Genomic DNA, 113,371 nt, shown 5'->3' with positions numbered 1-113,371 from the left:
CCGGCGGGGTTTTTCTTCTGACATAATTCCAAATTCTAGGAGCGATCATGGCAAAGCCGTTCAAGACACTCGACGACATGGGCGACATCACCGGCAAGGTGGTGCTGGTGCGCGAGGATCTGAACGTGCCGATGCAGGACGGTTCGGTCAGCGACGACACCCGTCTGCGCGCGGCGATGCCGACCATCCTGGAACTGGCCGATCGCGGTGCCAAGGTGCTGATCCTCGCCCATTTCGGCCGGCCCAAGGGCCAGAAGAACCCGGAATTTTCGCTGAGCAAGATCACCCGTCCGCTGACCCAGGTGCTGGGCCGCGAGGTGCAGTTCATTCCCGACTGCCAGGGTGAGGCCGCGACCGACGGCATCAAGGTGATGCGCAACGGCGACATCGCCATCCTCGAAAATACCCGCTTCCATGCCGGCGAGGAAAAGAATGATCCCGCGCTGGTCGACGCGATCGCCGCGATCGGCGACCTCTATGTCAACGACGCCTTTTCCGCCGCGCACCGCGCCCATGCTTCGACCGAGGGACTGGCCCACAAGCTGCCCGCCTTCGCCGGCCGCTCGATGGAGAAGGAACTGGACGCGCTCGAAGCTGCGCTCGGTGCCCCGGTCAAGCCGGTCGCGGCCGTCGTCGGCGGCGCCAAGGTGTCGACCAAGCTCGACGTGCTCAACAATCTCGTGACCAAGGTCGATCATCTGATCATCGGCGGCGGCATGGCCAACACCTTCCTCCACGCCCGCGGCGTCGATGTCGGCAAGTCGCTGTGCGAAAAGGATCTGGCCGACACGGCGGACGCCATCTTCGACAAGGCGGAAGAAGCCGGCTGCATCATCCATCTGCCCTATGACGTGGTCGTGGCGAAGGAATTTGCCGCCAACCCGCCGTCGGTCCGGACCTGCAACGTGCATGAAGTCGCGGAAGACGAGATGATCCTCGACGTCGGTCCGGCCGCGGTCGAGGCGCTGGGCGATGCGCTCAAGAATTGCCGCACCCTGGTGTGGAACGGCCCGCTCGGCGCGTTCGAGATCGCGCCCTTCGACGCGGCGACCGTCGCCCTTGCCAAGACGGCAGCGGCGCTCACGAAGGAAGGCCAGCTGGTCTCTGTCGCGGGCGGTGGCGACACCGTCGCCGCGCTCAACCATGCCGGCGCGGCCGCCGACTTCACCTTCATCTCGACCGCCGGCGGCGCCTTCCTCGAATGGATGGAAGGCAAGGAACTGCCGGGCGTGAAGGCGCTCTACGCCTAAGTCTTTTGACGGCAGGGGCGTCAGCGCGTGGCGCTGGCGCCCCGATCGAACAGGATGAAGACCAGCGCGGCCACGCCGCCGATCGCCGCACCGGCGATCGCGCTCAGGCTCCAGCCGCCCGCTTCATAGGTGGTCGATCCGATCACCGATCCGAGCGCGCCGACCACGAACATCACCGTCATATAGGCTGCGTTGATCCGGCCGCGGGCATGGGGATCGAGCGAGAAGATCAGCTTCTGCCCGGTGATCTGGCTGACCTGCACCGCCGCATCGATCAGCACCGCCATGATGGTGAAGCCGATCAGGCTGCCCGCCGCCACCGTCCAGTCCGCCAGCAGGAAGCCTATGGCGAGCGCTATCAGCGCGCCGAGCGAGGCCGGGCCGGTGAGCCGTCGGTCGGCCAGCCAGCCCGCCACCGGCGCCACCAGCGCGCCGCCTGCGCCAGCGAGCGCAAAGGCGCCGATGCCATTATGGCCCAGGCCAAAGTCATGGATCAGGCTCAGCGGCGCAGCGGTCCAGAACAGGTTGAACGCCGCGAACATCGACGCCTGATAGAAGGCACGCATCCGCACCACGCGATATTTGCCAAGCTGCGAGAAGGTGGAGCTTAGGACTTCGCCATAATGCATGCCGCCCTTGGGCCGGCGCTGCGGACAGGCGATCAGCAGCGCTATCGCGACCAGCGCGATCACCCCGGCCGACAGCAGGAAGGTCGCGCGCCAGCCCATCGATCCGGCCAGGAAGCTGGCGATCGGCCGCGACAGCATGATGCCGAACAACAGGCCGCTCATCACCGTGCCGACCACGCGGCCCTGCCGCTCGGGCGGGGCCAGATGGGAGGCGAGGGGGATCAGCACCTGCACGCCGGTCGCGCCGACGCCGGTCATGACCGACGCGATCAGGAAGGTGGCCGGACCATTGGACAGGGCGATGGCGATACAGCCCAGCACCGTTGCCACCGCCGATATTAACACGATCCGCCGGTTCTCGAACAGGTCGGCCAGCGGCACCACCAGGATGATGCCCAGGCCATAGCCGAGCTGCGTCAGCGTGGTGATGAGGCCCGCGACCCCTGCCGACATGCCGATTTCCGGCCCGATCACATCGATCAGCGTCTGGGCATAATAGAGGTTGGCCACCATCGTCCCGCACGCGACCGCCATCAGCAATATGGCGAAGCGGGACAGGGGCGCATCATCGCGCGGTAGGGGCAGGGCGGCAGAATGGGTCATGCCGCCCTAATGGTCCCGCCATGGCCGGCTTTCAACCGGATGACGGAAATTTCATTGTGCAATGCAACGGAAATTGCCCTCAGGCGGGTGGTTGTTCGTTGAGCAAGGGCACCAGCAGCGCATTGAGGTCATCCAGATCGAACGCGCCGGACTTGGCGTAGCGCAGCCGGCCCGCCCGATCGATGACGAAATTGGTCGGCACCCCGGTCAGCGGGCCATAGGGGCCCTTGATCCTTTTGGCCGACGGGATGTGCATCGCCGCGAACAATTGCTTCAGCTGTGCGATTGGTACCGATCCTTCGGTCGTTATCGCGAAGACTTTCAGCCCATGTTTCTTCTGGAGCCCATAATAGCTGTCGAGCGTCGGCAATTCCTTGCGACACGGTACGCACCAGGTCGCCCAGAAATTGAGCAGCACCACCTGGCCCTTCAGTTCCGCCAGCGACACCTTGCTGCCGTCGATCAGCGTCAGCTCGAAATCCGGCGCCATCTCGCCGACCACCGGCTTGGTCGCCGCCTGCGCCACCCCGATATCGAACAGCCCCAGCATCAGCGCGGCCGCCATGACGGGCCGCATCTTCCCGATCCCCATTCTTCCCCCGATTCAGACCTTTGGCCACAGCCTATCAGGCACTTTCGCACGCGCCAACGATATTGGCGGCCGCCCCGTCGCCGCGCGGGGGGCAAGCATCTTGCGGTGCGACATGGGACTAGCTAACAGCCCGGATACCGGCGCGCCTGACAGCGCGCTACAGTCATGCCCTCGGGTTCGCCCGATGGCTTCCATCTTTCCGCGCTGCCGAGGGGGCGGCGCGCCCCAAGAGAAGGTATGTGCAGATGCTGGATCAGGACATGGTCAAGAAGGCTTCCGACGGTCAGGGCTTCATCGCCGCGCTCGACCAGAGCGGCGGTTCGACGCCCAAGGCGCTCAAGGGCTATGGCGTGGACGAGAGCGCCTGGAGCAATGACGAGGAGATGTTCGGCCTGATCCATGGCATGCGCAGCCGCGTCATCACCTCGCCCGCATTCACCGGCGACAAGGTGCTGGGCGCGATCCTGTTCGAACGCACCATGGACGGCACCGTCGACGGCAAGCCGACCCCGACCGCGCTGATCGAACGGGGCGTCGTGCCCTTCATCAAGATCGACAAGGGCCTGGAGGACGAGGCGAACGGCGTGCAGCTGATGAAGCCGATGCCCGAACTCGATGCGCTGCTCGCCCGCGCCAAGGGCCTGGGCGTGTTCGGCACCAAGGAACGCTCGGTTGTCAACCTCGCCAACCGTGAGGGCATTGCCGCCGTGGTCGCGCAGCAGTTCGAAGTCGGCCGCCAAGTGCTGGCCGGCGGTCTGATGCCGATCATCGAACCCGAAGTGAACATCAAGTCGCCCGAACGCGCCGAGGCCGACCAGATCCTGCTGGAGGAAATCCTCAAGCAGCTCGACGCCCTGCCCGAAGGCGAGCAGGTGATGCTCAAGCTCTCGCTGCCCGCCAAGGCCGGCCTGTTCGATCCGCTGGTCGATCATCCCAAGGTGCTGCGCGTCGTGGCCCTGTCGGGCGGCTTCAGCCGCACCGAAGCCTGCGCCGAACTCGCCAAGAATCGCGGCATCATCGCCAGCTTCAGCCGCGCGCTGCTGAACGACCTGCGCCACCAGATGAGCGACGACGAATTCAACGCGTCGCTGGGCGAGGCGATCGACGAAATCTACGCCGCTTCGGCCACCAAGACCCCGGTCGCGGCCTGACGCATATGGACGGCGCCGGGCAGGGGGGAAGTCCCGCCGGCGCCGCCTTTTCCTATCATCGCGCGGTCGCGCCGATGCTCTGGATTCTACTGGGCCTGATGGTCGTCGAGACGTCCGTGGTCCATCTGCTGGTCGCGCTATGGAGTCCGCGCGCGGCGCTGCTCCTCTCGCTGCTGAGCCTCACCACGATCGGTTGGTTCATCCTTTTCATTCGCGCCTTGCGCCACCATCCGGTGCGGATCGGCCCGGACGGGCTGGTCTGGCCCATCGGCAAGCTACGCAGCCTCACCATTCCCTGGCCGCAAGTCGCGGGGCCATGCGACGACTGGACTCTGGCCGATCTCAAGGCAGCCGGCCTGTTCAACGGCGCGCTGGTCGCCCACCCCAACATCGTCATCGCGCTCGACCCGCCGGCCAAGGCAGGGCGGCGCACGATCCGCTACCTCGCCCACCGGCTCGACGATCCGGCTGCCTTTATCGCAGCCTTCAGCGCGCGTCCTTCAGCATAGGCAGCACCTTGTCGAGCGGCAGGGCCTCTGCCGTCCCGCGATTGCCGACCACGGTCTGCGCCTTGAACAGCGCGTTCAACACCGCTTCCTCGGTCGCCTCGATCGTCGCCTGGAACAGCGGCGACATGCGGTCATTGGGCAGGTCATCGACGGCCGCCACGGCATTGCGCTTCGCCGCCGTGCGCCGCACCGCCGCGCTGGTCGAAAAGGCGATGGCATAGTCCCCCGACCCGTTGGAGAAGCTGGAGCCGGTCCGCGCGATGCCGCCAAAGGCGCGCTCGGCGATGCGGCGCAGATTGCGGTCGGACAGCGGCGCATCGGTCGCGATCACGATCACGACCGACCCATCCGCCTTCTTTTCCTCGACCTGCTGGCGATAGTCATAGCGGCCAAGCTTTACTCCCACCGGCACGCCCGCAATCGTCAGCACGCCGCCATAATTGGCCTGCACCAGCACGCCCACCGTCCAGCCGCCCAGCGACGCCGGCAGCTTGCGGGAGGATGTGCCGATCCCTGCCTTGAAGCCGAAGGCCACTGTGCCGGTGCCGGCGCCCACCACACCTTCCTCGACCGGGCCGGCCTTGGCGCTCTCGATCGCGCGCCGCGCATCGGCGATGGTGACATGCCGCCCGCGAATGTCATTGAGCATGCCGTCATTGGTTTCGCCGACCACGGCATTGACCGACCGCACCTCCTCATTGCCCGTTTGCGCCAGCGTCCATTCGACCGAGGCCGCACCGGCCTCCGCCACGTTCAGCGTGTTGGTCAGCAGGATCGGCGTCTCGATCTCGCCCAGCTCCGCAACCTGGGTCGATCCCATGAACTTGCCGAACGCATTATAGGCGACGAAGCCGGCCGGCACCTTGTCCTGGAACAGGTTGCCGGCGTGCGGCAGGATCGCGGTGACGCCGGTATTGACGTCCTTGCTGCGCGGCAGCGTTACCTGGCCCACCTTCACCCCCGCGACGTCGGTGATCGCGTTGAGCGGGCCGGGCCGGAGGATGCCGACGGTCACGCCGGCCTCCCGCGCGCGCGGCCGCGGCGCCTCCTGCGCCAGCACGGGCGCGGCGGACAGGAGCAGCAGGACGGCGAAAGCGTGGCGCATGGAATATCCTTCGGTATTGTGATCGCGGTCATAGCCGCACTTGGCGCGGCCGCGCGAGCGGCTATAAGGCGCGCATGACCGATTTCACTGACGAAGAACTGGCGCTCGACCCCCATTTTGCCGAGCAGTTCGAAAAGGGCTTTCGCCCGGCCTGCCAACTTTACCTGATTTCGCCGCCGGCGATCGACGAGACTTTCGTCGATCAGCTCGCCCAGGCGTTCGACGGCGGCAAGGTGGCCGCCTTCCAGCTGCGCCTCAAAGGGATCGACGATCATGCCATCGCCGCGCTCGCCGGGCCGATCCAGGCGCTCTGCGCCGAGCGCGAGGTCGCCTTCATCATCAATGACAGCATCGGCCTTGCCAAGCGGCTGAACGCCGATGGCGTCCATCTGGGGCAGGAAGATGGCGACCCGCGCGAGGCGCGCAAGCAGCTTGGTCCCAAGGTGCAGATCGGCGTGACCTGCCATGACAGCCGCCATCTGGCGATGGAAGCGGGCGAGGCGGGGGCCGACTATGTCGCCTTCGGCGCCTTCTACCCGACCACGACCAAGGAAACGACGCACCGCGCCGAACCGTCGATCCTGGGCTGGTGGACCACCCTGTTCGAACTGCCCTGCGTCGCGATCGGCGGCATCACGCCGGACAATGCCGCCCCCCTGATCGCGGCAGGCGCCGACTTCCTGGCGGTCAGCGGCACGGTGTGGAATCATCCCGAAGGGCCCAAGGCCGGCGTCGCCGCCTTCGCGTCGGTGCTGGGCGGGGCCTAATCGCGGGTTTATCCCGATAGGCAAAGGGCCGCCACCGGGCCAGCATCCCTGCAATCGGGCAAGGGATGCTAGGCATGGCGTTGGAAGAATTCGTCCATCAGTTGGCGGAATATGTCGCGCTGCTGGTCAATCTGCTGGCGATCCTGGCGATCGCCATCGGTTCGGTTCAGGGCGCGATCGGCCTGACGGGGCTGCTATTGTTCAAGGCGGACGAATCGAAGCTCATGCCCGTCTGGATGAGCTTTGGCCGCTGGGCGGTCGCCGGGCTGAGTTTCCAGCTTGCGGCCGATATCGTGGAAACCAGCATCGCCCCGACCTGGGCGGAAATCGGCAAGCTCGGGGCGATCGCGGCCATCCGCACCTTCCTCAACTATTTCCTCGACCGGGATCTTGAGGGGATACGCGAGCGCGAGAAGGCCAAGGCGGAGGCCGAAGCCATCTGATCGCAGCGGCGCAGGCAGCTTTCCGCCGCCTGCTGCGTTGTCTCTTCCATGATGTGGGAGAGTATCGCCTTGAAATATCGTCTTCTCGGCCTGCCGCTGCTGTGCGCGGCCTGCAATGTGTCGACCACCGACGCTAATGAAAGCCAGCCAGCCGCGCCAACCAACCAGACACCGATCAACCAGACACAGGCCGCGCCCGATCCCTCGGCCGCCTATGCTTTCCAGGTCGTGGAGGAACCCGGCGGCAAGCCTTGGCAGCCCAACCAGATATTGCAGGCGCAGGTGGCGCTCGATCGCTGGGGCTTCTCGCCCGGCGTGATGGACGGCAAGGACGGCATGAGCTTCAAGGCGGCCTTGCGCGGCTTCCAGGAGGCGAACAAGCTGCCCGTCACCGGCAACTATGACCAGAAGACCTCGGCCGCGCTGCTGGAGGGGGAGGCGAAGCCGACCACCTGGCTGGTGCGTATTCCTGATGGTTTTGCCCGCGGACCCTTCTTCGACATTCCCAAGGGATTGAACAATCAGGCGAGCCTGCCCGCGCTCACCTATCGCAACCTGCTCGAAAAGCTGGCGGAGCGCTTCCACACCACGCCTGAAGTGCTGACCGGCATGAACCCGCCCGATACGAAGGTCGCGGCCGGCGCGACCATCCGCGTGCCGGCGATTGCCAACCAGCCGGTGGCACGGATCGAAGGCGACGAGCGTGGCTGGGGCGAAACGCTCGCCAGCCTGGGCGTCGCCAAGGACCAGCCACAGGCCGACCATCTGGTGGTCGACAAGTCGGAAGGGCTGCTCAAAGTCTATGGCGCGGACAATAGGCTGATCGCGCAATTCCCGGTCACCACCGGGTCACAGCATGATCCGCTGCCGCTGGGCGAATGGACGATCAAGGGCGTCAGCCGCAATCCCGACTTCCATTATAATCCTGACCTGTTCTGGGATGCCGCGTCGAAGGATCAGAAGGCGGTGCTGAAGCCCGGCCCTAACGGCCCGGTCGGCGTCGTGTGGATCGATCTGTCCAAGGATCATTATGGCATCCATGGCACGCCCGAGCCGCAACTGATCGGCCGCACCGAAAGCCATGGCTGCATCCGCCTCACCAACTGGGATGCCGCGCGGCTGGCGCAGATGGTGAAGAGCGGCGTCAAGGCGAAGTTCCAGGCATGAATGTCCGGCTGTGGGGCGGTATCGCGGTCGCGCTGCTGCTCTGCATCGCCTTCGCCCGATATTGCGTGCGGATCGTCCCGGCCGATGCGCCGGTGCGATCCGCTGTGTCTGCGCCGCCAACCGTCAGCGACGGTGCGCTGCTGATCCCGGTGGAGGGTGTGCCGGCCTCCGCGCTCACCGACACCTTCACCCAGGCGCGGGCAGGCGGCGCCCGTCCGCATGACGCGATCGACATCATGGCGGCGCGGGGCAGGGCGGTGCTGGCCGCTGCCGACGGCCGGATCGAGAAGATCTTCTGGAGCGAGGCGGGTGGCCGCACCCTTTATGAACGCGCGCCCGACGGGCACACCCTCTATTATTATGCCCATCTCGACAGCTATGCGCCGGGCCTGCACGAAGGGCAGGCGGTCAGGCGCGGGCAGCGCATCGCGACCGTGGGCAGCACCGGCAATGCCGATCCCGCCGCGCCGCACCTCCATTTCGCCGTCAACCGCATGGCGCCGGCTGATCCCTGGTATGGTGGCCAGCCGGTCAATCCCTATCCGCTGCTGGTCGGCCAATGACCTGTCCTATCGGCCCGCGATCGGCTATCATCGGGGTCAGCCGCGATCGAAAATTGCTCAAGTAGGAAAGCGAATTTCAAAATCTGCGGGAAATGTGCGAAGTTAAGCGGAAACGCCGCCCTCTTGCCCTTGGCGCCGTCTCGCGGTAAAGGCGCGGCCAGCCTCGCAGAGGCCGGCTCTTTTCCACATTCAGACATATAGGCAGGCTCTTCCCATGAAGATCAGCGGCGTGGACATTCGTCCCGGCAACAATATCGAATATGAGGGTGGCCTGTGGCGCGCCGTCAAGATTCAGCACACCCAGCCCGGCAAGGGCGGCGCCTATATGCAGGTGGAGCTGAAGAACCTGATCGATGGCCGCAAGAACAATGTCCGCTTCCGCTCGGCCGAGAGCGTCGAGCGCATCCGCCTCGACACCAAGGATTTCCAGTATCTCTACCCCGAGGGTGACATGCTGGTGTTCATGGACACCGAAACCTATGACCAGATCAACCTGCCGATGGACCTGGTCGGCGATGCCGCCGCCTTCCTGCAGGACGGCATGATGGTCATGCTGGAAATGTATGAAGAACGTCCGATCAGCGTCCAGCTGCCCGAGACGGTCGAAGCGACCATCGTCGAAGCCGACGCCGTGGTGAAGGGCCAGACCGCATCGGCCAGCTACAAGCCGGCGATCCTCGATAATGGCGTCCGCGTCATGGTTCCGCCGCACATCGTCACCGGCACGCGCATCGTGGTCGATGTCTATGAGCGCGAATATGTGAAGCGGGCCGACTGATGCGGTTCGGGCGCAGCACGGCAGTTGCCGCCATCCTCGCGATCGGCGCCCTGCCGGCTGCGCTCCCTGCCCAGACGGTCAACAAGCCGTCCAAGGCGCAGATCGACAGTGCGGCCTATGTGCTGCAGGTCATCAGCAGTGCGTTGGAGTCGAAGGAGGTTGAGGCGCCGGTCAAGACCGCGCTGTTCGAATGCCTCTACAGCAATTCGCTGTCGCAGATCAGTGCGGCGACCGACAAGGTGATCGCGGGCAATCCGGGCAAGGTGAACCGCAAGGATCCCTCGCAGATGCTGGCGGTGATCGCCGGCACCTGTGGCTATCGTCCGGCCGCTGCCAAGCCCGCCCCCAAGAATTAAAGCAAAGGCCGCCCACCGGGGCGGCGGAGATTTTACATGGTATCCCATTCCGGCCTTCTCACCGTCATGGAACGCGCCGCCCGCAAGGCCGGCTCCAAGCTGCGCCGCGACTTCGGCGAGGTCGAGCATCTGCAGGTGTCGCGCAAGGGGCCGGCGGACTTCGTGTCCAAGGCCGACAAGCAGGCTGAGCAGACGCTGGTCGAGGAACTGCAGAAGGCGCGTCCCGACTGGGGCTTCCTGCTGGAAGAGGGCGGGGTGATCGAGGGCGATCCCAACAAGCCGCGCTGGATCATCGATCCGCTCGACGGCACCACCAACTTCCTGCATGGCATCCCGCACTTCGCCATCTCGATCGCTGTCGAGGAGCCGTTGTTCGGCGGCAAGCGCGAAGTGACCTCGGGCCTGATCTATCAGCCGGTCACCGACGAAAGCTATTGGGCGGAAAAGAATCGCGGCGCCTGGCGTCATGACCAGCGTCTGCGCGTCTCGGCCCGCCGTGACCTTGCCGACTGCCTGATCGCCACCGGCATTCCGTTCATGGGCCATGGCAACATGGCCGAATGGACCCGCATCTTCGGTGCAGTGGCGCCTTCGGTCGCTGGCCTGCGCCGCTTCGGTGCCGCCTCGCTCGACCTCGCCCATGTCGCCTCGGGCCGCTATGACGGCTTCTGGGAAGGCGGCCTGCAGCCCTGGGACGTGGCGGCTGGCATCCTGATGGTGCGCGAAGCCGGTGGCTTCGTCAGCGACTTCCGCGGCGGCGACCAGATGATCGACCGCAAGGAAGTGATCGCAGGCAATGACGCGACCCACAGCAAGCTGCACAAGCTGGTGGCCGGCGCGCTGCGCTAAGAGCCTGGTCGCGATTGGGGGAGGTGCTTCGCGTTTCCGCCGATGGCGTGAATCAGGCTCTGCTAAGCTTCTGATTTAAGAGCAAAGGGCGTCGGCCCACCGCGGCGAGTCTTCGGGCTTCCAAAGGTGGTCCGGCGCCTGTTTTTTTGTGTCTGCGGCAATCGTCTCTTGCGCTTTTGGTAACGCGATCAAGCCTTTGCAATTGTTGCGAATCATTCTCATGGGTTCGCCCCTTGCTTCGCATATGCAGCAGGCCTAAAGGCCCCCCCAGAACAATTTTCGCCCAGGGGATTCCATTGGTCGATCTCAGCCAATATCTGCCGATCCTGATCTTTCTCGGGATCGCTCTGCTGCTCTCCAGCACCTTCGTCTTCTTGCCGATGCTGGTTGGCCGCCTGACCGGTGCGCACAAGCCCGATCCTGCAAAGCTGTCCGAATATGAATGCGGCTTCCCCGCATTTGAAGAGCCGCGCAGCCAGTTCGACGTGCGTTTCTACCTTGTCGCCATCCTGTTCATCATTTTCGACCTGGAAGCGGCATTCCTCTTTCCCTGGGCGGTGAGCCTTGACCAGATCGGCTGGGCCGGCTGGGCGACGATGATGATCTTCATAGCGGAGCTGGTGCTCGGCCTCGTCTATGCGTGGAAGAAGGGAGCACTCGATTGGGAGTAGAACTGACCAGCCCCATTCCCGGCACCATGCCGCCGATGGGGACGCAGCCCGACCAGGACTTCTTCAACGCGCTCAGCAGTGAAGTCAGCGACAAGGGCTTCCTTGTCACCTCGACCGAGGAACTATTCCAGTGGGCCCGCACGGGTTCGCTGTGGTGGATGACCTTCGGTCTGGCCTGCTGCGCCGTGGAGATGATCCACGTCAACATGCCGCGCTACGACATGGAGCGCTTCGGCGCCGCGCCGCGCGCATCTCCGCGCCAGTCGGACGTGATGATCGTCGCGGGCACGCTGTGCAACAAGATGGCTCCGGCGCTCCGCAAGGTCTATGACCAGATGTCCAACCCGAAATATGTGATTTCGATGGGCAGCTGCGCCAATGGCGGTGGTTACTACCACTATAGCTATTCGGTCGTCCGTGGCTGTGACCGCATCGTGCCGGTCGACATCTATGTGCCGGGCTGCCCGCCCACTGCCGAAGCTCTGCTCTACGGCATCATGCAGCTGCAGCGGAAGATCCGCCGGATCGGGACGATTGAGCGTTAATATGGGCCATTCTGCACCCAAGATCGTGAACCCCGAAGGGATCGCCGAGGAAATCGGCGCCCTGCTGGGGTCGATGCTGATCGAAACCATCGATCATGCTGACGAGCTGACCTTCGTTGTCGCGCGCGACGACCTGGCCAATGCCATGGTCGCGCTGCGCGACATGGCGCATTACCAGCAGCTGATGGAAATTGCCGGCGTCGACTATCCGGAGCGTCCGGATCGGTTCGAGGTCGCCTATCACCTGCTCAGCGTCACGCGGAACCACCGCGTCCGCGTCAAGGTCTCGACCGACGAGGATACGCCGGTGCCGACCGTCACGCACCTCTGGCCGGTCGCCGGCTGGCTGGAGCGCGAAGTGTTCGACATGTATGGCGTCATCTTCGACGGCAATACCGACCTGCGTCGCATCCTGACCGACTATGGTTTCAAGGGCCATCCGCAGCGCAAGGACTTCCCGCTGACCGGCTATGTCGAGCTGCGCTATTCCGAAGAGGACAAGCGCGTCGTCTATGAGCCGGTGAAGCTGGCCCAGGACTTCCGCAGCTTCGACTTCATGTCGCCCTGGGAAGGCGCGCAATACGTGCTTCCGGGCGACGAGAAGGCGGCGGCACCTGCCGCGCCGGCTCCTGCGCCCGCAGCCGCACCCACGCCCAAGGCGACGGAAAGCAAGGCCGACACCGGTGCTGGCGATGCCGCCAACAAGAAGGCCGAGGAAAAGTCGGCCGATGCGCCGGCCAAGCCCTCCGCCGAAACCGATGAAGGCAAGGGGGCTGCCAAGCCCGAAGGTAAGGCCTGATGTCCGACTATCTCGAAAAGATGGATCATGTCACCGATGCGGCCGACCCGGCCTATGGTGACACGGAAATCCAGAACTACACGATCAACTTCGGTCCGCAGCACCCTGCGGCGCACGGCGTTCTGCGTCTGGTCATGGAGCTGGACGGCGAAATCGTGGAGCGCTGCGACCCGCATGTCGGCCTGCTGCATCGCGGCACCGAAAAGCTGATCGAGCACAAGACCTATATGCAGGCGCTGCCCTATTTCGACCGGCTGGACTATTGTTCGCCGCTCGGCATGGAGCATAGCTATGTTCTGGCGGTCGAAAAGCTGCTGAACCTGGAAGTGCCGCTGCGCGCGCAATATCTGCGCGTGTTCTTCGCGGAACTGACCCGTATCTGCAATCACATGCTGAACCTGGGTTCGCACGTCATGGACGTTGGCGCGATGACGCCGAACCTGTGGCTGTTCGAAATCCGCGAGGATTGCCTCAACTTCTTCGAGCGCGCGTCGGGCGCCCGCATGCATTCGGCCTATTTCCGGCCGGGCGGCGTGCATCAGGACGTGCCGCTCAAGCTGCTGACCGACATCGCCGACTGGCTCGACACCCGTCTGCCGCGCCTGTTCGAGGACGCGATGAGCCTGGTCGTAGACAACCGCATCTTCAAGCAGCGCAATGTCGACATCTCGATCGTCAGCAAGGAAGACGCGCTGAAATGGGGCTTCTCCGGTCCCATGCTGCGTGGCTCGGGCATCGCCTGGGACATCCGCAAGGCGCAGCCCTACGACGTCTATGACCGCATGGAATTCGACGTTCCGGTCGGCACCGCGTTCGACTGCTACGACCGGTTCATGGTCCGCGTCGAGGAAGTGCGCCAGTCCGCGCGCATCATGAAGCAGTGCCTCAGTGAAATGCCTGAAGGGCCGATCGCCAGCTTCGACCGCAAGGTCTCCCCGCCCAAGCGCGGCGAGATGAAGAAGTCGATGGAAGCGCTGATCCACCACTTCAAGCTCTATACCGAGGGCTTCCACGTCCCCGCGGGCGAGGTCTATGTGGCGACCGAAAGCCCGAAGGGCGAATTCGGCGTCTATCTGGTCAGCGACGGCTCCAACAAGCCCTATCGCTGCAAGATCCGCCCGACCGCCTTCAGCCATCTGCAGGCGATGGACTTCATGATGAAGGGCCACATGCTGGCCGATACAACCGCTGTACTGGGCGCGATGGACATCGTGTTCGGAGAATGTGACCGATAATGGCTGACGCAGTTCATATCCCCGATGAGGCCGAAACCCGCGCGCGCTGGGGCGCGTTCGAGTGGACGCCCGAAAATGCCGAGCAGGCCAAGAAGGTCATCGCGCGCTATCCCGCCGGTCGCCAGCAGTCGGCGGTGATGCCGCTGCTCGACCTGGCCCAGCGCCAGGTTGGCGCGGAGACGCAGACCAATGGCTGGCTGCCGGTTCCGGTCATGGAATATATCGGGCGCCAGCTCGATATGCCGTACATGCGCGTCTATGAGGTCGCGACCTTCTACACCATGTACAATCTGGCGCCGGTCGGCCGTTACCATGTGCAGGTCTGCGGCACGACGCCGTGCATGCTGCGCGGGTCGGACGATGTCTTCGCCGCGTGCAAGAACAAGGGCCTGGTCAAGGGCGGCACGACCCCCGACGGCCTGTTCACCCTCAATGAGGTCGAATGCCTTGGTGCCTGCGCCAACGCGCCGATGGTCCAGATCAACGACGATAATTTCGAAGATCTGACCTACGACAGCACCATCGCCATCCTGGAAACGCTGGCCGCCGGCGGCCAGCCCAAGATCGGCCCGCAGATCGATCGTCAGACCAGCGCGCCGGAAGGTGGCCCGACCACCCTCAAGGAGATGGTCGGCGAAAATCACGACTATCGCGGTCAATGGAACGAAGGAGCGACGGCATGACCGATGCACCCGCACCGGCCCCCTTCGTCGGGCCGCTGTCCGACAAGGACCGCATCTTCACCAACGTCCACGGCTTCCAGGATTGGGGCGTCGACGCCGCGATGAAGCGTGGCGATTGGGACAATACCAAGAAGCTGATGGAAATCGGCCAGGACGCGATCATCGACACCATCAAGGCGTCGAACCTGCGCGGCCGTGGCGGCGCCGGCTTCCCGACCGGCATGAAGTGGAGCTTCATGCCCAAGGAAAGCAAGGACGGCCGTCCCAGCTTCCTCGTCATCAACGCCGACGAATCCGAACCGGGTTCGTGCAAGGACCGCGAAATCATCCGCCACGATCCGCACAAGCTGATCGAAGGCGCGCTGATCGCCGGTTTCGCGATGCGGGCGCGCGCCGCCTACATCTATATCCGCGGCGAGTTCATCTATGAGGCGAAGGTGCTCTTCGCTGCCGTCGAGCAGGCCTATGAAAAGGGCTTCATCGGCAAGAATGCCTGCGGTTCGGGCTATGATTTCGACGTGTTCGTCCATCGTGGCGCCGGCGCCTATATCTGCGGCGAGGAAACCGCCCAGATCGAAAGCATCGAGGGCAAGAAGGGCCAGCCCCGCCTGAAGCCGCCTTTCCCGGCCGGCGCGGGCCTTTATGGCTGCCCGACCACGGTGAACAACGTGGAATCGATCGCGGTTGCGCCGACGATCCTGCGTCGCGGCGCCGCCTGGTTCAACGGCTTTGGCCGTGAGAATAACCGCGGTACCAAGCTGTTCCAGATCAGCGGTCATGTGAACAAGCCGTGCGTCGTCGAGGAATCGATGTCGATCCCGTTCCGCGAACTGATCGATCGCCATTGCGGCGGCATCCGTGGCGGCTGGGACAATCTGCTCGCGGTCATTCCGGGCGGGTCGTCGGTGCCGCTGGTTCCTGCGAAGGAAATCATGGACGCACCGATGGACTTTGACGGTCTGCGCGCGCTGGGCTCGGGCCTGGGCACCGCCGCCGTCATCGTCATGGACAAGTCGACCGACATCGTCCGCGCCATTTCGCGTCTCTCCTATTTCTACAAGCATGAGAGCTGCGGCCAGTGTACGCCGTGCCGCGAAGGCACGGGCTGGATGTGGCGCGTCATGGAGCGTCTGCGCACCGGCGACGCGGACCAGAGCGAAATCGACATGCTGTTCCAGGTGACCAAGCAGGTTGAAGGCCACACCATCTGCGCGCTTGGCGACGCGGCGGCATGGCCGATCCAGGGGCTGATCCGGCACTTCCGTCCGGAAATCGAGCGCCGGATCAACGAGAACAAGGGTAGTGCCCCCGTCATGGAGGCAGCGGAGTAACCATGCCGAAGGTCAAAGTAGACGGCGTAGAACTCGAAGTCCCGGCGGGCGCCACAGTCCTCCAGGCTTGCGAGCAGGCGGGGAAGGAAATCCCCCGTTTCTGCTATCATGAGCGCCTTTCCATCGCCGGCAATTGCCGCATGTGCCTGGTCGAGGTGAAGCCCGGACCGCCCAAGCCGCAGGCTTCGTGCGCGCTTCCGGCCACCGAAGGCCAGGAAATCCGCACCGACAGCGAAATGGTCAAGAAGGCCCGCGAAGGGGTGATGGAGTTCCTGCTCATCAACCACCCGCTGGATTGCCCGATCTGCGACCAGGGTGGCGAGTGCGACCTGCAGGATCAGTCGGTGGCCTATGGCCGTGGTTCGTCGCGCTATGACGAGAACAAGCGCGCCGTCACCGAGAAGAATATGGGGCCGATCGTCAAGACGGTCATGACCCGCTGCATCCAGTGTACCCGTTGCGTGCGCTTTGCAGAGGAAGTCGCGGGCGTGCCGGAAATCGGCGCCATCTATCGCGGCGAGAATATGCAGATCACCACCTATCTCGAACATGCCGCCAAGAGCGAACTGTCGGGCAATGTGGTCGACCTGTGCCCGGTCGGCGCGCTGACCGCCAAGCCCTACGCTTTCGAAGCGCGTCCGTGGGAACTCAAGAAGACCCATGCGATCGACGTGATGGACGCGCTCGGCACCAACATCCGCCTCGACAGCCGTGGTCGTCAGGTGCTGCGCGCCGTGCCGCGCATCAATGACGACGTGAACGAGGAATGGGCGTCGGACAAGACCCGTCACAATGTCGACGGTCTGGTCCGCAAGCGTCTCGACAAGCCGTTCGTCCGCAAGGATGGCAAGCTGGTTCCGGCGACCTGGGCGGAAGCCTTTGCTGCCGTCGCCGCGGTCCAGCATGGCGGCAGCGTCGCGGCGATCGCCGGCGACCTGCTCGACTGCGAAACCATGTTCGCCGGCAAGGCGCTGGTCGAAAAGCTCGGCGGTTCGCTGCTGGAAGGCCGCCAGACCGGCCTGTCCTACGACGTGTCGAGCCTGTCGTCGGTGGTGTTCAACACCCCGCTCGCCGATCTCGAAACCGCGGACGTCATCCTGCTGGTCGGCACCAATCTGCGCTGGGAAGCGCCGCTGGTGAACACCCGCATCCGCAAGGCGATCAAGAAGGGCGCGAAGGTCTTCGCCGTTGGTCCCGAATTCGATCTGACCTACAAGGTCGAATGGCAGGGCAATGACGCGTCGCTGCTGGCCAAGCTGCCCGACGCCGTGCTCGAAGCCTTCAAGGGCGCAGCCCGTCCGGCGATGATCGTCGGCGGCGGCGTGCTGGCCAAGGACGGCGCGCATGGCGACACGCTGGCGCTGGTCGATACGCTGGGCCTGATCAAGGACGGCTGGAACGGTTACAATGTCCTGCACTTCGCGGCGGCCCGCATGGGCGGCCTGATGCTGGGCTATGCGACCAAGGGCGGCATCAAGGCCGTGGCTGCGGCCGCGCCGAAGCTGCTCTTCTCGCTCGGCGCCGACGAAGTCGATTATTCGGCCTTCGAGGGCAGCTTCAAGGTCTATGTCGGCCATCATGGCGACAAGGGCGCCCATGCGGCGGACGTGATCCTGCCGGGCGCAAGCTATGCCGAAAAGGCCGGTACCTACGTCAACCTGGAAGGCCGGGTGCAGTTCGGTGAAAAGGCCGTGTTCGCGCCGGGCGACGCCCGCGAGGACTGGTCGATCCTGCGCGCCCTGTCGGAAGCGCTGGGGGCCAAGCTGCCGTTCGACAGCTTCGACGCGTTGCGCGCCGAAATGGTCAAGGCGGTTCCGGCTCTCGGCGTCGAGGGTATCGCCAACTATGGCTGGTCGGTCCCGTCGCTGCCCACCGGTGCGACCGGTGAGCTGGGTTCGCCGATCAAGGATTTCTACCTCACCAACGCGATCTGCCGCGCCAGCCCGACGATGCAGCAATGCTCGGCCGAGCTGATCCATGGTGAAAGCTTCGCGGAGGCCGCAGAGTGACCGCTTTCTTCCAAGGCCTTGGCCTGCCTTTCGAGGGCGCCTGGCTGCTTTCGACCATTATCGGTATTCTGGTCATCGCACTGCCGCTGATGCTGGCCGTCGCCATGATCATCTATGCCGACCGCAAGATCTGGGCGGCCATGGCGCTGCGCCGTGGTCCCAACGTCGTCGGCCCGCTGGGGCTGCTTCAGTCCTTCGCGGACGGCCTCAAGGTCTTCCTGCAGGAAACCATCGTTCCCTCGGCGTCGAACAAGGCCCTGTTCCTGATCGCGCCGATCATCACCTTCACCGTGGCGCTGATGGCCTGGGCCGTCATCCCCTTCGGCGTCGGGGTGATGGTGTCGAACGTCAATGTCGGCCTGCTCTACATCCTCGCCATCTCGTCGCTCGGCGTCTATGGCGTGGTGCTGGCGGGGTGGGCGTCCAACTCCAAATATCCCTTCTACTCCGCGATCCGCGCCAGCGCGCAGATGATCAGCTATGAAGTCTCGATCGGCTTCATCCTGATCACCGTCGTGCTGTGGGCCGGCAGCTTCAACATGTCGGCGATCGTGGAAAGCCAGAAGGGCTATTATGGCTTCCTCAACGGCAACGGCTTCAACCCGCTGCTGTTCCCGATGGCGATCATGTTCCTGATTTCGGCCATGGCGGAAACGGCACGCGCGCCGTTCGACCTGACCGAAGCGGAATCCGAACTGGTCGCGGGTTACCAGACCGAATATTCGTCGATGGCCTTCGCCCTGTTTTGGCTCGGCGAATATGCCAACGTCATCCTGATGTGCGGCCTCAACGCGATCCTGTTCTGGGGTGGCTATCTGCCGCCGTTCGACTGGGCGCCGCTGTACCTGGTGCCGGGCATCATCTGGTTCCTGCTCAAGATCGCCTTCTTCTTCTTCGTCTTCTCCTGGGTGAAGGCGACGGTGCCCCGCTACCGTTATGACCAGCTGATGCGGCTGGGCTGGAAGATCTTCCTGCCGACCTCGCTCTTCTTCGTCTTCCTGGTTTCGGGCTTCCTCATGCTGACGCGCTATGGAGGCGCACAATGAGCCTCGGTTACTACGTCAAAAGCTTCACCCTCTGGGAGTTCGTGAAGGCGCACTGGCTGACCTTGAAGTATTTCTTCAAGCCCAAGGCGACGATCAACTACCCGTACGAGAAGAACCCGATTTCGCCGCGCTTCCGTGGTGAGCATGCGCTGCGCCGCTACCCCAACGGGGAAGAGCGCTGCATCGCGTGCAAGCTGTGCGAGGCCATTTGTCCGGCGCAGGCGATCACCATCGAGGCGCAGCCGCGCGACGATGGCAGCCGCCGCACCACGCGCTACGACATCGACATGACCAAGTGCATCTATTGCGGCTTCTGCCAGGAAGCCTGCCCGGTCGATGCGATCGTCGAGGGCCCGAACTTCGAGTTCGCGACCGAAACCCGCGAGGAGCTGATCTACGACAAGGCCAAGCTCCTGGAAAACGGTGACAAGTGGGAGCGTGCCATCGCTGCCAATCTTGCTGCCGATGCCCCCTATCGTTAAGCCGCCGGCGTCAAAGGGAATATGAACCTGTGATCCACGTCCTCGCCTTTTACCTGTTCGCCATTCTGGTGGTGAGCAGCGGCGCGCTCACGATATTGTCGCGCAACCCGGTCCACTCGGTCCTCTGGCTGATCCTGGCCTTCTTCAACGCTGCCGGTCTGATGATCCTGCTCGGCGCCGAATTCATCGCGATGCTGCTTGTCATCGTCTATGTCGGCGCGGTCGCGGTGCTGTTCCTGTTCGTCGTCATGATGCTCGACATCGACTTCGCCGAACTGCGCGCCGGCTTCGTCAGCTATCTGCCGTTCGGCCTGCTGATCGCGCTGGTGCTGCTGGCGGAAATCGTCCTCGGCATCGGCCTGTGGAGCGCCGGTCCGATCGAACTCGCGCAGCGTGCGGCCCCGGCCAATCCGGAACTTTCCAACATCCAGGCGATCGGCGGCATTCTCTACACCCGCTACATCTTCCTGTTCGAGGCGGCGGGTATCGTCCTGCTGGTCGCGATGATCGGCGCCATCGTGCTGACCCATCGTGCCCGTGGCGGCGTCCGTGGTCAGAATGTTGCCAAGCAGAACCGCCGTCGTCCGCAGGACGCCGTGCGCAACATCAATCAGCCCGTGGGGCAGGGGGTGGAGCTGTGATCGGCCTTCAACATTATATGGTGGTCAGCGCCATCCTCTTCGTGATGGGGGTGCTCGGCATCTTCATCAATCGCAAGAATGTCATCATCATCCTGATGGCGATCGAGCTGATCCTCCTCAGCGTGAACATCAACCTCGTCGCCTTCAGCGCCTTCCTGGGCGATCTGGTGGGCCAGGTCTTCTCGATGTTCGTGCTGACCGTCGCGGCGGGTGAAGCGGCCATCGGCCTCGCCATCCTCGTCATTTACTTCCGTGGTCGCGGCACCATCGCCGTCGACGATGTCAACCGGATGAAGGGCTGAGCCAAATCCCATGATCCAGCTTATCGTCCTTCTCCCGCTGCTTGCTGCAGCCATCGCCGGCCTTGGCAACAAGGCCCTGGGCAAGATCCCGGCGAAGATCGTCACGACCGGCGCGCTGTTCGCAGCCTGCGCCATGTCCTGGCCGATCTTCATCAGCTTCCTGACCGGCCACGCCGAACCCTATGTTGCGCCCGTCTTCACCTGGATCGAAAGCGGCAGCTTCGACGCCCAGTGGGCGCTGCGGGTCGACACCATGACGGCGGTCATGCTGGTGGTCATCACCAGCGTGTCCAGCCTGGTCCACCTCTATAGCTGGGGCTATATGGACGAAGAGCCGGATCAGCCGCGCTTCTTCGCCTATCTCTCGCTCTTCACCTTCGCGATGCTGATGCTCGTGACCGCGAACAATCTGCTGCAGATGTTCTTCGGTTGGGAAGGCGTGGGTCTGGCTTCCTACCTGCTGATCGGTTTCTGGTTCCGCAAGCCGAGTGCAAACGCGGCCGCGATCAAGGCGTTCGTCGTCAATCGCGTCGGCGACCTTGGCTTCATGATGGGCATTTTCGGCACCTATCTGGTGTTCAATACCATCTCGATCCCGGAAATCCTGGAAATGGCCCCGTCGATGGCGGGTTCGACCATCGGCTTCCTGGGCCACCGCTTTGACACCATGACCGTGCTCTGCCTGCTGCTGTTCATCGGCGCGATGGGCAAGTCGGCGCAGCTCGGCCTTCACACCTGGCTTCCCGACGCGATGGAAGGCCCGACCCCGGTGTCGGCGCTGATCCACGCGGCCACCATGGTCACCGCTGGCGTCTTCATGGTCTGCCGCCTGTCGCCGATGTTCGAAATGTCGCCGACCGCGCTGACCGTGGTCACCTATGTCGGCGCCGCCACCTGTCTGTTCGCCGCCACCGTCGGCACCGTGCAGACCGACATCAAGCGCGTCATCGCCTATTCGACCTGTTCGCAGCTGGGCTACATGTTCTTCGCGGCCGGTTGCGGCGCCTATGGCGCGGCGATGTTCCACCTCTTCACCCATGCCTTCTTCAAGGCGTTGCTGTTCCTGGGCGCCGGCTCGGTCATCCATGCGATGCACCATGAGCAGGACATGCGCTACTATGGTGGCCTGCGTAAGAAGATCCCCGTGACCTTCTGGACCATGACGCTCGGCACGCTCGCCATCACGGGCGTCGGCCTGCCGCTCGTCGGCGTCGGTTTCGCTGGCTTCTATTCGAAGGACGGCATCCTCGAAGCGGCCTTCGCTTCGGGCGGTGCAGGCATTGGTGCCTATTATGTCGGCGTGTTCGCCGCGCTGCTGACCAGCTTCTACAGCTGGCGCCTGGTCTTCCTGACCTTCTTCGGCAAGCCGCGCTGGACCCAGTCCGAGCATATCCAGCATGCGCTGCATGACGATCACGGCCACGGCCATGACGATCATGGGCATGCCGGCCATGGTCATGACGATCATGCCCACGCGCACGCCGATCATGGCCATGACCATCATGCCCATGACGCTGGCGACGGCACCGGTGGCTACCATCCGCATGAAAGCGGCCTGGTCATGCTGATCCCGCTGCTGGTGCTCAGCCTGGGCGCCGTGTTCGCCGGCTTCGTCTTCCACGACCAGTTCATTGGTCCGGAAGGGGGCATCGAGTTCTGGAAGGGCGCCCTGGCGTTCGACAGCCACCTGATGCACGCCGCGCATGAAGTGCCGACCTGGGTCAAGTTCGGTCCGTTCACCGTGATGCTGACCGGCCTGGTCATTGCCTGGCTCGCTTACATCAAGAACACCGACTGGCCGCAGCGCTTCGTCGCCACCTTCGGCGCCCTGCACCAGTTCCTGCTCAACAAGTGGTATTTTGACGAGCTGTACAATTTCCTGTTCGTCAAGCCCGCCTTCGCCATCGGCCGCTTCTTCTGGCAATTCGGTGACGTCGGCTTCATCGACCGCTTCGGCCCCAACGGGCTGGCTGCTCTGGTCGTGCAGGGCAACAAGATCACCCGTCGGCTTCAGTCCGGCTACCTCTACACCTATGCGCTGGTGATGCTGATTGGCCTCGCCGCGGCTGCAACCTGGGCGATGACACGATAATGGACGGCTTCCCCATCCTCTCCCTGATGATGGCAGTGCCGATGGCTGGTGCCATCGCCTGCCTCTTCGCTGGCGCCAATAATGCGCGCTGGATTGCGCTGATCGCCACGCTGGTCGATCTGGTCCTGGGCATCGTCCTGTGGGTCAATTTCGATCAGTCGGGCGCAGGCGCCCAGTGGCAGTTCACCGAATATGCGCCGATCTTCGGCCGCTTCGCGTGGGCGCTCGGGATCGACGGCATCGCCTTGCTGCTGATCGCGCTGACCGTGTTCCTGATGCCGATCTGCATCGGCGCCAGCTGGAACGCGATCAACAAGCGCGTCGGCGAATATATGGCGGCGTTCCTGTTCATGGAGGTGCTGATGATCGGCGTCTTCACCGCGCAGGATCTCTACCTCTTCTACATCATGTTCGAAGCCGGCCTGATCCCGATGTATCTGATCATCGGTATCTGGGGTGGTGCGAACCGTATCTACGCCTCGTACAAATTCTTCCTCTACACGCTGCTCGGCTCGGTCCTGATGCTGATCGCGATGATGTGGATGGTGCATGAGGCCGGCACGACCCGCATTCCCGACCTGATGGCCTATAATTTCGATCCGAAGATCCAGATCTGGCTGTTCCTCGCCTTCTTCGCCAGCTTCGCGGTGAAGATGCCGATGTGGCCGGTCCACACCTGGCTGCCCGACGCGCACGTTCAGGCGCCGACCGCCGGTTCGGTCATCCTGGCAGGCGTGCTGCTGAAGATGGGTGGCTACGGCTTCATCCGCTTCTCGTTGCCGATGTTCCCGGAAGCTTCGGCGCAGCTCGCGCCCTGGGTCTGGGGCCTGTCGATGGTCGCCGTCGTCTATACCAGCCTCATCGCGCTGGTTCAGTCGGACATGAAGAAGCTGATCGCCTATTCGTCGGTCGCGCACATGGCGATCGTCACCATCGGCCTGTTCGCCTTCAACCAGGCGGGCCTGGAAGGCGCGATGATGGTCATGCTGGGCCACGGCCTGGTGTCGGGCGCGCTGTTCCTGTGCGTCGGCGTCATCTATGACCGCCTGCACACTCGGGAAATCAACCGCTATGGTGGCCTCGCGATCAACATGCCGCGCTACGCCGTGCTGTTCCTGCTCTTCACCATGGCTTCGGTCGGTCTGCCGGGCACCAGCAACTTCGTCGGTGAATTCCTGTCGCTGATGGGCATCTATCAGGTTTCGACCTGGGCGGCGCTGATCTGCACCACCGGCATTATCCTGGGTGCGGCCTATATGCTCTACCTCTATCGCCGCATCTGCTACGGCGATCAGGTGAACGCCGATGCCGCCGCCATGCCCGACCTGTCGGCGCGTGAAATCTGGCTGCTCGCCCCGATTGCCGCGGCGGTGCTCTGGATGGGCGTCTATCCGGAAAGCTTCCTGGCCCCGATGCGTCCCGACATCCGCGCGCTCGAAGCGCGTCTCGCCCCTGCGGCTCCCGCAGGAGATTCCCAGATCAAGATGGGTGCGCCCAAGCCGGTAGGCGAGGGCCATCATGAAGAAGCCGCTGCGCACGGGGAGGCGCACTAATGATCGAAACCGCTTCCCTTCTGGCCGTACTGCCGGAACTCATCCTCACCGGCTCCGGCCTGGTGCTGATGCTGATCGCCGCCTTTGGTGGTGACCGCTCGACCCATGCCGTCAACTGGCTGGCAGTGCTGGCACTGCTCGCCGCCGGCCTCAGCCTCTGCACCTCGATGGCGCATGGCCCGGTCGCATTCGACGGCCTGGTCCGTGCCGACGCCTTCTCGGTCTATGCCAAGGCGCTGATCTATGGCGCGGCCGGTGCGGCCATCCTGCTGGCCCCGCGCTTCTTCGCCACCGGCGGCGCGCTGCGTCCCGAATATGCCGTCCTGATCGTCTTTGCCGCGATCGGCATGGGCATGATGGTCTCGGCCGGCGACATGCTGACGCTCTATGTCGGCCTGGAAATGAACAGCCTCGCATCCTACGTGCTGGCCAGCTTCATGCGCCAGGACGAAAAATCGTCGGAAGCGGGCCTGAAATATTTCGTGCTCGGTTCGCTGGCCAGCGGCATCCTGCTCTACGGCATCTCGCTGCTCTACGGCTTCACCGGTTCGACCGCGTTCGACGGCATTGCCATCGCCATGGGCGACGGCGTGTCGAAGGGCGAACTGTTCGGCCTGGTCTTCGTGCTCGCGGGCCTCGCCTTCAAGATCAGCGCCGTGCCGTTCCACATGTGGACGCCCGACGTCTATGAAGGTGCGCCGACCCCGGTCACCGCCTTCTTCGGCAGCGCGCCGAAGGTTGCCGCCATGGGCCTGATGGTCCGCGTCGCGATCGAAGCGCTTGGCCCGGCCGGCCTCGACTGGCAGCAGATCATCATCTTCGTTGCGCTCGCCTCGATCCTGTTCGGTGCGGTCGCGGCGATCGGCCAGACCAGCATCAAGCGTCTGATGGCCTATTCGTCGATCAACAATGTCGGCTTCGCGCTGGTCGGCCTTGCCGCCGGCACGCCCGCCGGCGTCGCCGCGACGATGAGCTACATGGCGATCTACGTCGTCATGACCATCGGCGCCTTCGCCTGCATCCTCCAGATGCGTGATGCCGACGGCAAGCCGGTCGACACGATCGCCAGCCTCGCCGGCCTGTCGCAGTCGCGCAAGGGCCTGTCGGCCGCCTTCGCGATCTTCATGTTCTCGATGGCCGGTATCCCGCCGCTGTTCGGCTTCTGGGCGAAATTCCTGGTGTTCGATGCCGCGGTCGCCGCCAACCTGACCGCGCTCGCCGCCTTCGGCATCGCCATGTCGGTGATCGGCGCCTTCTATTATCTCAAGATCATCAAGACGATCTATTTCGACGAGCCGGCCGCGCCCTATGAGGCGAAGGGCGGGGCGGTCGAGAATATCATCATGGCCGCCTGCGCCATCGTGATCGTCTTCGGTTATCTGCTCAACCCGCTGCTGGACAAGGCCAGCGCGGCTGCGGCGGCTTCGCTGTTCTGACGCAGTTTCGCACCGTAGAAGAAACCGGCTCCACCAATGCCGACATGCTGGCATTGGCGGAGCAGGGTGAAACCGAGGGCCTCTGGCTGCGCGCAAAGCGACAGTCCGGAGGCCGCGGTCGTTTGGGCCGGGCGTGGGAAAGTCCGGTCGGCAATCTCTATTGCTCCACCCTGATCCGGCTGCAGCCGGGCGACCCGATGGCGCACACGCTGGCGCTGGTCGCGGCGAACGCCGTCCATGCGCTGGTCGCGCCGCTCTGTGCCGGACAGGCGCGGATCAAATGGCCCAATGACATATTGGTCGACGGCGCGAAGATCGCCGGTATCCTGCTGGAACGCACCGGCGATGCCGTGGTCGTCGGCATCGGCATCAACGTCACCCATTTCCCGCAAGGGCTCGACCGTCCGGTCACCAGCCTCGTCGCGCAAGGCGCGATCGGGGAGGGGGCGGACGCCGCTGCGCTGCTGGAGCGCCTCGCGCAGCTTTTCGGCCATTGGCTGGCGATCTGGCGTGCCCAGGGGCTTGATCCGGTGCGCACCCACTGGCTGCTCAATGCCCACCCAACCGGCACGCCGATGCGTGTCGTTCAGCCCGATGGCGACGTGGTGGAGGGCGGCTTCGGCACGCTCGACAGCCAGGGCATGTTGATCCTGCGCTTGGCGAATGGCGATACCCGTGCCATTCATGCCGGCGATATCTTTCTCATCTGAGGGTTCGGCCATGCTTCTCGCGATCGACGCGGGCAACACCAATGTCGTTTTCGCGCTGCTCGACGGGCGTGAGATCAAGACGCGCTGGCGCATCGCCACCGACCCGCGCCGCACCGCCGACGAATATGCCGTGTGGCTGAACCAGCTCTTGATGCTGGAAGGCTATGCCATGGCCGATGTCGACGCGGTGATCGTCGCCACGGTCGTGCCGCGCGCGCTCCACAATCTTCAGGTGCTGGCCGACAAATATTTCAAGACGACCGCGCTGGTCGCCGGCCAGTCGCCGGTCGACTGGGGCATCGAGCTGGACGTGGCGGAACCCGCCTCGGTCGGCGCCGACCGGGTTGTAAACGCGATCGCGGCCCACCATCTTTATGATGGCGACCTGATCGTGATCGATTTCGGCACGGCGACCACCTTCGACGTGGTGGACTATCGCGGCGCCTATAAGGGCGGCATCATCGCGCCGGGCATCAACCTGTCGCTCGATGCGCTGGTGGCTGCCGCGGCCAAGCTGCCCCGCATCGCGATCGCCCCGCCAGAGAACCGATCGGTTATCGGTCGGACCACGGCCGACGCCATGCTGATCGGCGTCTTCTGGGGCTATGTGGCGATGATGGAGGGGCTGGTCGCCCGGATGCGGGCCGAGATCGGCCGCCCGACCAAAGTGATTTCGACCGGAGGACTCGCCGTCCTCTTCAATGACAATAGCGATATTTTCGATGCGATAGCGCCCGACCTGACGATCCAGGGCCTCGCATTGCTGTACGAACGGAGTTTACAGACAGAATGACACCCAAGGACGAGCTGCTCTTCCTGGCCCTCGGCGGCTCGGGCGAGATCGGCATGAACGTCAATCTTTATGGTTGCCAGGGCAAATGGGTCATGGTCGATCTCGGCCTCACCTTTGCCGACCCGCTTTATCCCGGCGTCGAGCTGGTGCTGCCCGACCTTGCCTTCATCGAGGAGCGCAAGGACGACCTGCTCGGCATCGTGCTGACCCACGGCCATGAAGATCATATCGGCGCCATCCCCTATCTGGCGGCGGACCTGGGCGTGCCGCTCTATGCCACGCCCTTCACCGCGGGCCTGATCCGGCTGAAGCTGGAAGAGGAAGGCCTCACCAAGGAGGTCAAGCTCCACGTCATCGAGAATGAAGGCAGCTTCAATCTCGGCCCGTTCGGCTTCCGCTACGTGCCGCTGGCCCATTCGATCCCGGAGGGCAATGCCGTCCTGATCGACACGCCGCACGGCCGCATCTTCCACACCGGCGACTGGAAGCTGGATGCCGCCCCGCTGCTCGGCCAGCCCTCCACGCCGGAGGAACTGACCGCGATCGGCGATGAGGGCGTGCTGGCCCTGGTGTGCGACAGCACCAATGTCTTCAATCCAGAACCGTCGGGTTCTGAAAGCACGGTGCGCGATGGCCTGATGCAGACCGTCGCGGCGGCCAAGGGCCGCGTGCTGGTCACCACCTTCGCCTCCAACGCCGCGCGCGTGCAGACGCTGGGTGAGGTTGCGGCCGCCACCGGGCGCAAGCTGTGCGTCGCCGGTCGCTCGCTCGACCGCATCATCAGCACCGCCAAGGCCGCCGGTTATCTCAAGGATTTCCCGCCGCTGGTCGACTGGGACGATGCGATGGACCTGCCGCGTTCGGAAGTGATGTTCATCGCCACCGGCGGCCAGGGCGAGGCGCGCGCCGCGCTCTCGCGCATCGCCTTTGACAGCCACCCGATCAAGCTGGCCGAGGGCGACACCGTCGTCTTCTCGTCCAAGCAGATTCCGGGCAATGAAATCGCGATCGGCCGCATCCAGAATGCGCTGGCGACCAAGGGCATCATCATGGTGACCGACCGCCAGGCCGAAGTCCATGTCTCGGGCCATCCGGGCCGTCCGGAACTGGAATCCATGTATCGCTGGATCCGCCCCGCCATCCTGCTGCCGGTCCATGGCGAACGCCGCCACATGGCGGAACAGGCGCGGCTTGGCCTCGCCACCGGCATCCCCGATGCGGTGGTCCAGTCGAACGGCGACCTGTTGCGGCTGGCACCGGGCAAGCCGACGATCATCGGCCATGAGGATACCGGCCGTCTGGTGCTCGACGGCGACGTCATCCTGCCTGCCGACGGCGCGACCATGAACGAACGGCGCAAGCTCGGCCTGCACGGCCAGATCAGCGTCGCCGTGGCGCTCGACGCGAAGAACCGCCTGATCGGCGAACCCGTGCTGCGCACCCAGGGCGTGCCGGTGGAGGAAGACAAGGACGCCTTCCTCGCCGAAGCGGCCGAGGAAGCGGCGGCAGCCGTCGCCAAGGGATCTATGGAGCAGGAAGCCCTGCGCGAACGCCTGCGCCTCGCCGTGCGCCGCACCGCGACGCGCTGGACCGGCAAGAAGCCGATCGTCGACGTGCTGCTGATCCGCGCATGATATGAGAGTGCCGTTCGCCATCCTGCGGGAGCAAGGCGAACGGCGCTTTCGCTGACAGCCGGAAGCCGAAAAAGTAGAGCCTGATTCACGCCATCGGTGAAAGCGCAAAGCGCTTCCACCTCAAACGATCAGGCTCTAGGCTCGGGCTGATCAAAATTGAATCGTCATGGCGCGCGAAGTGCCGCGATGACGGGAGAGGATAGGGGCATGCGCTGCAATAACGGGCGGGCCGGATGAACTGGTACGCCATCTTCGCCATCTATGTGCTGTTCTGGGTGATCAGCGCTTTCCTCGTCCTGCCCTTCGGCCTGCGCACGCCCGACGAGACGGGCGAGGTGCTGCTGAAAGGCCAGGCGGACAGCGCCCCCAGCAACTTCCGCCCCGGCCGCATCATGCTCCGCGCTACCCTGCTCTCGGCCGTTCTGTTCGGCCTCTATTACGCCAATTATGTGCAGGGCTGGGTCACGATCGACAATATCCCCGGCCTCCATCCGCCGCGCTGAGCGGCGGGCTATGTACCGGCGGCGCGGGCAAAACCGATGCCGGGGAAGCGCCACGCAGGGATGGCAAACGACCGCCTGTTTTTCCTCCCGTCATCCCCGCGGAGGCGGGGATCCATCTCGCCAGCGTGGGACCAGAGAGAAGGTTCGGAGATAGATTCCCGCCTACGAGAGAATGGCGGGGAAGGGTGGTTAAGGGCCTGTCGGGTTTTGGAGAAGTGAACGCCGCTACTAGCTGACGCTGCGCGGTAAATATCGCTTGGGAAGAGTTGCCGCAATTATTGACCTTCAATAACGCACAATCTCGGCTACTTTTCGCTCATCACGCGACGCTTCCAGCGCCTCTTGTAGAACGTCGATCAAATCGCGACCTGTCGATGTCACAAAGTAATTCGCGAGGCTGGTTATGTCCGCCGATATCTCGTTGCCCCAAGGCGGCACCTTGGCTCGATCTTCTATATCCCAGATTACTCGATCAGGCGAGAAGGCCGCAAACTCCGAACGGATATCAGCCAGTTCGGCGAGAGCGACTGGCGCTTGATCACATGGCAGTTTCCCCTCGTAGAGGTGCATTAGCGACGGAAAGCGTTCACCCCATCGCCCCTCCAGCCTGCCACTCACGGTCGAGTAAAAGGAATGAAAGAAGTCGCCAGTGCCGATTTCATCGGTGATGCTGCCGACCTTGATACCGACTGTCATGCCCATTCCTCCTTCTGCGCCGCTATCCCGCACAACGGCCGATTTCCAACAAATTTCGTCATTCAGTGTCGAACCAGCCATCTGAATGAGTGGCTGGTTTCAGGGATTAGGATAATCTGGCGGAACGTCCACGAATGTTCGCTAGCTTCCATCCCCATCCCGTCATGCCGGGCTTGACCCGGCATCCCGCTTTTCTTGCTTTGCAAGCGCGACCCGACCAAGGCCGCGCTCCCTCTGTCCTATTCGGCCCGTTCATGATCTAATCCAGCCATGAACAGCCGTCTCTCTCGCAAGCATGTCCAGAATTGTCGCGCCGCTGTCGCGTCCCTGTCGCCTGACTGTCGCGTCGGTGGTGCGGGACGGTGACCCTGATCGTGCCCCAATAGTCGCGTCACAGGCGCGTGGGTGTCGCGTCGCGGGCGCGTGACAGGTGCTAAAGGCCCTAAATGGCCCGACGACACTGTGAACTTCGGGCCGAAATAAACTGTCGCGTCATTCGCCCGACACGCCGACCCTCAAGGCGGCAAATTCGCGCTGTCCTACACCACGCCCCTCAGCCACAATGCACACGGCTCTTTGACCTGTCGGATATGCCCGCGTGTCGTGGAGAGCGCCCCTACCGCTTGCGCGTCAGCTCCCGCATCGCCTCGTCCAGCCCCTCCAAGGTCAGCGGATACATGCGCTCGTTCATCAGGTCGCGGATGATGCGGGTGGACTGGCTGTAGCCCCAATGTTCCGCCGGCGCGGGGTTCAGCCACACGGTCGCGGGATAGGTATGGGCAACGCGCTGCAGCCAGACGGCACCGGCTTCCTCGTTCATATGCTCCACCGACCCGCCGGGATGGCTGATCTCATAGGGGCTCATCGCCGCGTCGCCGACGAAGATCACCTTATAATCGTGGCCATATTTGTGCAGCACGTCCCAGGTCGGGATGCGCTCGGCAAAGCGGCGGCGATTATCCTTCCATACGCCTTCATAGAGGCAGTTATGGAAGTAGAAGAATTCCATATTCTTGAATTCGCTGGTCGCGGCCGAAAACAGCTCCTCGCACAGCTTGATATGCGGGTCCATTGATCCGCCCACGTCCAGGAACAGCAGCAGCTTGACCGCATTGTGCCGCTCGGGCCGCATCCGGATGTCGAGCCAGCCCTGACGCGCGGTACCGCGGATCGTGGCGTCCAGATCCAGTTCGTCGGCCGCGCCCTCCCGCGCAAAACGCCGCAGCCGCCTCAGCGCCACCTTGATATTGCGGGTGCCGATCTCGCGATTGCTGTCCAGATTGGCGAATTCGCGCTTTTCCCACACCTTGATGGCGCGCTTGTGTCGGCTTGTCCCCCCGATCCGCACGCCTTCGGGATTATAGCCGCCATGGCCGAAGGGGGACGTGCCGCCGGTGCCGATCCACTTGCTGCCGCCCTGGTGGCGCTCCTTCTGTTCCTCCAGCCGCTCCTTTAGCGTCTTCATGATCTCGTCCCAGTCGCCCAGCGACTTGATCTTCTCCATCTCCTCGGGGCTGAGGAACTTTTCCGCGACCAGGCGCAGCCATTCCTCGGGTATCTCCGCCTCGACCCCGTCCTGGCCCAGCAGGCCCTTGAATACCTTGGCGAAGACCTGGTCGAACCGGTCGATCAGCCCTTCATCCTTCACATAGGTGGCGCGGGCGAGATAATAGAAATCCTCGGGCCGCCGCTCGATCACGTCGCGGTCCAGCGCTTCGAGGAGCAGCAGATGCTCCTTGATGCTGGCGGGGATGCCGGCGGCGCGTAGCGCGTCGAGGAAATTGAGCATCATGGTGCCGATCTTGTCGGCCAGCGCGCCGGGCGATGCAAGCGCCGGGCGGATCGCATTGGCGAAATATTAAGTGTTGCGCCGCACGGTAAACAGTTCAGTATTCATTATGACAGTTAAGTTGCGGGGGCGGCTTGGAAAACGGAGAATTGTTGGCTGACCTGGGGGAACGGTCGGGCGACATAGCATTGCAATGCAGCGAAACCGCTGGATTTCTGGGTGAAGTGAACCGCCGGATCCAGGGCGATTCGGCGCGCCTGTCGGACCTGCAGGCAAACATGCAGACGCTGACCGCCAGCCAGAATGAGAGCGTGGCGGCGGCCCAGGAACTGAGCCTCACCGCCGGGCGCGCCGGACGCATCATCGCCGAGGGGCATGATGTCATCACCCTGTCGCTGGGCGAAGTGGCGGGGCTGGTCGAGCATGTCACCGGCCTCGAAGGCCATCTGCGCCAGTTCCTGCAGGTGATCGAGGCGGTGGGCGGCATTTCCGACCAGCTCGGCACGATCGCCCGCCAGACCCGCCTGCTGGGCGTCAACGCAGCGATCGAGGCCGCGCGCGGCGGCGAGGCGACGATGGGCTTTGCCGTGGTGGCGGAGGAAATCCGCCGGCTTGCCGAGCAGGCGGCCGAATCCTCGGCCTCGGTCGGCAGCAAGCTTGGCCAGCTCGACCGCGATGCTCGCCATCTGATCGGCGGGGTGGAGGCGAATATCCAGCGCGGCCGCGACGTCGGCACCCATATCGACCAGCTGCGCCTGTCGATGGCGGAAATCGCCTCGCTGGTGACCCAGTTCGGCGAGCGCTCCAGTGCGATCGTCGCCTGCACCGATGAGGCGGACGCCCATGTCGCGGCGCTGGATCAGGGGCTGGCGCTGTTCGGCCGCTCCTCGACCGAGAGTGCGGGACGTGTCGACATGGCCCGCGACAAGATCGAGACGCTGGAGAGCCTGGCCAACGACATGCTCAACACGGCGGCGCAGAGCCGGCTGCGCACCCGAAACAGCCATTATATCGCGCTGGCCGAGGATGGCGCGGCCGAGGTCGCGGCGCTGATCGAGGATGCACTGGCCCGCGGCGAACTGTCGCAACAGGCGCTGTTCGATCGCAGCCATCGACCGATCGCGGGGTCTGAACCGACCCAGTATCAGACCGGTTTCACCGCCTATGCCGATCTGCGGGTGCGGCCGTTGCTCGACCGCCATACCGCGAAGGACGCGACCATCATCGGTTGCTGCCTCATCGACATGGACGGCTATCTGCCCACCCATATCAGCGCGCGTAGCCAGCCGCAGCGCCTCGGCGACCCGCGCTGGAACATGGAGCATGCCCGCAACCGGCAGATATTCATGGACGCCCAGACCCGCCGCGCGCTCGACGGCGACGACGACTTCTACCTCTTCACCTATCGCCAGAATCTGGGGGAGGGGCGTTATCGGGCGTTGCGCAGCGTGTTCGTGCCGCTGCGCTTCGCCGGGCGGCGCTGGGGTCTCTATGAGGTCGGCTATCTGATCTGATCCACCCGCCTTATGCCATGGATCAGCGAGACCAGCACGAAGGAGATGATCATCAGCAGATACCAGGCGCCCAGCTTCATCAGGCTGACCATCTCCCATCCATGGCGCTGGCTGGGGTAGGTCCAGGCATTGGCGAAGGTGCCGATATTCTCCGCCAGCCAAATGAACAGCGCGACCAGGAAGAAGCCGAGCAGCAATGGCATCCGCCGTGGTTCCCGCCAGGGCGTGAACCAGATCCAGCTGCGCCCGAACAAAAGGATGGCGCCCACGAACAGGGCGATCCGCACATCGGGTAGCCAGTGATGGGCGAAGAAATTGACATAGATGGCGCTCGCCAGCAGCACCGTCGCCCGGACCGGCGGATAGCGGCTGAACCCGAAGTCGAAGATGCGCCAGACCCGCGCGATATAGCTGCCGACGGCTGCATACATGAAGCCGGAAAAGAGCGGAACGGCGCCGATATGGAGCAGGCTTGCCTCGGGATAGACCCAGCTTCCCGCATGGGTCTTGAACAATTCCATGATCGTGCCGATCAGGTGGAAGGCGCAGATCACCAGCGCCTCGCGCGGACTTTCCAGCCGCAGGGCCAGCATCGCGATCTGGATCGCGACTGCGGCCAGGGTCAGGAAATCATAGCGATGCAGCGGCGCGCCGGCGGGATAGAATAGATGGGTCGCGAGCAGCAGCGTCAGCATCAGTCCGCCGAACAGGCAGGCCCAGCCCTGCTTGAAGCCGAATAGCAGGAATTCATAGGCCCAGGCGCGTGGCCCCGCCGCGACGCGGACCGATTCCAGATGGGCGCGTATCCGCGCAAAGCGGGTCGCGCCCGTGGGGTCGTTCATGTCCCCATGTCTAGCGCGCCATGGCTCGGACGCCAATCATTCCGGCCCCGACGAAAGGGCTTTGCAGCGCGCGCATGATCGTTAAGCTGACGGAACGACAAAAAATGAGGAGAGGCTGCCGATGGCGGGACGGCGATGGACGCGGGGTCTGGCTTTGGCGTTGCTCGGCGCTTCGGGCGCGGCGCTGGGGGCCGATACGCCCCAGCAGGCCGAGGACGAGATCGTCGTGATCGCCGCCCGGATGAAGATCATCAACATCGAATATGCGCTTCGTGGCCCCTGGCTCAAGGCCTGCAATCTCGACGGGACGACCGGCACGCCGGCCGCCGACCGGGCGATCTGCATGTTGCTGCAGCAATGCCTGCTTGACGGGAAGACAAGGCGCGAAGAGGCCAAGCAATGCGTCAACGCCCGGATCGATGATCTCGCCAATCATCGTGGTGCCCTGCCTGCGCTGGTGAGCGAGGCCGCGCTTGAAACCGCCGCTGCCGGGCAGGATGTACAAGCGGACGACGCGGAAAAATCCGACGCGATCATCGTCACCGGCGCGCGCCATGTCATCAATTCGGGCCTGTGGCGCTTTACCGAGATCGGCACCTATGTAAGCAGCATGTCCGGACATCATCCGCCCGGCACCCGCCAGTGGGAGGCCTGCATCCCCGATCGCCGCGATGACCTGGCGATCCGCTATGCCGTGGAGGGGCCGCCCCTGCCGGCTGGGGCCGGTGGCCCGCATGGATGCCGCCAATGGCGGGTCACCGTGTCAGGGCGCAAATTCGAGGGGCGACTATATTGCGGCCGTGCGCATGGCGGCTTTTCCTATGGCAGGATGAACGGAACGGTCACGGGCGATGCGCTGGAGGCATCTGCCGAACACAAGACTGTTGGCGGACGCGGGCCGCGCGGGAAGGGGCCCGAGAAGCCGCGCTTCTTCGGGAGCCTGAAGACGGAATTGTCGGGGGAACGCGTCGGCGTGTGCCCCGGTCGCTGATCGGAAGCGAAAGGGCGCTCCGGATAATGTCCGGAGCGCCCAGGATTTTCTAAAACCGCCTCAGTTGGGCTTGCGTGCCCCCTGGCTGATCGTCACCTCGCCATTGGCGGCATAGACTGCCGTCGCTTCGGCTTGGGCCGTCTGGGGATCCTTGCCATCGAGGATCGCGGCGATCTGGCGGCCGCTGGGCACCTTGTCATAGACGCCGTAAAGGTCAGTCTGGCCGACCATATGGATCGACAGTTGATAGCCAAGGTCGCGGGTGGCGGGATCGAAGGCGAGAACGGTGCCGCTATCGTCGACCGGCACGATGATCGCGCCATCGCTGCGCCCCGTCTGCTGCAGCATGTCATAGCTGCCCTGCGCGGTCTGGACGGTGCCGCGAATGCACAGATTATCCTTGCCCTCGCGCGGGATGCGGACTTCCTGTGGCACGGGCTGGCCGGCGGTGCCGCTGGGCACGGCCTTGGTCAGGCGCGCGTCGCCGCCATCGCCGGTCGGGCAGGCGCCAAAGCTGGCCGGGCTGGTCGCGTGCAGGCTTGTCGCATCGTCGAATTTCAGGCCGGCCAGCATGCCGTCCAACCCGGCCAGCACTTCGGCGCGGCGTTCGGTCGGCCCGGTGACGCGCAGCTTCACCATCCAGCGTCCGGCATGGGCGAAGGCGGCCGCCGTGGTCAGCGCGCCATCGGCGGCATCGTCATAGACGGCGCGGATGGCCGTGCCCGCGCGGCCGCCGGCGGCGACGCTGTCATAAGCGGTGCGATGGGTCTTGCCGCCGAACCGCTCCATAACCGCCTTGTCGGTCATGTAAGCGGCGAGTGAAGCGTCGGCATAGGCCGGCAGATAGACATAGAGGGTCGCCTGGATGGCGCCATCCTGCGAAATATATTGGGCGTAATTGTCGATGCCCTTGCCGCCGTTCGATACTTCGCCGCTCTTGGTCAACGACAGGCTGGCGACCGTCTGCGGCAGGCTGATGCCGGCGGCGGTGGCACGTATGGCAGTATCACTGGGCGTCCATGCCTCGATATCGTCCGCCGCCTGCGCCAGCGAGGGCAGGGCCAGGCAGAGAGCCATCGAACATAGGAACAACGCACGTCGGGGCATTGGCATCCTCTCTCTCGATCCAGACCGTCTTGGCGCGGCCTTGAATGACAGAGGATCAGAAAATCACGGATTCCGCAGGGGCGCAAGCCGCCTTCACGCTGGTGGTGCTATTTGCCCCGGAAATTGTGGCAATTGCGGGGCGTGACAGGCCCATTGCGGCGCAGCATCAGTCGGGATGACGCCTTCGGGCACGCGCCGGCCGGGTGCGCCCAGCGTCAGGATCGCGATTCGGCCAGGCTGGCTGGCGGCCTCAGCGCCCCTGGCGTCGCGCCATGAAGGCCAGCCGTTCGAACATCATGATGTCCTGCTCATTCTTGAGCAGCGCGCCGTGTAGTGGCGGGATCGCCTTGGTCGGGTCGGCATTCTGCAACACGTCGAGCGGCATATCCTCGTTCAGCAGCAGCTTCAGCCAGTCGAGCAATTCACTTGTGCTGGGCTTCTTCTTGAGGCCGGGCACTTCACGAATGTCGTAGAAAATGTCCATCGCCCGGCTGACCAGCATCTTCTGGATGCCGGGGAAATGGACATCGACGATCGCCTGCATCGTCTCGCGATCCGGGAATTTGATATAGTGGAAGAAACAGCGGCGCAGGAAGGCGTCGGGCAGTTCCTTCTCGTTGTTCGAGGTGATGATGACGACCGGCCGTTCCTTGGCCGCGACCGTCTCGCCGGTTTCATAGACATGGAAGGCCATGCGATCGAGTTCCTGCAACAGGTCGTTGGGAAATTCGATATCGGCCTTGTCGATCTCGTCGATCAGCAGGACGGGCAGGGTGGGGGAGGTGAAGGCCTCCCACAGCTTGCCCTTGCGGATATAGTTGGCGATGTCATGGACCCGCTCGTCGCCCAGTTGGCCGTCGCGCAGGCGGGCGACCGCATCATATTCATACAGGCCCTGATGCGCCTTGGTCGTCGACTTGACGTTCCATTCGATGAGGGGGGCGTTAATGGCCTTGGCGATTTCCTGGGCCAATACGGTCTTGCCGGTGCCCGGTTCGCCCTTCACCAGCAGCGGCCGGCGCAGCAGCACTGCGGCATTGACCGCGACCTTCAGATCGTCGGTGGCGACATAATCCTGGGTGCCCTCAAAGCGCATGGCTTTCTTCCGCTCCATCATTGCTGGAGGACCGGACTAGGCAAAGCGGGATTGGGGCGCAACGCGTTTGTGCGTTGCGGCAAGCGGTGGGGCGATGGATCAGGCCGGTTGCTGGCGACGGATGGCGGCGCGCGCCTCCAGCACATCCCACAGACCGCCATGCTGGGCCAGCAGCTGGCGCATGCCGAACTGGATCGCGCGATCAACGGCTGGATCGCCACCAATGGCGCGCGCCACGTCCAGCGTTGCCCGATGATCGGGCAAAGAGCAGGGAACCGGTTCGATGCCCGCACGAAGCGCGGCAATGTCCAGCAGCTTGCGCACGGCGCGCCAGTCCAGCACCAGCGCGATCGCCGCGCCCATGGCGCAACCGCGCCGGTCGGACTGGGCCAGCATGTCGAGCGCATGGCGCTGCTGACTGACGATGGTTTCGCAACTGCTCTGGCCCGCCGTGCTGGGGGCGGGGCCAGCGGCCACGGTGACCTGGGTCAGATAGGCGCGCTCCCGCGCAAAGGCGTCGGCGGCCTCGATCAGCCAGCGGCGCGCGGCATTGTCAACCGAGCGGGTGGCTGCGTGATCGATCACGCCGGGATGGCGACCATGGAGCAGGCAGAGATAATAGGCGGCATCGGCAAGGTCGGGCAGGCCAAGGCCATCGCGCGCACGCACGTCCTGGCTCGCCTGGGCCAGATAGCTGTGGCTATAGCTGCCATCGGCCCGAACCAGCATGTCCAGGATTTGCGCAATATCGTCGCCCCGGCGCAGCGCCGTCACTTCGCTCATAGAAATTTCCCTGTGGCAACGGCGTAAGGGGCGCCGCTGGGCACAATCTAGGGCAAGGTGCGTAAACGCCGGGTTAAACTTGTCGCTTCGGCTGGTCGCAAATGTGGCACCAATGGTCTAGGCCGTTATGGTTAACAAATGATGCTATCGTCTTGAAAAACAAAAGGCCCGGCTGGAATGTCCGGCCGGGCCCTTGTTTGAAGCGATAATCTGACCGGATTTACTGGTCGAGGAAGCTGCGCATCTTGCGGCTGCGGCTGGGGTGCTTCAGCTTGCGCAGCGCCTTCGCCTCGATCTGACGGATACGTTCGCGGGTCACGCTGAACTGCTGGCCCACTTCCTCCAGCGTGTGATCGGTGTTCATGCCGATGCCGAAGCGCATGCGCAGCACGCGTTCCTCGCGCGGGGTCAGGCTGGCAAGGACGCGGGTGACCGTTTCCTTGAGGTTCGCCTGGATCGCCGCATCCACCGGGATGATCGCATTCTTGTCCTCGATGAAGTCGCCCAGGTGGCTGTCTTCCTCGTCGCCGATCGGCGTTTCGAGCGAGATCGGCTCCTTGGCGATCTTCATCACCTTGCGCACCTTTTCGAGCGGCATCGACAGGCGCTCGGCCATTTCCTCCGGCGTGGGCTCGCGGCCCTGCTCGTGCAGGAACTGGCGGCTGGTGCGGACCAGCTTGTTGATCGTCTCGATCATGTGGACCGGGATGCGGATGGTCCGCGCCTGGTCCGCGATCGAACGGGTGATCGCCTGCCTGATCCACCAGGTCGCATAGGTGCTGAACTTGTAGCCGCGGCGATATTCGAACTTGTCCACGGCCTTCATCAGGCCGATATTGCCTTCCTGGATAAGATCCAGGAACTGCAGGCCGCGGTTCGTGTACTTTTTCGCGATGGAGATGACGAGGCGCAGGTTCGCCTCGACCATTTCCTTCTTGGCGATGCGCGCTTCACGCTCGCCCTTCTGCACCATGTTCACGATGCGGCGGAATTCGCTGAGCGACATGCCGGTCGCCTGGGCGATCTCGCTCACTTCGTTGCGGATGCGTTCGACGGCGCGGCCTTCGGCAGCGGCAAAGGCGGCCCATTTCTTGTCGAGGCCCTGCACCTTTTCCAGCCAGGCATCGTCCAGCTCATGGCCCATATAGCGCTCGAGGAAGTCCTTGCGGCTCACCTTGTGGCGCTCGGCCAGGCGCAGCATCTGACCACCCAGCGCGGTCAGGCGCCGGTTATAGGCATAGAGCTGGTCAACCAGATATTCGATCTTCTGCTGGTGGAACTGGACGCTCTCGACCTCGGCGGTCAACTGCTCGCGCAGCTCATGATAGCTGTCCTCGGCCTTCTGGCTCAGGCTCTCGCCATTGGCCATGGCGACCATGCGCGATTCTTGGGCCTTGGAGAAGGCGCGGAAGATTTCGGTGATGGTCGCGAACTTCTCCAGCGCCATCGGCTTCAAAGTCTCTTCCATCTGGGCGAGGGACAGGGTGTTGTCCTCTTCCTCGTCCTCCTCGCGGCGGGCGCGGGGCGCACCATCCTCGTCCTCGTCGCCGTCGGCGGATTCCTCCTCCGGCTCTTCCTCTTCCTTGAAGCTGGGACCGGCGGTCTTCTCGCTGATCTCGCCATCATCATCCTCGGCGCCTTCCTCCATATTTTCAGGAGCAGGATCCTTGGACAGCATGGCGTCGAGATCGAGGATCTCGCGCAGCTGCATCTCGCCATTGTTGAGCGCGGTCGACCATTCGATGATCGCGTTGAAGGTGGTCGGGCTTTCGCACAGGCCCAGGATCATCGTGTCGCGACCGGCCTCGATGCGCTTGGCAATGGCGATTTCGCCCTCGCGGCTGAGCAGTTCGACGGCGCCCATCTCGCGCAGATACATGCGGACGGGATCGTCGGTGCGATCGACCGTTTCCTTCTTCTTCTCGGTGACGAGCTTGGGGCCGTCATCGTCGCTCGAATCATCGTCGGCGTCGTCGGCTTCCTCGCGCTCGCGCTGCTCGTCGCCGTCTTCGCTCGCCTCTTCATTCTCGACGATGTTGACGCCCATTTCGTTGAGCGCCGACATGATGTCCTCGATCTGCTCGGAGGACATCTGGTCCTGGGGCAGGGCGTCGTTCAGTTCGTCATAGGTGATGTAGCCGCGCTTCTTCGCGCGGGCGATCAGCTTCTTGACGGACGCTTCGTTGAGGTCGAGCAGGGGGGCATCGCCATCCTCGCCATCGCCCATCCCGCCATTCTTGCTGTTCGCCTTGGTCGCCATCTATTCGCCTTAACTCCGTCGTCCCGACAGGAACGAGCCTCAATCAAACAATGTCTTCGGACTGCGCCAGTTCCGCCAGGCGGCTGTCGTGATCGGCTTTCAGCGCGCGGATGCGCTGCTGTTCAGCGAAATTCTCTTCGCTGAAGTCGCTCTCGAACCGTCTAGTAGCCTCCGCCAGCGCCGTTTCCAGCTCCGGTCCTTGCGCCATCACCCGGATGGCCTCGTCCAGGTCGCGTTGCACGCGACTGGGGTCGGTTGTCATCCTATGTGGGGTGAATGTGAACGTATCGGCCCGGAGCATCCCCTTAGCCATATTATACAAGTCACCTTGCCCCAATATGGTAAGGAGGGCCTGCGTTTCAACTGTTTCTTTGCGGAAGGATGCGGCGATCATCGCATCCAGCAATCGCGCCAGCGCGGGATCGCCGATTCGCAGGCCTGACAGCGTCTCGCGGTGCAGGATAATCTGCTCCGGATCGCGCAGCAGGCTGGCCAATATCGCCCGCAGCAACCGATGTTCCATGCCGCTCGCACCGATCTCCCGCGCCTCGTTGCCGGCGGGCGGGATGGGCGGCTTCCAATTGCCCTTCTTGTCGCGCTGCCAGCCGGCGCGGGCGCCACCACCGCCTGCGCCGCGCGGGGCACGCTGGCCGCCGCCAAACCGATCCGGCCGGGCAAAGAAGAGCGCGTCATAGCGCTCCCGGAATGCCTGGGCATAGAGCGCGCGGACATCGGGATGCTGGATCGAGTCGCTATGGGCGGCTAGCCGCTGCTTGAGCGCCGCCTTCTGCTCGGGCGTGTCGAGCGGACCGACCTTCTGCTCATGCTCCCACAGGCGATCGACCAGCGGCTGGGCGCCCGCCAGCACGGCGTCCATCGCGCGCGGCCCTTCGGCGCGGAGCAGGTCGTCGGGGTCTTGCCCGGCGGGCAGGGTGGCGAAGGCCAGGCTATGGCCGGGGCGCAGAAGGGGGAGGGCGCGGGTCGCCGCGCGGATCGCCGCCTTCTGCCCGGCGGCATCGCCATCGAAGCACAATATCGGCACCTCGACCATCTTCCACAATCGTTCGATCTGATGCTCGGTCAGCGCCGTGCCGAGCGGCGCGACCGCATCGCCGAAACCGGCCTGGGCCAGCGCGATCACGTCCATATAGCCCTCGACCACGATCACCCGGCCGCTCTGCCGGCTGGCGGGGGAGGCGCGGTCGATATTGTAGAGGGTGCGCCCCTTGTCGAAGAGCGGCGTGTCGGGCGAGTTCAGATATTTGGGTTCGCCTTGGCCGATGATCCGACCGCCAAAGGCGATCACCCGTCCGCGAATATCGCGGATCGGCAGCATCAGGCGACCGCGGAACCGGTCATATGTATCACGTTCGCCGTCAGGGTCGATGAGCAAGCCGGCCTCGACCAGCATCGGCTCGCCAAATTCCTTGAGCGCGCCTTTCAGCTTCCCGCGCGAATCCGGCGAATAGCCAAAGCCGAACGTGCGCCGGGTCGCGTCGCTGATGCCGCGCTTGGCGAGATAGGCGCGGGCGTCGCCGCCGTCGATCCCGCCAAGCTGCTCCTCGAAGAAGCCCTGAGCCGCGCCCATCGCGTCATGCAGCCCCTTGGCCTGCTCGGCGCGCTTGGCTGCACGCGGATCGGCGGCGGGCACTTCCATGCCGGCGGTCGCGGCCAGTTCCTTCACGGCTTCCATGAAGGGCAGGCCGCGCTGGTCGGTCATCCAGCGGATCGCATCGCCATGCGCGCCGCAGCCGAAACAGTGATAGAAACCCTTCTCGTCGTTGATCGTGAAGCTGGGCGTCTTCTCGTTATGGAACGGGCAGCAAGCCTTATACTCGCGGCCCGCCTTCTGCACCTTCACGGTCTTGCCGATCAAAGTCGACAGCGACGTCCGCGCGCGCAACTCGTCCAGCCATTGGGGCGTGAGGGTCAACTTAAAGCCCCTCCCTTCCAAGGGAGGGGTTGGGGTGGGTGATCTTCTGCCTTTCCGGCATGGCGCGGGCACGATCCAGAATGACGCTCAGCACGCCTTCCAGATTATCCCGAATGTCGATGTTGGAGAAGCGCAAAACCAGATAGCCCTGATGTGCAAGGTCAAAGTCTCTATCTCGATCCTTGATAGCATCATGGCTATCATCATCGACTTCTATGATGAGGCCGAGGAGGGGGCAGAGAAAGTCGCAGATATAGGGTTCGATCACGGCTTGTCGGCGGAATTTGAAGCCGTCCAGCTGGGAACCGCGTAGGGCGCCCCAAAGGCGGCGTTCATATTCCGTGGGCTCGCGCCGCATCTTGCGCGCAAATTGACCGAGTCTCGCATTGATGCGCAGCGCCATCACCCACCCCAACCCCTCCCTTGGAAGGGAGGGGCTATTATGTCAGTATCGCATGCGCGTGTCAGCCCGGTGCTAACTCAGCTCAGCGCCGCCTTCACCAGCCCGCTCGCCTTGCTCATGTCGATCACCGCGCCATGGCGTTCCTTGAGCACGGCCATCACCTTGCCCATGTCCTTGACGCTTTCCGCGCCGATCTCGGCCTTGATGCCCTCGATCGCGGCGCGGGTCTCGTCCTCGCTCAGCTGCGCAGGCAGGAAGGTTTCGATCACGTCCAGCTCGGCCTGTTCCTTGGCGGCCAGTTCGTCGCGGCCGCCGCTCTTGAACATGTCGATCGATTCGCGGCGCTGCTTCACCATCTTCTGCAGCACCTCGACCACGACCGTATCGTCGTCGGGCACGTTGCTGGCGGTGCGCAGTTCGATGTCGCGATCCTTGAGCTTGGCCAGGATCAGGCGCACGGCAGCCAGGCGATCCTTGTCGCCGGCCTTCATGGACTCCACTTGGGCGCTCTTGATGGTGTCGCGAATCATGGGCGAATTAATCCTGTTTCTCGGGAAAGGAGTAGATATAATGCGAAAAGAGATTTTTAACAGACGTTGACCTTCACGCGTTGCGGGAATAGGTGACCGGCCGTTTAACCCGCACCAGACGGGTTCCCGCAAAAGCATAAAGGACCGCAGACCATGGCTGACGCCAAGACCCTCATTGTGCCCAAAGGAGCGACAGGGGTATTGGTTTTTGCCGATGGCTCCGCCGTCTTCGGTCGCGGCTTCGGCGCGGTCGGCGACGCGGTCGGCGAACTCTGCTTCAATACCTCGATCACTGGCTATCAGGAGATCATGACCGATCCCTCCTATGCCGGGCAGATCATCACCTTCACCTTCCCGCATATCGGCAATGTCGGCACCAATCTCGACGACGTCGAAGCCGACAGCCCCTATGCGCTGGGCTGCATCGTGCGCCAGGACGTCACCGCGCCCAGCAATTTCCGCAATGTCGAACCGTTCGACCAGTGGATGAAGGAAAAGGGCCGCATCGGCCTCGCCGGTGTCGACACCCGCGCGCTGACTAGGCTGATCCGCGAGAAGGGCGCGCCTAACGTGGTCATCGCCCATGATCCGGATGGCAATTTCGACATCGCCGCGCTCGCTGCCAAGGCGGCCGCCTGGCCGGGCCTTGAAGGCATGGACCTCGCCATCGAAGTCACGGGCAAGGAAAGCCGCCTGTGGAAGGACGGCATCTGGACCATCGGCCATGGCTATGGCCTCAATGAAGCGGGTGAGGAACGCCCCCATGTCGTCGCCATCGATTATGGCGCGAAGAACAACATCTTCCGCAATCTGGTGAAGGCCGGCGCGCGCGTCACCGTGCTGCCCGCCACCGCGACCTTTGACCAGGTCAAGGCGCTCAATCCCGACGGCGTGTTCCTGTCGAACGGTCCGGGCGATCCGGCCGCGACCGGCGAATATGCCGTGCCGGTGATCCGGCAGGTACTGGCCGCCGACATCCCCGTCTTCGGCATCTGCCTCGGCCACCAGCTTCTGGGCCTGGCCGTCGGCGCCAGGACGATCAAGATGCATCAGGGCCATCGCGGCGCGAACCATCCGGTCAAGCGCCTGTCGGACGGTCTGGTCGAGATCACCAGCATGAACCATGGCTTCGCCGTCGATGTCGACACGCTGCCGGCCAATGCGCGCTCGACTCATGTCTCGCTGTTCGACGGCAGCAATTGCGGCATCGAACTGACCGACAAGAATGCCTTCTCGGTCCAGTATCACCCCGAAGCCTCGCCCGGCCCGCAGGACAGCTTCTACCTGTTCAAGAAGTTCGTCGATGGCCTCAAGGGTGCGGTCGCCGCGTGAGCCAGAACCTGCCCCCGGTTGACGAAGCGCGCCTCGCCGCAGAGTGGGAGGCGGACAGGCAAGTCCTCGCCAATCTCAAGCGCAATGGCGACGTCGCGCGTCTCGCGCGGCCCGTGGATGTCAGCTTCCGGGGCAGTGAGAAGGATTTCGAGCGCGTCCTGACCGTCGCCAGCCAGTTCGGCTTCGTCGAACTGGACCGCGAGGAAGATGAGGAAGGCGACCTGTTCCTGTTCCTGGAATGCGTGCAGCCGGTCGACGAAGCCTCGATCCGCGCGCTGACCCGGAAATGCCTCCAGATCGAAATCCTCTGCGGCGTCGAATATGACGGCTGGGGTTGCGAGGCGCAGGCGGGGGGCGTGCATTGACCGCCATTATTCAAATTGTGCGCGTGAGCGCCTTCAACTGTAAATCAGAGGCCAAATAATGCCCAAGCGCACAGACATCTCCTCCATCCTCATCATCGGCGCTGGTCCGATCATCATCGGCCAGGCGTGCGAGTTCGATTATTCGGGCACGCAGGCGGTCAAGGCGCTGAAGGAAGAGGGCTATCGCATCATCCTGGTGAATTCCAACCCGGCCACCATCATGACCGATCCGGAATTTGCCGACGCGACCTATGTCGAGCCGATCACGCCCGAAATCGTGGCGAAGATCATCGAGAAGGAGCGGCCCGATGCGGTGCTGCCGACGATGGGCGGCCAGACCGCGCTCAACACGGCGCTGGCGCTGTTCAACGACGGCACACTGGAGAAGTTCGGTGTCCAGATGATCGGCGCCGACGCCGAAGCGATCGACAAGGCGGAGGACCGGATCAAGTTCCGCGACGCCATGGACAAGATCGGCCTGGAATCGGCCCGCTCGCGCATCGCCCACACCATGGAAGAGGCGATGGAAGCGCTGGAGTTTACCGGCCTTCCCTCGATCATCCGTCCCAGCTTCACCATGGGCGGCACCGGCGGCGGCATCGCCTATAATCGCGACGAGTTCATGAACATCGTCCGCGGCGGCCTGGATGCCTCGCCGACCACCGAAGTCCTGATCGAGGAATCGCTCCTCGGCTGGAAGGAATATGAGATGGAAGTCGTGCGCGATCGCAACGACAATTCCATCATCATCTGCTCGATCGAGAATGTCGATCCGATGGGCGTCCATACCGGCGACTCCATCACCGTCGCGCCGGCGCTGACGCTGACCGACAAGGAATATCAGATCATGCGCAACGCCAGCCTGGCGGTGCTGCGCGAGATCGGCGTCGAAACCGGCGGGTCGAATGTCCAGTTCGCGGTCAATCCCAAGGACGGCCGTCTGGTCGTCATCGAGATGAACCCGCGCGTGTCGCGTTCCTCGGCGCTGGCGTCGAAGGCGACCGGCTTCCCGATCGCCAAGGTCGCGGCGAAGCTCGCCGTCGGCTACACGCTCGACGAGATCGAGAATGACATTACCGGCGCGACTCCGGCCTCGTTCGAGCCGACCATCGACTATGTCGTGACCAAGATCCCGCGCTTCGCCTTTGAAAAGTTCAAGGGCGCCGAGCCGCTGCTGGGCACCGCGATGAAGTCGGTCGGCGAAGTCATGGCGATCGGCCGGAACATCCATGAATCGATGCAGAAGGCGCTGCGCGGTCTGGAAACCGGCCTGTCCGGCTTCAACCAGGTCGATCATCTGGTTGGCGCGCCCAAGGACGACATCATTGCCGCCCTGGCACAGCCGACGCCCGATCGCCTGCTGGTCGCCGCGCAAGCCCTTCGTGAAGGTCTGACCGTCGCGGAAATCCACAATATCGCCAAGTTCGACCCCTGGTTCCTGGAGCGCCTCAAGGAAATCGTCGAGGCCGAGAATGAGGTGCTGGAACATGGCCTGCCGCGCGACGCGGACGGCATGCGCCGCCTCAAGGCCATGGGCTTTTCCGACAAGCGTCTCGCCTGGCTGGCGCTCAAGTCCGCCAATCTGCGCGGCAATGAGCGTGGCGTCGCCCGCGGCAGCGGCCTGATCCACGATGCTGTCGTCGCCATGACCGGCGGCGTGACCGAGGATGAAGTGCGCAGCCTGCGCCACAAGCTGGGCGTGCGTCCGGTGTTCAAGCGCATCGACACCTGCGCCGCCGAGTTCGAGGCGAAGACGCCCTACATGTATTCGACCTATGAAGCCCCGATCTTCGGCGAGCCGGAGAATGAGGCGCAGCCCAGCGACCGCAAGAAGGTCGTCATCCTGGGTGGCGGTCCCAACCGCATCGGTCAGGGCATCGAGTTCGACTATTGCTGCGTCCATGCCTGCTTTGCGCTGAGCGAAGCCGGCTATGAGACGATCATGGTCAACTGCAACCCGGAAACCGTGTCGACCGACTATGACACGTCCGACCGCCTCTATTTCGAGCCGCTGACGGCCGAAGATGTGCTGGAGATCCTGCATGTCGAAATGTCGAAGGGAACGCTGGCCGGCGTGCTCGTGCAGTTTGGCGGCCAGACGCCGCTCAAGCTCGCACAGGCGCTGGAGGATGCCGGCATCCCGATCCTGGGCACCAGTCCGGACGCGATCGACCTGGCCGAGGATCGCGAGCGTTTCGCCGCGCTGATCGACAAGCTGAAGCTGCGCCAGCCGGCCAACGGCATTGCCCGCAGCCGCGAGGAGGCGATCGCGGTCGCCAACCGCATCGGCTATCCGGTGCTGATGCGTCCGTCCTACGTCCTTGGCGGTCGCGCCATGGAAATCGTCGACGGCCAGGCCCAGCTCGAAGAATATATCACCACCGCCGTGCAGGTGTCGGGTGACTCCCCGGTGCTGATCGACCAGTATCTGCGTGATGCGGTCGAGGTCGACGTCGATGCACTGTGCGATGGCGACGATGTGGTCGTCGCCGGCGTGCTGCAGCATATCGAGGAAGCCGGCGTTCACTCCGGTGACTCCGCCTGCTCGCTGCCGCCCTACAGCCTGTCGGACGAGGTGATTGCCGAGATCGAGCGTCAGACCGAAGTGCTGGCCCGTGCCCTGTCGGTCCGTGGCCTGATGAACATCCAGTTCGCGGTCAAGGATGGCATTGTTTATCTGATCGAGGTCAATCCGCGCGCCAGCCGGACCGTGCCCTTCGTCGCCAAGGCGATCGGCACCCCGATCGCCAAGATCGCCTCGCGCGTCATGGCCGGTGAGAAGATCAAGGATCTGCCCAGGATCGATCGCAACGCGATCGACCATGTCGCGGTCAAGGAAGCCGTCTTCCCGTTCAACCGCTTCCCCGGCGTCGACCCCGTGCTCTCGCCGGAAATGAAGAGCACCGGCGAAGTCATGGGCATCGACAGCAATTTTGCCACCGCCTTTGCGAAGGCGCAGCTGGGTGCGGGTACCGTGCTGCCGACCAGCGGCACCGTCTTCGTGTCGGTCAAGGACAGCGACAAGCCGGTGATCCTGCCGGCGGTGCAGAAGCTGGCGGGCATGGGCTTCACCATCATCGCGACCGGCGGCACCGCCACCTATCTGGAAGGTCAGGGGATCGCCGTCGAACATGTGAACAAGGTGGCCGAAGGCCGTCCGCACATCGTCGACCGGATCACCGATGGCGACGTGCAGCTGATCTTCAACACCACCGAAGGCTGGCAGTCCCTGAAGGACAGCAAGGCGATCCGCACCAGTGCTCTACGCGCAAAGATTGCAAGTTTCACCACCGCGACCGCCAGCGTCGCTGCGGCGGACGCAATCGAGGCTTTGCGGGACCGCGCCCTTGAAGTGCGCTCGCTCCAGTCCTATTATCCTGGGTCGCACGCCTGATCCCCTTCACCAGGAAGCATGCTGCGGGTGGCGCCACGTTCGGCGCCGCCAAAGGGAAGTTTTGACGAAGGATTTGCAATAATGGCGACCGTCGAGAAGATGCCGATGCTGCAGGTGGGCTATGACAAGCTCAATGCGCAGCTCCGCGAACTGAAGGCCGAGCGCCCTCTGATCGTGGACGCCATCGAGGAAGCTCGTGCCCACGGCGACCTGTCGGAAAATGCCGAATATCACGCCGCCAAGGAACGGCAGGGGCAGGTCGAGGCAACGATTTCCGACCTGGAAGACAAGTTGTCGCGCGCCCAGATCATCGATCCGACCACCCTGTCGGGTAACAAGATCGTGTTCGGCGCGACCGTGACCCTGCTGGACGAGGACGACAAGCCGGTCAAATATCAGATCGTGGGCCAGGCCGAGGCGGATGCCAAGGCGGGCATGATCAGCTATAACAGCCCGCTGGGCCGTGCGCTGATCGGCCGCGAGGTCGGTGACGAGGTGGAAGTGTCGGTCCCGTCGGGCGACAAATTCTACCTGGTCGACAAGATCGCGTTCATCTGATCCCGTGAAACTGCCTGCCGGACGCACGACCAACGCGATCGCGCTGGTCACGTTCGTCCTGTTCCTGTTGCTGCTGGCAACCGGGCAGATCGACAATGCGGCCTTGCTGGGCGGGTTCATGCCCGCCCGCATTGGCAATCCCGGCCTGCTGGACGGCATGGCGGCGGTGCCCTGGTGGCTGACGCCGCTCAGTTGCACCTTCGTCCATGCCGGCTGGCTGCATATCGCCTTCAACCTGCTGATGCTGCTTTTCTGCGGGCGGCAGGTCGAGCATGTGCTGGGCCGCACCGGCACGCTGATCCTCTATGTCGTCGGTGCCTATGCCGCCTGCTTCGCGCAATGGGCGATCACGCCGGAATCGATCAATCCGATGGTCGGGGCGAGCGGCGCGATTTCCGCGATCATCGCCACCTATGCGCTGCTTTACAGCCAGCAACAGGTGCGGCGGATCGGGCCGTTGTCGGCCAATTTCGTGCGGGTGCTGTGGCTGGCAGCCGCCTGGATCGCGATCCAGTTGATGATCGGCGTGGCGACGGCGGGGGGATTGGGCGATCTGGGTCAGATCGCGATTGCCGCGCATATCGGCGGCTTCCTGGCAGGGCTGGCCTTGACCCGGCCCTTGCTGCGCTGGCGCTTCCGTAAACGGCCCCAGGCTATCAATTGATCGTTCGATAATATGTGTTCGGGCGAAACCGGGGCATGATCCGGTCTCGCCCGAAACGGGTCATCAGGCTGCCGGCAGCTCAGGCTCCAGCAGGCGGTGCAGATGGACGATCACATAGCGCATTTCGGCGTCATCGACGGTGCGCTGCGCCGCGCCGCGCCAGGCCTTTTCGGCCGAGGCATAGTCAGGGAAGACGCCAACCAGGTCGACCTTGCTGAGGTCCTGGAATTCCAGCGTCTGCGGGTTGGTTACGCGGCCGCCCATCACCAGATGCATCTTGCTCATGGCGTTATATGTTCTCCTTTGACTGATCGCGGTGCCTTAGCATCGTCCCTGCGATCCGCCAAGGAAAGCGGCCTTTGTGTCGATTGCGTTTGCGGCAATCGCGATTAGCTTTTCGGCAATCGCGCCTTGATCGCGTCGCCCAGCGCCTCGACGCGGGTGGAAACGAGCGCGACCAGTTCGTCCGCCAGCTTCGATGCCTTGCCGCCAAGATCGGCCGATGCCGCAGCGTCACGGGCCGCCGTCGCGGTGTCGCTGGCGCTTTCCTTGGCGCTCGACAGCGCATGGCTTGCCGTTTCGCGGGCCTTGCTGAGCACTTCACCGGCATTGTCTCGCGCACTGGCCAGCGCTTCGCCTGCATTGTGGCGCAGCGACTCGCTATTCTCGCTCGCGGCAGTGCGGGCGGTGGCGGCCGCCTCCAGCACGCGGGCGCCGGCGGTGGCGGCCAGGCCCGGCAGCGCCTTCATCACCTTCCGGCTCTTGGGGAACATCCAGGCGATGACCGCACCGGCCGCGACCGCGCCGGCGACTGCCGCCACCGGATGCTCCTGAATGATCTCGTTTGCGCGGGCAGCAACCCGCTGGCCCCGGTCGCGCGCGTCGCCATAGGCTTCGCTCGCCTTGTCCTTGCCGGTCTGGATCAGTTCGCCGGCGCTTTCGCGCGCCTTGCCGGTGCTGTCCTTGATCATGTCGGTCGCGCTGCCGGCGGCATCATTGGCCGCTTCGCGGACGCGGGTCAGTTGGGCGCGGATGTCAGCCATCATCAATCTCCGAAATTTCCGTGTTACGGTTCCTCAGTCGAACGAACAGGCGTCCGAAAAGTGCCGTGAGGGGGCGGCGGAAGAGAAACAGGACGATGCCGGTTGCCGCCGCGCCGGTTGCAACCGGCCGCTGGCGCACCTTGGCACCGACATAGGCGACGCCGTCGAGCGCAGTCGCCGTGATCTTCGTCTCGACATCGGCCTTCAGCCGATCGGGTGCGATCCGCGCCTGGGCATCGGCAAGGCTCAGGACCGCCTTGCTGCGCAGATGCACCGCGCGTTCGGTCGCTTCGCGATAGGCCTGTTCCCGGTTCATGACTTGATCGTCTTCAACATATGGCTGATCTGTCCCTTGGCCAGCAGCAGCAGCAGGACGGCGATCAGTACAGCGCCGCCGAACACCGCCAGCGTGGCCCAGAGCGGCCCGATCATCGCGGACAGCGCAATCACCAACCCGATCAACAGGGTCACGATCGCGGCGAACAGCAGCATCAGGGCCACGATCCCCAGGATCGCGGCATTGCGGATGCCGGCGCCAGCAATGCCGGCGCGCAGCTTCTGGCGCTCGACCTCCGCCTGCGCATAGGCGCGGCCATCGGTGTAGAGGCGGGCGAATGTCGCGCGGACAGACCCCTCATTCCCCTCGGTCTGCGGCGTTGCCACCGTATCCGCTGGTTCCTGCGTCAATTGCCCCTCCGCCCCGTCAGCCGGGGCCTGCGGTTAGCCGTCACGATAATCCTGTCTTGCGTTCGTCAGGCGTCGCTGTCGGACGATCCCTTGGCAAGGCGCATCAGCACGAAACCGACCACGGCCGCGGCGCCGATGGCAACGGCCGGGCTCTTGCGCACGAAATCACGCGCCTCGGTCATCAGCTGGTCGACATCCTTGCTGTCCAGCGTATCTGCGGCACTGGCCACCGATTCCGCTGCCTGGCGGGCATAGTCGCCATATTGCGGGCCGAGCTTCGCATCGACCGTGCCGGCGGTGTCCGCAATCAGCTTCGACAGGCTCTGCATCGCCGAACCGGTCTTGTCCTTGGCACTGCTCGCCGCAGACTTTGCGGTCTTGCCGGCCTGCTCCTTGATCGGGTCGATATGCGCCTTCCAGTCGACCGAATTGATCTTGTCGGTCGCGGCCTTGGCGGCTTTTTCGGCCTGCGCCTTGATCGGCGCAATCTGCGCGGACCAGCCATGGGCAGCCCCGTTTCCGGGCTTTGCGGGCGCCTTGCGGGTGGCGGCCTTCTTCACCGGCGCGGCCTTAACGGCCGGGGTGGAGGCCTTGGTCGACGCCGGCTTCGCCTTGGCGGCAACCGCCTTCTTCGCGCGCTTGACGGGCGGGGTTTCCGGGGTGTCGGCCATTGTCCAAAGTCTCCCTAAAGCTCAACCTCATGGTCCCGCGCGGGGCGGGCTGTCATGATCCTAATGCTTGGCGGCGGCCTACAGTTCCGGCGCCGTTACTATTTTGAGCATCGGCATTTTTTGTCCGATGGCAAGTCCCCCGGATTGCCAAGTTTGGGGCTGCTGGCTAAGCGGGGCCGCGAAAAGGCCGCCCGGCGCGTGTCCGGGCCCAGATCAGGGAGCGATCATGACCGCCATTCTCGATATCCACGCCCGCCAGATTCTCGACAGCCGCGGCAATCCGACCGTCGAAGTCGATGTGATGCTGGAAGATGGCAGCTTCGGCCGCGCCGCCGTGCCCTCGGGCGCGTCGACCGGTGCCTATGAGGCGGTCGAAAAGCGCGACGGCGACAAGAGCAAATATCTGGGCAAGGGCGTGCTGGCCGCTGTCGCCGCCGTCAATGACGAGATTGCCGAGCAGCTCATCGGCCTCGACGCCGAGGACCAGGGCGAAGTCGATGCCGCGATGATCGCGCTCGACGGCACCGAGAACAAGTCGCGTCTGGGCGCCAACGCGATCCTGGGCGTGTCGCTCGCCACCGCCAAGGCTGCTGCCGACGCGCGCGGCCTGCCGCTCTATCGCTATGTCGGCGGCGTGTCGTCGCATGTCCTGCCGGTGCCGATGATGAACATCATCAACGGCGGCGAGCATGCAGACAACCCGATCGACTTCCAGGAATTCATGATCATGCCGGTCGGTGCGGAGAGCATCGCCGACGCCGTGCGCATCGGTTCTGAAATCTTCCACACGCTCAAGAAGGGCCTGCACGACAAGGGCCTGGCGACCTCGGTTGGTGACGAGGGCGGCTTTGCCCCCAATATCGCCTCGACCCGTGATGCGCTCGACTTCATCATGCTGTCGGTCGAAAAGGCCGGCTACAAGCCCGGTGACGATGTTGTGCTGGCGCTGGACTGTGCCGCGACCGAATTCTTCAAGAACGGCAAGTACGAGATTTCGGGCGAAGGCCTGTCGCTCTCGCCGGTCGAAATGGCCGACTATCTCGCTGCGCTGGCCGCCGACTATCCGATCAAGTCGATCGAGGATGGCATGAGCGAGGATGATTTCGAGGGTTGGAAGGCGCTGACCGACAAGATCGGTGACAAGGTTCAGCTGGTCGGTGACGATCTGTTCGTCACCAATCCGGCCCGCCTGTCGATGGGCATCGGCAAGGGGCTGGCCAACTCGCTGCTGGTGAAGGTCAATCAGATCGGCACGCTGTCGGAAACGCTCGCCGCCGTCGATATGGCGCACCGTGCCCGCTACACGGCGGTCATGTCGCACCGTTCGGGCGAGACCGAGGATTCGACCATCGCCGACCTCGCCGTCGCCACCAATTGCGGTCAGATCAAGACCGGCTCGCTCGCTCGTTCGGACCGGCTTGCCAAGTATAATCAGCTGATCCGCATCGAGGAAGAACTGGGCGACATGGCGGTCTATGCCGGTCGTTCGATCTTCCGCTGATCCACGGCTGATTTCAGGTTAGGGATTCGGCTGGTCGCATCGGGCATGTTTTTGCTTGCGACCGGCCGAATCCTGTGATTCAAGCAGTTCATGGCGCATATCGCGAAGCTCCGCATGCTATTGATGTCGGCCCTCGGGCCGGCAATCGCGGTGCTATTGCTGCTGTTCTTCGCCGGCTATGTCGTCCTCGGCTCCAATGGCGTGCTTGCCTGGGGCGATTATTCGCGCCAGCTGCGCGATGCGAAGGCTGAACTCAAGATCGTCCAGCTGCATCGCCAGGAGCTGCGCAACCGGGTCGATCTGCTCAATCCGCGCCGCGTCGATCCTGATCTGTCGGACGAGCTGATCCGTCGCCAGCTCGGCGTGATTCACCATGACGAAGTGATCGTTCCGCTGAACTGATCCGCACGCCGACGGGGTGCGCTTTCCATTTATTTGGTAAAATCATGTCGCGGCAACATTTTGTTGCCAGCCGTTCGTGACCTGTTTTCGACAGCGTTGTCATGGATTGTCGTTTTTGCACTCGGGACATTCATTATGCCGGGATTCCGTGGGGTCCGCCGTTGCAATCTATGCAACTCTGACGCATATCGGGCTTCTTTCCATCCTACCCACGCAAAAGGATAATAGCCTTGGCGAAACCAACCACGCCGCGCGCCGACAGCGCAAAGGCAAAGGCCGCAGTGCCGGCCGGTGCGGACCATAATCGTCCGCGCCCCGAAACGCCCACCGACTACAAGGCCAGCAAGGAAGAGCTGCTGGAATTCTATCGGCAGATGGTTCTGATCCGCCGCTTCGAGGAAAAGGCCGGCCAGCTCTATGGTCTGGGTTTCATCGGCGGTTTCTGTCACCTCTATATCGGCCAGGAGGCGGTTGCGGTCGGCATCCAGTCGGCATTGAAGCCCGGCAAGGACAGCGTGATCACCGGCTATCGCGACCATGGCCACATGCTCGCCTATGGCATCGATCCCAAGGTCATCATGGCCGAACTGACCGGCCGCGAAGCCGGCATTTCGCGCGGCAAGGGCGGTTCGATGCACATGTTTAGCGTCGAGCATAAATTCTATGGCGGCCACGGCATCGTCGGCGCCCAGGTGTCGCTCGGCGCGGGTCTGGCCTTCGCGCACAAATATAATGATGATGGCGGCGTGTGCGTTGCCTATTTCGGCGACGGCGCGGCCAACCAGGGCCAGGTCTACGAATCATTCAACATGGCCGAGCTGTGGAAGCTCCCGATCATCTTCGTGATCGAGAACAACCAATATGCCATGGGCACCAGCGTCAATCGCGCCTCGTCGGAAGACCAGCTTTATCGCCGCGGCGAGAGCTTCCGTATCCCCGGCATCCAGGTCGACGGCATGGACGTTCTGGCGGTGCGCGGCGCGACCGAGGAAGCGCTCAAGTGGGTCCAGGGCGGCAATGGCCCGATCCTGCTCGAAATGAAGACCTACCGCTATCGCGGTCACTCCATGTCCGACCCGGCCAAATATCGTTCGCGTGACGAGGTTCAGGCCGTGCGCGACAACAGCGACCCGATCGAGGGCGTGAAGAAATATCTGATCGACGCCGGCGTCAGCGAGGACGAGATCAAGGTTATCGACCAGGATATCCGCAAGATCGTCGCCGAAGCGGCCGATTTCGCCGAAACCTCGCCCGAACCTGAGATGCATGAACTCTATACCGACGTGCTGGTGGAGCAATATTAATGGGTATCGAAATCAAGATGCCGGCGCTCTCGCCGACGATGGAAGAGGGCACGCTGGCCAAGTGGCTGGTGAAGGAAGGCGATGAAGTGAAGTCCGGCGACATTCTTGCCGAGATCGAGACCGACAAGGCGACGATGGAATTCGAAGCCGTCGACGAAGGCAAGATCGGTCAGATCGTGATTGCCGAAGGCACCGAAGGCGTGAAGGTCGGCACCGTCATCGCGACGATGGCGGGCGAGGGCGGCGAAGCGGCACCTGCGCCGAAGGCCGAAGCGCCCAAGGCTGAAGAAGCCCCCAAGAAGGCGGAAAGCGGCACGTCGAAGCTGGCGTCGGAAGCCAAGGCGACCGTGCAGGATCCCGACCTCCCGGCCGGCACCGAGTTCGTCAAGACCACCGTGCGCGAAGCGCTGCGCGACGCCATGGCCGAGGAAATGCGGTCGGACCCGCGCGTCTTCGTGATGGGCGAGGAAGTCGCCGAATATCAGGGCGCCTACAAGGTGACCCAGGGCTTGCTCGACGAATTCGGTCCCAAGCGCGTCATCGACACGCCGATCACCGAATATGGCTTTGCCGGCATCGGTTCGGGCGCGGCCATGGGTGGCCTGCGTCCGGTCATCGAATTCATGACGTTCAACTTCGCCATGCAGGCGATCGACCACATCATCAACTCGGCTGCCAAGACCAACTATATGTCCGGTGGCCAGATGCGCTGCCCGATCGTGTTCCGTGGTCCCAACGGCGCGGCCAGCCGCGTCGGCGCACAGCACTCGCAAAACTATGGTCCTTGGTATGCCGCGGTTCCCGGCCTGATCGTCATCGCGCCCTATGACGCGGCCGACGCCAAAGGCCTGCTGAAGGCCGCGATCCGCTCGACCGACCCGGTCGTCTTCCTGGAGAATGAACTTCTCTATGGTCGCAGCTTCGACGTGCCCAAGGTCGACGACTATGTCCTGCCGATCGGCAAGGCGCGCATCATGCGTCCGGGCAAGGACGTGACCCTGGTCAGCTACTCGATCGGCGTAGGCCTGGCGCTCGACGCGGCCGAGCAGCTTGCCGCCGAGGGCATCGATGCCGAAGTGATCGACCTGCGCACGCTGCGCCCGCTCGACACCGCGACGGTTCTGGAGAGCCTCAAGAAGACCAACCGCCTGGTGGTGGTGGAAGAAGGCTGGCCGACCTGCTCGATCGCGTCGGAAATCGCCGCGGTCGTGATGGAAAAGGGCTTCGACGATCTCGACGCCCCGGTCCTGCGCGTCACCAACGAGGATGTGCCGCTGCCTTATGCCGCCAACCTCGAAAAGCTGGCACTGATCGACGCGGCCCGCGTCGTCGAAGCGGCCAAGAAAGTCTGCTACAAGTAAGCACAGAAAAGGGGCGGTCCGATCGGATCGCCCCTTTTTTTAATCAGACCTATGGTGGCCGGCTATCAGGAGCAGGCTGCAGTCTGCGAGGTGGACAGGTTGCCGGCATTTTTCATTGCCTGGTCGGTCCGTTCGCGCACGTTGAACGCGCTGGTGTAGCGGATGACTTTCGTGCCGAAGATGCTGTTGGAGACCAGCGGCTGATAGGTATAGGCCACTTCCACGAACATCACGGCCGTGCCGCTGCCCGATTTGATCTTGGTGCCGGTGGGGCCAAGCCCATCCGCCAATGTGGCGTCGCTAGTGCCGTCGCCGGCCTTGCCGTAAGTGGAGGTAAAGGTACCGCCACCCCAGCAGCGCTGCCAGCGAATATATTGCCCTGCCTTGGTGCCGGTCTGGGTATTGGGCTCCAGGTCGGACAGGAAGATGCGGGTATTCGCCTTGAAATCCTTGAGGTTGGCGCCGGCCAGTTCGGCGCCGGTGAAGATTTCGTTGATATCCGCCTCGTCAATCGAGGTTCGCTCGCGCGAGGCGTTGTCGGCTACCAGCATCGCGATCTGGCTAACGCGCATATGGGCGGTTGCCAGATTGGCGATTTCCAATCCGCCCATGGAGAGGACCATCAGCACCGGCAACGAATAGGCAAATTCGATCAGGGCCAGGCCCGACTGATCGTCGCGCAGACGGCGCGCCCAGCGCGCAAGGGGGAGGTGGGTCGGTTTCATGTGCAGATGATCGGCAATGTTGCCTGGTTGGACCAGGGCTGGTTGCGGATGGTGGCGTTGGCCGTGGCGGTCTGGGTCGCGCTCCAGCCCAGCAGCTTGGCCATCGGGAACAGGCGGGGCATGGATACAGTCACCTGATAGAAGACGATATCATCAGCTCCACCAAGGCCGGTGGAGCCTGCGCTGCTGTCGTAACTGCCATTGCCATTGGAATCCTCGAAGCAATCGCCCGTGTTGAAGCTGCCAAGCGGTGCCGTATCCGTGGTGATCTTCTCGGGCTTTCCCACGCGCGAGAAGTTGTAATAGCTCTTCTTGGTCACCGAAGTGGAGCCGTTCTTGCTGTTGATCGCCTGCATCTGCGCATCGATATAGGCGTCGATCTGGGTGCTGTTGAGTGTCCCGACCGATGCCGCGCGAGCGGCTCTGTCGAGCACACCCTGGGTCACCGAGCGCAGATAGGACTGATAGCCCAAGTCGCCGACGCCCATGATGAACAGGCAGAGGGGCGTGACGATCAGGCCGAACTCCATCAGCGTCGCGCCACGTTGATCACGCTGTAGATCACGGGGGAGGTGAAACGGCCAGCGCATCAGTTGGACAACCGCAAGCCGCCAATATTCTTGGCGATGTTCTGGAAGGTCGTTTTCAACTGCGCTGCGGAATAGTTCATGCTCCAATGATTGGCGCTGCTGGCGCAATTCTGCAAAGGAGTGCTCATCACGTTCGAATTGCTGAATCCGATCACCCAGATGGTGATCCCCTTGGACTTGATTGCATTGCACATCATTTCCAGGCGACGGTTGTGAATGGCCGTCAGGTCGTCATTGGAAGCGCCGGCGGGACCGTCGCGCTGATCGAGTGTCTGATATCCCCAGGCACCGTAGACATTGTTGTAGGCTTGCATGACGCCGTCGGTCATGAACACGATGTGGCGCGAAATGTTGAAGCCGTTGGGCGCGTTGGCGTTATCCGATGCGAAGATTCCGGTCGGCGACAGGAAGCGCGCGCCCCACATCATACCAATGGTGTGATAGGTGCCGCCAACTGCAACCAGACTGTCGACATAGCTGTCATAGCTGCTGGTTTGACCGTCCGGAATGGCGGTGCGGCTGGCATAAGAAGTCAGCCTACGTGCCTGGCTGGGGCAAGCGACATAGCCGTTGCTGATGTTGTTTGAACTGTTGAGCCAAGAGCCACCGCGTGTGTATTCGACGTCGGGCCAGAATGGGCGCCACTTTGTAGCAGTCGTCGTCGGTGCCGTATCGATCTGAAGATCAAAGGCGGTCGCTGGAATGGAAGAGGTCGACGAATTTGCGTTAATGGTGCTGTCCGTATCGCGTTCCTCGATACAGCCAGACCATGTCGCGTTGGTACCCCACTCAAAGGCGGGATTCTGGATAGGTTCGCCCTTGATGAAGTCGCTCATGTTGAACGCTACGTTGGTGTAGGTCCAGTTGGTGTAGCGGGTGCGTCCCGGACCAGGAGTGGTTGAGGTGAAGTAGGTCTTGGTTGTCGTCAGCTCTTTGCGCACGCACACGCGTGCGGTGCTGCCCGATGGGGCGTTCGACGTGCTGTTGTTCCAGCCGCCATAGCTGTAGACGGTCCGTGCGGTGTTGCTGGGCGCGCTGCCGCTTGTGGTCGCGGAGGCATTCTGCCAGTTGGAGCAGTCGGTCCCGTTCAGATTGGTCCCACCTGATCCATTGATCGCATTCTGGGCTGATGTGTAGCAGGTGTTTGAGCCGTTGCGCTTGTAGCAGGTCGTGTCCGTCGACGTGTTTTCCCAGTAATACCACGCATAGCGGCTGTTATAAGTCCATGTCTCGCCGGCCGTGCCCCCGAGTACCGCGCTGGTGGGCAATTGATAACCTACATTGACAGTGGAGCTATAGGGCATGAAGCCGTAGCGGATGCGGCCACTGCTGTCGGAGCCAGGACCTAGCGTATCATAGAAATCTCTTACCGCCTGCTGCAGGGCGGTGAGCTTTACAACCGTGCCTCCTGAGCCATTGGAAATGGAATCGGCCATCGACCCGGTCGTATCCAGCACCAGCATCACGTCGGTATTGCCGATGTCGAAACGGGAATCGCAGTTTACCGCCAGCGACAATGTCTGGATGCCGAAGATGCGCATGATGGTGGTCGGGATGGTGGTTTCGGCCGACACCTGGACGGTGGTCGTCTCGCCGGGCTTGCTCTGGATCACGGGCGTGAAGTTGGCGGCGCCGAAGGTCTGCTGCGGGAAGTTGAAGTCGAAGAATTTCTTCGCTTCAGCCTTGTTGTCTTCGGTCATCGACGCGGTCGTCATTGCACGCCGTCCCGCCAGTGCGGCGGCGTCACAGGCTTGCTGCATGCGCGCGCGGACCATATAGGCGCGGCTCATGTCCACGCCGCCCCCGATCAGACCGGCAAGGGGAATGACCGCTGCGGCCACCATGGCGAGCGTGTTGCCCGCCTGGTTGCGCCGAAGCCGGCCAAGGAATGTCATCGCGCGCTTGATCTGCTTGCCCATGTTCCGCATTCACCCATGTCGCCCGTTTCCCCCCAGAAATCTGGACAGGGCCATCGTCGGCCATGCAACGGGACTGGTTAGGGTCTCTATGCGAAGTCTGGTTAAAGGATTGATAAGCCATTTTTAGATCGGTATCGAAATGATGGATCGCACGGACGATCTGGCGCCGCTGGCGCGCCTGCTTTCCGGGCATGCGGGGCGCTTTGCCGAGCGGCATCGGGCGCTCTGGGCGCTGGATCAGCGCTTTGCGCAAATTGCGCGAACCACCAGCGATCCGGCGATCGGACAGATGCGCCTCGCCTGGTGGCTGAGCGTCGTCAGTGACGAGGCGGGCGTCAAGGGGCAGGGCGAACCGGTGGTCGACTGGCTCCGCGCGATCGGTGCGCTGGCCGCGCCCGGTATCCCGGCGATGCTGGATGGCTGGGAAGTGCTGGTGGTGGAGCCGGAGATCGACCTCACCGGCCTGCGCGACTATGCCGCCGGGCGCGGCGGCGGGCTGTTCCAGGCGCTGGCCGATGTGGCCGATGCACCCGACTGGCTGATCGCGGCGGGCAAGATCTGGGCCTTGTGGGACCTGTCTGCCCATAGCGGCGACGAGGCACTGGCGGATGCGGCCATCGGTCTGGCCCGCGACCTGTTGCCGCAGATGGGCGATCCGGTGTGGCCCAGCGCGTGGAAGCCGTTGCGCATCGCCTATCTGCTGGCACGGCATGATGTCGAGCGGGGACAGCGGGCGCCGGTCGGGCTGACGCGGAACATGGCATGGCGGCTGATGCGGATCGCCCTTGTCGGGCGCTAGTCGATCGCGATAGGTTCGCTGCCGTCACGAACGGGGGAGCGGGCGATGGGACGGTTGCTGGCAGGTGGCATGGGGGCGTTGCTGCTGGTCGCGGCCGGCCTGTTCTGGTGGCAGGGGCGGGCGACCAACGAGCCGCCGCCCAAGGCGCTGCTCGCGCCGCCGCCACCGCCAGCCAACGAAGCCTTGCCAGAGGGCGATCCCGATGCGGTCGGGGAGGCGCCGCCGATGCCCGGCGAGGCCAGTCCCCAGAGCCGCGAGGAAAAGCGCTTCGCCCGCTATGATCGCAATCGCGACGGCATCATCAGCCGGATCGAAATGCTGGGCAGCCGCACCGCCGCGTTCAAACAACTCGACGCGAACAGGGATAATCTCCTGTCGTTCGAGGAATGGGCGGTGGCCACCGCGGATCGCTTTGCCGGGGCCGATGCCGACAAGGACGGCAAGCTGACCCCGGCCGAATTCGCCACCACCGCGCCGAAGCGGGTGGCGAAACCGCGCTGCAAATGCTGAGCCTTTCCCTGACGGATCAGGCCGGTTCCACCACCTCACCCAGCCAGCGACCGAAGGAGGCGCGGGCGCGAGCGGTATAGGCTTCCTTGCGCTGCTTTTTCTTGACGTCGTCGAGCGTCGGGAACAGGCCGAAATTGACGTTCATCGGCTGATAGTCGGCGGTCTCGACATTGCCAGTGACATGGCCGAGCAGCGCGCCCAGTGCCGTGTCGGCGGGCGGCGGCGCCAGGTCCTGGCCCAATATCTCGGCCGCAGCGAAACGCCCGGCGATGAGGCCGATGGCGGCGCTTTCGACATAGCCCTCGCACCCGGTCATCTGTCCGGCGAAGCGGATATGCGGCGCGCTTTTCAGGCGCAGCGTCGGATCGAGCAGCTTGGGGCTCTGGATGAAGGTGTTGCGGTGCAGCCCGCCCAGCCGCGCGAACTCTGCCTTTTCCAGCCCCGGAATGGTGCGGAACAGCTCGACCTGGGCGCCATGCTTCAGCTTGGTCTGGAAGCCGACCATGTTCCACAACGTGCCCGACGCATTGTCCTGGCGCAGCTGGACCACGGCATAGGGCCAGCGGCCGGTCTTGGGATTGTCCAGCCCCATCGGCTTCATCGGGCCATGGCGCAGCGTTTCCGGCCCGCGCGAGGCCATCACCTCGATCGGCATGCAGCCCTCGAAATAGGGGGTGCTCGACTCCCATTCCTTGAACTCGGTCTTCTCGCCGTCGAGCAGCCCCTGGACGAAGGCCTGATACTGCTCCTTGTTCATCGGGCAGTTGATATAGTCCTTGCCCTCGCCGCCGCCGGGGCCGATCTTGTCCCAGCGATTGGCCATCCAGCATTCTTCCATGTCGATGCTGTCGAAATGGATGACCGGCGCGATCGCGTCGAAAAAGGCGAGATGCTCCATGCCGGCTGCTTCGCCGATGCTGCTGGCGAGCGCGGCGGCGGTCAGCGGCCCGGTGGCGACGATGGTCATGCCTTCGGTGGGCAGCGTGTCGATCCGCTCGCGCACGATCTCGACATTGGGGTGTTCGGCCAGCGCGCGGGTGACGCCGTCGGAAAAGACATGGCGGTCGACCGCCAGAGCAGAGCCGGCCGGCACCTTGGCCGGTTCGGCGCGGTCCATGATCAGTGAGCCGAGGCGGCGCATTTCCTGATGCAGCAAACCCACGGCATTCTTGTCCGCGTCATCGGAACGGAAGCTGTTGGAACAGACCAGTTCGGCCAGCCCGTCGGTCTGGTGCGCCGGGGTCATCTCTCCGGTGCCGCGCATTTCCGACAGGCGGACCTTGATACCGGCCTGGGCGAGCTGCCAGGCGGCTTCCGAACCGGCGAGACCGCCGCCGATGACATGGATCTGATGATTGGACATATTTCGCTTAACTTCGCACTTTTCCCGCACATTCGGCAATTTCCGAACGCCAGTGGGACATATTGTTATGAGATGCAATCAGTATAGCGGGCCATGATCCAATAGGACAGGGGCGCGGAAATACTATTCCGGCGTGTAGGCCAGCCAGCCGCTGAGGCCGCTGGTGGCGATCAGGGCAAAGCTCAAATCGGGGACTTCCCCCAATAGGTCGCAGCCATAAGCCACGCCGAAGCCGATGGCGGCACCGGCGAGCAACCAGAAGGCGCGGGGTGCAAAAAGGGGGCAATGATATGCCAGGACGCGCATCGACGTCGTCCCGATGATGATCGGGATGGCGGCAACCAAGGGGCCGAAGATCAACGCGAAGAGCAATATGAGGGGCAGGATGATGAGGATGCCCAGATCCACCGTAATGGCATCGGGTATGCGGCGATAGAGATCGGCGGCCAGATAGAGCGTCATGAACAGCGGGCCGGCGGTCAGGATCGCGCGGCCGGCGCCGCGAAGATGGGCAGGATCGGCATGGGACATCGGAACCTCCCGGAAAGGGGGAAGGACGGGGCACCCCCCCCCGGCTGGCGATCAGGCAGCCTGGGTGTGGCCGTCGTGCAGCCAGCCATTCACCTTGCGACCGAAATGGGCGATCGCGCCCATGTTGAAGAAATGCATTCCGCCCAGCACGAGCACGGCGAGGCCGATCTTGGCGCTGAGGAAGCGGATCGTTTCGGCATAGCTGGTCGGTTCCTTCCCCAGGCTGAGCGTCAGGGTGATGAAGCCGATGTTGACGAGGTAGAAGCCGACGACGAGCAGATGGTTGGTCGACCGGGCCAGTTGCGCATCATGGCCGAAACATTGGGTCAGGAAGACCTCGCCATTTTTAGACAGGGTGCGCGCGACCCAGATGGTGATGGCGAGCGTGATGACCAGATAGAGGGCATAGGCGGTTTCAACCATGGTTCATCTCCTTGTGGCAGTCAGAGGATGGTGGGCGCGACCGGGCGCTCCGCGCGCTGCTTGATGAGGGCGAGCAGGTTCTTTTCGATGTCGCCCAGGAAGATTTCGCCCCACAGCCGGGAATAGCCATTGACCGGGGTCTGCATCCAATAATGGGTGTCGATGATGACGCGGGTGCGGCCGGGGCCGGCCGGTTCCATGCGATAGCCGCCGGTCGTCACCTTGAAATAGGCGCTGTCGGGCATCAGGTGCCGGTCGGTGAATTGCCAGGCGTCGAGCCCGCGAAAATCGAAGCGCCAGCCGATGCTGCGGCCCGGTTGCCAGTCGATGATATGCTCGCGAAACCGCACCTGCCGGCCCCAGTCGGCCATGCGGACCGCGCCGATCCCGTCGCCCAGCATATGGGCGCCGAGCGGTCGGGGCACGCCCAGCACATCCTGGGTGAAGGTCCATGTGCCGTCGCCCGGTCGGACATCGGGAATGCCGCGCAGCAGCGGCCAGATCCGGTCCGGACTGGCCTCCACGATGATCGAGCGGCTGACCGTGGCGGTGGCGTCGGGCAGGGGGATCATCGGTTCGACCTGCATCGCGATCAGCGGCATGGCGAGCACCGCCATGCAATAGCTGGTGCCGCGATCGCCGGCCCGGCCGCGCAGCCGGTAGGTGGCATAGGCGCCTGCCAGACCGCTGACGATCCACAGCGGGGCGAGCATGACGATGCAGATCACCCCTTCCTTCAGCACCGGTACGGACAGGAGGATGGTCGCGCCCAGCAGCCAGAGCGGCATCGTCATATAATAGCGGCGCGACCGCTCCGCCCAGGGGTCGCCGACATAGGCAACGAAAGCGGTGAGCGCGGCCGGCAGGAGCAGCAGGAAGGTGAAGCTGACAAGGCCGTTCACGCGGGTAGCGTCGAGCAGCAGATAGACGGTGATCGCAAAGGCCATGGCCAGCGCGACGGCCGAGGCGATGCGCAGCGGGGCCGATCCGGTGCGGACGGGCGGGGCGATGGGGTCAGGGCTTTCGTCGTTTGCGTCAGACATTTCTGTAAACTCCGAAATAGCTGGGCGCGATCGGGTGTCAGGGCGCATCGATCAGCAGCGATTAGTCCTTGCTCTTGCCGGTGGGGATGAAGCGGGCGATCTTGTTGCCGAGCTTCATGAGGGCGATCAGGGTCGACTTGGGCAGCTTGTTGACCTGCTCATACCAGTTGCCGAGCGTCGACATGAATTCATGCATGCGGGTGATGCGCTCGCGCACATGGGGCGGGCAACTCTCATCCTTGGCCAGCCGCTGGGCGAGGTCGTTGAGCAGGGCGATGGTCGGGTCGATCTCGCGCCGCTTGCGCTCGGCAGCGATGCGGGTGAGCATTTCCCACAGATCGGTTTCGGCGACGAAATGGTCGCGCCGGTCGCCTTCGACATGGACGCGGCGGACGATCGCATAGGATTGCAGTTCCTTGAGCGCGGTCGAGACATTGGAGCGGGCAAGGCCGAGCTGGTCGACAATCTCGTCAGCGGGCAGGGGATGGTCCGACAGATAGAGCAGCGCATGGACCTGGCTGACCGACCGGTTGACACCCCATTGGGTGCCCATCTCGCCCCAGTGGAGCAGGAACGCCTTGGCATCGGGATGGTCGAGAAGTGGCATGACGTTCCTTTCTGTAAAAACAGAAATAACGGAAGAAAATGAGTCGGGCAAGGGGCTGCGGCGGAGGAGGAAAAATTGCCGAAATCCGTCGAGCCCGTTGAAAAGCCGCCGCATCTCGGCAATCTGCGGGTCAGCAACGGAGCCTCTTATGTCTGCCCTTTCCGATGAACTGTCCTCCCTCGATAGCTTGCCGACGCCGTGCCTGGTGCTGGATGCCGACCGGATGGATCGCAACATTACGCGGCTGCGCGCGCATCTGGACGGGCTGGGCGTGGGGATGCGGCCGCATCTCAAGACCGCCAAGTCGGTCGAGGTCGCGCAGCGGCTGATGCCGACGCCGCAGGGGCCGGCGACGGTATCGACCCTGCAGGAGGCGCGCCGCTTTGCGGCGGCCGGGGTGCAGGACATTCTTTATGCGGTCGGTATCAGCCCGGCCAAGTTGCCCGAGATACTGGCGCTGCGGGCGCAGGGCGTGGACCTGGCGATCGTGCTGGATTCGGTCGAGCAGGCGGAGGCGGTCGCGGCCGCATCGCGCGCGGCCGGCACGGCCATTCCGGCGTTGATCGAGATTGATTGCGACGGCCATCGGTCGGGCGTGCAGCCCGGCGATGCGGCGCGGTTGCGGGCGATCGGCGCGGCGCTGGCGCAGGGCGGCGCATTGCGCGGCGTGATGACTCATGCCGGCGGCAGCTATGGCGCGCGCGGCGCGGCGGAACTGCGCGCCTGCGCCGATGCCGAGCGGGATGCCGTGCTGGCGGCGGCGCGGACCTTGAAAGAGGCGGGACATGATTGCCCGGTGATCAGCGTCGGATCGACCCCGACCGCGCATCATGCCACGGACCTGAGCGGCGTGACCGAGGTGCGCGCCGGCGTCTTCGTCTTCTTCGATCTGGTGATGGCCGGGATCGGCATCTGTTCGGTGGACGACATCGCCCTGTCGGTGCTGGCGACGGTGATCGGGCATCAGCGGGACAAGGGCTGGATCTTGGTCGATGCCGGCTGGATGGCGATGTCGCGCGATCGCGGCACGGCGAAACAGGATGTCGATCAGGGCTATGGCCTGGTCTGCGACCGGGACGGGCGGCCCTATGGCGATCTGGTCCTGGTCGATGCCAATCAGGAACATGGCATCATCGCGCTGCGGCCGGGGGCATCGGGCGCGCTGCCGGACCTGGCGGTGGGTGATCGGGTGCGGATATTGCCCAATCATGCCTGTGCCACCGGGGCGCAGCATGATCGCTATCATGTGGTGCGGGGCGGCAGCGATGCGGTGGAAGCGGTCTGGCCGCGATTTGGAGGATGGTGATGGACGTGACGCGGATCGAGACCGACAAGGCGCCGGCACCCGCCGGCCATTATGCGCAGGCGACGATTGCGAATGGCTTTATCTTCGTGTCGGGGCAATTGCCGGTGGTGGCGGGGCAGGGGCCGCGCAGCGACCTGTCGTTCGAGGATCAGGCGCGGCTGGCGATCGGCAATATGCTGGCGATCCTGGCAGAGGCAGGATGCGGGACGGAGCGGATCGCGCGCGTCACCGCCTATATCGTCGGCGTCGAGAACTGGCCGCGTTTCAACGCCATTTATGCGCAGATGCTGGGCGACGCCCGGCCGGCGCGCACGGTGGTGCCCGCGCCCGAACTTCATCATGAATGCCTGGTCGAAGTGGACGCGATCGGCCTGCTACCGGGCTGATTACGACCATGGGAGCGCTATCTTTCCGTCGCCGCCTGCCCTAGCGATAGGCGAGCGAAGGAGACAGGCGGATGAGAAACAAGGCCGGGGCGCTGATCACCCTGCTGGCGCTGTCGGTGCCCGCAGCGGTGCAGGCGGAGGACCAGTATAAGCTGCTCGTCCTCGCCATCCCGAACAAATATCATTATGAATATATCCCGATCGCGCGCGACAGCCTGGAGCATCTGGGCAAGCTGCATGATTTCAGCTTCACCTGGGCCAACAACACCTCGGTCTTTGACGGCGATCTCAGCCAATATGCGGCGGTGATGTTCCTCAACACGCCGGGCGAGGAACTGAACCCGGCCCAGCGCGCCAGGTTCGAGGCCTATATGCGGGCGGGCGGCAATGCCATCGTCGTGCATCGCGCGCTCATCACGCCGCCGGGCGAATGGGCCTGGTACGAGAAGATGGTCGGGCGCAGCTTCGTCATCCATCCGATGGTGCAGACGGCGGTGGTGACGCCGACCGACAAGGGATTTCCCGCCACCTATGGCCTGCCCGATCGCTGGGTCTGGACCGACGAATATTATGTCACCGCCAACCCCTATAAGGTGACGATCCATCCGGTGCTGAATGTCGAGGAAAGCAGCTACGACCCGACCAAAATCTGGCCGGGGCAGGTGGCGAAACCGATGGGGCGGGAGCATCCCGTCGCCTGGTATCATGCTTATGAGAAGGGGCGGGTGTTCGTCACCACGCTGGGCCATAATGGCGAGATGTATCGCGATCAGCGCTATCTCGACCATCTGATGGGCGGCATCTATTGGACGGCGACCGGGCGCGGCCAACTGCCCTGACGGCGGCGCGGAACGCCCGCGCCGCCCGGTTTTCGATCAGGCGGCGACCAGTTCGCCTTCGCCATAATAGGCGCTCTCGTCGAGAATGCCCTCGCGCTTGGCGACGATCACGCCGACCAGCACCTGGCCCGCGACGTTGACGGCGGTGCGGCCCATGTCGAGGATCGGGTCAATCGCCAGCAGCAGGCCGGCGCCTTCGAGCGGCAGGCCCAGCGTCGAGAGGGTGAGGGTCAGCATCACGATCGCGCCGGTCAGGCCGGCGGTCGCGGCCGAGCCGATGACCGAGACGAAGACGATCAGCACATAGTCGATGAAGTGCAGCGGGATGCCATAGAAGCCCGCGACGAAGATCGCCGCCAGTGCCGGATAGATGGAGGCGCAGCCATCCATCTTGGTGGTCGAGGCGAGCGGGATCGCGAAGGCGGCATAGCCCTTGTCGACACCCAGCCGCTCGGTCACGGTCTCGGTCACTGGCAGGGTGCCGACCGACGAGCGCGAGACGAAGGCGAGCTGGATTGCCGGCCAAGCCTTGGCGAAGAAGGGGCCGGGTTTCAGGCCATTGGCGATCAGCAGCAGCGGGTAGACGACCAGCAGGACGAGGCCGAGGCCAAGGTAGATGGCGGCGGTGAAGGTGCCGAGCTGCGCCAGTGCGCTCCAGCCATAGGTGGCGATCGCGGTGCCGATCAGCGCGGCCGAGCCGATCGGCGTCAGGCGGATGACCCAACCCAGGATCGCTCGGACGACGGCGAGCAGCGAGCGGACGAAGGACAGGAAGGGCTCCGCCTTGTCGCCGACCTTGAGCGTGGCAAGGCCGACCGCGATCGAGATGACCAGCAACTGCAGGATGTTGAACGAGATGCTGGTGCTGGCGCTGCCGTCGCTGATCTTGGTGCCGGCCGACAGGGCCAGGCTGTTGCCGGGCACCAGCCCCTTGAGGAAATCGAGCCAGCCGCCGACGCTATCCGCCTTGCCCATGGCGAGCGCGGTGCCGTGCAGGCCCGCGCCCGGCTGCACGATCAGGCCGATGGCGAGGCCGATGCTGACAGCTATCAGCGCGGTGATCGCGAACCAGAGCAGGGTCTGGCCGGCAAGACGGGCGGCATTGTCGAGCGCGCGCAGATTGGCGATCGACGCGACGATCGCGGCGAACACCAATGGCGGCACGATCGCCTTCAGGAGCGAGACGAAGATCGATCCGACCGTCTTGAGCGTGGTCGCGAGCCAGTTGAGGTCGCCATCGGGGCCTGCGCCGATCTGGCGCGCGACGAGACCGAGGGCAAGGCCCACGACCATGCCGAGCAGAACCTGGAAGCCGAAGCTGCGATAATTGAGGGCCATGATGGCATTTTTCCTTTGGACGACCGGCGCGCTATATCGGATGGCATCTGTCCGATTGCGCGCAAGCAATTCTTTCAAGGGGTTCAGTGCGGATAAGGTGGCCCTCTTTCCGCGCGCCGTTCGATCAAACGCATGGAACGGCGCGATCCGCTATGCCACAATCGCTGCTCGGGTCCATCAGGGAGTATAAATATATGCAATTGCGGGGGATATTGCTGGCGGGGGTGGTGCTGGCAATGCCGATCGGGGCGCAGGCGGCGGCGGACGCTGGTGCGGCCAAGGAGATATTGAAGCGATCGGTCGCGTTCAAGACGGTCGAGGGCGCGGGGCAGGTGCCGGCGCTCGCGGCCTATTATGCGTCGGTGCTCAAGCAGGCGGGCTTTGCCGATGCCGATATCGTCATCACCCCGATGGGCGAGACCGCGACCCTGGCGGCAACGATCAAGGGGCGCGACCCCAGCCTGAAGCCGATGCTGATGATCGGTCATATGGACGTGGTGGCCGCCAACCGCGCCGACTGGACGCGCGATCCCTTCGTCCCGGTCGAGGAGGATGGCTATATTTTCGGGCGCGGGTCGGAAGATAATAAATATGACGTGGCGATGATGGTCGCGACGCTGGCGCAACTCAAGAAGGAGGGCTGGACCCCGCGCCGCACCGTCATCCTGCTCTTGTCGGGCGACGAAGAGACCAACATGGTCACCACCAAGGCGCTGGCGGCCAAGTACAAGGATGCCGAGCTGTTGCTGAACGGCGATGGCGGCGGCGGTCTGCTCGACGAGACGGGCAAGCCTGTCCTCTACCAGTTGCAGGCGGGCGAGAAGACCTATGCCGATTTCGAGATCGGCTTCACCGATCCGGGCGGCCATTCGAGCGCACCGACGCCGGGCAACCCGATCTATCGGCTGGCCAAGGCGATCGACCGGATCGCGGCCTATCGGTTCCCGCCGATGATCAACGAGTTGACCAAGGCGTCGCTCAGCCTGTCGGCGCAGCGGATCGGTGGCGATGTGGGGGAGGCGATGCGCCTCTATGCCGCGACCCAGGATCCGGCCTCGGCGGAACTATTGTCGAGCCGGCCGGAATTTGTCGGGCAGGTGCGCACCACCTGCGTCGCGACCATGCTGTCGGGCGGTCATGCGCTCAATGCCTTGCCGCAAAGTGCCAAGGTCAGCGTCAATTGCCGGATTTTTCCCGGCGTGAAGATCGACGACGTGAAGGCGCAACTGGTCAAGGTGGTGGATGATCAAAGCGCGACCTTCACCACGCTCAATGACCCGACCGGCAGCGATGCCTCGCCATTGCGCGACGATGTGGTGAAGGCGGTGGCCGCCGCGATCAAGGCGCGCTCGCCCGCGATCACGGTCATGCCGGGCATGTCGGCCGGCGCGACCGACAGCCTCTATTTCCGCGCGCTGGGCGTGCCCAGCTATGGCGTCTCCAGCCTGTTCATGAAGGCCGAGGACGGCTTTGCCCATGGCCTCAATGAACGGGTGCCGGTGGCGGGCATCGCCGCATCACTGGCCCAGTGGGACAGCGTGGTGCGGGCGCTGGCGAAGTAACGGCTATCTTTAATCCGTTCGGGCTGAGCGAAGTCGAAGCCCGACACTGAGCGAAGCGAAGTGGCCTCCCGATGGTCGGCCGTGCCCTTCGACTTCGCTCAGGGCGAACGGATGGATATCAGCCCCGCACAGCCACCGCATTGGCGGCAGAGAGGACGGCCTTGACCGATGCGGTCGCGACGTCGCTGTCGGTGCCGATGCCGAAGACGGTGCGGCCGTCGGCAGTGCGGCATTCGACATAGGCGGCGGCGTTCACGTCGGTGCCGGCGCCGATGGCGTGCTCATTATAGTCAGCGACCTCCAGCACCACGCCCAGTTCGTCGCGCAGCGCGGCCAGCACCGACGAGATGAGGCCGTTGCCGCGACCCGAGATCGAGCGCTCGCCGCCTTCATGGACGATCTTGCCCGTGAAGATGCGATCGCCCGCGCTGCCGCTCTCATGATAGTCGATCAGGCTATAGGCCTGGTCGCCGGTCTGATGATAATAGTCGTCGAACGCGGCCGAGATGTCGGCGGCATTGAGTTCGCGGCTCGACTGGTCGGCCAGCGCCTGCACCACCTTCGAGAAATCGGCCTGCATCCGCTTGGGCAGCTTGTAGCCCTTGTCCTGCTGCAGCACCCAGGCGACGCCGCCCTTGCCCGACTGCGAATTGACGCGGATCACCGCCTCATAGTCGCGACCCAGATCCTTGGGGTCGATCGGCAGATAGGGGACGTTCCAGAACAGGTCGTTGCGCGCTTCCTGCGCGGTAAAGCCCTTCTTGATCGCGTCCTGGTGGCTGCCCGAAAAGGCGGTGAACACCAGCTCGCCGGCATAGGGATGGCGCGGGTGGACGGGCAGCTGGTTGCAATATTCAACGGTCTGGATGACTTCGTCGATGTCGCTGAAGTCCAGTTCCGGGTCGATGCCCTGCGTGTACATGTTGAGGGCGACGGTCACCAGGTCGCAATTGCCGGTGCGCTCGCCATTGCCGAACAGGCAGCCTTCGACGCGGTCGGCGCCCGCCATGATGCCCAGTTCCGCGGCGGCGACGCCGGTGCCCCGGTCATTATGGGTGTGCAGCGAGATCACCACGCTGTCGCGGCGCGAGATGTTGCGGCAGATCCATTCGATCTGGTCGGCATAGATGTTGGGGGTCGCGCACTCGACCGTGGCCGGCAGGTTCAGGATCAGCGGGCGCTCAGGGGTCGGCTGGAGAATGTCCATCACCGCCTCGCAGCATTCCAGGCTGAAATCCAGCTCGGCGGTCGAGAAGGTTTCGGGGCTATATTCGAAATGCCAGTCGGTGTCGGGCATGCGCGCCGCATTGTCGCGCAGCAGCTTGGCGGCGTTGATCGCGATCTGCTTGATTTCGGGGCGTTCCATCTGGAACACGATGTTCCGCCAGGCCGGCGAGATCGCGTTATAGACATGGACGATCGCCTGTTTCGCGCCGCGCAGGCTTTCGAAGGTGGTGGCGATCAGGTCTTCGCGCGCCTGGGTCAGCACCTGGGGCATAACATCGTCGGGGATGGCGCCTTCCTTGACCAGGCCCGAAATGAAGTCGAACTCGGTGGCACCGGCGGCGGGGAAGCCGACCTCGATCTCCTTGACGCCGACCTTGACCAGCAGGTCGAAGAAGCGACGCTTCTTTTCCGCATTCATCGGGTCGATCAGCGACTGGTTGCCGTCGCGCATGTCGGTCGACAGCCAGCGGGGCGCCTTGGTGATGACCTTAGACGGCCATTGGCGATTGGGCAGGTCCACCTGGGGGAAGGGGCGGTATTTCTGCGAAGGATCGGTCAGCATCATGGGATCAAACTACTTCCTGGCTCGGGACGCTATTGCGCGCTCCGGGGTACGACTTGACTGTGATGAATGCCCTTAGGCGGATCGACGCTGCCCTTAGCCGGAAGGCAGCACAAAAGCCACGCCTAAGGGCGTGTAAGTCGTAGCAGGGTAAGAAGCGCGACGCTCTGCATGATGTTGTCCCATAAACGCGGACAGGAGGAGCGTAAAGCCGTTTCTTGCGAAAGGGGCGTCAGGCGCGACGGAAAATTGCGTCGATGGTCAGGTCGACCTTGTCCGACACGAAGGGGCGGCCAAAGCCCATGCCATATTGGCTGCGTTCGACGCTCATGCTGCCGGTGAAGTGAAGGGTAGCGATGCCGGGCGCTTCGTCGGGCGTGACACCGGTCAGCCGGACCGACAGGGCGACCGCGCGGGTCTGGCCGTGCATGGTGAGTTCGCCGGGAATGATCGTCGCGCTGTCGCTGCCGACGAGGGGCGCATCCTGTGCAGTGAAGCGCACGATCGGGAAATGGGCCATGTCGAAAAAGCTGTCGCCTTTCAGCATGGCGTCGGTCGAAGCATCGCCCGTGGTCATCTTCTCGACCGGGAAGCTGATATCGACGTCGGCCCGCTCGGGCCGGGTGGCGTCGATCAGCACCATGCCTTCGGGCTGGGTGAAATCGCCTTCATAGCCGCCGACCAGCGCCTTCACATGGAAGTGGACTTTGGTCGCTGCGCCATCCACCAGATAGCGGCCCGGCGCATAGAGCGCAGGGCCGCCATCCGGACTGGCCACCGCCGGCCCGCACGCGATCAGGCTCAGAAGCAGGATCGCGCGGGCCGGGCGGGGGATCATCGCATCACTTCTGGAAGGCGACGATGATCTTCAGTTCGACATTGTCGCCGACGACGGGGACGAAGCCGCCCATGCCGAAATCGCTGCGCTTGATCGTGCCGGTCGCGACGAAGCCGACATTTTCCTTCTTGTTCATCGGGTTCGCACCGGCGCCATAGAATTCGGCATCCAGCGTTACCGGCTTGGTGATGCCCTTGATGGTCAGGTTGCCGGTGATGTCCGCGCCGGTCGCGCCGTCGGGCTTCACGCCGGTCGACACGAAGGTCGCGGTCGGGAACTTGGCGGCGTCGAAAAATTCGGGCTTGGCGAGATGCTCGTTCAGTGCCGGGATGCCGGTGGTGAGGTTGGCGATCGGCAGGGTGATCGACACCTTCGAAGCCGAGAGATTGGCCTTGTCCAGCGTCAGCGTGCCGGTCGGCTGGGTGATGACGCCCATATTGTTGGTGAAGCCCATATGGTCATAGGCGAAGACGATCTGGGTGTGGCTGGGTTCGACGCTGTAGGTGCCGCCGCTGACCTTGGCGACATCCTTGCTGCCGGGGACGGCCATCGGGGCCTGGGCGATGACGACAGTGCCGCCGGCGACCGCGATCAGGGCAGCGGCAGAGATCAGATATTTGCGCATGGGAAACGCTCTCCAAAAGCATTCAAGGGACGCAGCACAGAATATGCCACGTCCCTCGATTGTTCCAGAGGCGTAACCGGAAACGGATCGTTCCGTTTCCGGTGCGCGAAAGGACTTAGTTCTTGTCCTTGTTGACCAGCTTGTTGGCGCCGATCCAGGGCATCATGGCGCGCAGCTGCGAACCGGTCTTTTCGATCTGGTGGGCGGCGGCCTGCTTGCGGCTGGCCTTCAGCTCCGGCTGACCGGCGCGGTTGTCGAGGATGAAGTCCTTGACGAAGCGGCCCGACTGGATGTCGGCCAGAACGCGCTTCATTTCCTTCTTGGTTTCCTCGGTGATGATGCGCGGGCCGGTCTTGATGTCGCCATATTCGGCGGTGTTCGAGATCGAGTAGCGCATGTCGGCGATGCCGCCTTCATACATCAGGTCGACGATCAGCTTCAACTCGTGCAGGCACTCGAAATAGGCCATTTCCGGGGCATAGCCGGCTTCGACCAGGGTTTCGAAACCGGCCTGGACCAGCGCGGTGGCGCCGCCGCACAGAACGGCCTGCTCGCCGAACAGGTCGGTTTCGCATTCCTCGCGGAAGTTGGTTTCGATGATGCCGCTGCGGCCGCCGCCGACTCCGCTAGCGTAGGACAGGGCGATGTCATGGGCGTTGCCGGTCGCGTCCTGATGGACGGCGATCAGGCAGGGCACGCCGCCGCCGCGCTGATATTCGCCGCGCACGGTGTGGCCGGGGCCCTTGGGCGCGATCATGATGACGTCGATGTCGGCGGGGACTTCGATCAGGCCGAAATGGATGTTCAGGCCATGGGCGAAGGCGAGTGCTGCGCCGGGGCGCAGATTGCCCTTGATGTCGGCTTCATAAATGGCGGCCTGATGCTCGTCGGGCGCCAGGATCATCAGCACGTCGGCCCACTGGGCGGCTTCCTTGTTCGGCAGCACCTTGAAACCGGCGCCTTCGGCCTTCTTGGCGCTGGGCGAACCGGGGCGCAGGGCGATGGCGACTTCGGCAACGCCGGAGTCGCGCAGATTCTGCGCATGGGCGTGGCCCTGCGAACCATAGCCCAGAATGGCGACCTTCTTACCCTTGATCAGGCCGATGTCTGCGTCGCGATCGTAATAAACCTTCATTGTTCGTCTTCCCTTTTCATATCCTGACCCTCTCCCTGGAGGGAGAGGATACGAAGACTTGGGCCGACCGGCCCTAGTCGAAGTTGGTGAGGGGGAACCACCGGGCGTCGGCGCATTTCGCGCCCTCACCCTCCCATCGCTGCGCGATGGGCCCCTCCCTCTCCCGGTGGGAGAGGGGCAGATATCAGGCCGGCTCCTTGCCGCGGATCAGGCCGGCAACGCCGGTGCGACCGACCTCGACCAGGCCGATCTGGCGCATCAGGCCGACGAAATTGTCGATCTTCTCGGTCGTGCCGGTGATCTCGAAGATGAAGCTCTCGATCGTGGTGTCGACCACCTTGGCACGGAACACGTCGGCCAGGCGCAGCGCCTCGATCCGGTCCTCGCCGGTGCCGGCGACCTTGACCAGTGCCAGTTCACGCTCGACGAACGGGCCTGCGTCGGTCAGGTCGGTCACCTTGTGCACCGGCACCAGCCGGTCGAGCTGGGCGATGATCTGGTCGATCACCTTGGGCGGGCCGTTGGTGACGATGGTGATGCGGCTGATCGCATGGTCGTCGGTAATGTCGGCCACGGTCAGGCTGTCGATATTATAGCCGCGCGCGGTGAACAGGCCGGCGATACGGGCCAGGATGCCCGCCTCGTTCGACACCGTCAGCGACAGGACGTGCCGCTCGCTCTGTTCTTCGTGGATATGCATCAGATGCTGTTCCCGTCTTCCATTTCTTCGCGCTCGGGGCGCGGCGAGATCATGCCGATAAAGGCATAGTGCCAATCATCGTCCTGCGGGTGGGCGAGGCGGACGGGGAAGGCCGTCACCGCGTCGAACATCCGCAGGAGATGTTCGCCCACATAGCGTGGGCCGGCCAGCAGCCGATCGACCTGCAGGCCATGATATTCGAACCCGCTATCCAGATGCACTTCCCATTCCTCATTGTCGGGGTCAGCATGGTCGCTGGTCCAGCCGGTGAGTTCGGTCGTGCCTGTGATCCGTTCGAAATCCCAGGGTTCGGTCACGAAAATGCGGACCTTGGCGGGGGTGGTCACACCAGTGCCTTTGCCTCGTCCGACATGACGCCTTCGATCTGGTTGGGATCGAGCAGCATTTCGGTATGGGCCGCACCCGACGGGATCATCGGGAAGCAGTTGGACAGCTTTGCCACGCGGCAGTCGACGATCACGGGACCGTCGGTTTCCAGCATCTGGCGGATGCCGGCCTCCAGTTCCTGCGGCCCTTCGATGCGGATGCCGGTCCAGCCATAGGCTTCGCCCAGCTTCACGAAGTCGGGCAGGCTGTCCGAATAGCTGTTGGAATAGCGGCTTTCATAGGTCAGTTCCTGCCACTGGCGGACCATGCCCATATATTCATTGTTCAGGATGAAGATCTTCACCGGTAGCCGATACTGGCTGGCCGTCCCCATTTCCTGGATGTTCATCTGGATCGAGGCGTCGCCGGCGATGCAGATGCTGATGCTGTCGGGATTGCCCATCTGCGCGCCGATGGCGGCGGGGAAGCCATAGCCCATCGTGCCCAGGCCGCCCGAGGTCAGCCACTTGTTCGGTTCTTCAAAACCGAAATGCTGGGCCGCCCACATCTGATGCTGGCCGACTTCGGTGGTGATGATGATGTCCTTGCCGGTCGCGCGGGTCGCCTTGTAGAGGTCCGCGATCGCCTTTTGCGGCATGATCTCGCTGCCGCTTTCGGGGTAGGACAGGCTCTTCTTGGCACGCCATTCGGCAATCCGCGCCCACCAGCCCGACAGGTCCGCCTTTTCATGGCCGCGCTGCTTCCACAGGGCGATCATGTCTTCCAGCGCGCTGCCGACATCGGCGACGACCGCGACATCGACGTCGACGATCTTGTTGATCGAACTGCGGTCGATATCGATATGCACCTTGCGGCTGTTGGGCGCGAAAGCGTCCAGCCGGCCGGTGACGCGATCGTCGAAACGCGCGCCGATGCACAGGATCAGGTCCGCCTGGTTCATCGCCCAATTGGCTTCATAGGTGCCGTGCATGCCCAGCATGCCGACCCACTGGTCGGACGAAGCGGGGAAGGCACCCAGGCCCATCAGGGTCGAGGTGACGGGCGCGCCGGTCATCGCTGCCAGTTCGCGCAGCAGGGCGCTGGCCTGCGGACCCGAATTGATGACGCCGCCGCCGGTGTAGAAGATCGGCCGTTCCGCCGCGGCCAGCATCTCGACCGCCGCGTCGATCGCGGCGGCATCCGCCTTGGTCTGCGGATGATAGCTGGCATGGACCTTGAGTTCCGGCCGGGCATAGGGCGCGGTCGCGATCTGGACATTCTTGGGAATGTCGACGACGACCGGGCCGGGGCGGCCGGTGGTGGCGATATGGAACGCCTCATGGACGACGCCGGCCAGCTTGGCCGGATCCTTCACCAGATAATTATGCTTGGTGCAGTGGCGCGTGATGCCGACCGTGTCCGCTTCCTGGAAGGCGTCGGTGCCGATCAGTTGCGTGGGCACCTGACCCGTGATGACGATCATCGGGATCGAATCCAGCAGCGCGTCGGTGATACCGGTGACGGCATTTGTCGCGCCCGGACCGGAGGTGACCAGGACGACGCCCGGCTTGCCGGTCGAACGGGCATAGCCCTCCGCCATGTGGGTCGCGCCCTGCTCGTGGCGCACTAGGACATGCTTGATCGTGGGGTGATTATAGAGCGCGTCATAGATGGGCAGCACGGCGCCGCCCGGATAGCCGAACACAACTTCGACGCCCAGATCAACCAGGCACTCGACCAAAATGTCCGCGCCGCTCTTTTCGGCCACGATGAAACTCCTCTTTTTTAAGATGCTGGCTCGCGGGTCTGCGCCGTCGCGCCCGCATTGGCAAGGCGCCAGCGTCTAGAGGACATAAAATGCGTGGTCAATCCCTATTGTTGTAATTTAATTGCTAATTCATTGGCAATTTCAGCATCAATCGATCTCTTTTCGCGGTGCCAGTCCTGCGGCGGCTGGTTGGAGAACCAGGTATATTGGCGTTTGGCATATTGGCGCGTGGCGAGTTGGCCACGGGCCATCATCGTGTCACGATCGATGTCACCTTTGAGCCAGGCGGCGATTTCCGGCACGCCGATCGCGCGCATCACTGGCAGGTCGGGATTGAGGTTGCGGGGCAACAACGCCTCCACCTCGGCAACGGCACCCTGATCGACCATCAGCTCGAACCGCCGGTCGCACCGTTCGATCAACCAGTCGCGCGGCGGCAGCAGGATTATCGGGGACAGGCTGATCCGGTCGGCGATGCCGCCCTGCTTGTGCTGCTGCCATATCTTCAGCGGCTTGCCGGTCGATCGCACCACTTCCAGCGCGCGGGCAACGCGGGTGGTGTCGGCCGGGGCGAGGCGGGCGGCGGCCTCCGGGTCTTCGCTGCGCAATGCTTCATGCGCCTGCGTCACCGGCATGGCGCGGACGGCGGCGCGGATATCGGCGTCGATTTCCGGCACCGGCGCGATACCGTCGAGCAAGGTCCGTATATAAAGGCCGGTGCCGCCGACCAGCACGGGCAGCTTGCCGGCTTGATGGGCGGCGTCGATCTCCGCCCTGGCCTCGGCGGCCCAGCGCGCGGCGGAGCAGGCTTCCGCTCCGTCGATATGGCCGAACAGGCGATGCGGCACGCCGCCCATTTCCTCTTGCGACGGGCGGGCGGACAGGATCGCCAGGTCGGCATATACCTGGCTGGCATCGGCATTGATGACGATGCCGTCGGCGATCTGGGCCAGGCGGACGGCGAGCGCGCTCTTGCCGCTGGCGGTCGGCCCGGCAATAAGCGCGACCGGTGGGCGGGATTCGCCCGGCATATGTGCGGGAGTGTTCATGTTCGTCGCGACCTTAGTGGCAGTTGAGACCCTGAAACAGGCGGATATTGCCGAAGCGGCCGGACGGCTGGCCTCTGCCGGCTGCGCCCCGGTCGATAGCGTCTGGCTGGACGAGGGCAAGGCGGCCGATATTTTCTTCGGCAGCGATCCCGTCACCGCGCGCGCTGCGCTCACCGACATTGGCGATCGGGTCGACGTGATCGTGCAGATGGCGCAGGGCCGCGAGAAGAAGCTGCTGATCGCCGACATGGATTCGACCATGATCACGGTCGAGTGCATCGATGAACTGGCCGACTATGCCGGGATCAAGCCGCAGATCGCCGAGATCACCGAACGGGCGATGCGCGGCGAGCTGGATTTCGAAGGCGCGCTGCATGGCCGCGTCGCCCTGCTGAAAGGCCTGCCCGACAGCGCGATCGACCAATGCCGCGAGGAGCGGGTGGTGATCATGGGCGGTGCGCGCGAACTGGTGCGTACGATGAAGGCGCGTGGTGCTCGGACGCTGCTCGTGTCGGGTGGCTTCACCCGCTTCACCGGGCCGGTGGCGGCGGAAATCGGCTTCGACGTCCATGTCGCTAATGTACTGGAAATCGCCGATGGCGCGCTGCTTGGCACCGTTACCGTGCCGATCGTCGATGCCGCGCGCAAGCGCACCGAACTGGAGGCCGCGATCGACGGCGGGATTGACCGTGCGCTGACGCTGGCGGTGGGCGATGGCGCCAATGACATTCCGATGATCGAGGGGGCGGGGCTGGGCGTCGCCTATCATGCCAAGCCCAAGACCCGCGCAGCGGCAGCGGCCGAGATCGTCCATGGCGACCTGTCGGTGCTGCTCTATGCGCAGGGTATCGCTTCCGCCGACTGGGTCCGCGACTGATCCTATATGCTCAACAGCTGGGCGCGCTTGAGGCACGTCCTGCCGTCATTGCACAAGGGTAATGGATTCCATTTCGCCCCTGAACCGTTGTCGTCGCACTGCATCCCGGCAGTGGGTCCAATTGGCGTCGCGACAGGATCGTGGCGCACAGGGAGATGGTATGAAAATCCAGACAATGGCGCTGGTCGCCGGTAGCCTGCTGGCGCTGAGCGCCTGCTCGAAAAATGATGCGCCGGTGACCAGCGCGCCGCCGCTGGGGCCGGGCGCGATTGCCGGCACGGTGGCCGCAGACCGCAACGGCGATGGCTATGTCGACGGCTATTACACGTCGGATGGCATCTATCACCCGATCCAGGGGCCGCCCTGTCCGCCCCCGCCGCCGCCGCCGGCGCCGCCCCGTTCCGGAGAACGCGGCTGAGCAACCTTCCTTTCCGGGCGCGGCATACCCGCCGCGCCCCCCGACATCCTGTTTCCCTGATCCTCGCCATGCTGATCGCCGGTTCCGCGCCGGGGATGGCGGCTGCGCAGCCGGTCGCCAGCGACACGGCTGCGCGGTCGAGCGTGGCTGCTGAAATCCGGTCGGCGGCAAGCGGCAAGCTGCGCGATTTCTATGGCACCCGTGGCTATTGGCCGCTGTGGAGCGACAAGGGCAAGGTCCGCGCCGAACCGGCGCAAGCGCTGCTGACGCTGCTCGGCAGTGCCGATCAGGACGGGCTGCGATCGCGCGACTATGATGCCAGGGGATTGTTACGGGCGATCAAGGAGGCCGATGCCTCGGGCGACCCCAAGGCGTTGGCGCGGGTCGATGTCGCCCTGTCGAAGGCGCTGGCCACCTATGTCGCCGATGTGCGCCGCCCGTCCAAGGCGGTGAAGATGCGCTATCTCGACCCCGAGGTGGAGCCGCAGGCTCCCGATGCGGCGGAGGTGCTGCGCGCGGCGGCGGTCGCGCCGTCGCTGGCCACCTATGTCGAGAAGGCGGGCTGGATGAGCCCGCTCTACATGAAGCTGCGCGCGGCGAGCGGTGCTTATGCAACGCGCTGGGGCGGCCTGCCGGCGGTGAACGTGCCGACCGACGTCAAGCTGCGGCCGGGCGGATCGAGTGGCGAGATCGCGATCCTGCGCCATCGGCTGGGGCTGCCCGACGGGGTCGATTATGACAAGGCGCTGGCGGCCAAGGTCAAGCTGTTCCAGGCCGATCACGGGCTGGATGCCGACGGCATTGCCGGCGCGCAGACGATCGAGGCGCTCAATCGTGGACCGGGCCATTATGCCCGGATATTGACGCTCAATCTGGAGCGGGCGCGGCTGCTGCCCGGCCCATGGGTGCGGCATGTCGAGGTCGATGCGGCATCGGCGCGGCTCTATTATTATAGCGGCGGCGAATTGGACGGATCGATGAAGGTCGTGGCCGGCGCCAAGGAAAGCCAGACGCCGATGATGGCGGGCATGATCCGCTATGCGACGCTCAATCCCTATTGGAATGTCCCGCCCGACCTGGTCGAGCGCAAGATCGCCCCCAAGATACTGGACGGGGCGACGCTCAGGAAGATGCGCTATGAGGCGCTGAGCGACTGGACCGCCGACGCGCAGACGCTGAACCAGAGCGAGATCGACTGGCAGGCGGTGGCAGCGGGGCAGCGCGAATTGCGCGTGCGCCAGTTGCCGGGCGGCAATAATGCCATGGGGAAGATCAAGTTCATGTTCCCCAATGACCTGGGCATCTATCTGCACGACACACCTGACCGGGCTTTGTTCGCCAAGCCGGTGCGCCATTTCAGCAATGGCTGCGTCCGGCTGGAGGATGCACAGCGTCTGGGGCGCTGGTTCTTCGGCAAGACGCCGACCGCAGAGAGCGACGCACCCGAACAATATGTGCCGCTGCCCCGGCCGGTGCCGGTCTATCTTACCTATCTGACGGTGGTGCCGACGGCGGACGGGGTGCAGTTCCTGCCCGACGACTATGGACGGGACGGGGAGTAGTCTCCCCGTCCAACCGGCTCAATGGATGCCGGCAACCATCCGCGTTGTTGGATCAGTGGATGCCTGCCAGCATCCACAGGGCCATGGCGACCATCATGACATTCTCGGTCAGCGAGACGAAGCCGAGCGGCACGTTGCTGCTGCCGCCGACGCAGGCGCATTTGAGTTCGCGCTTCTCGATATAGACTGCCTTGAACACCGATGTCGCGCCGATGCCGCCGATGAACAGGGCGACCGGGATCGACAGCCAGGGGGCAAGGCCGGTCAGCATCAGCGCGCCCGCGCCCAGTTCCAGGAAGGGATAGATGCGGCCATAAGGAATGACGCGGCGCGCGAGCAGGTCGTAGTTCAGGAACATGGTCGCAAACCGCTCCACATCCTGCAGCTTCAGCATGGCAAGCAGCATCATGGCGATGGCGATGAACCGTTCGAGCGTCAGCAGGCCGACCAGCGGCGCCAAGGTTAGCCAGTTGATCGCCAGCGCCAGCAGTGCGGCGACGGCGAAGACGGCGAGGACGGGCACATAGCTGGTCGCGCCGGGCACCGTCACCTTGAGCCCCAGGAAGCGGCGCAAATCGTCATGGCCGCCGATCCGCCGGCCATCGATGAAGATTTGCGGCGTCGTTTTCACGTCATGCTGCGCCTTGAAGGCGTCGGTCTCGGCCCGGCTGGTAAGGGCATGATCCTCGACCCGATAGCCATGGCGGCGCAGCAGCCAGCGCGCCTTGAGGCCATAGGGACAGACATGGCCGGGCATCACCATACGGTAGAGCTGGGCCGTCTTTTCCGGGGCCGGATTACCCGAGGCTGGGGACATTGCATCATCCTTGTTTACGCTGCGATACCCCTCATATAGGGTCTGTACCATGGTACGGAGTCAAGGCATGAGCATGACAATTTCCGCGCTGGCCCGCGCGGGCGATGTCGGGGTGGAGACGGTGCGCTTCTACCAGCGGCGCGGCCTGCTGGATGCGCCCGATCGGCCGGAGGGCAGCGTGCGCCGCTATGGCGAGGGCGACGTGCGGCGGCTGCGCTTCATCCGGTCGGCGCAGGCGGCGGGCTTCACGCTGGAACAGATTGGCGAACTGCTGCAGCTCGATGTCGGGCAGGATCGTAAACGGGCGCGCGAGCTGGCGGCCGATCGGATCGCGGCGCTGGATGTGAAGATCGCGGAACTGGAGGCGGCGCGGGCGGCGCTGACGCGGCTGGCCCGGCAATGCCATGCCTCCGATGAAGGGCCGTGCCCGATCATCGCGGCGTTCGAGGACGGCGCTCAGACGTCCTGCGTCTGATCGTCCTGCTTCTGCGCCATCTGCCGGCGCGACATTTCCCGACGCACCGAGTAGCTGGTGGGATCACGGCGAAAATGGTCGCGCATCATGCGCCGCTGTTCGCTGATGATGTGCCAGATATCTTCCGGACTCTTGCCTTCGGTCATTGATCCGTCCGCCCTTTTCCGTTCGACTGCAGGGCAGGGAATATCGCTTTCGCACCGATCAATCCGTGAGCGCGATCACGTAAACGGCGCTTTAACGCTGTTACTTCAGATATATGCAACTCCGGCAGCGCGTGCGTGACAGGGTAAATGTTGGAAATCGCGCGCTTAACTTCGCACATTTCCCGCACATTCTGACATTATGTTGCGTTCCGCTGATCCTATCGGAAAGCGGCGTGGGGTCAGGATGGGAAAGAGCCGCCGGGAATGTAGCCGGGCGGCACGCTGTAGGACAGGCGTGCCTATTCCAGCCCGGCGACGAGGCCGTCGATCGCGCCCTGAAGGATGTAGCTGGCGGCGAGTTTGTCGACCAGTTCGTCGCGGCGGGCGCGGCTGGCGTCGGCCTCCAGCAGGGTGCGGGTGACGGCCTGGGTCGACCAGCGCTCGTCCCACAGCAGCACCGGCAGGCCGATGTCCGCGACATTATGGGCGAAGGCTCGGCTGGCCTGGCTGCGCGGGCTGTTGGTGCCGTCGAGATTGAGCGGCAGGCCGATGACGATGCCCTTGACCTGTTGCTGTGCCATGAAGGCTTCGAGCGCCGGCTTGTCCTTGCTGAACTTGCCGCGATTGACGGTGTAGGCGGGACTTGCGATCGACCATTGGGCGTCGCACAGGGCTAGGCCGATCGTCTTCGTGCCCACATCCATGCCGATCAGGCGGCCACCCTCGGGCAGGGCTGCGCGAAATTCCGCGCGGTCAGTCGTGACAAGTTTCATGTATCTCAGTGCGTCTTGGTAAAGGCCGCTAGTCGCTGGCGGGCGTCGTCGCGCACATTGCCCCAGAACAGGCTATAATCATAGACGTGATAATTATTGCCGGGCAGCGTGTAGGGGCCCATGTCGACCGGCTCGCCGATCATCAGCACGCCGCTGGTGTCGCAGCGGGCAGGGACGATGCCGGCGACCAGATGAGCGGGCTTGTCGGCGGCGCGGGCGTCGAGCGTGCCGATATTGGCGCTGGCGGGCGCATTGCCGTTGAAGGTGCCGGTGATCGGATTGGTGCAGAGCATGTGCGTGCCCTTGCGCGGCTGGCCATTGAGGCCCTGCTTGCGCTCGAAGCTTTCGACCACGGCGGACGGATCGGCCGGTTCGGCATAGCTTTGCCAGCTGACGATGCAGTGTGATTGATCCCGCTTGGCGCAGGCGGGGAAGCCCAATGCAGGCAGGTCCGCCTCGACCGAGATCGGCCAGCCCACGGCATAGATGGCGGCGATCCGGTCGGCGACCGGCTTGCCCGCCACCTGTTCGCGCACCAGTTGCAGCAGGTGGCGTGACCCCTGGCTGTGGCCAGCGAGGATCAGCGGGCCGGTGGGATTGGCCTTGAGAAAGGCGGCGAAGGCCTGGGTCACGTCGCGATAGGCGGCGGCGAGCGCCTGGTCGCCCTCCGCTCCGGTGGTGAGGAAGGCGCCATAATTGGCCTGGCGATAGCGCGGTGCCCAGACATTGCCGGCGGCGCTGAAGGCACTGGCCTGGCTCAGCACGAAGCGGCGCGCGGTCGCGTTGCTTTCGGCATCGTCCAGCGGCGCGTTCCAATGGGCATTGCCAAGCGGCGTCACATAGCTGGTCGGGTGGATGAAGAAGACGGCGGCCTTCTGCGCGGGCGGCGCAAGCTTGGCCGCGCCCTGCGGCGTCCAGAGCGCGGGATTGTCCTTGCTCAGGTCAGGGCGGGCGATCCACATTTTCGGATCGTCATAGGCGTTGGCGGGCAGGGGCTGGAGCGGCTGGAACGCTTCGCGCGGGACCATCACCGCCCGCATGATCTGCATCCCCCAGATGCGATAGGCGAGCAGCATCGCAAGCACCAGCACGACCAGGCCGGCGACGACATAGAGGAATTTGCGGGCCACTTGCTCTCGTCTCCATCCCTGTGCGGGGATCGCCCCGCCTTCGTGCGGCCTGTCTGGCCCATGCGCGGCAGTCATGCAAGATGGGGGCATGCAAGATGGGGGCATGCAAGATGGGCGCATGCAAGATGGCAGATGGTGCAGCAGGACACTTGAAGCGGACTGGTGCGGGTGCTAGCGGCTTGGCCCATGTCGATAGACCTTCAGACCGTGAAAAAGATCGCCAGCCTTTCGCGCATTTCGGTGACGGATGCGGAAGCGGAAGCCATGGTGCCCGAACTCAACAATATCCTTGGCTGGGTGGAACAGCTGGGCGAGGTGGACGTGACCGGCGTGCAGCCGATGACGGCCGTCATCCCCAACCATCAACGCCTGCGCGACGATGTCGTCACTGATGGCAATGTGCGTGACAAGGTGCTGGCCAATGCGCCGCAGGCCGAACATGGCTTCTTCGCGGTGCCCAAGGTGATCGAATAATGACCAATCTGACTGATCTGACGGTCGCGGAAATCCGCGACGGCTTCCGCGCGGGCGATTTTTCGGCGCGTGAAGTGGCCGAGGGCTTCAACGCCAATGTCGCCGCTGCCAAGGCGCTGAACGCCTTCATCGTCGAGACGCCCGAAAAGGCGCTGGCAGCGGCCGACGCCGCCGACAAGGCCAAGGCCGCCGGCGAGACACTGGGCGCACTGGCCGGCGTGCCGATCGGCATGAAGGACCTGTTCTGCACCGAAGGCACCCAGACCACCGCCGCGTCGCACATGCTGGAAGGCTTCGTGCCGACCTATGAATCGACCGTGTCGGGCAAGCTGTGGGCGGCCGGCGCGGGCATGCTGGGCAAGCTCAACCTCGACCAGTTCGCCATGGGTTCGTCCAACGAGACCAGTTACTATGGCAATGTGATCTCGCCCTGGCGGCGCGGCGGCGGCGATAATGCCGCACTGGCGCCCGGCGGTTCGTCGGGCGGTTCCTCCTCGGCCATTTCCGCGCGGCTCTGCCCGGCGGCGACCGGGACCGACACTGGTGGCTCGATCCGCCAACCTGCCGCCTTCACCGGCATCAGCGGCATCAAGCCAACCTATGGCCGCTGCTCGCGCTTCGGCATCGTCGCCTTCGCCAGTTCGCTGGACCAGGCCGGGCCGATGGCGCGCACCGTGCGCGACAATGCGATCCTGCTGGAAGTCATGTCGGGCTTCGACCCCAAGGATTCGACTTCGTTGGATCTGGCCGTGCCGCAGTGGGAAGCCAATTTGTCGAGCGATCTCAAGGGCAAGAAGGTCGGTATTCCCAAGGAATATCGCCCCGATGGCCTGAACGCCGAAATCTCCGCCATGTGGGATCGCGGCATCGAATGGCTCAAGGACGCCGGCGCCGAAGTGGTCGAAGTGTCGCTGCCGCATACCAAATATGCGCTGCCGACCTATTATATCATCGCGCCTGCCGAAGCCTCGTCGAACCTCGCCCGCTATGACGGCGTGCGTTATGGCCAGCGCGACCTGCCCGATGGCGCAGGTTTGCAGGACATGTATGCCGCGACCCGCGCTGCCGGCTTTGGCCCGGAAGTGAAGCGCCGCATCATGATCGGCACCTATGTGCTGTCGGCCGGCTTCTATGACGCCTATTATACCCAGGCGCAGAAGGTGCGGGCACTGATCGCGCGTGATTTCGAACTGGCGTTCGAAAAGTGCGACCTGCTGCTGACGCCGACCGCGCCGAGCGCCTCCTTCGCGCTGGGCGAGAAGCAGGCCGATCCGCTGGCCATGTATCTGAACGACGTCTTCACCGTGCCGGCCTCGCTGGCCGGGCTGCCGGCGATGGCGATTCCGGGCGGGCTGGATTCGGTCGGTCTTCCGATCGGCCTGCAGGTGATCGGCAAGGCGCTGGACGAACAGACCGTGCTGAACGCATCGCTCGCAATTGAAGAACGCGCTGGCTTCAGCGCACGCCCGGACAAGTGGTGGTAATATGACTGAATCAACCTATCGCATCCAGGGCGCAACCGGCGAGTGGGAGGTCGTGATCGGCCTGGAAGTCCATGCGCAGGTGACGTCGAACGCGAAGCTCTTTTCCGGCGCCGCGACGGCGTTCGGCGCGGAGCCCAATACGCAGGTCAGCCTGATCGATGCGGCCATGCCCGGCATGCTGCCCGTGCCCAATCGCGAGTGCATCCGCCAGGCGGTGCGCACCGGCATGGCGATCGACGCGCAGATCAACAAATGGTCGCGCTTCGACCGCAAGAATTATTTCTATGCGGATCTGCCGCAGGGCTATCAGATCAGCCAGCTCTATCACCCGATCGTGGGCGAAGGGCAGATCGAGATCGTCCTCGACGAGAAGAACCCCGAGGCGAGCACCAAGGTGATCGGCGTCGAGCGCATCCATGTCGAGCAGGATGCCGGCAAGCTGATGCACGACCAGCACCCGACCAGTTCCTATGTCGACCTCAACCGGTCGGGCGTGGCGCTGATGGAAATCGTGTCGAAGCCGGACATGCGTTCACCTGCCGAAGCAGGGGCTTATCTCTCGAAGCTGCGAACCATTCTTCGCTATGTCGGTTCGTGCGACGGCAATATGGACCAGGGGTCGATGCGCGCCGACGTCAACGTTTCCGTGCGTCGTCCGGGCGAAGAGTTCGGTACCCGCACCGAGACGAAGAATGTGAACTCGGTCCGCTTCGTCATGGCCGTGGTCGAGCATGAGGCGAACCGCCAGGTCGACGTGCTGGAGGCCGGCGGCAAGATCGTGCAGGAAACGCGCCTCTATGACCCGGATCGCAACGAGACCCGTTCGATGCGGTCGAAGGAAGATGCGCACGACTATCGCTACTTCCCCGATCCCGACCTGCTGCCGCTGGAACTGGACGACGCCTTCCTGGAGGAATGCCGCCAGTCGCTGCCGGAACTGCCAGACGCGAAGCTGCGCCGCTATGCGCAGGATCTGGGGCTCTCGGCCTATAATGCCGCGACCCTGACCGCCGACGCCGACACGGCCCGCTGGTTCGAGGCGCTGCTGGCCGAAGGCGCGCGCATCCAGAAGAAGAGCGAGGGCGAGGTCGCCAAGGCTTCGGCCAACTGGCTGCTGTCGGAGCTCTATGGCGCGCTCAACCGCATTGGCAAGAGCCTTGAAGAAAGCCCGGTAAGTCCCGAGGAAGGCGCCGAATTGCTGGCGCTGGTAGCCGATGGCACGATCAGCGGCACGATCGCCAAGCAGGTGTTCGAGATCATGCTGGAAACCGGCGACAAGCCGGCCAGAATCGTCGAGGAAAAGGGCCTGAAGCAGACCAGCGATACTGGCGCGATCGAGGCGGCGGTGGCGAAGGTGCTGGCCGACAATGGCGACAAGGTCGAACAGTATCGCGGCGGCAAGGAAGCCTTGTTCGGCTTCTTCGTCGGCCAGACGATGAAGGCGATGCAGGGCAAGGCCAACCCCCAGGTCGTCAACGAACTGGTCAAGAAGGCGCTCGCCGGCTGACGGCAGGACGTCAATCGATAGGCAAGGAAGGGGTGATGGCGATGCCATCGCTCCTTTTTCTTGGTCGTAGCCACATGCTTGGACGTTGCTGCACCAAGCGACTGCGAGGGCGGCACGGAAGTAGCCCATGAAAAAGGGGCGCCGCTCGGGTGAAACCCATGCGACGCCCCTCTTTTTTGCCTTGGCGTCCCTTGGGGAGGAACATCATGCCGTGGCGCAACTGGCGGACCGGGAGGGTCTGTGGGGTGTGGCCCGCCAATTCCTTATTCAGACGTCACAGGACGAAGTTAACCGTCGCCCGGAATGAGATTGCGACGTGATTTTGTTGTTCTTCCGCACCGAACTCACCGCCGACGCGGAACGTGTCGGTGCCGCCATAGAGGCGGGCCCGGCCGGTCCAGCCGCTGGTGCGCTTGTCGGCGACCAGGACGAAGTCATCGCCATCCTTGAAATGGGCGACCGTGTCGCCGAGCGACCCGCCGATCAGCTGGCGGCGGCCGCCTTCCAGTTCGAACCGTGCCCAGCCATCCTCGCGATTGAGGCTGCCGAAATCATAGCCGGCGGCGATCGTGCCGTTGGCGGTCATTTCGTCGCTGGTGCGGCCGTCGACGGTCAGGTTGAACGCGTCGCCACCGCCGCTTTCGCTATAGCCGCCTTCCTTCAGGCGGTAATAGTCGATGCCAATGCCCGGACGCAGGCTGAAGCGGTTGAACTGGAGCTGATAGGAAGCCCCGGCCGTGGCCGAATAGAGCTTGCCCGACCAGTCGCCGGTCGCCTTGCGCACGACATCGTCCAGGGTGAAGTTGCGGGTGCCGTCAAAGTCGATATGCGCCGCCGACACGCGCGCGAAGGCCTGGAGCGGACCCCAGCTGCCGCGCCAGTGCGCCGCCAGTTCGAACTGGTCGGAATCCGCCGAGCTGTTGGAGCTGTCGCTGGTGTCCCGGCCATGGATATAGGCGAAGGAGCCACCGAAGGCGCCAAGATCGGTCAGATATTCGACGCCGCCGCCCGCGCCCCAGCCATTGATGTCGTAGGAGGCGGTGTCGCCGATGCTCTTGGAACTGCCGAACGCCACCTGCTGCAGCCAGAAGCCGAGCTTGCCGTCCTTGGTGCGGTAGATGCCGTTGGGATCGGACAGGATGCGCGCAGTCGCCCGCGAGCCGGCGGTGACGGCTTCGAAGGTGCTGCCGGAATGTTCGGGCAGCATCTGGCGCAGCGCACCGTTCAGCGTCTGGCCGTCGGTCACGTCCAGATAGGCGTTGGCCAGCGTGCTGTCATTGTCGAGCGCATTGAAGATCGCCGAATAGGCCCTTGAAAGCGAACCGGTCAGGCCCAGTTCCGACGTGGTCTTGGCGGCGATCGACAGGGTCACGTCACCGGTCGTCGTGTCGCTGCTGACACTGCCCTTGAACATATAGGGCAGCAGGGTCGCGCTATCGAGCGCCGGGGTGCCCGACAGCGATGCGGCGCGGACGATGACATAGTCGCCTTCCGATCCGCCGACCTGGGTTAGCGCCACCTTCACCTTGGAACCGCTGGCGAAGCTGGCGGCACCGGCGACGTCATAGACGGTGTTGGTGCCATCGGCGCCGTTGATGGTGACGCCCAGCGCCGAGCCGGAGGAGGCGCTGAGCGAGGCGAGCGCGATCGAACCGGTGTTGCTGGCTGCCAGCGTGCCGCCGTTCAGCACCAGCGCCATGTTGCCGCTGTTGCTGATCGCGCCGGTATAGCTGGAGGTGCCGTTCAGCGTCATCGTGCCGCTGGCGCCGCCAAAGTCGAGCGCGCCGGTGACGCTGGCGGTATCGGCCAGGGTCAGGGTGGCGCCGGTGCCGGCATAGCTGAGATCGCCGGTCAGGGTCGAACTGCCCGAGAGCGACAGGCTGTTATTGCCCGCGCCCAGGGCGACATCACCGACGATCCGGCCAGCCGATACCGTCATGACGTCATCGCCCGAGCCGAGCTTGACGTCGCCGACGATGCTGGGCGCGGTCGCGGTCGAGGAGGTGAGTGCCTGGGTCAGCGTCACGCCGCTGCTGTTGGCGCTGAGGTCGATGGCGGTGTTGGTGAGGCCGCCGGTCGCCGAGATGGTGCCGGTGTTGCTGAGGCTGGAGACGGTGCCCGAGGAATCGAGGATCGCGATCGCGCGGCCCTTTTCATCATCGGCGGCGACCGCCGCGACGGTGCCGCTGACCTTGACCGAATTCACCTGTGCCCCAGCATCGATCACCAGGCCGCGCGCGCTGGTATTTTCCAGCGCCGCGCCCGATGCGGCGACGGTGCCCGAAATCTCGATCGCGTCGCTGGTCGCGCCCGAACCCAGGCGCAGGGCGGTGGCGTTGCTGTCATAGGAGATGGCGGTGATCGATCCGGCGACCAGGACGCCCTTGGCAATGTCGACATCGCCGCCCAGGCCGCCGATCACCATCGCATTGGCATCGACGCCGTCATAGATGCCATAGCCCGCGATCGCGCCGCGCACGACCACGCCATAGCCCGAACTGTCGCCCTGGACCACGCCGACGCTGGTGTCGGCCGTGGCCGAGCCGATCTGCACCGCAGCCGCCGAGCCATAGTTGATGACCGTGGCGGTGGTTTCGGTGCTGTCGAGCAGGCCGTCATCATCGATGTCGGTGTCATCTTCGTCGTCATCATCGCTGGCGGTCGGCGCGACGTCGAACACGATGCCGCCGCTGACATTGCCGGCGATGACGAGGGCGGGGCCGCCCTGCAGCAGATCGTCGGCGTCGAGCTTGGTGACGTCGCTCGGGCGGGTGGTGGAGCGATAGCCGGTGCTGACGATCGTGCCCTGGATCTTCACTGCGCCATCGACATCGCCCCGCAGGGCGACGGCGGTGCTGTTTGCGCCCTTGGTGCTGATCGAACCGCGGATCGTGGCGTTGCCGTCAATATCGTTGGCGACCACGCCATAGCTGTTGTCGCCGACGACGGAGATGGTGCCATAGGTCGACAGATTGCCGATCAGCGTCGAGTTGACGCGGATGCCGGCGCTGTTGTTGCCTTCGATCGAGATCGTGCCGGTGGTGTCGATATTGCCGGTGTGGGCCGCACCGGATTCGACCAGGATGCCATTGCGGTTCGTCCCTTTGGCGAACGTGCCGTCAATGTCGCCGTCACTGTCCGTGTCGGTCGCGGTATAATCTTCCGTCAGCGTGATCGTGCCGCTGTTGGTGATGTTGCCGGTGGTGCCGGCCTTGACCAGGATGCCGGTCGCATTGTCGGCATCGTTGATGGTCAGCGAACCGGCGTTGCTGACATTGTTGTTGCTGTCCATCGTGATCGCGGTGCCGCTGGTCAGCGTGATGCTGCCCGCGGAACTGACCGTGATCGCATCGGCCGCGCCCGAGGCGACGGTGGAGGTCTTGACGGCGGTGGTGGTGGATGAACCGATCGTGGTTTCCGCCGCGGCGTTGGTTGCGGTCAGCGCAACCAGAACCGGGGCGATGGCCGTGCAGGCCAGCAAATGTCGCATGATATCTCCTCTGAATGCCGCGCCGTTTGATGGGCGCGTACATGCGGGAGGGACGTCGCCGCCGGGCGGGTTCCGTCAGGAAAAATGCCGTCCGGCGTGATTTTAGAAGGCGAAATCCAGGCCGATGCGCACGGTGCGGGGACGCAGCGGCGTATAATAGTCCGTGCTCAGGTCGAACGGCGTGCCGAGCGAGAAACGATTGCCGTCGCTGTCGAACAGGTTGGTGAGCGAAAGCGAGAGTTCGACCGGGCCGCGGGTGACGGCGGCGGACAGGGCCGTATCGACATAATCGCCCTGTTCGCGGCCCAATATCGGCCCGACGCCCAGGCGCGACTTGCCTACATAGCGGGCCGAGGCCGACAGGTGCAGGCGCATGTCGTCGCCCAGCGGCGCGCGATAGTCGGCGGCAACGCGGCCACCCAGATTGGCGACGTTGGGCAGGGTCAGCGAGCGCCCTTCATAGGAAAGAGCGCGCACGAACTGGGCCGGCTGGGTCAGGCGGCTGTCATTATAGATGATCGAGCCGTCGAGCGTCAGCGGCGGGATCGGGCGGACCACGATCCGGCCTTCCACCGTATAGATGCGTCCATCGCCGATATTGGCGGTGGTCGGCAGGCCGATGCGGTCGGTGACGTCGGCCTGGATATCGCGCCAGTCGGTATAGGCGACATTGCCGCTGAGCGCGACCGTGTCGCGGCCCGGCACGCCCTTGCGGAAGCCCAGTTCCATGGTCGAGATACGATCATTGCGGAAGCTGCGCGCGCGCTGATCGTCGACCGCCAGGCCACCGGGACGGAAGCCCTGTTCGAACCGGGCATAGAGGGTGAGCCCCTTCACCGCATCGCTGAGCAGCGAGAAGGAGGGGAGGAAGATGGTTTCGGAGCGATCGGCCTGCGCCTCGACGCGGGCTAGATCAGCGACGGCCGAGAGCATTGCTACCGGATCGATCGCCTCGCCGCTGAGGCGGCTGTTGGTGAGGCGTCCGCCCATGGTGGCGACCAGTCCCTGGAGCGGTTCGAACGAGGCTTCGCCGAACAGGGTCGCTTCCTTGATCCGGTTGCGCACGCCGGTGGCCGTGGCAGGACGTCCGCGACCATAGACCGGGACGCCCGGCAAAATCTCGATCGCCGGTGCGCTCAGCGGGCCATAGCCGGTCAGCGACCGCTGGATGGTCGAGGTGCTTTCCAGATAGGAAACGCCCAGCAGCCAGCCCAGGCCATTGTCGAGGTCGCGCACGAGCCGGTTCTCGGTCGAGAAAAGTTCGACCTTGTTGCGCTGGCGGAACAGGGCCGGCGCGCCGCCCGGCTGGGTCGCGTCATAGCTTTCGGCCAGGACATTGCGGACATAGCCGGTCGATGAGACGAGGCGCAGGTCGTCCCACTGATGCTCGATCCGCACATTGGCCAGGATATAGTCGGAATGATAGGGCTGGGCGACGCTGGAGGCGCGTTCCAGCCGGCCGACTTCGCGGCTGGCATATTGGGCGTCGTCACCTTCGATATGCTGGTAGGCGGTGCTGAGATCGATGGTCCAGTCGTCCGCCGGTGCGATCCGCAGCGTGGCGCGGCCGCCATAGGTGCGGGTGCGGTTGACGTCATCCTTGTCACGCAGGACATCGTCGATATAGCCGCCTTCCTGCACGCCATAGCCGACGACGCGCAGCGCCACCTTCTCGGCCACGATCGGCAGGTTGAGGATGGCCGACAGATCGCCGCCCGGATCGCCATGCTGGGTTGCGGAAACGCCGGTCGAGATCTGGCCGCCAAATTGCGCGAGATTGGGGGCGTTGGGGATGATGCGGATGATGCCGCCGAGCGAGCCGGCGCCATAGAGCGTACCCTGTGGCCCTTCCAGCACCTCGACCCCGCCGACATCATAGAGGCGCAGGTCGGGATCGGGCGCGGCATAGTTGAGACGCATGTCGCCCAGATATTGGCCGGTCGTCGCCTGGGTCGGCCCGGCAACGCCGGAATCGGCTATGGCGCGGATGAACAGCTTGTTGCGGCCTGCACCGGCATGGGTGGAGCTGAGGCTGGCGACGCGCGAGAGCAGCGCGGCCGTGCCCTGCGCCGCGTCGGCGGTCTCGAACAGGCCGCCGGTCACGGTTTCGACCATACCGGCATAGCGGGGCAGGGGAATGTCGCGCTTGGATGCGGTGACGATGATGTCGGCTGGCGGTTCCTGAACGACCGGCGCGAGCTGCACCGCTGCGGCTGGCGTCGGCGACGGGGGCGGAGCGCTCTTGCGGGCACGGACGATGCGCCAGGTGGTGGCGTCGATCTGTTTGGCCTTGGCGCCGCTGCCGCGCAGCAACTGGGAAAGGGCGCCCGCGGTCGACATCCGGCCCCGGATCGCAGGGGTGGCGATGCCGGCCAGCGACTGGTCCGACATGCCGATGCTGGCGCCGGTTTGACGGCCGAGCGCCACCACCGCCTCGCCCAGGCGTCCCGGAGCGAGGTCGATCGACTGTCTGTCCGCCGCTCGCGCAGGCGATGCGGCCGCTATGGCGAAGGCGGTGACGAAAAGGACGTCAGTTTTGCGACCCATCCCCTTCCTTCAGCAGCCATCCATTCCCCTGTCGGATGGCGGACAGCCCCATCAGGGGCGCGGCAGCGGCGAAGAAGCGGGACGGATCCCGTTCCAGCCGGATCGTGCCGGTAAAGCGCATGGCCTGCGCGCCGGGCGTCGCGGCCAGCGTCACGCCCAGCGAGCGGGCGATATCCTGGGTCACGTCGTCGACCGGCGCATTGGCATAGATGAGCTGGCCCTGGCGCCAGCTGGCGACGGCCTGGGGCGCGACGTCCATCACGCGCAGCCCTTCGGCGCTATCGCTGAGCGCGCGGCCGGCGGGCAGCGAAATGGCTTCGGCCTGCGGATTGTAGATGACCTTGCCTTCGGACACGCCAATGCGGGTGGCGCCGCCGCTATGGACGATGTTGAAGACGGTGCCGGCATCCTCGAACACGGCGTCGCCCACGGTCACGCGGAACGGATCGGCGGCGTCATGGCGCACGGTGAAGGCGGCTTCGCCCGCGTCGAGCGCGGCAAAGCGCGCATTCTTGCGGTCGAGGCGCAGGGTGGTGCCGCCGTTCAGTTCGATCCTGGTGCCGTCATCCAGCGCGATGCTGCGGGTCTCGCCGGGACGGGTGGTGATGCTGTAGATGTCGCTGCGGTTGAGCAGGCCGACCGAGACGGCGGCGACCAGCGCGGCGGCGATCGCGCCGCCACCGATCCAGCGCAGCGGGCGGTGGCGACGTTCGCCGGCATCATTGGCGGCAACAGGCATGACGACGGGTTCTGCCGGAACCATGTCCGCCAGATCCGCGTCGGCCGCCATCAGCGCATCATAGGCGGTCGCGCGGGCGGGATCGCCCTCCAGCCAGATGGTGAAGGCGTCCCAGTCGTCAAATTCGGGATCGCGCGTGCGGATCACCCACCCGAGCGCCTCCTCGTTCATCATGGCCTGTGCCCTGTTCATTTCTTGCCCCTTGAAGAGCCAGACGCCGCCGATCCGCTCATTCCGTATCCAGACTTTGCTTGAGCGCAAGCATCGCCCGATAGGCCTTTTGCAGATCCTTCTCGACCGTGGTCAGGCTGACCCCCAATTCCTCCGCGATCAGCCGCTGGCCGACCCCCTCTATGCGGAAACGGCGGAACACCAGTTCGACGCGGGGGCCAAGATCGGCCAATATGCCGCGCGCCTGTTCCAGCCGCTGATTGAGGATCATGCGTTCGTCGACCGCCAGATCGTCATTCGGGTCGGCCATCACGCCGCCGGCGCCTTCGGCCCAGTCCTGCTCGCGCCGCTCGCGCCGGGTGGCGGAGCGATAGCGATCGAGCATCAGGTTGTTGGCCATGCGATAGAGATAGGGCAGGGGATCGGCGACCGGCCCCAGATCCTTGGCCTCCAGCTTCATCCACATGTCCTGCAGCAGATCCTCCGCATCCTCGCCCGCACCGCGCGCGCGCAGGAAGCGCAGCAGGGCAGCGCGATTCTGGAAGAAGATAGCAGAAAGGCCCGTGGCCATGCCTGTGGTGCGTCCGGTATTGGCGATCAGGCGGGTTGCCATAGAGGCAGGGGTGGGGTCTTGGCAATGGCAAGGCGTTGATGGACCGGTCATGGCCTGAAATCATTTACCTAGTGCGCGGCTTGCTCTAGCCCGGTTCGGATATGGCAGGAGCGGACATGGCGACAGCGAAGGTGACGGATGCAGCAGCGGCGCGGGCGGCGGGGATGGATCCCGACCGGCTGGACGCGCTGGTCGATCATCTGGACCGGACCTATGTGCGGAGCGGCAAATTGCCTCATATGCAGATGCTGGTGTCACGCGACGAAGTGCCGTTGCTGTCGGTCAGCCGGGGGCAGGCGCGCGCGACCGGCGAGCCGTTGCAGGCTGATGCGCTGTTTCGCATCGCGTCCATGACCAAGCCGGTCACCAGCGTTGCCTTCATGCGGCTGGTCGAACAGGGCAAGGTGGCGCTGGACGATCCGGTGACCGACGTGCTGCCCGAATTTGCCGACCTGCGCGTCGGCGCGGACGGAACCGGGCGGATTACGCGGCCGATGCGGATGATCGACCTGCTGCGCCACACATCGGGTCTGACCTATGGGTTGCAACGGCAGACGCCGATCGATGCGCGCTATCGCGAACTGGGGCTGGACGAGTTTCAGCAGAAGCGATCATCGGACGAATTCATCGCCGCGCTGGCCAGCCTGCCGCTGGAATTTTCGCCGGGCGAGCGCTGGAATTACGGCGTGTCGACCGATGTGCTGGGCGTGATCGTCGAGCGGCTGTCGGGGCAGGATCTGGAGACGCATTTTCGTCAGAATATCTTCGATCCGCTGGGCATGAAGGACAGTTTCTTCACCTTGCCTGCGGACCGGACCGACCGACTGACCGATGCCTGGGGGCTGGGCGAGGACGGGTTGCGGCTTCGTGACCGGGGCGCGGCCAGCAGCTGGCGGCGCAAGCTGCGCTTCCGGTCGGGCGGGGGCGGGCTGATCTCTTCGACAGCCGATTATCACCGTTTCGCACGGATGCTGCTGCGCGGTGGCGAGCTTGATGGGGCGCGGCTGTTGCAGCCCGAAACGGTGGTGCAGATGCGAAGCAATCACCTGCCCGGCGGCGGCGATCTCGCCAGCATGTCGCAGGCGATGTTCAGCGAAGCCGATTATGCCGGCGTGGGTTTCGGCCTGGGCTTCGCGATGACGCTGGCGAACCAGCAATTTTACTGGGGCGGGGTGTTTTCGACCTATTTCTTCATCGATCCGGTCGAGCGGCTGATCGGCCTGTTCATGACCCAGCATTTGCCGTCCAGCACCTATCCGGTTCGGGCGGAATTGCGGGCCGGGATCGGGGCCGCCATCGTCACGCGACGCGGTCAGGGCTGAGGCAGGCCAAGCCCGCGGAAAGAAGCGGGAAAAGCCCATGCTGCGCTGCAAAAAATGGATTGGCATGGCGAAGCGCGCTGTGCCATCATCCCGGTGACTCATAGAGGGAGATCCCGGCCATGAATCTCAAGGGCGAGACGCAGCTTCCCAAGCCGGCACCCCGGCAGGTTGATCCGCAGATTCTGGCCCATGAGATTGTCGAGCGATTGACCTATCGCATCGGCAAGGATGCCAAGGCGGCCAAGCCGCATGACTGGCTGCATGCCGTGATCCTCTCGATCCGCGACCGGGTGATCGACGCCTGGATCGAGTCCACCCACAAGACCTATGAGGAACAGGGGCGCAGGGTCTATTATCTGAGCCTGGAATTCCTGATCGGCCGGCTGATGCGCGATGCCGCGTCCAACATGGAAATGCTGGACGATTTGCAGGCCGCGCTCGACTCGCTGGGCGTCGATCTGGACCTGATCGCCGCGCTGGAGCCGGATGCTGCGCTGGGCAATGGTGGCCTGGGGCGGCTGGCGGCGTGCTTCATGGAGAGCATGGCGACGGTCGACATCCCCGCCTATGGCTATGGCATCCGCTATGTGAACGGCATGTTCCGGCAAGAGATCAGCGACGGCTGGCAGGTGGAACTGCCGGAAAACTGGCTGGCGCACGGCAATCCCTGGGAGTTCGAGCGGCGCGAGGCAAGTTACGAGGTCGGGTTCGGCGGGCGTGTCGATCCGGCCGAGTACGAGAATTGCGGCCCCTATCAGATGAGCTGGCGTCCGGCCGAACGGGTGATCGCCACCCCCTATGACACGCCGATTGCCGGCTGGCGGGGCAAGCGGGTCAATACGCTGCGCCTGTGGGAGGCGCAGCCGATCGATCCGATCCTGCTCGACAAGTTCAATGCCGGCGACCATCTGGGCGCGCTGTCCGAAAGCAACCGGGCCGAGGCGCTGACTCGCGTCCTCTATCCTGCCGACTCTTCACCGGCGGGGCAGGAATTGCGGCTGCGGCAGGAATATTTCTTCTCCTCCGCCTCGCTGCAGGACATTGTCCGGCGGCATATCCAATATTTCGGCGATGTCCGCACCTTGCCGGACAAGGCGGCGATCCAGCTCAACGATACCCATCCGGCGGTATCGGTGGCGGAGTTGATGCGTATCCTGGTCGACGAGCATGGGCTGGACTTCGACGAGGGTTGGGACATTGTCCGCCGCACCTTCGGCTATACCAACCACACATTGTTGCCCGAGGCGCTGGAAAGCTGGCCGGTGCCCCTGTTCGAGCGGCTGCTGCCTCGGCACATGCAGATCGTCTATGCCATCAACAGCCGCTTGCTGGGCGAGGCGCGCAAGTCCGGCCAGTTCGACGACCATGCGATCGGCACCATCTCGCTGATCGATGAGGGCGGCGAGCGGCGGGTGCGGATGGGCAATCTCGCCTTTGCCGGATCGCACAGCGTCAACGGCGTGTCGGCGCTGCACACCGACCTGATGAAGGTCACGGTCTTCGCCGACCTGCACAAGCTCTATCCCTTGCGGATCAACAACAAGACCAATGGCGTCACCTTCCGCCGCTGGCTGATGCAGTGCAATCACGGCCTGTTCGAACTGATCCGCGAGGCGATTGGCGACCGCTTCATGGACGATGCCGAGGCGCTGCGCGAGCTTGACAATTTCGCCGACGACACCGCCTTCCAAGAGCGGTTCCTGGCGGTGAAGCGCTTCAACAAGGTCGCGCTGGCCGACCTGCTGCGTAAGCGGATCAACGCCCGGATCGACGCCGACGCGCTGTTCGACATCCAGATCAAGCGCATCCACGAATATAAGCGGCAATTGCTCAACATCATCGAGGCGGTGGCGCTCTATGACCAGATCCGCTCGCATCCCGAAAAGGACTGGGTGCCGCGGGTCAAGCTGTTCGGCGGCAAGGCCGCGCCCAGCTATCATAATGCCAAGCTGATCATAAAGCTGGCGGGCGACGTGGCCCGCGCGATCAATCATGATCCGTCGGTGCAGGGGCTGCTGAAGGTGCAGTTCGTGCCCAATTACAATGTCTCCATGGCCGAGATGATGATTCCGGCGGCGGACCTGAGCGAACAGATTTCGACCGCGGGCATGGAGGCGTCGGGCACCGGCAACATGAAGTTCGCGGTCAACGGCGCGCTGACCATCGGCACGCTGGACGGCGCCAATGTCGAGATGCGCGACCATGTCGGCGAGGATAATATCGTGATCTTCGGCCTGACCGCGGCCGAGGTGAACCAGCGCCGGGCCGAGGGCTATAATCCGCGCGCGGTGATCGAGCAGAGCCGGGAACTGGGGCAGGCGCTCAATGCCATTGCCAGCGGCGTCTTCTCGCCCGACGATCCCAATCGCTACAAGGATCTGATCCAGGGCATCTACGACCATGACTGGTTCATGGTGGCGGCCGATTTCGACAGCTATGCCGCCGCCCAGCGCCGGGTCGATGGCATCTGGCAGGATCAGGCTTTGTGGGCGAAGAAGGCGATCCACAATGTCGCGCGCATGGGCTGGTTCTCGTCCGACCGGACGATCCGCGAATATGCAGCCGACATCTGGAACATGGGATGATAAGAATGGCCGCTATCGGCGGAGACGGGAGATAGGAGCGTGCTGACGCCGGAGCAGATCGACCGGCTGGTCGAAGGGCGGGATGCCGATCCCTTCGCGACGCTTGGCGTGCATCCGGCCGATCCTGACAGCGGCAAGACCGGCTTTACGGCCTGCGTGCTGTTGCCCGATGCCGTCAGCGTCAGCGCGCAGACGCTGGATGGCAAGCCGGTCGGCGAACTGGCGCTGATCCACCCGGCCGGGCTGTTCGAGGGCAAGGTCAAGATCCGCAAGCGCCAGCCGCTGCGCTATGAAGCGCAATATGCCGATGGCGGCCGCTATGCGACGATCGACCCCTATGGCTTTGGCCCGGTGCTGGGGCCGATGGACGATTATTATTTCGCCGAAGGATCGCACAAACGCCTGTTCGAGAAGCTGGGCGCGCATCCGATGGAGCATGAAGGGATCGCCGGCACCCATTTCGCGGTCTGGGCCCCCAATGCCCGGCGCGTGTCGGTGGTCGGCGACTTCAACCGCTGGGACGGGCGGCGCGCGGCGATGCGGCACCGGCAGGATGCGGGCGTATGGGAAATCTTCCTGCCCGAAGTCGGCATCGGCCAGCCCTATAAGTTCGAGATTGTCGGGCCGGACGGCGTGGTGCTGCCGCTCAAGGCCGATCCCTTCGCCTTCCGGTCGGAGCTGCGCCCGTCGACCGCGTCGATCGTCAACGGTCCGCCGGCGCATAAATGGGGCGATGCGGATCACCGAGACCATTGGCAGAAGGCGGATGCGCGGCGGCAGCCCATCTCCATCTACGAAGTGCATGCCGGGTCATGGCAGCGCGACGAAAATGGCGATTTCCTGCACTGGGACGCGCTGGCCGAGCGGCTGATCCCTTATGTCGTCGGCATGGGATTTACCCATATCGAGTTCCTGCCGATCAGCGAATTTCCCTATGATCCAAGCTGGGGCTACCAGACGCTGGGCCTTTATGCGCCGACTGCGCGCTTTGGCGATCCGGCGGGCTTTGCGCGTTTCGTCGATGGCGCGCACCGCGCGGGGATCGGCGTCCTCCTCGATTGGGTGCCGGCGCATTTCCCGACCGACGAACATGGCCTGGCCCGGTTCGACGGCACCGCGCTCTACGAACATGCCGATCCGCGCAAGGGGTTCCAGCCGGACTGGAACACGGCGATCTACAATTTCGGCCGGCGCGAAGTGGCGGAATATCTGACCAACAATGCGCTCTTCTGGGCCGAGCGCTATCATGTCGACGGGCTGCGGGTCGATGCGGTCGCGTCGATGCTCTACCTCGATTATTCGCGAAAGCCCGGCGAATGGATCCCCAACGACCATGGCGGGCGGGAGAATGTGGAGGCGGTCGCCTTCCTCCAGGGGATGAACAAGGCGCTCTATGCGGATTCTCCCGGCGTGATGACGATCGCCGAGGAATCGACCAGCTGGCCGCAGGTGTCGGCGCCGGTGCATCAGGGTGGCCTTGGCTTCGGTTTCAAATGGAATATGGGTTTCATGCACGACACGCTGCGCTATCTGGCGCGCGAGCCGGTGCATCGGCAGCATCATCATGACGACATCACCTTCGGCCTGCTCTATGCCTTCAGCGAGAATTTCGTGCTGGCGCTGAGCCATGACGAGGTGGTGCATGGCAAATCGTCGCTGCTGCACAAGATGGCGGGCGACGACTGGCAGAAATTCGCGACGCTGCGGGCTTATTATGCCTTCATGTGGGGCTATCCCGGCAAGAAGCTGCTGTTCATGGGCCAGGAATTCGCCCAGCGCGCCGAGTGGAGCGAGCAGCGGGCGCTCGACTGGAACCTGGTCGATCATGCGCCCCATCAGGGCGTGCAGATGCTGGTTGGCGACCTCAACCGTCTCTATCGCTCGCGCCCGGCGTTGCATGCGCGCGATTGCGAGGCGGAAGGGTTTGAATGGGTGCTGGTCGATGGCGCGGCGGACAGCGTCTTTGCCTGGCAACGGCGGGCGCCGGGCCACAAGCCGATCGTCGTCATCAGCCATTTCACGCCGGTGCTGCGCCATGGCTATCGCATGCGTCTGCCCGTGGGTGGTCGCTGGCGCGAGATACTCAATAGCGATGCGTGCGAATATGGCGGCAGCGGCGCCGGCAATATGGGCGTGGTCGAGGCCGATGAGAGCGGATGGGCGAACATAACCATCCCGCCCTTCGGAACCTTGATGCTGGAACTGGACTATTGATACCGAGGAACGCGTGCAGGCGGTCGCGGGCATGAGAGAGGAGCCCTAATGCAACAACGCAATCAGCCGATCGCGCGCGACGCCATGGCCTATGTGCTGGCCGGCGGACGCGGCAGTCGCCTTGCCGAGCTGACCGACCGGCGGGCCAAGCCGGCGGTGCATTTCGGCGGCAAGGCGCGGATCATCGACTTTGCGCTGTCCAATGCGCTCAACAGCGGTATCCGCCGCATCGGCGTGGCGACCCAGTATAAGGCCCATTCGCTGATCCGGCATTTGCAGCGCGGCTGGAACTTCCTGCGGCCCGAGCGGAACGAGAGCTTCGACATATTGCCCGCCAGCCAGCGTATTTCCGAAAGCCAATGGTATGAGGGGACGGCCGACGCCGTGTTCCAGAATATCGACATCATCGAAAGCTATGCGCCGGAATATATGGTCATCCTGGCCGGCGATCATGTCTACAAGATGGACTATGAGCTGATGCTGCAGCAGCATGTCGACAGTGGCGCGGATGTCACCGTCGGCTGTCTGGAGGTGCCGCGGATGGAGGCGGTCGGCTTTGGCGTGATGCATGTCGACGAGGCGGACGTGATCACCGCCTTTGTCGAAAAGCCCAAGGATCCGCCCGCCATTCCCGGCCAGCCCGACATGGCGCTGGCATCGATGGGCATTTATGTCTTCCGCACCCGCTTCCTGATCGAGCAATTGTTGCGCGATGCCGACGACAAGAACAGCAAGCGCGATTTCGGCGGCGACATCATCCCTTATATCGTCAAGCACGGGAAGGCGGTGGCGCATCGCTTCTCTAGCAGTTGCGTGCGGGCGGAAAGCGAGCTGGTGCCCTATTGGCGCGATGTCGGCACGATCGACGCCTATTGGCAGGCCAATATCGACCTGACCGACGTGGTGCCGAGCCTGGACCTTTACGACCGCAGCTGGCCGCTCTGGACCTATTCGGAGGTCACGCCGCCGGCCAAGTTCGTCCATAATGAGGATGGCCGGCGTGGATCGGCGACCAGTTCGTTGGTGGCGGGCGGCTGCATCGTGTCGGGCTCCTCGCTGCATCGCAGCCTGCTTTTTTCCGAGGTGCGCACCCACAGCTTCTCGTCCATTACAGAGAGCGTCATCATGCCCAATTGCGTGATCGGGCGGGGCGCGCGGCTGCACAAATGCGTGGTCGATTCCGGGATCAGCATCCCGCCGGGCCTGATCATCGGCGAAGACCCAGCCTTTGACGCGCAGCATTTCCGTCGCACCGACAGCGGCATATGCCTGGTGACGCAGCCGATGATCGATCGGCTGGTGGCCTGAAACGAAGGATGATGATGAAGCTTCTGTCGGTTGCGTCCGAAATCTATCCGCTGATCAAGACCGGGGGGCTGGCCGATGTCGTCGGCGCGCTACCCGGCGCGCTGGCCGGCCATGATGTCGAGACCCGGACCTTGGTGCCGGGTTATCCTTCGGTCCTGTCGAAGCTGGGCAAGGCCAAGGCGGTGCGTCGCTACGACAAGCTGTTCGGCGCTCCGGCGACGGTGCTGGCGGGCAAGGTCGGCGACCTCGACCTGCTGGTGCTGGACGCACCCGATTTCTACGCGCGCGAAGGCGGGCCCTATGGCGACCATGGCGGCAATGACTGGGGCGATAATTGGCGGCGCTTTGCCGCGTTGGCGCGGGTCGGCGCGGATATTGCGGCGGAAGGCGTGAAGGGCTGGATGCCCGATATCGTCCATGTCCATGACTGGCAGGCGGCGATGACGGCGGCCTATATGCGCTTTGGCCCGGCCCATGCCGTGCCGCGCGTCGTCACCATCCATAACCTGGCCTTTCAGGGGCGGTTCGGGCCGGAGATATTTGCCCAGCTGGGCCTGCCGGCCGAAGCCTGGGGCATGGATGGCGTCGAATATTATGGCGGCACCGGCTTCCTGAAGGCGGGGCTGGTGTCGGCCGATGCGATCACCACGGTCAGCCCGACCTATGCCGAGGAAATCCGCTCGCCGGTTCATGGCATGGGGCTGGATGGGCTGATCAACGGGCGCAGCGACAAGCTGCATGGTATATTGAACGGCGTCGATACCGACATCTGGAACCCGGCCGAGGATGAACTGATCGCGCGGCGCTACAGCGCGCGTGCGCTGAGCGGCCGAAGCGCCAACCGGCGGGCGCTGGAAAAGCGCTTCGGCCTGCAGCGTGACGATGCGCCGATATTCGTCATCATCAGCCGCCTGACCTGGCAGAAGGGCATGGACCTGATGATGAACGCGATCGACCATCTGGTCGGGCTGGGCGCGAAACTGGCGGTGCTGGGGTCGGGCGATCACGCGCTGGAGGGCGGCTTCCTGGCGGCGGCGGACCGGCATCGCGGCCGCGTGGGCGTGCAGATCGGCTATGACGAGCCGCTGTCGCATCTGTTGCAGGCGGGCGGCGACGCGATCCTGATCCCGTCACGCTTCGAACCGTGCGGCCTGACCCAGCTTTATGGCCTGCGCTATGGCTGCGTGCCGGTAGTGGCGCGGGTCGGCGGCCTGGCCGATACGGTGATCGACGCCAATGAGGCGGCGGTGAGTGCGGGCGTGGCGACCGGCATCCTGTTCGCCGGCGACGATCCGCTGGCGCTGCATGGTGCGATCGCGCGGTCGGTGCGCCTGCATGGCGAGCCGGAAGCCTGGCAGGCGATGCAGCGCGCGGGGATGCGCGCCGATTTCAGCTGGACCCACAGCGCGGCGCGCTATGCGGCCCTCTATCGCAGCCTGCTGGGGCGCGAAGCCGCATGAGCGCGGGCGGGTTCGGGCCGGTGATCGATGCCGGCGGAACCCGCTTTGCCGTCTGGGCGCCGGAGGCGACGCAGCTCTGGCTCTGTCTGTTCGACGCCGACGACCGGGAAAGCCGCCTGCCGATGGCGCAGGGAGATGAGGGCGTCTGGCAGGTTCATGCGCCGGGCGTCGGCGCCGGTGCCCGCTATGGCCTGCGCGCCGACGGCCCATATGATCCCGATAGCGGCCTGTGGTTCGACCCCGACAAGCTGCTGCTCGATCCCTATGCGCCGGCGATCGACCGGGCCTTCGTCCATGACCCGATGCTGGCCGCACCGCGCGGGCAGGGGGAGGATACGGCCACACTGATGCCCAAAGGGGTGGTCGCCGCGCCGTTGCCAGCCGTCGCTTCGGCGGCGCCGCGCTTCCAGCCGGGTGGGCTCATCTACGAATTGCAGGTGCGCAGCTTCTCGCTGTTGCATCCCGACATTCCCGAAGCGCAGCGCGGCACGATCGCCGCGCTCGCCCATCCGGTGGTGATCGATCATCTCCAGAAGCTGGGCGTTGGCGCGGTCGAGCTGATGCCGATCAACGCGTGGATCGATGAGCGGCATTTGCCGCCGCTCGGCCTGCGCAATGCCTGGGGCTATAATCCGGTCAGCTATTTCGCGCTCGATCCGCGACTGGCGCCCGGCGGGCTTGCCGAATTGCGCGATACGGTCGCGGCGCTGCACGATGCGGGGATCGGCGTGATCATGGACATGGTCTATAATCATGACGGCGAAAGCGACAGCTTGGGGCCGACCTTGTCGCTGCGCGGCCTCAATGCCCGCGCCTATTTCCGGCACCAGGCGGACGGGCGGCTGATCAACGATACCGGCACCGGCAACAGCGTGGATTGCAACCAGCCGATGGTGCGCCGGATGATCCTGGAATCGCTGCGCCATTTCGTGGTGCAGGCGGGGATTGATGGTTTCCGTTTCGATCTGGCGCCGGCGCTGGGGCGGCTTGCGGACGGGTTCGATCCTGATGCGCCACTGCTGGCGGAGATGCGCGCCGACCCGATACTGGGCGACCGCATTCTGATCGCCGAGCCATGGGATATCGGTCCGGGGGGCTATCAACTGGGCCGGTTCGGGCCGCCCTGGCTGGAATGGAATGACCGCTATCGCGACGATATGCGGCGTTTCTGGCGGGGAGACGCCGGCACGATTGGTGCCTTTGCCACGCGGCTGGCGGGATCGTCGGACCTGTTTGAGGGCATCACCCGCAGCGTCAATTTCCTCGCCGCCCATGACGGCTTCACTTTGGCCGACTGCACTGCCTATGCGGACAAGCATAACCTCGCCAATGGCGAGGACAATCGCGATGGCCATGGCGAGAATTTCAGCTGGAACAATGGCGTGGAGGGGGTGAGCGACGATCCGGCGGTGAATGCGGCGCGGCGGCGCGACATCAAGGCGCTGCTTTCGACCCTCTTCTGCTCGCGCGGCACGATCATGCTGACGGCGGGCGACGAGTTCGGGCGCAGCCAGATGGGCAATAATAATGCCTATGCGCAGGATAATGGCATCAGCTGGATCGAGTGGGACGCGCGCGACCGGGAGATCGAGGCCCATGCCTTTGTGCTGGGGCAATGGCGGCGGAATTGTGCCGAGCTAACCGACGTGGCGCTGCTGGGCGAGGGCGATGTCGTCTGGCTGGACGAGGGCGGGCAGCCGCTGACCGTTGCCCAATGGGAAGACCCCGCGCGGCGGCGGCTGGTGCTGCATTTCCGGGCGTCGGGCCTCAGCCTGTGCATCAATGGCGCGGAGGAGGATTTTCTTTTCGAGACGCCTGGCGGTCCCCTGATGGTGCCGGGGCGCAGCGTGATGCCGCAACGCCGTAGCGTTATCCCGGAAGGTGCGGCCGCGCCCGATTGATGCGCGGCGATCCAGCCGCCATCCTGCCCGCCGATCGGGGGCTTCCTTCGCCCGCCAAAGCATGGCTAAGCAGGGGCAAAGGGAGCAGGACGACAGATGACGGAAGCAGGATCGGCGGCAGGACCGGGAGCGGACGAGGAACGGGATCTGCTGGGCGGGCGCTGGCTGACGGGCGATACGCCCTATGGCGCGATGATCGACCGGTTGCGCGATTTCCTGGATCATGTCGCGGCGGCCAAGCTGGACGACGCTACGGCGCAGGCGCTGGACGCGGACCTGGCCACCTGGACGCAGCGGCTGACGCCGATGGTGGCGGACGAGGCGCATCGCATGTTCGGCCGGGTGCGCGATGCGCCGGGTCATGGCCAGGTGTTCGCGCCGGCCTTCATCCCCGATCAGATGGGCGATGATTCGCTCCATGCCCGCGTCACCTTTGGCGCCTTCCATCTGGGCGCCAATTATGCCGCTCATGGCGGGGCGGTGGCTTTGCTGTTCGACGAGATATTGGGGCTGCCGGCGAACATGAGCGCGCAGCGCATGGCGCGCACCGCCTATCTGCATGTCAATTATCGCGCCATCACGCCGATCGACAAGGAATTGCAGGTCAGCGCCTGGGTCACCAAGGTCGAGGGGCGCAAGCGTTTCGTGCGGGGCGAACTGCGTGACGGCGACATAGTGTGCGCCGACGCCGAGGGGCTGTTCATCGAATTGCTGCCGCATCAGCAATAAGGCGGGAACCATCGTGGCACTGGCCCGTTCTGTTGCATGAGGCCGCCGCACTTCCCCCCGCTCGGGCGGTCTCGCAGATCGGGCCCGTCGACATCCCCCCGTCGACGGGCCTTCTCTCTTTTCAGGACATTGTAACGAGCGCGCCATCCTGCGCGGCGGACTGGCGGATTGCGTCGAGCATCGCCATGGCCGCGACGCCATCATGGAAGGTCGGGACCGGGACGCCATCGGGTATCGGCCGCCCTTCGACGCCGGCGCGCAAGGCTTCGCACAGGCGGATGAAGGGGGCGAGTTCGAACAGCATCGCCGCCTTGCGCGGATCGTCGGCTTCGATCGGCGGCAGGTGGAGGTCGGCATCGACCGGCAGGTCGCGCACGCCATCGCGGTCGGCGATCTTGACCACCCCCTTGTCGACCCAGAGCGTGCCATGGGTGCCGGCGACGCGGCTCACATTCTCGGACGGCCCCCAGACGCCGGCGCTGTGCTGGAGAATGCCCTGGGCGCCATTCTTCATGCGGAAGCGGACGATATAGCTGTCCTCCGCCGCGTCGGCCGGGCGGTCCGACACGGTGGGCAGGGTGGCGCTGAGGCTGTCGACCTCGCCCAGCCAGACGCGCAACTGGTCGACCAGATGCGAGCCATGGGCGCCGAGCCAGCCGCCGCCGGCGCCGGCATCGAACCACCAGCGCGGCATGCGGGCGGCGGGATCGGCGACGATCGGCAGGACGCTGGACAGCGTGACATAGCGCGGATCGCCGATCAGCCCGTTGGCGATGGCGCGGCCGATCATCGCGCGATCGGGCGCCCAGCGAAACTCGTTGCCGATCAGGTGCGTGACGCCCGCCTGTTCCGCCGCCGCCAGCATCGCGCGGGCCTCGGCCAGGTCGGCGGCCATCGGCTTTTCGCAGAGGATGTGGCAGCCCCGTTCGATCGCGGTCAGGGCAAGCGCGGCATGGCTGGCGGGGGGCGTGGCGATCGTTACCGCAACGGCGCCGGTGCGGTCGATCGCTTCGCCCAGATCCGTGAAGATGTCAGCGATGTTGACAGCATCGGCGCGGCGGCGGGTGCGGTCCGGATCGGTGCCGATGAGGCCCGCCACCTCGAACCCGGCAGCGCGCAGGGCGGGAACATGAATGCGGCAGCCAAAGCCGGTGCCGACGACGATCGCGCGGGGGGCAGGGGGCATGGTTGGTCCTTTCGGGCGGGTCAGGTGGCGGGAACGGCGGCGAAAAAGTCGATCCCGGCCTGGGTCGGGAAAATATATTCGAGATAATGGCCAAGCTCCGGCGCATCGACGAAGCAACTGTCCATGAAACCCGGATTATGGCTGACATGGGGGACGGGCAGGCCGTCGGCTTGCGCGCGGGCGAGCAGGGCCTGCCACTGCGCGGCGTCGTGGATCAGGTAGCCCAGATGATGATGGCGCATCTGGAAAACATCGCCGGGGGCGAGCCGGTCCATGTAGATGGCCGATCCCGGCCCGGAGGCGGTGAGCAGTTCGTACATGACCGGACCGACCCAGGCCAGTTCCACGCGGATCTGGCCGCCGGCCGCCAGCGGTCCTTCGAGCCGGCGAAAGGCGCCTATGCCATAGCGGTCAGCCAGGATCGCCTGTGCCCGGTCGATATCGTTGGTCGCATAGGCGATCTGGAAATGGTCGGCGCGCAGTACGCCCGATGCCGGGTCGACAAGCGGCGATGGTCGGCGCAACAACATGGGCGCTATCCTCTCGGCATGATCCCGTTCGCGGGATTCGGCATGAAGATAGTATATGCTATCTTTGTGGGGCAAGGCGCGTGCGCCCTGATCCGCCCCGGCGATATGGGACGATGATGATGCAGGAAATCGGCGTGGGCCTGATCGGCTATGGGCTTGGCGGGCGGGCCTTCCACGCGCCCTATGTGATGGCGACGCCGGGCATGGCGCTGCGCGCGGTGGTCTCGCGCGATCCGGCCAAGGTCCATGCCGGCCTGCCGGGCATGCAGGTGGTGCCCGATGTCGATGCGCTGCTGACATTGCCGGGGATCGATCTGGTGATCGTGTGCAGCCCGGACGAGCTGCATGCCGACCATGCGATCGCCGCGCTGCGGGCGGGCAAGCATGTGCTGGTGGACAAGCCCTTTGCCACCACGCTGGCCGATGCGCGCCGGGTGGCGGCCGAGGCAGAGGGGGCCGGGCGATTGCTCGCTGTGTTCCAGAACCGGCGCTGGGACGCCGATTTCCGCACCTTGCGCCGGCTGATCGCCGAGGGGCGGTTGGGCGAGATCATCCAGTTCGAAAGCCATTTCGACCGTTGGCGACCGATCCCGGCGACGAGCTGGAAGGATGCGCGGGCGGCGGGCATCTGGCAGGATCTGGGGCCGCATCTGGTCGACCAGGCGCTGTGCCTGTTCGGCAAGCCCGAAGGGGTGAGCGCGGACATTACCGCTCTGCGCGAGGGGGCAGCCTCGCCCGACTATTTCCATGTGACGCTGCGCTATCCGCGCCATCGCGTGCTGCTGCATGCGACCAAGCAGGCGGCGGCGCATGGGTTGCGCTTCGTCGTGCATGGCACGGGCGGCAGCTGGATCAAGAATGGGACCGACGGGCAGGAAGCGGCGACAGTCGCCGGGCAGCGGCCCGAGGGGACGGACTGGGGCGTCGATCCGCAGCCGGGCCATCTGACCGATGCGACGGGCGATACCCACATGGTTATGAATGAACGTGGCGATTACCGGCTGTTCTGGCAGGCGCTGGCCGATGCGATCCGGGGCGAGGGCGCCAATCCGGTGCCGGCGGACGAGGCGATCGCGGTGATGGAAATATTGGAAGCGGGCCTGCGCAGCAGCGCGGAAAGGCGCGAAATCCGGCCCTGACCTCCGATCGGGGAAAGCCCCGATACATGGTCTGGAAATAATTTGGTAGCAAAGGGGATTAAAGCCGCCACTGAGGCGTAAGTGACGTATGAAACCCACGTCGCCCAAGGTCGTCGACCTGCTGCCCGCGCTGATGCGCTACGCCCGTCGACTGACCGGCAATGAAAGCGATGCCGAAGACCTGGTCCAGGATGCGCTGGTGCGCGCCTATGCCAATGCCGACAGCTATCAGCGCGGCCGGCCACTGCGCGTCTGGCTGTTTTCCATTTTGCACAATGTCTTCGTCAGCGGCACCCGCCGGGCGGCCGTGCGCGAACGGTTCCGTGCCGACGCCGTGGCGCAGGCCGAGCCGGTAGCGGCGCCGGCGCAGGAGCAGATGGTGCGGCTGCACCAGATCGAGGCGGCGCTGAGCGCCTTGCCGGAGGAGCAGCAGACCGTGCTGCATCTCGTCGCGGTCGAGGGGCTTTCCTATCAGGATGCGGCCGACGCGATCGGCATTCCCATCGGCACGCTGATTTCGCGGCTGTCCCGCGCCCGCGCGAAGCTGCGCGCGCTGGAGGAGGGGGCGTCCGCCGTGCGCCCCGGCCATCTGCGCATCGTGAGGGATTGAGCCATGGCGGAACTCACCATCACCGAATGCGAACTGCATGCCTATGTCGACGACCAGCTCGACGCCATGGGGCGGCTGGAAGTGGCCGATTATCTGGTGCGCAATCCCGATGTCGCCGCGCGTGTGTTGGCCGATCTGTCGGTGCGCGACGCAATGCGGGCGCTGGCGGAGCGCGATGATCAGCCGGTGCCGCAACGCCTGCATGACAGCGCCCGCAAGGTGGAAGGCGCGCTGCACCGTAGCCGCCTGTTTCGCCGGTTGAGCGGCGGGCTAGCGATGGCGGCGGGCATCGTTGCCGCCGTGGCGCTGGGCGTGGGCAAGCTGAACATGGGCGTGGCGCCGACGGCGCAGGCGATGCCGGTGTTCATCGAGGAGGCCTTGATGTCGCACAAGACCGCGCTGGTGCGGTCGCACATGAAGTCGCAGCCCGAAATCCCGCATTTCGACCCGGCCGATGTCCGGTCCGCCACCCATATCAACGTGCCGGTGCTGCCGGCGGGTTGGCGGCTGCTGGATGTGCAACTGTTCCCGTCCGACTATGGGCCGAGCCTGCAACTGGTGATCGATGCAGGCGAAAAGGCACCGGTGTCGCTGTTCGCGGCGCGGGCCGTCACCGGCCTGCCGGAAACGCCGCGCACCCAGGTCGTCGACGGCGAGACCATCGCCTACTGGGCCCGCAAGGGCACCGTCTATGTGCTGACCGGCGTGGAATCCCAGGATTTCCTGCAGAAGCACGCGGCCGATCTGGCCAATAATCAGGACGCATGAATGAGCATTGATCTCTCGCAACAGACCGGCGCGCTGCGCCGGCGGGCAGATGTCTGCGTCATCGGCGCGGGCGCGGCCGGCATCACCACCGCGCGCCGGCTGCTGGCGGCCGGGCATCAGGTGCTGCTGCTGGAAAGCGGCGGGCTGGATTATGAGCGGGAAACCGCCGACCTCAACGCCGGCAAGAATGTCGGCCAGACCTATTATGAGCTGGACGATGCACGGCTGCGCTTCTTTGGCGGCACGACGGCGATCTGGGGCGGGCGCTGTGCTACGTTGGACCCGATCGACCTCCAGCGCCGCGACTGGGTGGCGGGATCAGGCTGGCCGCTGTCCTGGGACGAACTGCAGGATTATTATGGCCAGGCGCGCGGCATATTCGAGATTGGCGACGAGCCGGCGAGCGCGGAGGCGCTGAGCGCCCATGGCGTACCGCTGCCGGGGTTCGACCGGTCGGAACTGCACATGCCGGTGTGGAATTTCGATCCGCGTTTCAACCGCTTCACCTTCGACGCGTGCCAGGATTTGCGCGATCATCCGCGTTGCGAGATCATCACCCATGCCAGCGTCACGCGGATCGTGACCAGGGATGGCGCGATCAGCCGGATCGAGGCGAAGGCGCTGGCCGGCGCGCATCTGCATGTCGAGGCGCGCGCCTTCGTGCTGGCGGCGGGCGGGATCGAGAATGCCCGGCTGCTGCTGGCATCGAACATCGGCAATGAGCGCGACCAGGTCGGCCGCAACTTCATGGAACATCCCCATGCGCGCGGCGGGCGGATCGTCGATGCCAGGGCCTGGCCGCTGCTCAAGGCGTTCGGCCGGCGGCACCGGATCGGCGGGCATGACATGGCGGCGCTCATCACGCCGTCTGCCGATCTGCAGCAGCGCGAGGGGCTGCTCAACAGTTCGCTGACCATCGTCGGGCGGCAACCGGCGCGGGCGTCGCAATTCTGGGGCATGCGGGCCTATGGCTCGCTCAAGCACGACATGTCGCCGACGCGCAGTGGCCGGCGGATGTGGATGATGACCAAGAAGGCGGCGACATGGGCCCAGCGCCATGTCGATCCGTTGCGCCCCTGGCTGCTGCACAAGGCGGGCAAGCTGGAGATCGCGCTGCTGGTGCGGGCCGAACAGGCGCCCAATCCCGACAGCCGGGTGCTGCTGACGAAGGAGCGCGACGCGCTGGGCGTGCCGCGCGTGGCGCTGGACTGGCGGCTGTCGGCGATCGACAAGCATAGCGTGACGGGACTGGTCGATGGTCTGGGCCGTGAACTCCAGCGGCTGGGCATGGGCCGGGTCGAGCGGGCCGATTGGCTGGACGAGCCGGGCGAATTGTGGCGCAACGATCCGCTCATCTCTTCCCACGCGATCGGTGGCTATCATCATATGGGCACGACCCGCATGGCGACCGATCCGCGCCAGGGCGTGGTCGATGCCGATGGCCGGGTGCATGGCCAGGCCAATCTCTATGTCGTGGGGTCTTCGACCTTCCCGACATCGAGCTGGGCCAATCCGACCCTGACCATCGCTGCGCTGGCGCTGCGCACGGCGGATCGGCTGTCGGTCGCCCTCAACCGGCCAGTGGCGCAGCCGGTGCGGGTGCCGGGACTGGCGAAGGCGTCGTAGCGCGCGCTTTGAGGTTCGTCGAATGGCGGCGATGGTGGTTTCCTACCAATCCCCTCCCGTAAACGGGAGGGGTAGCGAGACTTACGCGCGCAGCGCGTTAGTCGCAGCGGGGTGGGCTTTCGCGACGCCCAGCCCACCCCCTAAC

At 64.4% G+C, this 113,371-nt stretch carries 108 protein-coding genes; 63 read left to right on the top strand and 45 right to left on the bottom strand.

Annotation, left to right across the window (positions count from 1 at the left end; translation table 11 throughout):
- The first annotated feature begins 47 nt into the window (after positions 1-47).
- Entirely contained in the window at positions 48-1,250 is a 1,203-nt protein-coding gene (locus tag BRX37_RS12595; protein ID WP_037507546.1) for a phosphoglycerate kinase, read from the top strand.
- Between the two features lie 20 nt (positions 1,251-1,270).
- Here BRX37_RS12595 and BRX37_RS12590 read toward each other — a convergent pair whose 3' ends face one another.
- A complete protein-coding gene (locus BRX37_RS12590) occupies positions 1,271-2,482 on the bottom strand; it encodes an MFS transporter (protein ID WP_125987348.1) in 1,212 nt (403 codons plus the stop codon).
- A 79-nt stretch (positions 2,483-2,561) separates the two neighbouring features.
- Complete coding sequence (locus BRX37_RS12585) at positions 2,562-3,059, bottom strand: TlpA disulfide reductase family protein (RefSeq protein ID WP_206434158.1); 498 nt, start codon at positions 3,057-3,059, stop codon at positions 2,562-2,564.
- Positions 3,060-3,319: 260 nt separating this feature from the next.
- Here BRX37_RS12585 and BRX37_RS12580 point away from each other — a divergent pair, with 260 nt between their 5' ends.
- Positions 3,320-4,225: a fructose bisphosphate aldolase gene (locus tag BRX37_RS12580; RefSeq protein WP_125987382.1), complete on the top strand. Its 906-nt coding sequence runs from the start codon at positions 3,320-3,322 to the stop codon at positions 4,223-4,225.
- A gap of 5 nt (positions 4,226-4,230) precedes the next feature.
- The gene (locus tag BRX37_RS12575; protein WP_125987344.1) at positions 4,231-4,734 is read left to right on the top strand and encodes a hypothetical protein; all 504 of its coding nucleotides are present in this window, start codon (positions 4,231-4,233) and stop codon (positions 4,732-4,734) included.
- On the opposite strand, the gene BRX37_RS12570 is transcribed toward BRX37_RS12575, so the two are convergent.
- On the bottom strand, positions 4,712-5,839 hold the full coding sequence (locus tag BRX37_RS12570; protein WP_125987342.1) for a DmpA family aminopeptidase: 1,128 nt from the start codon (positions 5,837-5,839) through the stop codon (positions 4,712-4,714). The two genes, BRX37_RS12575 and BRX37_RS12570, sit on opposite strands and share 23 nt — an antisense overlap.
- Before the next feature lie 74 nt (positions 5,840-5,913).
- On the opposite strand from BRX37_RS12570, the gene thiE reads away from it, so the two are divergent.
- The 25 genes from thiE (at position 5,914) to BRX37_RS12445 (ending at position 29,227) form a co-directional block, all read left to right on the top strand.
- Positions 5,914-6,606 carry a thiamine phosphate synthase gene (gene thiE / locus BRX37_RS12565; RefSeq protein WP_010337227.1) on the top strand — a complete coding sequence of 231 codons (693 nt, stop codon included), beginning with the start codon at positions 5,914-5,916 and terminating at the stop codon, positions 6,604-6,606.
- A 74-nt stretch (positions 6,607-6,680) separates the two neighbouring features.
- Complete coding sequence (locus tag BRX37_RS12560) at positions 6,681-7,049, top strand: DUF1622 domain-containing protein (protein ID WP_004211722.1); 369 nt, start codon at positions 6,681-6,683, stop codon at positions 7,047-7,049.
- Positions 7,050-7,097: 48 nt separating this feature from the next.
- On the top strand, positions 7,098-8,216 hold the full coding sequence (locus BRX37_RS12555) for a L,D-transpeptidase family protein (protein ID WP_125987340.1): 1,119 nt from the start codon (positions 7,098-7,100) through the stop codon (positions 8,214-8,216).
- Positions 8,213-8,779 carry a M23 family metallopeptidase gene (locus tag BRX37_RS12550; protein WP_125987338.1) on the top strand — a complete coding sequence of 189 codons (567 nt, stop codon included), beginning with the start codon at positions 8,213-8,215 and terminating at the stop codon, positions 8,777-8,779. Before BRX37_RS12555 ends, BRX37_RS12550 begins: the two co-directional genes overlap by 4 nt.
- Positions 8,780-8,993: 214 nt before the next feature.
- Entirely contained in the window at positions 8,994-9,557 is a 564-nt protein-coding gene (gene efp / locus BRX37_RS12545; protein ID WP_004211725.1) for an elongation factor P, read from the top strand.
- Entirely contained in the window at positions 9,557-9,913 is a 357-nt protein-coding gene (locus BRX37_RS12540; RefSeq protein ID WP_125987336.1) for a hypothetical protein, read from the top strand. Before efp ends, BRX37_RS12540 begins: the two co-directional genes overlap by 1 nt.
- A 36-nt stretch (positions 9,914-9,949) precedes the next feature.
- A complete protein-coding gene (locus BRX37_RS12535) occupies positions 9,950-10,762 on the top strand; it encodes an inositol monophosphatase family protein (protein WP_125987335.1) in 813 nt (270 codons plus the stop codon).
- A 296-nt stretch (positions 10,763-11,058) separates the two neighbouring features.
- Positions 11,059-11,433: an NADH-quinone oxidoreductase subunit A gene (locus tag BRX37_RS12530; protein ID WP_004211729.1), complete on the top strand. Its 375-nt coding sequence runs from the start codon at positions 11,059-11,061 to the stop codon at positions 11,431-11,433.
- Complete coding sequence (locus BRX37_RS12525) at positions 11,424-11,978, top strand: NuoB/complex I 20 kDa subunit family protein (RefSeq protein WP_004211730.1); 555 nt, start codon at positions 11,424-11,426, stop codon at positions 11,976-11,978. Before BRX37_RS12530 ends, BRX37_RS12525 begins: the two co-directional genes overlap by 10 nt.
- Position 11,979: 1 nt before the next feature.
- Positions 11,980-12,777, top strand: a complete 798-nt coding sequence (locus BRX37_RS12520) for an NADH-quinone oxidoreductase subunit C (RefSeq protein WP_125987333.1) — start codon at positions 11,980-11,982, stop codon at positions 12,775-12,777.
- Positions 12,777-14,012: an NADH-quinone oxidoreductase subunit D gene (locus tag BRX37_RS12515; RefSeq protein ID WP_004211732.1), complete on the top strand. Its 1,236-nt coding sequence runs from the start codon at positions 12,777-12,779 to the stop codon at positions 14,010-14,012. Before BRX37_RS12520 ends, BRX37_RS12515 begins: the two co-directional genes overlap by 1 nt.
- Complete coding sequence (locus tag BRX37_RS12510; protein WP_004211734.1) at positions 14,012-14,695, top strand: complex I 24 kDa subunit family protein; 684 nt, start codon at positions 14,012-14,014, stop codon at positions 14,693-14,695. The genes BRX37_RS12515 and BRX37_RS12510 overlap by 1 nt, the downstream gene beginning before the upstream one ends.
- Positions 14,692-16,026 carry an NADH-quinone oxidoreductase subunit NuoF gene (gene nuoF / locus BRX37_RS12505; RefSeq protein WP_004211735.1) on the top strand — a complete coding sequence of 445 codons (1,335 nt, stop codon included), beginning with the start codon at positions 14,692-14,694 and terminating at the stop codon, positions 16,024-16,026. The genes BRX37_RS12510 and nuoF overlap by 4 nt, the downstream gene beginning before the upstream one ends.
- A gap of 2 nt (positions 16,027-16,028) precedes the next feature.
- Complete coding sequence (gene nuoG / locus BRX37_RS12500) at positions 16,029-18,035, top strand: NADH-quinone oxidoreductase subunit NuoG (RefSeq protein WP_125987331.1); 2,007 nt, start codon at positions 16,029-16,031, stop codon at positions 18,033-18,035.
- A complete protein-coding gene (gene nuoH / locus BRX37_RS12495) occupies positions 18,032-19,081 on the top strand; it encodes an NADH-quinone oxidoreductase subunit NuoH (RefSeq protein WP_017501781.1) in 1,050 nt (349 codons plus the stop codon). The genes nuoG and nuoH overlap by 4 nt, the downstream gene beginning before the upstream one ends.
- A complete protein-coding gene (gene nuoI, locus BRX37_RS12490; protein ID WP_004211738.1) occupies positions 19,078-19,563 on the top strand; it encodes an NADH-quinone oxidoreductase subunit NuoI in 486 nt (161 codons plus the stop codon). Before nuoH ends, nuoI begins: the two co-directional genes overlap by 4 nt.
- 29 nt (positions 19,564-19,592) lie before the next feature.
- Positions 19,593-20,204 carry an NADH-quinone oxidoreductase subunit J gene (locus BRX37_RS12485; RefSeq protein WP_004211740.1) on the top strand — a complete coding sequence of 204 codons (612 nt, stop codon included), beginning with the start codon at positions 19,593-19,595 and terminating at the stop codon, positions 20,202-20,204.
- Positions 20,201-20,506, top strand: a complete 306-nt coding sequence (gene nuoK, locus BRX37_RS12480; RefSeq protein WP_004211745.1) for an NADH-quinone oxidoreductase subunit NuoK — start codon at positions 20,201-20,203, stop codon at positions 20,504-20,506. Before BRX37_RS12485 ends, nuoK begins: the two co-directional genes overlap by 4 nt.
- Positions 20,507-20,516: 10 nt before the next feature.
- Entirely contained in the window at positions 20,517-22,598 is a 2,082-nt protein-coding gene (gene nuoL / locus BRX37_RS12475; protein WP_125987329.1) for an NADH-quinone oxidoreductase subunit L, read from the top strand.
- Positions 22,598-24,151, top strand: a complete 1,554-nt coding sequence (locus tag BRX37_RS12470) for an NADH-quinone oxidoreductase subunit M (protein ID WP_007714750.1) — start codon at positions 22,598-22,600, stop codon at positions 24,149-24,151. Before nuoL ends, BRX37_RS12470 begins: the two co-directional genes overlap by 1 nt.
- Positions 24,151-25,587 (top strand): NADH-quinone oxidoreductase subunit NuoN, encoded by a 1,437-nt coding sequence (gene nuoN, locus BRX37_RS12465; RefSeq protein WP_004211750.1) that lies wholly within the window; start codon positions 24,151-24,153, stop codon positions 25,585-25,587. Before BRX37_RS12470 ends, nuoN begins: the two co-directional genes overlap by 1 nt.
- On the top strand, positions 25,584-26,297 hold the full coding sequence (locus BRX37_RS12460) for a biotin--[acetyl-CoA-carboxylase] ligase (protein ID WP_125987327.1): 714 nt from the start codon (positions 25,584-25,586) through the stop codon (positions 26,295-26,297). Before nuoN ends, BRX37_RS12460 begins: the two co-directional genes overlap by 4 nt.
- A gap of 10 nt (positions 26,298-26,307) precedes the next feature.
- Complete coding sequence (locus BRX37_RS12455; RefSeq protein WP_125987325.1) at positions 26,308-27,090, top strand: type III pantothenate kinase; 783 nt, start codon at positions 26,308-26,310, stop codon at positions 27,088-27,090.
- The gene (locus BRX37_RS12450; RefSeq protein ID WP_037507521.1) at positions 27,087-28,724 is read left to right on the top strand and encodes a ribonuclease J; all 1,638 of its coding nucleotides are present in this window, start codon (positions 27,087-27,089) and stop codon (positions 28,722-28,724) included. The genes BRX37_RS12455 and BRX37_RS12450 overlap by 4 nt, the downstream gene beginning before the upstream one ends.
- 233 nt (positions 28,725-28,957) lie before the next feature.
- On the top strand, positions 28,958-29,227 hold the full coding sequence (locus tag BRX37_RS12445) for a DUF1467 family protein (protein ID WP_125987323.1): 270 nt from the start codon (positions 28,958-28,960) through the stop codon (positions 29,225-29,227).
- 285 nt (positions 29,228-29,512) lie between these two features.
- On the opposite strand, the gene BRX37_RS12440 is transcribed toward BRX37_RS12445, so the two are convergent.
- The gene (locus BRX37_RS12440; protein ID WP_026108722.1) at positions 29,513-29,923 is read right to left on the bottom strand and encodes an immunity 70 family protein; all 411 of its coding nucleotides are present in this window, start codon (positions 29,921-29,923) and stop codon (positions 29,513-29,515) included.
- A 616-nt stretch (positions 29,924-30,539) separates the two neighbouring features.
- On the bottom strand, positions 30,540-31,715 hold the full coding sequence (locus BRX37_RS12435) for a vWA domain-containing protein (RefSeq protein WP_125987321.1): 1,176 nt from the start codon (positions 31,713-31,715) through the stop codon (positions 30,540-30,542).
- A gap of 146 nt (positions 31,716-31,861) precedes the next feature.
- Here BRX37_RS12435 and BRX37_RS12430 point away from each other — a divergent pair, with 146 nt between their 5' ends.
- Positions 31,862-33,226 carry a methyl-accepting chemotaxis protein gene (locus BRX37_RS12430; RefSeq protein ID WP_206434157.1) on the top strand — a complete coding sequence of 455 codons (1,365 nt, stop codon included), beginning with the start codon at positions 31,862-31,864 and terminating at the stop codon, positions 33,224-33,226.
- Here the strand turns inward: BRX37_RS12430 and BRX37_RS12425 are convergent.
- Entirely contained in the window at positions 33,214-34,068 is an 855-nt protein-coding gene (locus BRX37_RS12425; protein WP_125987317.1) for a DUF817 domain-containing protein, read from the bottom strand. The two genes, BRX37_RS12430 and BRX37_RS12425, sit on opposite strands and share 13 nt — an antisense overlap.
- Before the next feature lie 121 nt (positions 34,069-34,189).
- Here BRX37_RS12425 and BRX37_RS12420 point away from each other — a divergent pair, with 121 nt between their 5' ends.
- A complete protein-coding gene (locus BRX37_RS12420) occupies positions 34,190-35,059 on the top strand; it encodes a hypothetical protein (RefSeq protein WP_125987315.1) in 870 nt (289 codons plus the stop codon).
- Positions 35,060-35,119: 60 nt separating this feature from the next.
- Here the strand turns inward: BRX37_RS12420 and BRX37_RS12415 are convergent, their stop codons facing one another.
- From BRX37_RS12415 to BRX37_RS12385, 7 genes are all read right to left on the bottom strand, one after another.
- Entirely contained in the window at positions 35,120-36,166 is a 1,047-nt protein-coding gene (locus BRX37_RS12415; protein ID WP_125987313.1) for a hypothetical protein, read from the bottom strand.
- Between the two features lie 250 nt (positions 36,167-36,416).
- Positions 36,417-37,262, bottom strand: coding sequence for an AAA family ATPase (locus tag BRX37_RS12410; RefSeq protein ID WP_010337204.1), 846 nt, complete (start codon positions 37,260-37,262; stop codon positions 36,417-36,419).
- A 99-nt stretch (positions 37,263-37,361) separates the two neighbouring features.
- Positions 37,362-38,045: a DUF6975 family protein gene (locus BRX37_RS12405; RefSeq protein ID WP_125987311.1), complete on the bottom strand. Its 684-nt coding sequence runs from the start codon at positions 38,043-38,045 to the stop codon at positions 37,362-37,364.
- A gap of 220 nt (positions 38,046-38,265) precedes the next feature.
- Positions 38,266-40,305 (bottom strand): RNA polymerase sigma factor RpoD, encoded by a 2,040-nt coding sequence (rpoD, locus tag BRX37_RS12400; protein ID WP_004211766.1) that lies wholly within the window; start codon positions 40,303-40,305, stop codon positions 38,266-38,268.
- Positions 40,306-40,348: 43 nt separating this feature from the next.
- Positions 40,349-42,238, bottom strand: coding sequence for a DNA primase (gene dnaG, locus BRX37_RS12395; protein ID WP_125987309.1), 1,890 nt, complete (start codon positions 42,236-42,238; stop codon positions 40,349-40,351).
- A 1-nt stretch (position 42,239) separates the two neighbouring features.
- The gene (locus BRX37_RS12390; RefSeq protein WP_125987307.1) at positions 42,240-42,641 is read right to left on the bottom strand and encodes an endonuclease domain-containing protein; all 402 of its coding nucleotides are present in this window, start codon (positions 42,639-42,641) and stop codon (positions 42,240-42,242) included.
- A gap of 77 nt (positions 42,642-42,718) precedes the next feature.
- Positions 42,719-43,171 (bottom strand): GatB/YqeY domain-containing protein, encoded by a 453-nt coding sequence (locus BRX37_RS12385; RefSeq protein ID WP_004211770.1) that lies wholly within the window; start codon positions 43,169-43,171, stop codon positions 42,719-42,721.
- 153 nt (positions 43,172-43,324) lie between these two features.
- On the opposite strand from BRX37_RS12385, the gene carA reads away from it, so the two are divergent.
- The 5 genes from carA to BRX37_RS12360 all read left to right on the top strand — a co-directional run bounded on the left by carA (position 43,325) and on the right by BRX37_RS12360 (position 49,484).
- A complete protein-coding gene (carA, locus tag BRX37_RS12380) occupies positions 43,325-44,503 on the top strand; it encodes a glutamine-hydrolyzing carbamoyl-phosphate synthase small subunit (protein ID WP_125987305.1) in 1,179 nt (392 codons plus the stop codon).
- A complete protein-coding gene (locus tag BRX37_RS12375) occupies positions 44,500-44,868 on the top strand; it encodes a ribonuclease E inhibitor RraB (protein ID WP_125987303.1) in 369 nt (122 codons plus the stop codon). Before carA ends, BRX37_RS12375 begins: the two co-directional genes overlap by 4 nt.
- Before the next feature lie 58 nt (positions 44,869-44,926).
- Positions 44,927-48,262 carry a carbamoyl-phosphate synthase large subunit gene (gene carB / locus BRX37_RS12370; RefSeq protein ID WP_099231731.1) on the top strand — a complete coding sequence of 1,112 codons (3,336 nt, stop codon included), beginning with the start codon at positions 44,927-44,929 and terminating at the stop codon, positions 48,260-48,262.
- Between the two features lie 81 nt (positions 48,263-48,343).
- On the top strand, positions 48,344-48,820 hold the full coding sequence (gene greA, locus BRX37_RS12365) for a transcription elongation factor GreA (protein ID WP_004211784.1): 477 nt from the start codon (positions 48,344-48,346) through the stop codon (positions 48,818-48,820).
- Positions 48,821-48,824: 4 nt separating this feature from the next.
- Entirely contained in the window at positions 48,825-49,484 is a 660-nt protein-coding gene (locus tag BRX37_RS12360) for a rhomboid family intramembrane serine protease (protein WP_069335868.1), read from the top strand.
- A gap of 63 nt (positions 49,485-49,547) precedes the next feature.
- Here BRX37_RS12360 and BRX37_RS12355 read toward each other — a convergent pair whose 3' ends face one another.
- From BRX37_RS12355 to BRX37_RS12335, 5 genes are all read right to left on the bottom strand, one after another.
- Positions 49,548-49,769, bottom strand: a complete 222-nt coding sequence (locus BRX37_RS12355) for a DUF4170 domain-containing protein (RefSeq protein WP_004211788.1) — start codon at positions 49,767-49,769, stop codon at positions 49,548-49,550.
- Between the two features lie 104 nt (positions 49,770-49,873).
- A complete protein-coding gene (locus BRX37_RS12350; protein WP_017501337.1) occupies positions 49,874-50,527 on the bottom strand; it encodes a hypothetical protein in 654 nt (217 codons plus the stop codon).
- Complete coding sequence (locus tag BRX37_RS12345; protein ID WP_125987301.1) at positions 50,520-50,843, bottom strand: hypothetical protein; 324 nt, start codon at positions 50,841-50,843, stop codon at positions 50,520-50,522. Before BRX37_RS12345 ends, BRX37_RS12350 begins: the two co-directional genes overlap by 8 nt.
- Positions 50,840-51,214 (bottom strand): phage holin family protein, encoded by a 375-nt coding sequence (locus BRX37_RS12340; RefSeq protein WP_097382636.1) that lies wholly within the window; start codon positions 51,212-51,214, stop codon positions 50,840-50,842. Before BRX37_RS12340 ends, BRX37_RS12345 begins: the two co-directional genes overlap by 4 nt.
- Before the next feature lie 65 nt (positions 51,215-51,279).
- Complete coding sequence (locus BRX37_RS12335) at positions 51,280-51,885, bottom strand: hypothetical protein (protein WP_037507498.1); 606 nt, start codon at positions 51,883-51,885, stop codon at positions 51,280-51,282.
- A gap of 226 nt (positions 51,886-52,111) precedes the next feature.
- Between BRX37_RS12335 and eno the strand changes: the two genes are divergently transcribed.
- From eno to BRX37_RS12315, 4 genes are all read left to right on the top strand, one after another.
- A complete protein-coding gene (gene eno, locus BRX37_RS12330; RefSeq protein WP_004211794.1) occupies positions 52,112-53,386 on the top strand; it encodes a phosphopyruvate hydratase in 1,275 nt (424 codons plus the stop codon).
- A gap of 90 nt (positions 53,387-53,476) precedes the next feature.
- The gene (locus tag BRX37_RS12325) at positions 53,477-53,788 is read left to right on the top strand and encodes an FtsB family cell division protein (protein ID WP_004211795.1); all 312 of its coding nucleotides are present in this window, start codon (positions 53,477-53,479) and stop codon (positions 53,786-53,788) included.
- Between the two features lie 230 nt (positions 53,789-54,018).
- Entirely contained in the window at positions 54,019-55,092 is a 1,074-nt protein-coding gene (pdhA, locus tag BRX37_RS12320) for a pyruvate dehydrogenase (acetyl-transferring) E1 component subunit alpha (protein ID WP_004211796.1), read from the top strand.
- Entirely contained in the window at positions 55,092-56,453 is a 1,362-nt protein-coding gene (locus BRX37_RS12315; protein ID WP_125987299.1) for a pyruvate dehydrogenase complex E1 component subunit beta, read from the top strand. The genes pdhA and BRX37_RS12315 overlap by 1 nt, the downstream gene beginning before the upstream one ends.
- Positions 56,454-56,518: 65 nt before the next feature.
- Here the strand turns inward: BRX37_RS12315 and BRX37_RS12310 are convergent, their stop codons facing one another.
- Genes BRX37_RS12310 through BRX37_RS12300 form a run of 3 tightly spaced genes read right to left on the bottom strand, consistent with a single transcriptional unit; the run spans position 56,519 to position 59,687 of the window.
- Complete coding sequence (locus tag BRX37_RS12310) at positions 56,519-57,178, bottom strand: TadE/TadG family type IV pilus assembly protein (protein WP_125987297.1); 660 nt, start codon at positions 57,176-57,178, stop codon at positions 56,519-56,521.
- Positions 57,175-57,708 (bottom strand): TadE/TadG family type IV pilus assembly protein, encoded by a 534-nt coding sequence (locus BRX37_RS12305; RefSeq protein WP_247594301.1) that lies wholly within the window; start codon positions 57,706-57,708, stop codon positions 57,175-57,177. The genes BRX37_RS12310 and BRX37_RS12305 overlap by 4 nt, the downstream gene beginning before the upstream one ends.
- Positions 57,709-57,767: 59 nt before the next feature.
- A complete protein-coding gene (locus BRX37_RS12300) occupies positions 57,768-59,687 on the bottom strand; it encodes a pilus assembly protein (protein ID WP_125987295.1) in 1,920 nt (639 codons plus the stop codon).
- 139 nt (positions 59,688-59,826) lie between these two features.
- Here BRX37_RS12300 and BRX37_RS12295 point away from each other — a divergent pair, with 139 nt between their 5' ends.
- Positions 59,827-60,486: a hypothetical protein gene (locus tag BRX37_RS12295; RefSeq protein ID WP_125987294.1), complete on the top strand. Its 660-nt coding sequence runs from the start codon at positions 59,827-59,829 to the stop codon at positions 60,484-60,486.
- Positions 60,487-60,531: 45 nt separating this feature from the next.
- Positions 60,532-60,996, top strand: a complete 465-nt coding sequence (locus BRX37_RS12290) for an EF-hand domain-containing protein (protein WP_125987292.1) — start codon at positions 60,532-60,534, stop codon at positions 60,994-60,996.
- A 16-nt stretch (positions 60,997-61,012) separates the two neighbouring features.
- Here the strand turns inward: BRX37_RS12290 and trmFO are convergent, their stop codons facing one another.
- From trmFO to BRX37_RS12265, 5 genes are all read right to left on the bottom strand, one after another.
- Complete coding sequence (trmFO, locus tag BRX37_RS12285) at positions 61,013-62,359, bottom strand: methylenetetrahydrofolate--tRNA-(uracil(54)-C(5))-methyltransferase (FADH(2)-oxidizing) TrmFO (RefSeq protein ID WP_048937311.1); 1,347 nt, start codon at positions 62,357-62,359, stop codon at positions 61,013-61,015.
- 123 nt (positions 62,360-62,482) lie between these two features.
- Entirely contained in the window at positions 62,483-62,890 is a 408-nt protein-coding gene (locus BRX37_RS12280; RefSeq protein ID WP_004211806.1) for a hypothetical protein, read from the bottom strand.
- A 51-nt stretch (positions 62,891-62,941) separates the two neighbouring features.
- Positions 62,942-63,313 carry a hypothetical protein gene (locus BRX37_RS12275; RefSeq protein ID WP_004211807.1) on the bottom strand — a complete coding sequence of 124 codons (372 nt, stop codon included), beginning with the start codon at positions 63,311-63,313 and terminating at the stop codon, positions 62,942-62,944.
- Positions 63,314-63,333: 20 nt separating this feature from the next.
- On the bottom strand, positions 63,334-64,356 hold the full coding sequence (locus BRX37_RS12270) for an SRPBCC family protein (RefSeq protein WP_125987290.1): 1,023 nt from the start codon (positions 64,354-64,356) through the stop codon (positions 63,334-63,336).
- A 61-nt stretch (positions 64,357-64,417) separates the two neighbouring features.
- On the bottom strand, positions 64,418-64,963 hold the full coding sequence (locus BRX37_RS12265; protein WP_004211810.1) for a GbsR/MarR family transcriptional regulator: 546 nt from the start codon (positions 64,961-64,963) through the stop codon (positions 64,418-64,420).
- A 148-nt stretch (positions 64,964-65,111) separates the two neighbouring features.
- On the opposite strand from BRX37_RS12265, the gene BRX37_RS12260 reads away from it, so the two are divergent.
- The 3 genes from BRX37_RS12260 (at position 65,112) to BRX37_RS12250 (ending at position 67,494) form a co-directional block, all read left to right on the top strand.
- Entirely contained in the window at positions 65,112-66,269 is a 1,158-nt protein-coding gene (locus BRX37_RS12260; RefSeq protein WP_125987288.1) for a DSD1 family PLP-dependent enzyme, read from the top strand.
- Positions 66,269-66,655, top strand: a complete 387-nt coding sequence (locus BRX37_RS12255) for a RidA family protein (protein ID WP_125987286.1) — start codon at positions 66,269-66,271, stop codon at positions 66,653-66,655. The genes BRX37_RS12260 and BRX37_RS12255 overlap by 1 nt, the downstream gene beginning before the upstream one ends.
- 71 nt (positions 66,656-66,726) lie before the next feature.
- Positions 66,727-67,494: a ThuA domain-containing protein gene (locus BRX37_RS12250; protein WP_125987284.1), complete on the top strand. Its 768-nt coding sequence runs from the start codon at positions 66,727-66,729 to the stop codon at positions 67,492-67,494.
- Positions 67,495-67,530: 36 nt separating this feature from the next.
- Here BRX37_RS12250 and BRX37_RS12245 read toward each other — a convergent pair whose 3' ends face one another.
- On the bottom strand, positions 67,531-68,832 hold the full coding sequence (locus tag BRX37_RS12245) for a dicarboxylate/amino acid:cation symporter (RefSeq protein ID WP_125987282.1): 1,302 nt from the start codon (positions 68,830-68,832) through the stop codon (positions 67,531-67,533).
- 194 nt (positions 68,833-69,026) lie between these two features.
- Here BRX37_RS12245 and BRX37_RS12235 point away from each other — a divergent pair, with 194 nt between their 5' ends.
- A complete protein-coding gene (locus BRX37_RS12235; protein ID WP_318276675.1) occupies positions 69,027-70,394 on the top strand; it encodes a M20/M25/M40 family metallo-hydrolase in 1,368 nt (455 codons plus the stop codon).
- Positions 70,395-70,512: 118 nt separating this feature from the next.
- Here the strand turns inward: BRX37_RS12235 and leuA are convergent, their stop codons facing one another.
- From leuA to miaA, 8 genes are all read right to left on the bottom strand, one after another.
- On the bottom strand, positions 70,513-72,186 hold the full coding sequence (gene leuA, locus BRX37_RS12230; protein WP_125987280.1) for a 2-isopropylmalate synthase: 1,674 nt from the start codon (positions 72,184-72,186) through the stop codon (positions 70,513-70,515).
- 229 nt (positions 72,187-72,415) lie between these two features.
- A complete protein-coding gene (locus BRX37_RS12225) occupies positions 72,416-73,021 on the bottom strand; it encodes a YceI family protein (protein WP_125987278.1) in 606 nt (201 codons plus the stop codon).
- Between the two features lie 4 nt (positions 73,022-73,025).
- Complete coding sequence (locus BRX37_RS12220; RefSeq protein WP_125987276.1) at positions 73,026-73,646, bottom strand: YceI family protein; 621 nt, start codon at positions 73,644-73,646, stop codon at positions 73,026-73,028.
- Between the two features lie 115 nt (positions 73,647-73,761).
- Complete coding sequence (ilvC, locus tag BRX37_RS12215; protein ID WP_004211826.1) at positions 73,762-74,781, bottom strand: ketol-acid reductoisomerase; 1,020 nt, start codon at positions 74,779-74,781, stop codon at positions 73,762-73,764.
- A gap of 184 nt (positions 74,782-74,965) precedes the next feature.
- Positions 74,966-75,481 (bottom strand): acetolactate synthase small subunit, encoded by a 516-nt coding sequence (gene ilvN / locus BRX37_RS12210; protein WP_004211828.1) that lies wholly within the window; start codon positions 75,479-75,481, stop codon positions 74,966-74,968.
- Positions 75,481-75,828 carry a hypothetical protein gene (locus BRX37_RS12205; RefSeq protein ID WP_010337168.1) on the bottom strand — a complete coding sequence of 116 codons (348 nt, stop codon included), beginning with the start codon at positions 75,826-75,828 and terminating at the stop codon, positions 75,481-75,483. The genes ilvN and BRX37_RS12205 overlap by 1 nt, the downstream gene beginning before the upstream one ends.
- Positions 75,825-77,576, bottom strand: a complete 1,752-nt coding sequence (locus tag BRX37_RS12200; RefSeq protein ID WP_125987274.1) for an acetolactate synthase 3 large subunit — start codon at positions 77,574-77,576, stop codon at positions 75,825-75,827. Before BRX37_RS12200 ends, BRX37_RS12205 begins: the two co-directional genes overlap by 4 nt.
- 104 nt (positions 77,577-77,680) lie before the next feature.
- Positions 77,681-78,625 (bottom strand): tRNA (adenosine(37)-N6)-dimethylallyltransferase MiaA, encoded by a 945-nt coding sequence (gene miaA, locus BRX37_RS12195; RefSeq protein WP_125987272.1) that lies wholly within the window; start codon positions 78,623-78,625, stop codon positions 77,681-77,683.
- Here miaA and serB point away from each other — a divergent pair.
- The 3 genes from serB (at position 78,624) to BRX37_RS12180 (ending at position 81,482) form a co-directional block, all read left to right on the top strand.
- Positions 78,624-79,502, top strand: a complete 879-nt coding sequence (gene serB, locus BRX37_RS12190) for a phosphoserine phosphatase SerB (RefSeq protein WP_125987270.1) — start codon at positions 78,624-78,626, stop codon at positions 79,500-79,502. The genes miaA and serB overlap by 2 nt on opposite strands.
- A 160-nt stretch (positions 79,503-79,662) precedes the next feature.
- Positions 79,663-79,920 (top strand): hypothetical protein, encoded by a 258-nt coding sequence (locus tag BRX37_RS12185; protein ID WP_125987268.1) that lies wholly within the window; start codon positions 79,663-79,665, stop codon positions 79,918-79,920.
- Between the two features lie 68 nt (positions 79,921-79,988).
- Entirely contained in the window at positions 79,989-81,482 is a 1,494-nt protein-coding gene (locus BRX37_RS12180) for a L,D-transpeptidase family protein (RefSeq protein ID WP_125987266.1), read from the top strand.
- A 52-nt stretch (positions 81,483-81,534) separates the two neighbouring features.
- On the opposite strand, the gene BRX37_RS12175 is transcribed toward BRX37_RS12180, so the two are convergent.
- On the bottom strand, positions 81,535-82,299 hold the full coding sequence (locus BRX37_RS12175; RefSeq protein ID WP_125987264.1) for a MauE/DoxX family redox-associated membrane protein: 765 nt from the start codon (positions 82,297-82,299) through the stop codon (positions 81,535-81,537).
- Between the two features lie 67 nt (positions 82,300-82,366).
- On the opposite strand from BRX37_RS12175, the gene BRX37_RS12170 reads away from it, so the two are divergent.
- A complete protein-coding gene (locus tag BRX37_RS12170; RefSeq protein ID WP_125987262.1) occupies positions 82,367-82,774 on the top strand; it encodes a MerR family transcriptional regulator in 408 nt (135 codons plus the stop codon).
- On the opposite strand, the gene BRX37_RS12165 is transcribed toward BRX37_RS12170, so the two are convergent.
- From BRX37_RS12165 to BRX37_RS12155, 3 genes are all read right to left on the bottom strand, one after another.
- The gene (locus BRX37_RS12165; protein WP_004211842.1) at positions 82,756-82,920 is read right to left on the bottom strand and encodes a hypothetical protein; all 165 of its coding nucleotides are present in this window, start codon (positions 82,918-82,920) and stop codon (positions 82,756-82,758) included. The two genes, BRX37_RS12170 and BRX37_RS12165, sit on opposite strands and share 19 nt — an antisense overlap.
- A gap of 299 nt (positions 82,921-83,219) precedes the next feature.
- A complete protein-coding gene (gene ruvX, locus BRX37_RS12160; protein WP_004211843.1) occupies positions 83,220-83,693 on the bottom strand; it encodes a Holliday junction resolvase RuvX in 474 nt (157 codons plus the stop codon).
- 5 nt (positions 83,694-83,698) lie between these two features.
- Positions 83,699-84,823 (bottom strand): DUF3089 domain-containing protein, encoded by a 1,125-nt coding sequence (locus tag BRX37_RS12155; RefSeq protein WP_037520979.1) that lies wholly within the window; start codon positions 84,821-84,823, stop codon positions 83,699-83,701.
- A 186-nt stretch (positions 84,824-85,009) separates the two neighbouring features.
- Between BRX37_RS12155 and gatC the strand changes: the two genes are divergently transcribed.
- Genes gatC through gatB form a run of 3 tightly spaced genes read left to right on the top strand, consistent with a single transcriptional unit; the run spans position 85,010 to position 88,288 of the window.
- Complete coding sequence (gatC, locus tag BRX37_RS12150) at positions 85,010-85,297, top strand: Asp-tRNA(Asn)/Glu-tRNA(Gln) amidotransferase subunit GatC (RefSeq protein WP_004211845.1); 288 nt, start codon at positions 85,010-85,012, stop codon at positions 85,295-85,297.
- Complete coding sequence (gene gatA / locus BRX37_RS12145; RefSeq protein ID WP_125987260.1) at positions 85,297-86,781, top strand: Asp-tRNA(Asn)/Glu-tRNA(Gln) amidotransferase subunit GatA; 1,485 nt, start codon at positions 85,297-85,299, stop codon at positions 86,779-86,781. The genes gatC and gatA overlap by 1 nt, the downstream gene beginning before the upstream one ends.
- 1 nt (position 86,782) lies before the next feature.
- Complete coding sequence (gatB, locus tag BRX37_RS12140; RefSeq protein WP_125987258.1) at positions 86,783-88,288, top strand: Asp-tRNA(Asn)/Glu-tRNA(Gln) amidotransferase subunit GatB; 1,506 nt, start codon at positions 86,783-86,785, stop codon at positions 88,286-88,288.
- 274 nt (positions 88,289-88,562) lie between these two features.
- On the opposite strand, the gene BRX37_RS12135 is transcribed toward gatB, so the two are convergent.
- The 4 genes from BRX37_RS12135 to BRX37_RS12120 form a co-directional block, all read right to left on the bottom strand.
- Entirely contained in the window at positions 88,563-91,778 is a 3,216-nt protein-coding gene (locus tag BRX37_RS12135; RefSeq protein WP_125987256.1) for an autotransporter domain-containing protein, read from the bottom strand.
- Between the two features lie 102 nt (positions 91,779-91,880).
- Positions 91,881-94,325, bottom strand: coding sequence for a TonB-dependent receptor (locus BRX37_RS12130; protein WP_125987254.1), 2,445 nt, complete (start codon positions 94,323-94,325; stop codon positions 91,881-91,883).
- A complete protein-coding gene (locus BRX37_RS12125) occupies positions 94,309-95,238 on the bottom strand; it encodes a FecR family protein (RefSeq protein WP_125987378.1) in 930 nt (309 codons plus the stop codon). The genes BRX37_RS12130 and BRX37_RS12125 overlap by 17 nt, the downstream gene beginning before the upstream one ends.
- A 55-nt stretch (positions 95,239-95,293) precedes the next feature.
- Positions 95,294-95,806, bottom strand: a complete 513-nt coding sequence (locus BRX37_RS12120) for an RNA polymerase sigma factor (RefSeq protein WP_029547652.1) — start codon at positions 95,804-95,806, stop codon at positions 95,294-95,296.
- Between the two features lie 158 nt (positions 95,807-95,964).
- Between BRX37_RS12120 and BRX37_RS12115 the strand changes: the two genes are divergently transcribed.
- The 7 genes from BRX37_RS12115 to BRX37_RS12085 all read left to right on the top strand — a co-directional run bounded on the left by BRX37_RS12115 (position 95,965) and on the right by BRX37_RS12085 (position 107,367).
- A complete protein-coding gene (locus BRX37_RS12115; protein WP_125987252.1) occupies positions 95,965-97,170 on the top strand; it encodes a serine hydrolase domain-containing protein in 1,206 nt (401 codons plus the stop codon).
- Positions 97,171-97,289: 119 nt separating this feature from the next.
- Complete coding sequence (locus BRX37_RS12110; RefSeq protein ID WP_125987250.1) at positions 97,290-99,755, top strand: glycogen/starch/alpha-glucan phosphorylase; 2,466 nt, start codon at positions 97,290-97,292, stop codon at positions 99,753-99,755.
- A gap of 39 nt (positions 99,756-99,794) precedes the next feature.
- On the top strand, positions 99,795-101,969 hold the full coding sequence (gene glgB / locus BRX37_RS12105) for a 1,4-alpha-glucan branching protein GlgB (RefSeq protein ID WP_125987248.1): 2,175 nt from the start codon (positions 99,795-99,797) through the stop codon (positions 101,967-101,969).
- 48 nt (positions 101,970-102,017) lie between these two features.
- On the top strand, positions 102,018-103,277 hold the full coding sequence (glgC, locus tag BRX37_RS12100; RefSeq protein WP_125987246.1) for a glucose-1-phosphate adenylyltransferase: 1,260 nt from the start codon (positions 102,018-102,020) through the stop codon (positions 103,275-103,277).
- Between the two features lie 8 nt (positions 103,278-103,285).
- A complete protein-coding gene (gene glgA / locus BRX37_RS12095; protein WP_125987244.1) occupies positions 103,286-104,737 on the top strand; it encodes a glycogen synthase GlgA in 1,452 nt (483 codons plus the stop codon).
- Entirely contained in the window at positions 104,734-106,638 is a 1,905-nt protein-coding gene (gene glgX, locus BRX37_RS12090) for a glycogen debranching protein GlgX (protein ID WP_125987242.1), read from the top strand. The genes glgA and glgX overlap by 4 nt, the downstream gene beginning before the upstream one ends.
- 96 nt (positions 106,639-106,734) lie before the next feature.
- Positions 106,735-107,367 (top strand): PaaI family thioesterase, encoded by a 633-nt coding sequence (locus tag BRX37_RS12085; RefSeq protein ID WP_125987240.1) that lies wholly within the window; start codon positions 106,735-106,737, stop codon positions 107,365-107,367.
- Positions 107,368-107,488: 121 nt separating this feature from the next.
- Here the strand turns inward: BRX37_RS12085 and BRX37_RS12080 are convergent, their stop codons facing one another.
- Both BRX37_RS12080 and BRX37_RS12075 read right to left on the bottom strand, forming a co-directional pair.
- Positions 107,489-108,553: a Gfo/Idh/MocA family protein gene (locus BRX37_RS12080; protein ID WP_125987238.1), complete on the bottom strand. Its 1,065-nt coding sequence runs from the start codon at positions 108,551-108,553 to the stop codon at positions 107,489-107,491.
- A gap of 20 nt (positions 108,554-108,573) precedes the next feature.
- A complete protein-coding gene (locus tag BRX37_RS12075; protein WP_125987236.1) occupies positions 108,574-109,083 on the bottom strand; it encodes a VOC family protein in 510 nt (169 codons plus the stop codon).
- Positions 109,084-109,196: 113 nt separating this feature from the next.
- Here BRX37_RS12075 and BRX37_RS12070 point away from each other — a divergent pair, with 113 nt between their 5' ends.
- The 4 genes from BRX37_RS12070 (at position 109,197) to BRX37_RS12055 (ending at position 113,226) form a co-directional block, all read left to right on the top strand.
- Positions 109,197-110,222: an oxidoreductase gene (locus tag BRX37_RS12070; protein WP_125987234.1), complete on the top strand. Its 1,026-nt coding sequence runs from the start codon at positions 109,197-109,199 to the stop codon at positions 110,220-110,222.
- Positions 110,223-110,310: 88 nt separating this feature from the next.
- Positions 110,311-110,832 (top strand): sigma-70 family RNA polymerase sigma factor, encoded by a 522-nt coding sequence (locus BRX37_RS12065; RefSeq protein WP_125987232.1) that lies wholly within the window; start codon positions 110,311-110,313, stop codon positions 110,830-110,832.
- Between the two features lie 3 nt (positions 110,833-110,835).
- Positions 110,836-111,600, top strand: a complete 765-nt coding sequence (locus tag BRX37_RS12060) for an anti-sigma factor family protein (protein ID WP_125987230.1) — start codon at positions 110,836-110,838, stop codon at positions 111,598-111,600.
- Complete coding sequence (locus BRX37_RS12055; RefSeq protein ID WP_125987228.1) at positions 111,601-113,226, top strand: FAD-dependent oxidoreductase; 1,626 nt, start codon at positions 111,601-111,603, stop codon at positions 113,224-113,226.
- Positions 113,227-113,371: the final 145 nt, after the last annotated feature.

This window comes from Sphingomonas sp. S-NIH.Pt3_0716 (genome assembly GCF_003950715.1).
GTDB lineage: Bacteria > Pseudomonadota > Alphaproteobacteria > Sphingomonadales > Sphingomonadaceae > Sphingobium > Sphingobium yanoikuyae_A.
Note: the sequence above shows the minus strand (reverse complement) of the source record. Positions and strands in the feature narration are given on the sequence as shown.

What these genes read in the sequence shown, in the direction of transcription:
- glgX (WP_125987242.1), top strand. Translation starts at nt 104,734, where the DNA reads ATGAGCGCGGGCGGGTTCGGGCCGGTGATCGATGCCGGCGGAACCCGC.
- BRX37_RS12420 (WP_125987315.1), top strand. Translation starts at nt 34,190, where the DNA reads ATGGCGGGACGGCGATGGACGCGGGGTCTGGCTTTGGCGTTGCTCGGC.
- serB (WP_125987270.1), top strand. Translation starts at nt 78,624, where the DNA reads ATGTTCGTCGCGACCTTAGTGGCAGTTGAGACCCTGAAACAGGCGGAT.
- greA (WP_004211784.1), top strand. Translation starts at nt 48,344, where the DNA reads ATGGCGACCGTCGAGAAGATGCCGATGCTGCAGGTGGGCTATGACAAG.
- BRX37_RS12275 (WP_004211807.1), bottom strand. Translation starts at nt 63,313, where the DNA reads ATGGTTGAAACCGCCTATGCCCTCTATCTGGTCATCACGCTCGCCATC.
- BRX37_RS12055 (WP_125987228.1), top strand. Translation starts at nt 111,601, where the DNA reads ATGAGCATTGATCTCTCGCAACAGACCGGCGCGCTGCGCCGGCGGGCA.
- eno (WP_004211794.1), top strand. Translation starts at nt 52,112, where the DNA reads ATGACCGCCATTCTCGATATCCACGCCCGCCAGATTCTCGACAGCCGC.
- BRX37_RS12470 (WP_007714750.1), top strand. Translation starts at nt 22,598, where the DNA reads ATGGACGGCTTCCCCATCCTCTCCCTGATGATGGCAGTGCCGATGGCT.
- BRX37_RS12235 (WP_318276675.1), top strand. Translation starts at nt 69,027, where the DNA reads ATGCAATTGCGGGGGATATTGCTGGCGGGGGTGGTGCTGGCAATGCCG.
- BRX37_RS12300 (WP_125987295.1), bottom strand. Translation starts at nt 59,687, where the DNA reads ATGGGCAAGCAGATCAAGCGCGCGATGACATTCCTTGGCCGGCTTCGG.
- BRX37_RS12560 (WP_004211722.1), top strand. Translation starts at nt 6,681, where the DNA reads ATGGCGTTGGAAGAATTCGTCCATCAGTTGGCGGAATATGTCGCGCTG.
- ilvC (WP_004211826.1), bottom strand. Translation starts at nt 74,781, where the DNA reads ATGAAGGTTTATTACGATCGCGACGCAGACATCGGCCTGATCAAGGGT.
- BRX37_RS12570 (WP_125987342.1), bottom strand. Translation starts at nt 5,839, where the DNA reads ATGCGCCACGCTTTCGCCGTCCTGCTGCTCCTGTCCGCCGCGCCCGTG.
- glgA (WP_125987244.1), top strand. Translation starts at nt 103,286, where the DNA reads ATGATGATGAAGCTTCTGTCGGTTGCGTCCGAAATCTATCCGCTGATC.
- BRX37_RS12440 (WP_026108722.1), bottom strand. Translation starts at nt 29,923, where the DNA reads ATGACAGTCGGTATCAAGGTCGGCAGCATCACCGATGAAATCGGCACT.
- BRX37_RS12120 (WP_029547652.1), bottom strand. Translation starts at nt 95,806, where the DNA reads ATGGCCACGGGCCTTTCTGCTATCTTCTTCCAGAATCGCGCTGCCCTG.
- BRX37_RS12310 (WP_125987297.1), bottom strand. Translation starts at nt 57,178, where the DNA reads ATGAAACCGACCCACCTCCCCCTTGCGCGCTGGGCGCGCCGTCTGCGC.
- BRX37_RS12295 (WP_125987294.1), top strand. Translation starts at nt 59,827, where the DNA reads ATGATGGATCGCACGGACGATCTGGCGCCGCTGGCGCGCCTGCTTTCC.
- thiE (WP_010337227.1), top strand. Translation starts at nt 5,914, where the DNA reads ATGACCGATTTCACTGACGAAGAACTGGCGCTCGACCCCCATTTTGCC.
- leuA (WP_125987280.1), bottom strand. Translation starts at nt 72,186, where the DNA reads ATGATGCTGACCGATCCTTCGCAGAAATACCGCCCCTTCCCCCAGGTG.
- BRX37_RS12325 (WP_004211795.1), top strand. Translation starts at nt 53,477, where the DNA reads ATGGCGCATATCGCGAAGCTCCGCATGCTATTGATGTCGGCCCTCGGG.
- BRX37_RS12180 (WP_125987266.1), top strand. Translation starts at nt 79,989, where the DNA reads ATGCTGATCGCCGGTTCCGCGCCGGGGATGGCGGCTGCGCAGCCGGTC.
- BRX37_RS12305 (WP_247594301.1), bottom strand. Translation starts at nt 57,708, where the DNA reads ATGGAGTTCGGCCTGATCGTCACGCCCCTCTGCCTGTTCATCATGGGC.
- BRX37_RS12445 (WP_125987323.1), top strand. Translation starts at nt 28,958, where the DNA reads ATGAACTGGTACGCCATCTTCGCCATCTATGTGCTGTTCTGGGTGATC.
- BRX37_RS12060 (WP_125987230.1), top strand. Translation starts at nt 110,836, where the DNA reads ATGGCGGAACTCACCATCACCGAATGCGAACTGCATGCCTATGTCGAC.
- BRX37_RS12390 (WP_125987307.1), bottom strand. Translation starts at nt 42,641, where the DNA reads ATGGCGCTGCGCATCAATGCGAGACTCGGTCAATTTGCGCGCAAGATG.
- BRX37_RS12595 (WP_037507546.1), top strand. Translation starts at nt 48, where the DNA reads ATGGCAAAGCCGTTCAAGACACTCGACGACATGGGCGACATCACCGGC.
- miaA (WP_125987272.1), bottom strand. Translation starts at nt 78,625, where the DNA reads ATGAACACTCCCGCACATATGCCGGGCGAATCCCGCCCACCGGTCGCG.
- BRX37_RS12250 (WP_125987284.1), top strand. Translation starts at nt 66,727, where the DNA reads ATGAGAAACAAGGCCGGGGCGCTGATCACCCTGCTGGCGCTGTCGGTG.
- gatC (WP_004211845.1), top strand. Translation starts at nt 85,010, where the DNA reads ATGTCGATAGACCTTCAGACCGTGAAAAAGATCGCCAGCCTTTCGCGC.
- trmFO (WP_048937311.1), bottom strand. Translation starts at nt 62,359, where the DNA reads ATGTCCAATCATCAGATCCATGTCATCGGCGGCGGTCTCGCCGGTTCG.
- BRX37_RS12265 (WP_004211810.1), bottom strand. Translation starts at nt 64,963, where the DNA reads ATGCCACTTCTCGACCATCCCGATGCCAAGGCGTTCCTGCTCCACTGG.
- BRX37_RS12165 (WP_004211842.1), bottom strand. Translation starts at nt 82,920, where the DNA reads ATGACCGAAGGCAAGAGTCCGGAAGATATCTGGCACATCATCAGCGAA.
- nuoN (WP_004211750.1), top strand. Translation starts at nt 24,151, where the DNA reads ATGATCGAAACCGCTTCCCTTCTGGCCGTACTGCCGGAACTCATCCTC.
- BRX37_RS12225 (WP_125987278.1), bottom strand. Translation starts at nt 73,021, where the DNA reads ATGATCCCCCGCCCGGCCCGCGCGATCCTGCTTCTGAGCCTGATCGCG.
- BRX37_RS12115 (WP_125987252.1), top strand. Translation starts at nt 95,965, where the DNA reads ATGGCGACAGCGAAGGTGACGGATGCAGCAGCGGCGCGGGCGGCGGGG.
- BRX37_RS12540 (WP_125987336.1), top strand. Translation starts at nt 9,557, where the DNA reads ATGCGGTTCGGGCGCAGCACGGCAGTTGCCGCCATCCTCGCGATCGGC.
- BRX37_RS12255 (WP_125987286.1), top strand. Translation starts at nt 66,269, where the DNA reads ATGGACGTGACGCGGATCGAGACCGACAAGGCGCCGGCACCCGCCGGC.
- BRX37_RS12350 (WP_017501337.1), bottom strand. Translation starts at nt 50,527, where the DNA reads ATGGCTGACATCCGCGCCCAACTGACCCGCGTCCGCGAAGCGGCCAAT.
- BRX37_RS12335 (WP_037507498.1), bottom strand. Translation starts at nt 51,885, where the DNA reads ATGGCCGACACCCCGGAAACCCCGCCCGTCAAGCGCGCGAAGAAGGCG.
- rpoD (WP_004211766.1), bottom strand. Translation starts at nt 40,305, where the DNA reads ATGGCGACCAAGGCGAACAGCAAGAATGGCGGGATGGGCGATGGCGAG.
- BRX37_RS12290 (WP_125987292.1), top strand. Translation starts at nt 60,532, where the DNA reads ATGGGACGGTTGCTGGCAGGTGGCATGGGGGCGTTGCTGCTGGTCGCG.
- gatA (WP_125987260.1), top strand. Translation starts at nt 85,297, where the DNA reads ATGACCAATCTGACTGATCTGACGGTCGCGGAAATCCGCGACGGCTTC.
- BRX37_RS12435 (WP_125987321.1), bottom strand. Translation starts at nt 31,715, where the DNA reads ATGATGCTCAATTTCCTCGACGCGCTACGCGCCGCCGGCATCCCCGCC.
- BRX37_RS12410 (WP_010337204.1), bottom strand. Translation starts at nt 37,262, where the DNA reads ATGCGCTTTGAGGGCACCCAGGATTATGTCGCCACCGACGATCTGAAG.
- BRX37_RS12510 (WP_004211734.1), top strand. Translation starts at nt 14,012, where the DNA reads ATGGCTGACGCAGTTCATATCCCCGATGAGGCCGAAACCCGCGCGCGC.
- BRX37_RS12415 (WP_125987313.1), bottom strand. Translation starts at nt 36,166, where the DNA reads ATGCCCCGACGTGCGTTGTTCCTATGTTCGATGGCTCTCTGCCTGGCC.
- BRX37_RS12450 (WP_037507521.1), top strand. Translation starts at nt 27,087, where the DNA reads ATGACACCCAAGGACGAGCTGCTCTTCCTGGCCCTCGGCGGCTCGGGC.
- BRX37_RS12170 (WP_125987262.1), top strand. Translation starts at nt 82,367, where the DNA reads ATGAGCATGACAATTTCCGCGCTGGCCCGCGCGGGCGATGTCGGGGTG.
- BRX37_RS12555 (WP_125987340.1), top strand. Translation starts at nt 7,098, where the DNA reads ATGATGTGGGAGAGTATCGCCTTGAAATATCGTCTTCTCGGCCTGCCG.
- nuoI (WP_004211738.1), top strand. Translation starts at nt 19,078, where the DNA reads ATGAGCCTCGGTTACTACGTCAAAAGCTTCACCCTCTGGGAGTTCGTG.
- BRX37_RS12455 (WP_125987325.1), top strand. Translation starts at nt 26,308, where the DNA reads ATGCTTCTCGCGATCGACGCGGGCAACACCAATGTCGTTTTCGCGCTG.
- gatB (WP_125987258.1), top strand. Translation starts at nt 86,783, where the DNA reads ATGACTGAATCAACCTATCGCATCCAGGGCGCAACCGGCGAGTGGGAG.
- BRX37_RS12580 (WP_125987382.1), top strand. Translation starts at nt 3,320, where the DNA reads ATGCTGGATCAGGACATGGTCAAGAAGGCTTCCGACGGTCAGGGCTTC.
- BRX37_RS12065 (WP_125987232.1), top strand. Translation starts at nt 110,311, where the DNA reads ATGAAACCCACGTCGCCCAAGGTCGTCGACCTGCTGCCCGCGCTGATG.
- BRX37_RS12130 (WP_125987254.1), bottom strand. Translation starts at nt 94,325, where the DNA reads ATGGGTCGCAAAACTGACGTCCTTTTCGTCACCGCCTTCGCCATAGCG.
- BRX37_RS12515 (WP_004211732.1), top strand. Translation starts at nt 12,777, where the DNA reads ATGTCCGACTATCTCGAAAAGATGGATCATGTCACCGATGCGGCCGAC.
- BRX37_RS12550 (WP_125987338.1), top strand. Translation starts at nt 8,213, where the DNA reads ATGAATGTCCGGCTGTGGGGCGGTATCGCGGTCGCGCTGCTGCTCTGC.
- BRX37_RS12125 (WP_125987378.1), bottom strand. Translation starts at nt 95,238, where the DNA reads ATGATGAACGAGGAGGCGCTCGGGTGGGTGATCCGCACGCGCGATCCC.
- BRX37_RS12085 (WP_125987240.1), top strand. Translation starts at nt 106,735, where the DNA reads ATGACGGAAGCAGGATCGGCGGCAGGACCGGGAGCGGACGAGGAACGG.
- carA (WP_125987305.1), top strand. Translation starts at nt 43,325, where the DNA reads ATGGCTGACGCCAAGACCCTCATTGTGCCCAAAGGAGCGACAGGGGTA.
- ilvN (WP_004211828.1), bottom strand. Translation starts at nt 75,481, where the DNA reads ATGCATATCCACGAAGAACAGAGCGAGCGGCACGTCCTGTCGCTGACG.
- BRX37_RS12590 (WP_125987348.1), bottom strand. Translation starts at nt 2,482, where the DNA reads ATGACCCATTCTGCCGCCCTGCCCCTACCGCGCGATGATGCGCCCCTG.
- nuoG (WP_125987331.1), top strand. Translation starts at nt 16,029, where the DNA reads ATGCCGAAGGTCAAAGTAGACGGCGTAGAACTCGAAGTCCCGGCGGGC.
- glgC (WP_125987246.1), top strand. Translation starts at nt 102,018, where the DNA reads ATGCAACAACGCAATCAGCCGATCGCGCGCGACGCCATGGCCTATGTG.
- BRX37_RS12245 (WP_125987282.1), bottom strand. Translation starts at nt 68,832, where the DNA reads ATGGCCCTCAATTATCGCAGCTTCGGCTTCCAGGTTCTGCTCGGCATG.
- BRX37_RS12355 (WP_004211788.1), bottom strand. Translation starts at nt 49,769, where the DNA reads ATGAGCAAGATGCATCTGGTGATGGGCGGCCGCGTAACCAACCCGCAG.
- BRX37_RS12185 (WP_125987268.1), top strand. Translation starts at nt 79,663, where the DNA reads ATGAAAATCCAGACAATGGCGCTGGTCGCCGGTAGCCTGCTGGCGCTG.
- BRX37_RS12280 (WP_004211806.1), bottom strand. Translation starts at nt 62,890, where the DNA reads ATGTCCCATGCCGATCCTGCCCATCTTCGCGGCGCCGGCCGCGCGATC.
- nuoF (WP_004211735.1), top strand. Translation starts at nt 14,692, where the DNA reads ATGACCGATGCACCCGCACCGGCCCCCTTCGTCGGGCCGCTGTCCGAC.
- BRX37_RS12520 (WP_125987333.1), top strand. Translation starts at nt 11,980, where the DNA reads ATGGGCCATTCTGCACCCAAGATCGTGAACCCCGAAGGGATCGCCGAG.
- BRX37_RS12425 (WP_125987317.1), bottom strand. Translation starts at nt 34,068, where the DNA reads ATGAACGACCCCACGGGCGCGACCCGCTTTGCGCGGATACGCGCCCAT.
- nuoL (WP_125987329.1), top strand. Translation starts at nt 20,517, where the DNA reads ATGATCCAGCTTATCGTCCTTCTCCCGCTGCTTGCTGCAGCCATCGCC.
- BRX37_RS12175 (WP_125987264.1), bottom strand. Translation starts at nt 82,299, where the DNA reads ATGTCCCCAGCCTCGGGTAATCCGGCCCCGGAAAAGACGGCCCAGCTC.
- BRX37_RS12585 (WP_206434158.1), bottom strand. Translation starts at nt 3,059, where the DNA reads ATGCGGCCCGTCATGGCGGCCGCGCTGATGCTGGGGCTGTTCGATATC.
- carB (WP_099231731.1), top strand. Translation starts at nt 44,927, where the DNA reads ATGCCCAAGCGCACAGACATCTCCTCCATCCTCATCATCGGCGCTGGT.
- BRX37_RS12385 (WP_004211770.1), bottom strand. Translation starts at nt 43,171, where the DNA reads ATGATTCGCGACACCATCAAGAGCGCCCAAGTGGAGTCCATGAAGGCC.
- ruvX (WP_004211843.1), bottom strand. Translation starts at nt 83,693, where the DNA reads ATGAAACTTGTCACGACTGACCGCGCGGAATTTCGCGCAGCCCTGCCC.
- BRX37_RS12315 (WP_125987299.1), top strand. Translation starts at nt 55,092, where the DNA reads ATGGGTATCGAAATCAAGATGCCGGCGCTCTCGCCGACGATGGAAGAG.
- BRX37_RS12270 (WP_125987290.1), bottom strand. Translation starts at nt 64,356, where the DNA reads ATGTCTGACGCAAACGACGAAAGCCCTGACCCCATCGCCCCGCCCGTC.
- BRX37_RS12070 (WP_125987234.1), top strand. Translation starts at nt 109,197, where the DNA reads ATGATGATGCAGGAAATCGGCGTGGGCCTGATCGGCTATGGGCTTGGC.
- BRX37_RS12220 (WP_125987276.1), bottom strand. Translation starts at nt 73,646, where the DNA reads ATGCGCAAATATCTGATCTCTGCCGCTGCCCTGATCGCGGTCGCCGGC.
- efp (WP_004211725.1), top strand. Translation starts at nt 8,994, where the DNA reads ATGAAGATCAGCGGCGTGGACATTCGTCCCGGCAACAATATCGAATAT.
- BRX37_RS12405 (WP_125987311.1), bottom strand. Translation starts at nt 38,045, where the DNA reads ATGAGCGAAGTGACGGCGCTGCGCCGGGGCGACGATATTGCGCAAATC.
- BRX37_RS12135 (WP_125987256.1), bottom strand. Translation starts at nt 91,778, where the DNA reads ATGCGACATTTGCTGGCCTGCACGGCCATCGCCCCGGTTCTGGTTGCG.
- BRX37_RS12110 (WP_125987250.1), top strand. Translation starts at nt 97,290, where the DNA reads ATGAATCTCAAGGGCGAGACGCAGCTTCCCAAGCCGGCACCCCGGCAG.
- BRX37_RS12575 (WP_125987344.1), top strand. Translation starts at nt 4,231, where the DNA reads ATGGACGGCGCCGGGCAGGGGGGAAGTCCCGCCGGCGCCGCCTTTTCC.
- BRX37_RS12075 (WP_125987236.1), bottom strand. Translation starts at nt 109,083, where the DNA reads ATGTTGTTGCGCCGACCATCGCCGCTTGTCGACCCGGCATCGGGCGTA.
- BRX37_RS12535 (WP_125987335.1), top strand. Translation starts at nt 9,950, where the DNA reads ATGGTATCCCATTCCGGCCTTCTCACCGTCATGGAACGCGCCGCCCGC.
- BRX37_RS12080 (WP_125987238.1), bottom strand. Translation starts at nt 108,553, where the DNA reads ATGCCCCCTGCCCCCCGCGCGATCGTCGTCGGCACCGGCTTTGGCTGC.
- BRX37_RS12345 (WP_125987301.1), bottom strand. Translation starts at nt 50,843, where the DNA reads ATGAACCGGGAACAGGCCTATCGCGAAGCGACCGAACGCGCGGTGCAT.
- BRX37_RS12260 (WP_125987288.1), top strand. Translation starts at nt 65,112, where the DNA reads ATGTCTGCCCTTTCCGATGAACTGTCCTCCCTCGATAGCTTGCCGACG.